Annotated in this window: 101 protein-coding genes and 2 tRNA genes (1 of these 103 running past the window's edge); 61 read left to right on the forward strand and 42 right to left on the reverse strand. The window is 54.1% G+C overall.

Annotated features, from left to right (window positions below; translation table 11 throughout):
* Window positions 1–582 precede the first annotated feature (582 nt).
* Window positions 583–2,913, reverse strand: coding sequence for a S46 family peptidase (locus tag PXG97_RS17400; RefSeq protein WP_276499087.1), 2,331 nt, complete (start codon window positions 2,911–2,913; stop codon window positions 583–585).
* 82 nt (window positions 2,914–2,995) lie between these two features.
* Here PXG97_RS17400 and yidD point away from each other — a divergent pair, with 82 nt between their 5' ends.
* From yidD to PXG97_RS17415, 3 genes are all read left to right on the forward strand, one after another.
* Window positions 2,996–3,217 (forward strand): membrane protein insertion efficiency factor YidD, encoded by a 222-nt coding sequence (yidD, locus tag PXG97_RS17405; protein WP_266202890.1) that lies wholly within the window; start codon window positions 2,996–2,998, stop codon window positions 3,215–3,217.
* A gap of 572 nt (window positions 3,218–3,789) precedes the next feature.
* Window positions 3,790–5,265, forward strand: coding sequence for a DUF5687 family protein (locus tag PXG97_RS17410; protein ID WP_276499088.1), 1,476 nt, complete (start codon window positions 3,790–3,792; stop codon window positions 5,263–5,265).
* A 20-nt stretch (window positions 5,266–5,285) separates the two neighbouring features.
* Complete coding sequence (locus tag PXG97_RS17415; protein WP_276499089.1) at window positions 5,286–5,981, forward strand: ABC transporter ATP-binding protein; 696 nt, start codon at window positions 5,286–5,288, stop codon at window positions 5,979–5,981.
* 474 nt (window positions 5,982–6,455) lie between these two features.
* On the opposite strand, the gene PXG97_RS17420 is transcribed toward PXG97_RS17415, so the two are convergent.
* From PXG97_RS17420 to PXG97_RS17435, 4 genes are all read right to left on the reverse strand, one after another.
* Window positions 6,456–7,028, reverse strand: coding sequence for a sugar O-acetyltransferase (locus PXG97_RS17420; protein WP_276499090.1), 573 nt, complete (start codon window positions 7,026–7,028; stop codon window positions 6,456–6,458).
* A gap of 117 nt (window positions 7,029–7,145) precedes the next feature.
* Window positions 7,146–8,144, reverse strand: a complete 999-nt coding sequence (locus PXG97_RS17425; RefSeq protein ID WP_276499091.1) for an AlbA family DNA-binding domain-containing protein — start codon at window positions 8,142–8,144, stop codon at window positions 7,146–7,148.
* Window positions 8,145–8,207: 63 nt separating this feature from the next.
* The gene (locus tag PXG97_RS17430) at window positions 8,208–9,617 is read right to left on the reverse strand and encodes an alpha/beta hydrolase family protein (RefSeq protein WP_276499092.1); all 1,410 of its coding nucleotides are present in this window, start codon (window positions 9,615–9,617) and stop codon (window positions 8,208–8,210) included.
* Between the two features lie 18 nt (window positions 9,618–9,635).
* Window positions 9,636–10,019, reverse strand: a complete 384-nt coding sequence (locus PXG97_RS17435; RefSeq protein WP_276499093.1) for a DUF6334 family protein — start codon at window positions 10,017–10,019, stop codon at window positions 9,636–9,638.
* A 95-nt stretch (window positions 10,020–10,114) separates the two neighbouring features.
* Here PXG97_RS17435 and PXG97_RS17440 point away from each other — a divergent pair, with 95 nt between their 5' ends.
* Both PXG97_RS17440 and PXG97_RS17445 read left to right on the forward strand, forming a co-directional pair.
* The gene (locus PXG97_RS17440) at window positions 10,115–11,137 is read left to right on the forward strand and encodes an AraC family transcriptional regulator (RefSeq protein WP_276499094.1); all 1,023 of its coding nucleotides are present in this window, start codon (window positions 10,115–10,117) and stop codon (window positions 11,135–11,137) included.
* Window positions 11,138–11,444: 307 nt separating this feature from the next.
* The gene (locus PXG97_RS17445; protein ID WP_276499095.1) at window positions 11,445–12,368 is read left to right on the forward strand and encodes a DUF1684 domain-containing protein; all 924 of its coding nucleotides are present in this window, start codon (window positions 11,445–11,447) and stop codon (window positions 12,366–12,368) included.
* A 298-nt stretch (window positions 12,369–12,666) separates the two neighbouring features.
* On the opposite strand, the gene PXG97_RS17450 is transcribed toward PXG97_RS17445, so the two are convergent.
* The gene (locus PXG97_RS17450) at window positions 12,667–13,620 is read right to left on the reverse strand and encodes an NAD-dependent epimerase/dehydratase family protein (RefSeq protein WP_276499096.1); all 954 of its coding nucleotides are present in this window, start codon (window positions 13,618–13,620) and stop codon (window positions 12,667–12,669) included.
* Between the two features lie 201 nt (window positions 13,621–13,821).
* Here PXG97_RS17450 and PXG97_RS17455 point away from each other — a divergent pair, with 201 nt between their 5' ends.
* A complete protein-coding gene (locus PXG97_RS17455; RefSeq protein WP_276499097.1) occupies window positions 13,822–14,481 on the forward strand; it encodes a thioredoxin family protein in 660 nt (219 codons plus the stop codon).
* 55 nt (window positions 14,482–14,536) lie between these two features.
* Here the strand turns inward: PXG97_RS17455 and PXG97_RS17460 are convergent, their stop codons facing one another.
* Entirely contained in the window at window positions 14,537–14,956 is a 420-nt protein-coding gene (locus tag PXG97_RS17460; RefSeq protein ID WP_276499098.1) for a VOC family protein, read from the reverse strand.
* Window positions 14,957–14,985: 29 nt separating this feature from the next.
* Window positions 14,986–16,974 (reverse strand): peptidylprolyl isomerase, encoded by a 1,989-nt coding sequence (locus tag PXG97_RS17465; protein WP_276499099.1) that lies wholly within the window; start codon window positions 16,972–16,974, stop codon window positions 14,986–14,988.
* A 116-nt stretch (window positions 16,975–17,090) separates the two neighbouring features.
* Between PXG97_RS17465 and PXG97_RS17470 the strand changes: the two genes are divergently transcribed.
* The 7 genes from PXG97_RS17470 to cysK all read left to right on the forward strand — a co-directional run bounded on the left by PXG97_RS17470 (window position 17,091) and on the right by cysK (window position 23,876).
* Window positions 17,091–17,567, forward strand: coding sequence for a hypothetical protein (locus tag PXG97_RS17470; RefSeq protein ID WP_276499100.1), 477 nt, complete (start codon window positions 17,091–17,093; stop codon window positions 17,565–17,567).
* Window positions 17,568–17,584: 17 nt separating this feature from the next.
* Window positions 17,585–18,085: a hypothetical protein gene (locus PXG97_RS17475; protein WP_276499101.1), complete on the forward strand. Its 501-nt coding sequence runs from the start codon at window positions 17,585–17,587 to the stop codon at window positions 18,083–18,085.
* Window positions 18,086–18,267: 182 nt separating this feature from the next.
* Window positions 18,268–19,437 (forward strand): MFS transporter, encoded by a 1,170-nt coding sequence (locus tag PXG97_RS17480; protein ID WP_276499102.1) that lies wholly within the window; start codon window positions 18,268–18,270, stop codon window positions 19,435–19,437.
* Window positions 19,438–19,740: 303 nt separating this feature from the next.
* Window positions 19,741–20,910, forward strand: a complete 1,170-nt coding sequence (locus PXG97_RS17485; protein ID WP_276499103.1) for a hypothetical protein — start codon at window positions 19,741–19,743, stop codon at window positions 20,908–20,910.
* A 349-nt stretch (window positions 20,911–21,259) separates the two neighbouring features.
* A complete protein-coding gene (locus PXG97_RS17490; RefSeq protein WP_276499104.1) occupies window positions 21,260–21,958 on the forward strand; it encodes a hypothetical protein in 699 nt (232 codons plus the stop codon).
* 142 nt (window positions 21,959–22,100) lie between these two features.
* Window positions 22,101–22,934: a serine O-acetyltransferase EpsC gene (epsC, locus tag PXG97_RS17495; RefSeq protein WP_276499105.1), complete on the forward strand. Its 834-nt coding sequence runs from the start codon at window positions 22,101–22,103 to the stop codon at window positions 22,932–22,934.
* A gap of 24 nt (window positions 22,935–22,958) precedes the next feature.
* The gene (cysK, locus tag PXG97_RS17500; protein WP_276499106.1) at window positions 22,959–23,876 is read left to right on the forward strand and encodes a cysteine synthase A; all 918 of its coding nucleotides are present in this window, start codon (window positions 22,959–22,961) and stop codon (window positions 23,874–23,876) included.
* A gap of 68 nt (window positions 23,877–23,944) precedes the next feature.
* Here the strand turns inward: cysK and PXG97_RS17505 are convergent, their stop codons facing one another.
* Window positions 23,945–24,730: a hypothetical protein gene (locus tag PXG97_RS17505; protein WP_276499107.1), complete on the reverse strand. Its 786-nt coding sequence runs from the start codon at window positions 24,728–24,730 to the stop codon at window positions 23,945–23,947.
* A gap of 79 nt (window positions 24,731–24,809) precedes the next feature.
* The gene (locus PXG97_RS17510; RefSeq protein ID WP_276499108.1) at window positions 24,810–25,244 is read right to left on the reverse strand and encodes a DUF2267 domain-containing protein; all 435 of its coding nucleotides are present in this window, start codon (window positions 25,242–25,244) and stop codon (window positions 24,810–24,812) included.
* A gap of 318 nt (window positions 25,245–25,562) precedes the next feature.
* Here PXG97_RS17510 and PXG97_RS17515 point away from each other — a divergent pair, with 318 nt between their 5' ends.
* Entirely contained in the window at window positions 25,563–26,711 is a 1,149-nt protein-coding gene (locus PXG97_RS17515; RefSeq protein WP_276499109.1) for a PQQ-dependent sugar dehydrogenase, read from the forward strand.
* Window positions 26,712–26,869: 158 nt separating this feature from the next.
* Here PXG97_RS17515 and PXG97_RS17520 read toward each other — a convergent pair.
* The 4 genes from PXG97_RS17520 to PXG97_RS17535 form a co-directional block, all read right to left on the reverse strand.
* A tRNA-Ala gene (locus PXG97_RS17520) sits at window positions 26,870–26,943 on the reverse strand.
* Window positions 26,944–27,060: 117 nt separating this feature from the next.
* The gene (locus PXG97_RS17525) at window positions 27,061–30,195 is read right to left on the reverse strand and encodes a TonB-dependent receptor (protein ID WP_276499110.1); all 3,135 of its coding nucleotides are present in this window, start codon (window positions 30,193–30,195) and stop codon (window positions 27,061–27,063) included.
* A 207-nt stretch (window positions 30,196–30,402) separates the two neighbouring features.
* On the reverse strand, window positions 30,403–33,588 hold the full coding sequence (locus PXG97_RS17530; RefSeq protein ID WP_276499111.1) for a TonB-dependent receptor: 3,186 nt from the start codon (window positions 33,586–33,588) through the stop codon (window positions 30,403–30,405).
* Between the two features lie 136 nt (window positions 33,589–33,724).
* Window positions 33,725–34,354, reverse strand: a complete 630-nt coding sequence (locus tag PXG97_RS17535; protein WP_276499112.1) for a C40 family peptidase — start codon at window positions 34,352–34,354, stop codon at window positions 33,725–33,727.
* A gap of 75 nt (window positions 34,355–34,429) precedes the next feature.
* On the opposite strand from PXG97_RS17535, the gene PXG97_RS17540 reads away from it, so the two are divergent.
* Window positions 34,430–35,833, forward strand: coding sequence for an FAD-binding oxidoreductase (locus PXG97_RS17540; protein WP_276499113.1), 1,404 nt, complete (start codon window positions 34,430–34,432; stop codon window positions 35,831–35,833).
* A gap of 101 nt (window positions 35,834–35,934) precedes the next feature.
* Here PXG97_RS17540 and PXG97_RS17545 read toward each other — a convergent pair whose 3' ends face one another.
* A complete protein-coding gene (locus PXG97_RS17545) occupies window positions 35,935–36,066 on the reverse strand; it encodes a hypothetical protein (protein ID WP_276499114.1) in 132 nt (43 codons plus the stop codon).
* 148 nt (window positions 36,067–36,214) lie between these two features.
* Window positions 36,215–37,123 carry an alpha/beta fold hydrolase gene (locus tag PXG97_RS17550; RefSeq protein WP_276499115.1) on the reverse strand — a complete coding sequence of 303 codons (909 nt, stop codon included), beginning with the start codon at window positions 37,121–37,123 and terminating at the stop codon, window positions 36,215–36,217.
* Between the two features lie 704 nt (window positions 37,124–37,827).
* Between PXG97_RS17550 and PXG97_RS17555 the strand changes: the two genes are divergently transcribed.
* Together PXG97_RS17555 and PXG97_RS17560 are read left to right on the forward strand one after the other, a co-directional pair.
* Window positions 37,828–39,180, forward strand: coding sequence for a UDP-glucose dehydrogenase family protein (locus PXG97_RS17555; protein WP_276499116.1), 1,353 nt, complete (start codon window positions 37,828–37,830; stop codon window positions 39,178–39,180).
* 9 nt (window positions 39,181–39,189) lie between these two features.
* On the forward strand, window positions 39,190–40,152 hold the full coding sequence (locus PXG97_RS17560) for a UDP-glucuronic acid decarboxylase family protein (RefSeq protein ID WP_276499117.1): 963 nt from the start codon (window positions 39,190–39,192) through the stop codon (window positions 40,150–40,152).
* 85 nt (window positions 40,153–40,237) lie between these two features.
* Here PXG97_RS17560 and PXG97_RS17565 read toward each other — a convergent pair whose 3' ends face one another.
* The gene (locus PXG97_RS17565; RefSeq protein WP_276499118.1) at window positions 40,238–41,476 is read right to left on the reverse strand and encodes a tetratricopeptide repeat protein; all 1,239 of its coding nucleotides are present in this window, start codon (window positions 41,474–41,476) and stop codon (window positions 40,238–40,240) included.
* A gap of 109 nt (window positions 41,477–41,585) precedes the next feature.
* Here PXG97_RS17565 and PXG97_RS17570 point away from each other — a divergent pair, with 109 nt between their 5' ends.
* From PXG97_RS17570 to PXG97_RS17615, 10 genes are all read left to right on the forward strand, one after another.
* Window positions 41,586–42,500, forward strand: a complete 915-nt coding sequence (locus PXG97_RS17570; RefSeq protein WP_276499119.1) for a M20/M25/M40 family metallo-hydrolase — start codon at window positions 41,586–41,588, stop codon at window positions 42,498–42,500.
* Window positions 42,501–42,868: 368 nt separating this feature from the next.
* The gene (locus tag PXG97_RS17575; RefSeq protein ID WP_276499120.1) at window positions 42,869–45,121 is read left to right on the forward strand and encodes a sodium-translocating pyrophosphatase; all 2,253 of its coding nucleotides are present in this window, start codon (window positions 42,869–42,871) and stop codon (window positions 45,119–45,121) included.
* Window positions 45,122–45,213: 92 nt separating this feature from the next.
* Window positions 45,214–45,756 carry a hypoxanthine phosphoribosyltransferase gene (hpt, locus tag PXG97_RS17580; RefSeq protein WP_276499121.1) on the forward strand — a complete coding sequence of 181 codons (543 nt, stop codon included), beginning with the start codon at window positions 45,214–45,216 and terminating at the stop codon, window positions 45,754–45,756.
* A 112-nt stretch (window positions 45,757–45,868) separates the two neighbouring features.
* Window positions 45,869–46,462 (forward strand): adenylate kinase, encoded by a 594-nt coding sequence (locus PXG97_RS17585; RefSeq protein WP_276499122.1) that lies wholly within the window; start codon window positions 45,869–45,871, stop codon window positions 46,460–46,462.
* Window positions 46,463–46,484: 22 nt separating this feature from the next.
* The gene (gene obgE, locus PXG97_RS17590; protein ID WP_276499123.1) at window positions 46,485–47,477 is read left to right on the forward strand and encodes a GTPase ObgE; all 993 of its coding nucleotides are present in this window, start codon (window positions 46,485–46,487) and stop codon (window positions 47,475–47,477) included.
* A 312-nt stretch (window positions 47,478–47,789) separates the two neighbouring features.
* The gene (locus PXG97_RS17595; RefSeq protein WP_276499124.1) at window positions 47,790–48,365 is read left to right on the forward strand and encodes a nucleotide exchange factor GrpE; all 576 of its coding nucleotides are present in this window, start codon (window positions 47,790–47,792) and stop codon (window positions 48,363–48,365) included.
* A gap of 3 nt (window positions 48,366–48,368) precedes the next feature.
* On the forward strand, window positions 48,369–49,511 hold the full coding sequence (dnaJ, locus tag PXG97_RS17600; RefSeq protein WP_276499125.1) for a molecular chaperone DnaJ: 1,143 nt from the start codon (window positions 48,369–48,371) through the stop codon (window positions 49,509–49,511).
* A gap of 195 nt (window positions 49,512–49,706) precedes the next feature.
* A complete protein-coding gene (locus PXG97_RS17605; protein ID WP_276499126.1) occupies window positions 49,707–50,618 on the forward strand; it encodes an ABC transporter ATP-binding protein in 912 nt (303 codons plus the stop codon).
* Window positions 50,611–51,969: an ABC transporter permease gene (locus tag PXG97_RS17610; RefSeq protein ID WP_276499127.1), complete on the forward strand. Its 1,359-nt coding sequence runs from the start codon at window positions 50,611–50,613 to the stop codon at window positions 51,967–51,969. The genes PXG97_RS17605 and PXG97_RS17610 overlap by 8 nt, the downstream gene beginning before the upstream one ends.
* 94 nt (window positions 51,970–52,063) lie before the next feature.
* On the forward strand, window positions 52,064–52,948 hold the full coding sequence (locus tag PXG97_RS17615) for a ChaN family lipoprotein (RefSeq protein WP_276499128.1): 885 nt from the start codon (window positions 52,064–52,066) through the stop codon (window positions 52,946–52,948).
* 521 nt (window positions 52,949–53,469) lie between these two features.
* Here PXG97_RS17615 and PXG97_RS17620 read toward each other — a convergent pair.
* Complete coding sequence (locus PXG97_RS17620; protein ID WP_276499129.1) at window positions 53,470–53,817, reverse strand: HesB/IscA family protein; 348 nt, start codon at window positions 53,815–53,817, stop codon at window positions 53,470–53,472.
* 158 nt (window positions 53,818–53,975) lie between these two features.
* Between PXG97_RS17620 and PXG97_RS17625 the strand changes: the two genes are divergently transcribed.
* Window positions 53,976–54,524 (forward strand): DUF7935 family protein, encoded by a 549-nt coding sequence (locus PXG97_RS17625; RefSeq protein ID WP_276499130.1) that lies wholly within the window; start codon window positions 53,976–53,978, stop codon window positions 54,522–54,524.
* Between the two features lie 261 nt (window positions 54,525–54,785).
* On the opposite strand, the gene PXG97_RS17630 is transcribed toward PXG97_RS17625, so the two are convergent.
* The 4 genes from PXG97_RS17630 to PXG97_RS17645 all read right to left on the reverse strand — a co-directional run bounded on the left by PXG97_RS17630 (window position 54,786) and on the right by PXG97_RS17645 (window position 62,152).
* Window positions 54,786–55,883, reverse strand: a complete 1,098-nt coding sequence (locus PXG97_RS17630; protein WP_276499131.1) for an aminotransferase class V-fold PLP-dependent enzyme — start codon at window positions 55,881–55,883, stop codon at window positions 54,786–54,788.
* 110 nt (window positions 55,884–55,993) lie between these two features.
* Window positions 55,994–57,886, reverse strand: coding sequence for a phosphoglycerate dehydrogenase (serA, locus tag PXG97_RS17635; protein WP_276499132.1), 1,893 nt, complete (start codon window positions 57,884–57,886; stop codon window positions 55,994–55,996).
* Window positions 57,887–57,992: 106 nt separating this feature from the next.
* Complete coding sequence (bshA, locus tag PXG97_RS17640) at window positions 57,993–59,129, reverse strand: N-acetyl-alpha-D-glucosaminyl L-malate synthase BshA (RefSeq protein ID WP_276499133.1); 1,137 nt, start codon at window positions 59,127–59,129, stop codon at window positions 57,993–57,995.
* Window positions 59,130–59,203: 74 nt separating this feature from the next.
* Window positions 59,204–62,152 carry a serine hydrolase domain-containing protein gene (locus PXG97_RS17645; protein WP_276499134.1) on the reverse strand — a complete coding sequence of 983 codons (2,949 nt, stop codon included), beginning with the start codon at window positions 62,150–62,152 and terminating at the stop codon, window positions 59,204–59,206.
* A gap of 429 nt (window positions 62,153–62,581) precedes the next feature.
* Between PXG97_RS17645 and mutL the strand changes: the two genes are divergently transcribed.
* The 4 genes from mutL to PXG97_RS17665 all read left to right on the forward strand — a co-directional run bounded on the left by mutL (window position 62,582) and on the right by PXG97_RS17665 (window position 69,045).
* Window positions 62,582–64,453, forward strand: coding sequence for a DNA mismatch repair endonuclease MutL (mutL, locus tag PXG97_RS17650; protein ID WP_276499135.1), 1,872 nt, complete (start codon window positions 62,582–62,584; stop codon window positions 64,451–64,453).
* A gap of 117 nt (window positions 64,454–64,570) precedes the next feature.
* A complete protein-coding gene (locus PXG97_RS17655) occupies window positions 64,571–65,350 on the forward strand; it encodes a rhomboid family intramembrane serine protease (RefSeq protein WP_276499136.1) in 780 nt (259 codons plus the stop codon).
* Between the two features lie 6 nt (window positions 65,351–65,356).
* Window positions 65,357–66,277: a rhomboid family protein gene (locus PXG97_RS17660; RefSeq protein ID WP_276499137.1), complete on the forward strand. Its 921-nt coding sequence runs from the start codon at window positions 65,357–65,359 to the stop codon at window positions 66,275–66,277.
* Between the two features lie 239 nt (window positions 66,278–66,516).
* Window positions 66,517–69,045, forward strand: a complete 2,529-nt coding sequence (locus tag PXG97_RS17665; RefSeq protein ID WP_276499138.1) for a BamA/TamA family outer membrane protein — start codon at window positions 66,517–66,519, stop codon at window positions 69,043–69,045.
* A 650-nt stretch (window positions 69,046–69,695) separates the two neighbouring features.
* On the opposite strand, the gene mdh is transcribed toward PXG97_RS17665, so the two are convergent.
* Entirely contained in the window at window positions 69,696–70,637 is a 942-nt protein-coding gene (mdh, locus tag PXG97_RS17670) for a malate dehydrogenase (protein ID WP_276499139.1), read from the reverse strand.
* A 169-nt stretch (window positions 70,638–70,806) separates the two neighbouring features.
* Window positions 70,807–72,141: a tRNA lysidine(34) synthetase TilS gene (gene tilS, locus PXG97_RS17675; RefSeq protein WP_276499140.1), complete on the reverse strand. Its 1,335-nt coding sequence runs from the start codon at window positions 72,139–72,141 to the stop codon at window positions 70,807–70,809.
* A gap of 126 nt (window positions 72,142–72,267) precedes the next feature.
* Between tilS and PXG97_RS17680 the strand changes: the two genes are divergently transcribed.
* From PXG97_RS17680 to PXG97_RS17715, 9 genes are all read left to right on the forward strand, one after another.
* Window positions 72,268–74,004: an OstA-like protein gene (locus PXG97_RS17680; protein ID WP_276499141.1), complete on the forward strand. Its 1,737-nt coding sequence runs from the start codon at window positions 72,268–72,270 to the stop codon at window positions 74,002–74,004.
* 70 nt (window positions 74,005–74,074) lie between these two features.
* Window positions 74,075–74,899 carry an outer membrane protein assembly factor BamD gene (locus PXG97_RS17685; RefSeq protein ID WP_276499142.1) on the forward strand — a complete coding sequence of 275 codons (825 nt, stop codon included), beginning with the start codon at window positions 74,075–74,077 and terminating at the stop codon, window positions 74,897–74,899.
* A gap of 11 nt (window positions 74,900–74,910) precedes the next feature.
* Window positions 74,911–75,240, forward strand: coding sequence for a DNA-directed RNA polymerase subunit omega (locus PXG97_RS17690; protein WP_266051749.1), 330 nt, complete (start codon window positions 74,911–74,913; stop codon window positions 75,238–75,240).
* Between the two features lie 9 nt (window positions 75,241–75,249).
* Window positions 75,250–75,810, forward strand: a complete 561-nt coding sequence (locus tag PXG97_RS21455) for a flavoprotein (RefSeq protein ID WP_338088610.1) — start codon at window positions 75,250–75,252, stop codon at window positions 75,808–75,810.
* Window positions 75,791–76,453 (forward strand): bifunctional phosphopantothenoylcysteine decarboxylase/phosphopantothenate--cysteine ligase CoaBC, encoded by a 663-nt coding sequence (coaBC, locus tag PXG97_RS21460; RefSeq protein WP_338088611.1) that lies wholly within the window; start codon window positions 75,791–75,793, stop codon window positions 76,451–76,453. The genes PXG97_RS21455 and coaBC overlap by 20 nt, the downstream gene beginning before the upstream one ends.
* Window positions 76,446–77,351, forward strand: a complete 906-nt coding sequence (gene porD, locus PXG97_RS17700; RefSeq protein WP_276499144.1) for a type IX secretion system protein PorD — start codon at window positions 76,446–76,448, stop codon at window positions 77,349–77,351. Before coaBC ends, porD begins: the two co-directional genes overlap by 8 nt.
* A 72-nt stretch (window positions 77,352–77,423) precedes the next feature.
* Window positions 77,424–77,654 carry a hypothetical protein gene (locus PXG97_RS17705; RefSeq protein WP_276499145.1) on the forward strand — a complete coding sequence of 77 codons (231 nt, stop codon included), beginning with the start codon at window positions 77,424–77,426 and terminating at the stop codon, window positions 77,652–77,654.
* A 789-nt stretch (window positions 77,655–78,443) separates the two neighbouring features.
* Window positions 78,444–80,141: a DNA repair protein RecN gene (gene recN, locus PXG97_RS17710; RefSeq protein WP_276499146.1), complete on the forward strand. Its 1,698-nt coding sequence runs from the start codon at window positions 78,444–78,446 to the stop codon at window positions 80,139–80,141.
* Window positions 80,142–80,231: 90 nt separating this feature from the next.
* A complete protein-coding gene (locus PXG97_RS17715) occupies window positions 80,232–81,044 on the forward strand; it encodes an enoyl-ACP reductase FabI (RefSeq protein ID WP_276499147.1) in 813 nt (270 codons plus the stop codon).
* 159 nt (window positions 81,045–81,203) lie between these two features.
* Here PXG97_RS17715 and PXG97_RS17720 read toward each other — a convergent pair whose 3' ends face one another.
* On the reverse strand, window positions 81,204–81,575 hold the full coding sequence (locus PXG97_RS17720; RefSeq protein ID WP_276499148.1) for a cupin domain-containing protein: 372 nt from the start codon (window positions 81,573–81,575) through the stop codon (window positions 81,204–81,206).
* Window positions 81,576–81,598: 23 nt separating this feature from the next.
* Complete coding sequence (locus PXG97_RS17725; protein ID WP_276499149.1) at window positions 81,599–81,835, reverse strand: Kazal-type serine protease inhibitor domain-containing protein; 237 nt, start codon at window positions 81,833–81,835, stop codon at window positions 81,599–81,601.
* A 181-nt stretch (window positions 81,836–82,016) separates the two neighbouring features.
* On the opposite strand from PXG97_RS17725, the gene PXG97_RS17730 reads away from it, so the two are divergent.
* From PXG97_RS17730 to PXG97_RS17740, 3 genes are all read left to right on the forward strand, one after another.
* Window positions 82,017–82,445, forward strand: a complete 429-nt coding sequence (locus PXG97_RS17730) for a YtxH domain-containing protein (protein ID WP_276499151.1) — start codon at window positions 82,017–82,019, stop codon at window positions 82,443–82,445.
* A 149-nt stretch (window positions 82,446–82,594) separates the two neighbouring features.
* Complete coding sequence (locus tag PXG97_RS17735) at window positions 82,595–83,005, forward strand: YtxH domain-containing protein (RefSeq protein WP_276499152.1); 411 nt, start codon at window positions 82,595–82,597, stop codon at window positions 83,003–83,005.
* Between the two features lie 228 nt (window positions 83,006–83,233).
* Complete coding sequence (locus tag PXG97_RS17740; protein WP_276499154.1) at window positions 83,234–83,683, forward strand: YtxH domain-containing protein; 450 nt, start codon at window positions 83,234–83,236, stop codon at window positions 83,681–83,683.
* Window positions 83,684–83,750: 67 nt separating this feature from the next.
* On the opposite strand, the gene lysS is transcribed toward PXG97_RS17740, so the two are convergent.
* Together lysS and PXG97_RS17750 are read right to left on the reverse strand one after the other, a co-directional pair.
* On the reverse strand, window positions 83,751–85,295 hold the full coding sequence (gene lysS / locus PXG97_RS17745) for a lysine--tRNA ligase (RefSeq protein WP_276499156.1): 1,545 nt from the start codon (window positions 85,293–85,295) through the stop codon (window positions 83,751–83,753).
* Between the two features lie 200 nt (window positions 85,296–85,495).
* On the reverse strand, window positions 85,496–86,524 hold the full coding sequence (locus PXG97_RS17750) for a hypothetical protein (protein ID WP_276499157.1): 1,029 nt from the start codon (window positions 86,522–86,524) through the stop codon (window positions 85,496–85,498).
* A gap of 322 nt (window positions 86,525–86,846) precedes the next feature.
* On the opposite strand from PXG97_RS17750, the gene PXG97_RS17755 reads away from it, so the two are divergent.
* A complete protein-coding gene (locus tag PXG97_RS17755; RefSeq protein WP_276499158.1) occupies window positions 86,847–87,254 on the forward strand; it encodes a hypothetical protein in 408 nt (135 codons plus the stop codon).
* On the opposite strand, the gene ggt is transcribed toward PXG97_RS17755, so the two are convergent.
* The gene (ggt, locus tag PXG97_RS17760) at window positions 87,251–88,984 is read right to left on the reverse strand and encodes a gamma-glutamyltransferase (RefSeq protein WP_420851817.1); all 1,734 of its coding nucleotides are present in this window, start codon (window positions 88,982–88,984) and stop codon (window positions 87,251–87,253) included. The genes PXG97_RS17755 and ggt overlap by 4 nt on opposite strands.
* A gap of 90 nt (window positions 88,985–89,074) precedes the next feature.
* Window positions 89,075–91,141 carry a carboxy terminal-processing peptidase gene (locus PXG97_RS17765; protein ID WP_276499159.1) on the reverse strand — a complete coding sequence of 689 codons (2,067 nt, stop codon included), beginning with the start codon at window positions 91,139–91,141 and terminating at the stop codon, window positions 89,075–89,077.
* 273 nt (window positions 91,142–91,414) lie between these two features.
* On the opposite strand from PXG97_RS17765, the gene PXG97_RS17770 reads away from it, so the two are divergent.
* On the forward strand, window positions 91,415–91,867 hold the full coding sequence (locus PXG97_RS17770) for a PA2169 family four-helix-bundle protein (protein ID WP_276499161.1): 453 nt from the start codon (window positions 91,415–91,417) through the stop codon (window positions 91,865–91,867).
* Window positions 91,868–91,982: 115 nt separating this feature from the next.
* Entirely contained in the window at window positions 91,983–92,534 is a 552-nt protein-coding gene (locus PXG97_RS17775; protein WP_276499162.1) for an arylesterase, read from the forward strand.
* Window positions 92,535–92,599: 65 nt separating this feature from the next.
* Here the strand turns inward: PXG97_RS17775 and PXG97_RS17780 are convergent, their stop codons facing one another.
* The 8 genes from PXG97_RS17780 to PXG97_RS17815 form a co-directional block, all read right to left on the reverse strand.
* Window positions 92,600–93,208 (reverse strand): DUF4142 domain-containing protein, encoded by a 609-nt coding sequence (locus PXG97_RS17780; RefSeq protein WP_276499164.1) that lies wholly within the window; start codon window positions 93,206–93,208, stop codon window positions 92,600–92,602.
* A gap of 51 nt (window positions 93,209–93,259) precedes the next feature.
* Window positions 93,260–93,691, reverse strand: a complete 432-nt coding sequence (locus PXG97_RS17785; RefSeq protein WP_276499166.1) for a response regulator — start codon at window positions 93,689–93,691, stop codon at window positions 93,260–93,262.
* A gap of 375 nt (window positions 93,692–94,066) precedes the next feature.
* Entirely contained in the window at window positions 94,067–94,603 is a 537-nt protein-coding gene (locus PXG97_RS17790; RefSeq protein WP_276499167.1) for a hypothetical protein, read from the reverse strand.
* A 116-nt stretch (window positions 94,604–94,719) separates the two neighbouring features.
* Window positions 94,720–95,382 (reverse strand): fasciclin domain-containing protein, encoded by a 663-nt coding sequence (locus PXG97_RS17795; protein ID WP_276499168.1) that lies wholly within the window; start codon window positions 95,380–95,382, stop codon window positions 94,720–94,722.
* Between the two features lie 79 nt (window positions 95,383–95,461).
* Window positions 95,462–96,121 carry a fasciclin domain-containing protein gene (locus tag PXG97_RS17800; RefSeq protein ID WP_276499169.1) on the reverse strand — a complete coding sequence of 220 codons (660 nt, stop codon included), beginning with the start codon at window positions 96,119–96,121 and terminating at the stop codon, window positions 95,462–95,464.
* Between the two features lie 131 nt (window positions 96,122–96,252).
* Entirely contained in the window at window positions 96,253–96,981 is a 729-nt protein-coding gene (locus PXG97_RS17805) for a fasciclin domain-containing protein (protein ID WP_276499170.1), read from the reverse strand.
* A gap of 158 nt (window positions 96,982–97,139) precedes the next feature.
* On the reverse strand, window positions 97,140–98,231 hold the full coding sequence (locus tag PXG97_RS17810; RefSeq protein ID WP_276499171.1) for a S1C family serine protease: 1,092 nt from the start codon (window positions 98,229–98,231) through the stop codon (window positions 97,140–97,142).
* A gap of 32 nt (window positions 98,232–98,263) precedes the next feature.
* Complete coding sequence (locus PXG97_RS17815) at window positions 98,264–98,836, reverse strand: RNA polymerase sigma factor (RefSeq protein ID WP_276499172.1); 573 nt, start codon at window positions 98,834–98,836, stop codon at window positions 98,264–98,266.
* A 146-nt stretch (window positions 98,837–98,982) separates the two neighbouring features.
* Here PXG97_RS17815 and PXG97_RS17820 point away from each other — a divergent pair, with 146 nt between their 5' ends.
* Window positions 98,983–99,177: a hypothetical protein gene (locus PXG97_RS17820; protein ID WP_276499173.1), complete on the forward strand. Its 195-nt coding sequence runs from the start codon at window positions 98,983–98,985 to the stop codon at window positions 99,175–99,177.
* A 152-nt stretch (window positions 99,178–99,329) separates the two neighbouring features.
* Here the strand turns inward: PXG97_RS17820 and PXG97_RS17825 are convergent, their stop codons facing one another.
* Window positions 99,330–100,526, reverse strand: coding sequence for a proline dehydrogenase family protein (locus tag PXG97_RS17825; protein ID WP_276499174.1), 1,197 nt, complete (start codon window positions 100,524–100,526; stop codon window positions 99,330–99,332).
* Between the two features lie 227 nt (window positions 100,527–100,753).
* Between PXG97_RS17825 and PXG97_RS17830 the strand changes: the two genes are divergently transcribed.
* The 4 genes from PXG97_RS17830 to PXG97_RS17845 all read left to right on the forward strand — a co-directional run bounded on the left by PXG97_RS17830 (window position 100,754) and on the right by PXG97_RS17845 (window position 104,727).
* A complete protein-coding gene (locus PXG97_RS17830) occupies window positions 100,754–101,842 on the forward strand; it encodes a bifunctional 3-deoxy-7-phosphoheptulonate synthase/chorismate mutase type II (protein ID WP_276499175.1) in 1,089 nt (362 codons plus the stop codon).
* Window positions 101,843–101,930: 88 nt separating this feature from the next.
* Window positions 101,931–102,968 carry a 3-dehydroquinate synthase gene (aroB, locus tag PXG97_RS17835; RefSeq protein WP_276499336.1) on the forward strand — a complete coding sequence of 346 codons (1,038 nt, stop codon included), beginning with the start codon at window positions 101,931–101,933 and terminating at the stop codon, window positions 102,966–102,968.
* Window positions 102,965–104,194 carry a 3-phosphoshikimate 1-carboxyvinyltransferase gene (locus PXG97_RS17840; RefSeq protein ID WP_276499176.1) on the forward strand — a complete coding sequence of 410 codons (1,230 nt, stop codon included), beginning with the start codon at window positions 102,965–102,967 and terminating at the stop codon, window positions 104,192–104,194. The genes aroB and PXG97_RS17840 overlap by 4 nt, the downstream gene beginning before the upstream one ends.
* Window positions 104,195–104,199: 5 nt before the next feature.
* Window positions 104,200–104,727: a hypothetical protein gene (locus PXG97_RS17845; protein ID WP_276499177.1), complete on the forward strand. Its 528-nt coding sequence runs from the start codon at window positions 104,200–104,202 to the stop codon at window positions 104,725–104,727.
* Window positions 104,728–104,800: 73 nt separating this feature from the next.
* Here the strand turns inward: PXG97_RS17845 and PXG97_RS17850 are convergent, their stop codons facing one another.
* The 3 genes from PXG97_RS17850 to PXG97_RS17860 form a co-directional block, all read right to left on the reverse strand.
* Window positions 104,801–105,580, reverse strand: coding sequence for an ABC transporter substrate-binding protein (locus PXG97_RS17850; protein WP_420851820.1), 780 nt, complete (start codon window positions 105,578–105,580; stop codon window positions 104,801–104,803).
* A 274-nt stretch (window positions 105,581–105,854) separates the two neighbouring features.
* Complete coding sequence (locus PXG97_RS17855) at window positions 105,855–106,925, reverse strand: M42 family metallopeptidase (protein ID WP_276499178.1); 1,071 nt, start codon at window positions 106,923–106,925, stop codon at window positions 105,855–105,857.
* A 101-nt stretch (window positions 106,926–107,026) separates the two neighbouring features.
* On the reverse strand, window positions 107,027–108,586 hold the full coding sequence (locus PXG97_RS17860) for an acyl-CoA carboxylase subunit beta (RefSeq protein ID WP_276499179.1): 1,560 nt from the start codon (window positions 108,584–108,586) through the stop codon (window positions 107,027–107,029).
* Window positions 108,587–108,934: 348 nt separating this feature from the next.
* Here PXG97_RS17860 and mltG point away from each other — a divergent pair, with 348 nt between their 5' ends.
* The 9 genes from mltG to PXG97_RS17905 form a co-directional block, all read left to right on the forward strand.
* Window positions 108,935–110,011 carry an endolytic transglycosylase MltG gene (gene mltG, locus PXG97_RS17865; protein WP_276499180.1) on the forward strand — a complete coding sequence of 359 codons (1,077 nt, stop codon included), beginning with the start codon at window positions 108,935–108,937 and terminating at the stop codon, window positions 110,009–110,011.
* A 165-nt stretch (window positions 110,012–110,176) separates the two neighbouring features.
* Window positions 110,177–110,587 carry an acyl-CoA thioesterase gene (locus PXG97_RS17870; RefSeq protein WP_276499181.1) on the forward strand — a complete coding sequence of 137 codons (411 nt, stop codon included), beginning with the start codon at window positions 110,177–110,179 and terminating at the stop codon, window positions 110,585–110,587.
* The gene (locus tag PXG97_RS17875) at window positions 110,587–111,561 is read left to right on the forward strand and encodes a YihY/virulence factor BrkB family protein (RefSeq protein ID WP_276499182.1); all 975 of its coding nucleotides are present in this window, start codon (window positions 110,587–110,589) and stop codon (window positions 111,559–111,561) included. The genes PXG97_RS17870 and PXG97_RS17875 overlap by 1 nt, the downstream gene beginning before the upstream one ends.
* A gap of 143 nt (window positions 111,562–111,704) precedes the next feature.
* Window positions 111,705–111,789: transfer RNA gene (locus PXG97_RS17880), tRNA-Ser, on the forward strand.
* Between the two features lie 372 nt (window positions 111,790–112,161).
* Window positions 112,162–112,872 (forward strand): TIGR04283 family arsenosugar biosynthesis glycosyltransferase, encoded by a 711-nt coding sequence (locus PXG97_RS17885; RefSeq protein ID WP_276499183.1) that lies wholly within the window; start codon window positions 112,162–112,164, stop codon window positions 112,870–112,872.
* Between the two features lie 133 nt (window positions 112,873–113,005).
* On the forward strand, window positions 113,006–113,341 hold the full coding sequence (locus PXG97_RS17890; RefSeq protein ID WP_276499184.1) for an arsenosugar biosynthesis-associated peroxidase-like protein: 336 nt from the start codon (window positions 113,006–113,008) through the stop codon (window positions 113,339–113,341).
* A 3-nt stretch (window positions 113,342–113,344) separates the two neighbouring features.
* Entirely contained in the window at window positions 113,345–114,415 is a 1,071-nt protein-coding gene (gene arsS, locus PXG97_RS17895; protein ID WP_276499185.1) for an arsenosugar biosynthesis radical SAM (seleno)protein ArsS, read from the forward strand.
* 73 nt (window positions 114,416–114,488) lie between these two features.
* Window positions 114,489–114,965 (forward strand): vitamin K epoxide reductase family protein, encoded by a 477-nt coding sequence (locus PXG97_RS17900; RefSeq protein WP_276499186.1) that lies wholly within the window; start codon window positions 114,489–114,491, stop codon window positions 114,963–114,965.
* A 309-nt stretch (window positions 114,966–115,274) separates the two neighbouring features.
* A protein-coding gene (locus PXG97_RS17905) for a hypothetical protein (protein ID WP_276499187.1) crosses the window boundary here: on the forward strand, window positions 115,275–115,343 show its beginning. Its footprint extends 711 nt past the window's final position; the window shows 69 of its 780 coding nt (coding positions 1–69); its start codon is at window positions 115,275–115,277; the stop codon falls past the right edge of the window.

Below are 115,343 nucleotides of genomic sequence, written 5' to 3' on the forward strand. Positions count from 1 at the left end.
AACTCCTCCAGGAACTGGCGCTTGATCTTCTCCAGATCCAGCTCGTTTCTCTCTTCCATGTTGACTGTGTTAAAGGTAATACTGCTAATCCTTTGACACAGTTTATTTTACAGCCTCGCTTGTGCCGCTATTAGCCACTGCTTTCTGCAGCTTGAGGCAAGCTATTCTTGCTAGCTACTGCTGATCCATAGCCTTAAAATCAACTTGTTTCATAGTATGCTTTCTGCTCTCCAGCCCGAGAGGGCTCTCCTGGGGGTAGGGGCCCTCGATAAGGGCATCGCGCTGTCTGCATTTCCTTTGCAGTCGCAATGCCTTCGGCACCGGAAATCTAGAAGGCGCTCAACCCAAGGACTGGGTATCATTTCGGTAGCAGCCGCTAACGGAGCTGGAACAGAATTCCCCTCCTTAAACAAGGAGTGGTAGGGGTAGTTGGACCCGGTGCTGCAACCCAGTTATTCAAACAATTCTATGATGAAGCGTGGTGAGCCTGGCCGCCGCCGGGTGTGGCTGGACCCACACAAAAGCAAAACCGGCGCCGAGGATGCCCCGGCGCCGGTTTTTATACTTTAGAAAAGCACTTAATTAGTCTTTCACCTGAAGTTTTACCCTCACGTCGCCTTTCTTCTTGTTGATCTTGAACTCGTCTTTGCCTTGCTGCAGGTTCTGCTTGGCTTCTTCCACAACCGCATTCAACAACTCGGCCTGTGGTGTGGCTGCGGTGGCTTTTGCTTCAGCGGCATCGCCGGCACCCGGGCTATCGCTGTTCACAATCGTCATCTCGCTGATCAGGTTTGAGGCACCAGCATACTTGTCGATAATGAACAGCACGTAGCGAGAGTCCACGTTGATACAACGCTTGTAATCCGGGTCATACACCAGGTCGCCGGTCATGGCTTCCCAGTTGCCGTCGAAGGCCAGGCCGATCAGTTCACCTTTGCCGTTGATGACAGGGGAACCGGAGTTACCACCGGTAATATCGTTATCGGTGATGAAGTTTACCACCAGCTCGCCCTTATCGTTAGCGTAGCGGCCGTAGTCTTTCGCTTCGTAGAGCTGCTTCAGCTTGGATGGCACAACGAACTCCTCGTTGTTCGGGTCCTCCTTCGCCATCAGGCCTTCCATGGTAGTATAGTAGTTATACAGCACGCCATCCTGTGGGCTATAGTCTTTAACAGAGCCGTAGCTCAAACGGATGGTGGAGTTGGCGTCCGGATAGTATACTTTGTCCGGGTTCATCAGGCGCAGGCCAGCCACATACAGGCGGTTCGCTTTGGCAAGTTTCGCCTCACTCTCCTGCAGTTTAGGCGCAATGTTGGTTCTGTAGTTATCGATGATCGCGTTCACGATCTGGAAGGCCGGATCGTTCTCCAGTGCCTTCTGCGTCGGGTTCTTCAGGAAGCTGTTCAGCTTCTGCTGGTTCACCACCATCGAGTTGCTGTACACGTAGTCGGCCAGTTTATCGAAGTTGCCGTTGTACTTCTTTACCATTGCCTTAAACGCCTCTGGCTGCTGGTCTTTGGCAATGTCCTCGTGGTAGGACTTCATCATGGCGGCAAACACTTTCTTGTCGGCTGGCAGGTGGTAATCCTTAAAGAAGGCGTCTACGCGTGGCTGCAGGTCCTCCGCGGCTTTCTTGGCCGCAGCAGCGTTGCCCGACTTCAGCGCGTTGTAAACCGGCGTCAGACGGTAAGCCATCAGCAGCGACTCAGTGCCCAGCACAGCCTCGTTCAGGTATACAGAGCCCAGGTTGTACTTCTCGATCGTGGCATAGGCATCAGCGATCTCGTTCAGCACGTTGCCGTACGTGGCCTTGCGCTCAGCGTCGGCGTTAGCCCAGGCCTGGAACTTGTCTTCGTCCACAATCTTGCCCTCTACAGTGCGCATACGCTTGATACCTTCGTTCTGGCCGATAGAGTATTTGTAGTAGTTGGAAGTAGAGGCATACTTAGAAGCATACTTGATGCGGGTAGCATCGGCTTTGTCCATCTCCTCTTTCCAGATACCCAACTTCTTTTCGCGCAGCTTGATGCGAGACTTGTTCAACTGATTTACTTCCAGTTTCAGGCCATGCGAAGTCATGAAGCGCTTGGTACGGCCCGGGAAGCCGAACACCATCGAGAAATCGCCGGGCTCTTTGTTGCCGATGTTGATAGGCAGGTGATGCGCCGGCTTGTAAGGCACATTCTCTTTGCTATACTCCGCCGGAGATCCGTCCGGGGCCATGTACACGCGGAACATAGAAAAGTCGCCGGTGTGGCGCGGCCACATCCAGTTGTCGGTGTCGCCGCCGTACTTACCGATTGATGATGGCGGGGCACCTACCAGGCGCACATCGGTGTAGCGGTTGTACACGAACAGGTAGAACTCGTTGCCGTTGAAGAAGTCGCGCACGTAAGTTACGTACTTGCCGTTCTCAGAGGCCTCCTTGGCGATAGCCTGCATGCGCTGAGCCACCAGCTGGGCACGCTGCTCTTCCGGCGTGTTGTTGTCGATACCTTCCAGCACCTTGCCTGTCACGTCATCCATGTAGTGCAGGATGTCCACGAACAGGCCTTCGTTTGGCAGCTCCTGGTCTTTAGAGGTAGCCCAGAAACCGTTGGTCAGGTAGTCGTTCTCTGGGGTGGAGTGCGACTGGATCTGGCCGTAACCGCAGTGGTGGTTGGTCAGCAGCAGGCCTTCCGGCGAAATGAATTCACCAGTACAGAAACCACCGAACTGCACGATGGCGTCTTTCAGACTTGAGTTGTTGACAGAGTAGATCTCCTCAGCCGTTAGCTGAAGCCCCTGCTTCTGCATATCCGTGTGGTTCAGACGCTTGATGAGCATCGGCAGCCACATACCTTCGTCTGCCCTGGCCGCGAACGGCATGCTCAGCGAGACTAAAAGTAAGAGTGAAAGGATTCTTTTTAACATGGAAATATGTTTAGATTAGTTAAACTGTGGCAAATTTACTAAAAAGTGCCACCTTTTGCCTACTTGTTACAAAAACCAAACCATGACCTGGATAATAAAGAAACTGGTGCTGGGCGTGGTGTGGGTGTATCAGCACATGATCTCGCCGCTCACGCCTGCTGCCTGCCGCTACACCCCCACCTGCTCGCAGTATGCGGTGGAGGCGGTGAACAAGTATGGCCCGTTTAAAGGTGGATGGATGGCACTGAAGCGCATTGGCCGTTGCCATCCGTGGGGTGGGAGTGGGTATGATCCGGTGAAGTAAGGGGACTGTTGTATAATGGCGCAAGTCTTCAGACGTGTGACTTACTAATGATGTTGAGTCTCTAACTCAATTAATTTGAAAAGGCACAACTTATACTTGGGCTATACTTCATAATTTCTCTGGCGCAAGCGTCCGCTTGTGCCGCTATTAGCCGCGGCTTCCCGCAATCTGAGCCAAGCTATCTTTTCTAGCTGCCGCTGATCCTCTAGTTCCCACACACCTATCGTTTCATCTCTTGCTTTGGTGCTCTCTAGCCCGAGAGGGCTCGTCTTCGGGCATCGCGCTGTCTACATTTCCTTTGCTCCTGACGTCGCAATGCCTTCGGCACCGGAAATCTAGAAGGCGCTCAACCCAAAGACTGGGTTCTAGTCCGATAGCCACCGCCTTTGCTATGGACTAAGTGTAAGGGGCAGGGGGAGTTCGAACCGGTAGTGGAAAATTACCTTCTTGTTCATCCTACTCATCGCCCGATAAGTATAAATTATCCTAAGGTTCGTATAAAACAGGGCCGTTCTATTGGGTTTAAGACTGGTTTTAGGCATATTTAGGAAACGATATACTTACTCCTGCCTATGCTGCTAACCTTACTTACCCACCAGTGGAAAGCCGATCTGCGCTCCTCTGTATTTCAGAAAAGTCTGGCGCTCAATATTATCATGGGGCTGCTGATCCTGTACTTCGGCAGCATCTTCCTGTTCCTGGGCTTCAACATCGATGATATCCTGCTGAAAGTGTTCCCGAGCCAGGACCCGGTGGCGGTGTTCAGCGGCGGTATGCTTTATTATTTTCTGGTGGACCTGTTCTTCCGGTTCATGCTGCAGGAGTTGCCCGTGCTGGCTGTGCAGCCTTACCTGCACCTGCCGATAGGTAAAAACAAGCTGGTGCACTTTGTGCTGGTTAAGTCTGTTTTTAGCTTCCTGAACGTGCTGCCGCTGCTGTTTATGGTGCCCTTCATGGTGTCGGCAGTGGTGCCGGCTCATGGCCTGGGTGTAGCCTTGGTGTGGCTGCTGGCGCTGGTGGCGCTTACGCTGTTCAACAACTTTGTGCTGCTGTACTTTAAGCGGCAGCTGGCTTCTAAGCCGCTGTACACGCTGGCCTTCGGCGTGGTGGTTTCGGGGCTGATGCTGCTCGATTACTTTGAATTGCTCTCGCTAAATGTGGCCTCCAGGGCGGCGTTTGGGCAGTTGCTGCAGCAGCCCTGGCTGGTAGCGGTGCCCCTGCTGCTGCTGGCTGTAGCTTATACTTTTAATTTCCGCTTCCTGAAGGAGAGCATGTACCCTGAGGAACTGCAGGTGCGTAAGGCGACGCAGGTATCGGGCAGCAACATTGCCTTCCTGAGCCGCTTCGGCGAGACCGGCAAGCTGATAGAGCTGGAACTGAAGCTGATCTGGCGCAACAAACGCCCGAAGTCTACGCTGATGATGTCTGCCTTCATACTTTTCTACGGCATGATCTTCTATAAGGAGCCTTACATAGACGGTTTTGCCATGCTCATTTTTGCAGGTTTGATGATGATTGGCATGGCCATGTTTAGCTACGGACAGTTTGTGCCGGGCTGGCAAAGTGCGCATTTCGATGCCCTGCTCACGCAGCGCATTTCGCCGTACCAGTTCCTGAAAGCCAAATATTGGATGTTTGTGTCGGTAACGCTGCTCACTTACCTTATCACGCTGCCCTACGGCCTGCTCGGCTATAAGATCATCCTCATCAACACAGCGGCGCTGCTCTACAACATTGGGGTGAATGTGTTTGTCATCTTTTATTTCTCTGCCTACAACACCGCCCGCCTGGACCTGAGCCGTGGCACAACCTTCAACTGGCAGGGCGTGGGGGCATCTAAGTTTGTGATGATGCTGCCGCTCATCATTGTGCCGCTGCTCATTTACCTGCCCTTCGGGTTGATAGAGGCCCCTTACGTGGGTCTGGCAACCATAGGAGGCCTGGGTTTGCTGGGCCTGATCTTCCAGAAGCAACTGCTGCAGTGGTCGGCTCTGTGGTTTGTGAAGCACAAGTATAAACTGGCCACGGGTTTCCGCCAGTCTGAATAAGAACGTTAAAAGTAAAAGATATGCTAACGATAAAGGATTTACAGAAAGTATACAACGGCACGGTAGTAGTCAACATACCAGAGCTGGCGATACATGCCGGCGAGGCGATTGGCTTGGTGGGCAACAACGGTGCCGGTAAAACAACGCTGTTCCGCCTGATATTGGACCTGATCCGGCCTAGCAAGGGCGAGGTGTTCTCCAAAGGCATTAACGTGGCGCAGCAGGAGGACTGGAAAACATACACTGGCTCTCACCTGGACGAGGGCTTCCTGATCGACTACCTCACGGCAGAAGAGTATTTCAAGTTCATCGCCGACCTGCACGGCCTCTCCGACGGTGACATCACCGAGCGCCTGCTGCCGTTCATGGACCTGTTTAACGGGGAGGTGCTGAACCAGCGCAAGTACATCCGCGACTTCTCGAAGGGGAACCAGAAGAAGATCGGTATTGCCGCCGCCGCCCTCTCCAACCCGGAGCTGCTGATCCTGGACGAGCCTTTCGCCAACCTCGACCCCAGCTCCCAGATCCGCCTGAAGAACCTGCTGCGCACCTTGCGCGAGCAAAAGCGCATGACCATGCTCATCTCCAGCCACGACCTGAGCCACGTCATCGAAGTATGCGAGCGCATTATGATCCTGGAGAAAGGCCAGCTGGTGCAGGACATGCAGACAAACGAAAACACGCTGCGTGAGCTGGAGACTTACTTTACCGTATAGTTACAGCTGCTTTTATACTTCATACAAGAGCCGGTGCGGGACCGAAACCTGCACCGGCTCTTGTTTTTATACTTTGGATAGAAGCGGTCTCGGCTGTAAGTACACATGGCGCGAGCGTCCTTGCCTTATCCTGTTCCATAACTTTTCTGAAAAAAGCCCTTGTTTAGAAGAATTGTCCCCTTGAGGGGACCACAGGGGTGTAAAGCTATGGAACATGCTGCTATTTGTGGTAAACAACTGGTGCACCCTCAGGTGTAAACACCCCTATAATTCCCTCAAGGGGATAGTTCTGTCACTGTAAGGCCTAAAAGGGCCAAAACTGAAAAAGTTGCGGAACAGGATAAGGCGTCCGCTTGTGGCCAGCTATGTGCTGGACCTCCGCCCTATTGGGAAAAGCATCTGCATCATAGAAGGGCTACAGTTTTGCAAACTCGCGCGAGGTGTAACAATTTCACTAAGGAATCAAAGCCTAACCTATGCGTTGGCATCCTCTTTCAGATGCCTGATGACCCGGCAAGGGTTACCTGCGGCAAACACTCCGTCCGGAATATCACGCGTCACCACACTGCCTGCCCCGATAACCGAGCGATGGCCTATACTTACGCCGGGGCAAACGACCACGCTGCCGCCCACCCACACATCCTCGCCAATGGAAATGGGTTTGGCATACTCCAGTCCCGAGGCCCGTTCCACATGGTTAATGGGATGGGTGGCAGTATAAATTTGCACGTTAGGCCCAAACAAGGTTCTGCTGCCGATGGTTACCTGCGCCACATCCAGCACTACGCAGTTGAAGTTGAAGAACACTTTCTCGCCAATTACCATATTATAGCCATAGTCGCAGTAGAAAGGCGGCTGCAGCCACAGCCCATCGCCAGCGTTCGGAATCAGTTCTTTCAGGACGCGGCCCCGTTCTTCCACCTCGTCTTCCCGGCTGTCGTTCAGCTGTTTTAACAGTAACCTGCACCGCAGCCTGTCATCTGATAGTTCCTGGTCCAGCGCGTTGTACAGCTCACCGGCAAGCATTTTCTCTTTTTCGGTTTTCATGGGAGGGGGATGAATGAGGTTTACACTCTTACGTTGGCTGGTGCGAGCTTGTAGCTCGCATCTTTTTACAAATATGTTGGAGTACGAGCTACAAGCTCGCACTAGCGGAGGGAGTTATCATATGTGAAACTCAACTTCTTTAACTAAGCATCCATCAATGAAATTATCGCTTCTTAAAATTACTTCAGCTTTGATGATTTTAGGTTTATCCTCTTCTGACGAGAAAATTGCTAAAAGCTGCTCGTCAAAAATTCTCTTCTCTTTCGACCTTTGAGGTAACGCTACAGCTGTTTTATTATGCCTTAGCCTATTTCTTATAACAGTTAAGGAACCTTCATGATCATCAAAGCTAACATAGAGATTTGAAATAACTGGATGATACATTACCCCACCAAAGCCATTATAGCTGTTATTTCTGATCTCACGTGTCAAATCTGTCTGGCTAATTAATAAGCCTGTATGTGGCCTAAATACTTTCATTTCGATATCAAACTCTATAGATTGGTTTGAAAGATTTTCAATATCTAGATCTAAATATCTAACATCAAAATTTGTTAGCTCTTGATTCTCAGGAATACCAAAACAAGTAGTTATTTCTAAATCCTCTTTTCTGTCTTTTGCTTTATACTTAGAAGCGTATATTCTATCGAAATCACTTCTGTCAAGCTTCTTTGTAGAAGTGCCAATTCGTGTAAATCCATCACCAGCTCTATACTCTATTTCCTGATTGATAGGATTCTTTAAGTCTTTTTTAAATAAATAGGGCCTATTTCTATTATCAAATATTCGAAAGTAAGCCAACTTACATCCTTCATAGTCAAAGGTTTTGTACTCAAAGTTAATTTCCGGCTCAATGTTTTTATTAACTAACTCCTGATACTTAGACTCATCTACTAGGTTTTCAATGCTTATAAATCTATCTGCTAAACCACCCTTTTCAACAACTCCCACAATTATGTACTTGTCACTATCTGAAAGATGGTTTGCAAATGCACTAATGTCTTTTAATAACTCGTTTTTCTTATAGGCTTTACCAAGTGGATATTGTTCTTGCTTAAAGTCAAGAATGGTGCTTTCTGACTCATGTAAAAGTATTTCAGACAGTTTATTAATCATATTTAAATGTTTATTAGCATTTTATGATAGTAGAGGAGTAACTGATAAATTCAATGAAATCTGCTACCTCACCACCCCCTTCATCCAATCACTAATTACCTCCAAAGCCGCTGGGGCGAAGGTTTCCTCCAACTGCCCATACTCTGCCGGGCCACCCGTTTTGGCCGTCTGGAAGAGGTGATTGAGGTTGGGCATCTCCCTGATCGTATACTTTTTATTGCCGCCGGCTTTCAGGGCTTTCTCGGTGGCGGGCAGGTTCTGCTGGTAAGGCACCTGCAGGTCTTTGGTGCCGTTCAGGGCCAGTACCGGCATTTTCAGTTGCTGCAGTGCAGGAGCGGGGTCGTACGCCAGGTAATAGCGCATCCAGGGCGAGCTGAGTTGAGCCACGATCGCTTGCTCGGCTCTATCGGTGAGGCCGAGTTGCTGCTGTTCCTGCGGTGTCAGTTTCGCTTTTGCCTCCTGCTCCAACTGGCGTATCTGCTCGGCGGCTTTATTTGTGTCTTTTTCGGTAGCGGCCACTCTAAACTGGGCCTCGCGGAGGCTTAGGTACTTCTGCAGCTGCTCCTGCGGCACACCGGCGTTCCCCAGCAGGGCCTTGTTCTGCGCCACGAGCAGCTCGGTGCCCGGCACGGCATTGCCTGCCAATAACACCACAAAGGCTACGGTTGGATTTTTAGAGGCAACTTCTGAAGCGATCAGCGCACCTTCGCTGTGGCCCAGCAGGCCTACTTTCTTCTTATTTATAAGTTGGTGGTTCTTCAGGTAAGTATAGGCAGCGGCGGCATCCGTGGAAAAATCCGCGGTAGTGGAGGAGGCAAAATCGCCACCTGATTTACCCGTGCCGCGGTCGTCGAGGCGCAGCACGGCAAAGCCCTGTCGGGTGAGGTAATCGGCCAGCACCAGAAACGGCTTATGGCCCAAAATGGTCTGGTCGCGGTCCTGGGGGCCGGAGCCGGTGAGCAACAACACGGCAGGGTGCGGGCCTTTACCCTGTGGTATCGTCAGCGTGCCAGCCAGTGTAATACCGGCTGCCTTGTTCTCCACGGTTACCTCCGTCTCCTGGTAAGGGTAGGGCTTCGTGGGCTCCTGCGGTCGTTTCATCGCCTCGGCGGCAGCGCCACTCTTTAACTGCAGCGCAAAGCTTTGGCCACCCTGCTGCCACTGCCCGTCTATGGTCTGGGCGTCGGTACGCTTGCCTACGTAGGCCGCACCAATGTTCTTCATGTCGATGTAGAGGCTGTCCTGCACCTGCCGCACCTGCTGCACGGGTATGCCCGTGGCGCCTTGCTTGGGGCTGTCCATGGTGGCGGTAAGGCTACCGTCCTCGGCAGTACGGATATGGAAAACAAGGGGCAGCTCAGTGCCCATTACCTTCAGGGAGCCGTTCCAGTCGCCGGTAAGTGGCGGAGCTTGTTGTGCCATGGTGGCTGTCGAGGCAAAGAGTAGCAGTAGGAGGAAAAGAAGTTTGTCCATTGTTTTAGGAAGTGTAGATTATCTGTATCTCTGAAAAATATGCAGCTGTAGCTGCGACGCCTCTGCCAACAGCTGCACATTCGTCCCCTCCACATCGTCAAACGCTAGCTGAAAGCCGTCTTCGTAGCCAAATTGGTTGGTCATGCGCCAAAGCCAGGCAATCTTTTTGCGCTGGTTAGAGACTTGGGTAAAGCTGTACTGCTGCTCCAGCGCCGCAAAATCCAGCTCCGGAAGTACGGAAAGCACGACTTCATCCGTATCCTCATTTACACTAATTACCAGCCATACTTCCTCCACCCGAAACACCACCTGCTGCAGCCATCCATAGGTTAGTTCGTGCAGCGCGAGGGCTTGGGTTACTTCTTTTCCGGTAAGGTTGTCGAGGTCTATCGGGCTTTCCATTTCCTTTCTAAGATAGAAAATTATACTTTGCCGAACTACAACTGCACCCAGGCAGGGGATTTTATTATTTTTACAGCGATTTACACGTTAGCCTAATGACACCCGAAACTCATTCTCTCAGTGCGCCTTCGGTAGGGATGCTGCTGCATGTGCTGCGCCAGCAGGGGCTGGATGTGGAGGCCATCTGCCAGCAGGTGGGGCTGGACCAGCGGCTGGTACAGGATGTGAATGCCCGCGTTTCGGTGGAGACGGTGCAGGACCTGTGGAACGCCGCCATTGCCGCCTCTCAGGACCCGGACCTGGCGCTGCATGTGGCGGAAAGTATAAACCCTACCTCCATGGGTACGATTGCCTATGTGATGATGAACGCGCCCACGCTGCACGAGTCGCTGCTAAAGCTGTGCAAGTACCAGGACGTGATCTGTGGCGCGATCCGCACCAGCCTGGAGGTGCAGGGGCAGCAGGCACTCGTAAAGCTGCAGGCTGTTAGCCCGGCGCTGCTGCACCCGCGCAATGCCCTGGACTCGGAGCTGGTGATCTACAAAAACGCCTTCTCGGCACTGGTGGGGCAGGAGCTGAAGTACAAGCAGGTGTTGTTCGCGTACCCCAGGCCGGCAAGTATAAAAGAGCACGAGCGGATATTTGCCGGTGCGGAACTGGTGTTCGGCGCCAAGTATAGCGGGCTTGTTTTTAGTGCGGACTATCTGAGGCTGCCGGTGGTAACGGCGAACCCTGAGCTCAGTCAGTTCTTCGAGAAGTATGCTGAGGATTACCTGCAGAAGCTGCACGAGCCTAAATCCGTACGGGAGCGGGTGCAGCGGGAGATCGTGCACCTGTTGAAGGGGGAGGAGCCAAGTATCAACACCGTGGCCCGCAGCCTGGCCATGAGCGTACGCAGCCTACAGGGCAAGCTAAAGGAGGAAGGCACTACCTACCAGACCTTGCTGGACGAGGTGCGCAGGCAAATAGCCGTCAAGCACCTGCAGGACAACCAAAGCACCATCACCGACATCGCCTACCTGCTCGGCTACTCCGAACCCAGCGTTTTCACGCGCTCCTTTAAAAAGTGGACGGGCATGCCACCGGCTGCCTACCGCCAGCGCATGGCAGCAGCTTAGGTTTTGCAGGTGACGTTTCACCCTTCTCTCCCCTTCAGGAGTAAAACTGCTCCCCCTGAAAGTAGGGTTGAAACCCCTGCTATTTTGTGAAGAAGCTTGGTAGAAGGGGAGCCTAGACTGTTGCTCCTGGCCCACAAGATCCTTTCAGGATGACAAAAAAGGAATGGAAAAGCGCAGCTCTAAGAGGGCGTTTCTTATGCTGAACCAACTCCCCTCCTGAGGCGGGCAGCGGCTGCTGGAGGTATAAATTCCAGCATTAGTTTATACCTTTGCACCTGCATCCATACATAACACATCAGCCGACACCATGAAAAAACACCTTATCGCCGCGACACTGGCCGGTTTTATACTTTCCTCCTGCTCCGAATCGCAGCCAGCCGACACACAAGGTATAAATCAGGCTGCTGAGGCAGACTCAGGTTATGTGGCAAGTATAGATGCCTGGCACGCCACGCGGGTGCAGAACCTGCAGAAGGAGGACGGATGGTTGGCACTGGCGGGGCTATACTGGCTGGAGCCGGGCAGCAACAGCTTTGGCAGTGCCGAAAGCAACAAAATCGTTTTCCCGGAAGGGAAGATAGCGGCACAGGCCGGGGAGTTCGTGCTGGAAGGGAACGTGGTAAAGCTGCAGCCAGCTCATGGCGCAGGAATAACTCTGGACGGAGAACCGGTACAGCAGGAGGCGGAGGTGTATGCCCCTGCCATGGAGCAGCCAGCCGAAATGCGTCACGGCTCTTTAAAGTGGGTGGTGATCCAGCGCGGCGACAAGTATGCTGTGCGGCTGTGGGATGCAGAGAGCGAGGCGCGCAAGAGTTTTGCTGGCCTGGAGCGTTACCCGGTGCAGCCGGAGTGGAGGCTGGAGGCTAGGCTGGAACAGAACCCGCTGCCAAAACAGATCCCGATCACCAACGTGCTGGGGCAGACTTCGCAGGAGCCGTCGCCGGGGGCGGTGGTGTTTAGGGTAGACGGCCAGGAGTACCGCCTCGATGCGCTGGAGGAGGGCGAGGAGCTGTTCATCATCTTCGCCGACAAAACCAACGGCACCGACACCTACGGTTCGGGCCGTTATTTATACATGCCCAAGCCCGACAGCAGCGGCAAAACTTACATCGACTTCAACAAGGCCTATACGCCGCCCTGCGCCTTCACCGGCTATGCCACCTGTCCGTTGCCACCGCGCCAGAACTTCCTGCCTATAGCCGTTACCGCCGGCGAGAAAAGCGAACACTAGGAGTTAGAGGGCTAAAGAGTTAACGAGTGCCGCCGCAAGTTTAGCGGTAGCGTAATTTGTGCATGAGGCAAGTCTGTAACATGCTTTCTGCGGAGCAGAAAAGGATAGTTAGCCGAGGTACTCCAATGTTTGCCATAGCTAAAGTATAGCCTGCGCCTTTAAAGTCCTTGCTTCTACAAAGCAGCTAAAACTGCTGCTTATTTAGCAACAACATACGCTGAGGTTAACTGCGGCAGAAAGTATAAAGACACAACGTATTGTGGCTCTACAGCCTCAAACTTTCTAACTTCCAAACTCTCTAACTCTTCCTGTGCCACTCCAGCGTCTCGGCTATGGCCTGCTGCATGGGTGTGCGCTGTAGGTGGGGCAGGGCCTGGCGCAGTTTGTCGTCGTTTAGCAGGATGGTGTTTTGCCAGAGGTAGCCCATCTCGCTGATCTCGCGCATGTCTTTGGAGAAGATTCCCATCAGCTTAAAGAGCCAGCCCGGGTATACTTTATACTTGGCGTTGGTGCCCGCTATTTCGGCTATCTGCGCCTGCCACTGTTTTATGCTGGGTACCACCTCCCCGGCATAGTTATATTCGGCGTATGGTGGCAGTTGCGGCAGCTTTGCCAACTCGTAAAAGGCGCGGGCTGCATCAGGTGTGTACACCAGTTGGTGCGGGAGGTCGTTGCGGTAGAGCCAGGGCATGGGTTTGCCTGCCAGCGCTCCTTTAAAGATAGGCGCAATTCCCTCATTCATCACGTTTGGCCCCCAGAAGTCGGGCAGGCGCAGGGTGATAACGCGGCACTTGTTCTGCTCTGCCGCCAGGCGCAGCATCTGCTCCAGCTTTACCCGTATGGCTCCCTTTTTAGTGATGGGTCTCTGGGGTGTGCTTTCCCGGATGACCTCAATTAATCCAAAATTATATATGTTTCCCGGGAAAAAAATCGTAGCTTTGTTTATGGCCGCGGCCTCAATCACATACTGCGTTACACGCTCCATGTTGCCTTGCCACTTTCCGTAAGGGTAGTTTACCCCATGAAAGATGTGCGTCGCTTCTGCTCCCAGCTTCTTCAGCAGTTCACCGTCTTGCGCGTCTCCTTCTACCAGCTGTAGCGTGGGCCATTGGCCAAATAACTTTTGCGCCTTCTGTTTGTTCCGTACCAGCAGCGTTACCTGCTCCTGGTGCTGCAAAAGCTCTTGTGTAAAGGCATACCCGATACTGCCTGTTCCGCCAAGTACTAAAAATTTGAAGGTGTCTGTAGCCATGTTGCTTTGTGTTTGTGTTTATACGGCAAAGGTATGGCTATCAATAGCTTTTGTGCCTGGCGGATGCCGCAAATAACTTGACCAATCGCGCAAAGCGGCATTGCCTGTTTCGCCTGCGCAGCAAAGGCAGCGGAACTATTTAATGTAGAGATTTGTAAATATATAGTTGAGAAGATATTCCAGAACCAACATAGAAACGATATGATAGATACGACAATGGCAAAATCAGTAATTACTCCCGAGCATCTCCAAAAGGCAATCAGTTACGCGCAGTACCGCGACATGATAGACAAACTGCTGGCTGAGAATAAAACTACCGGCACAAACCACTCCGAGGCAATGGTAGAGTATACCCGCATGAACATGCAGCGCATGCGCCGTGTGGAGAAAACTGTGTTGGAGGATGAACTGGTGCAGGTGATGCTGAGCGTGCAGACCCACATGACGTGGGTGGTGCTGACAGAGGCTTGGTGCGGCGATGCAGCGCAGTGCTTGCCGGCCATCGTTAAGATTGCCGATGCCTCCCCGCTTATTGAGGTAAAGCTGCTGTTGCGCGACGAAAACCCGGACATCATGGATGCTTACCTGACCAACGGCGGCCGTTCCATTCCGAAGCTCATCGTCTTAAAATCGGATTCAATGGAGGAGCTTGGCACTTGGGGACCACGCCCGGAGCCGGCACAGCAGCTGTTCCTGGAGATGAAGGCGCAGGATGCCCCTTACAGCGAGTTCGCCGAGAAGCTGCACGCCTGGTATGCCAAAGACAAGAGCCGCTCGCTGCAGCAGGAGTTTATTCAGTTGATCAGGAACTGGTCTAAGCTAACGGCACCTGCCGATATGAGCGTAAACCGCTGCTCGTAAAGCTGACTATGCCATAAAGTATAAAAGGCTGCTCTACCTGGAGCAGCCTTTCTTTTTATCCTATCCCGCTGGTGGGCATGAGCACCAGGCGCCAGCCATCCGGGTCCTCTACCGTAACGGCTCCTTTCTCTTTCCAGTAAGGGCTCTCCGGCTCCACCTCCAGGTAACCCAACTGTACCAGCCGCTGCACTACACTGCTTAGCCTCTTCCGGTCGGGGATGTAGAGCACCAGCAGGTTGTCTTTGCTTGGGGCGGGGCAGGGGCTGCCCTCCTCGTGCTGCGTAAACTCCAGATGATAGGCAAAACCGGGCAAGCCCAGCATAAGGCCATCGTAGCCGTTGTGGTTTTCAAAGCCGCCCAGTTTGCGCAAGCCAAGCCCTTGGCAGTAGAAGCGCTCTATCTCCTGCAGCTTGTCGGTGGGGCGGGCTATTCTTACCTGCGCCACGGGCAGTTCCTCAGGCCAAGGTTGGTCCATTTTCTAATATTATGAATAAGCGATACACCCTACCTGACCGAGCTGGTTACCACAGGCTGTAGGTTTACTACCTCCACATCCACAATCTTATCACCTACCTCCAGGCGGTGCACCACGTCCATGCCGTCAATAACCTTGGCAAAGATCGTGTAGCGGCCATCCAGGTGCGGGGCGGGCGAATGGGTGATGAACCACTGGTTGCTCTCCGTGTCTTTGCCGGCAGAGGCCATGCCTACGTAGCCTTCAAAGTAGTGCATCGGGGCAAACTCAGAGCGGATAGAGTAGTCGGAACTGCCCCAGCCGTCGCCGCGCTTGTCGCCACCCTGCGCCACGAAGTTCGGTACCACCCTGTGGAAGTATAAATTGTTGAAGAAATCCTGCTGCGTGAGCTCCACAAAGTTGGCCACGGAGCCGGGGGCATCTTCCACAAAAAGCTGCAGGGTAATGCTGCCCTTCTCAGTGCGCAGCAGCACCTGCTGGTTCGGGTGGATGGCTTTCACCAGCTCCCAGTCTATTGGGTGGGTGAACGGGTTCTGCGGCGTCTCGCTCTCCTGCTTGCCGCTCAGGTAGTCAATGGTTTTCTGCAGCTCAATGTTGGTCTCCATGTCGCGGGGCAGCTGCAGCTTTTGCTGTGCCTGGCCCAGAAAGGCATAGTTGCTGTACTGGCTGCGCAGGTTAAGCTTGGGGTCGCGGATGGCGGCGGCGGCCATGCCTACCAGTGCCACATCGCCGGAGGCAACCGCGTGCCTGAAAATATCAGCAAAGGGTGCCTCCAGTCTCCTCGGAAAGTCAGGCTGCTGGCGCATCAGGATCAGGGCCTCCATGCCGGTGGTGGCGATAACAGGCTCCTCCGCCAGGAAAACCTGCTCGGCTATAAACTCATAGTTGTTAAAGTCGCCGGAGAGGGCCTTGAGCAGGTGCGCCTTGTCGTAAGCGGTGCGGGTGTTCTGGTATTGTTGCTTGTAGCGCGGGTTCAGGTACGTACGGTTCTGCGCCTGGCTGTTTTTCAGGATCACCCAGATAACGTTGCTGCGCACGCGGGCGTCGAGCAGGTTAGGCAGCACCTCCAGCAGCGCCTGGGCCGGAACACCGGCGTTGTTAGCCACCAGAAACTCCGAGGTGGCCACTGCCGTGTTGATGCTTTGGTCCTGCAGGGCAGCCAGCACGGCCTTGCTGATCTCGGAGAACTCCAGCCCGGCCATGGAGCGCACGGCACTCAGGCGCACGCGGTAATCAGGGTCGCTCTGCGCAATGTTGGAAAGGAAGCCAGCCTTGTCCAGCGCCCTTACCTTTGCCAGCGCCTGCGCGGCTGCCATACGCACTTCCGGCGCTTTGTCTGAGGTAGCGGCATTTAGCACCTGCTGGCGGTATTGTGTCAGGTCTAGCTTTGGAGTGCGGGCCAGAAAATGCGCGGCAGCCAGGCGTGCCTCGTAAATGGAGGCCGGCGCCAGCAACTCAACGGCCTGCTGCACCACCTGCTGGTTTTGCTGCTGGCGCAGGCCCAGGCGGTAAATACCCCATGCCTGCCCAGCCAGTGCCTCAGGGCTTGTGGCCTTATAGTTGGCTAGGAAATCGGCTGCCTGGGCGGTGCCTACCTTGCCCAGCGCCTCCAGCAACTGTGCCTGCACCTCCGGGGCCTGCTCCTCCTTCAATTGGTTTATGATCTCGCCCTCGGCACGGCTGTGCCCGGTTTGGCCCAGGGCGTAAGCAGTGGCTTCGCGCACAGCGGCCACGGAGTCGTGCAGCAGGGGCTGTAGGGTTGCCAAAGCGGCGGTGTCCTGCACGGAGGCAAAGGCCAGTGCCGCATGGCGGCGGTAAGAGGCATTCGGGTTGCTTAGGTACGGCAGCAGCCCGGTTGTATTGCGCTCATCCTGCAAAGTATAAATTTGCTGCAGGGTTATGTCGCCGAACTTATTGTTGGCCGGCTGCAGCGTGCTGGTGGCGCTGCGCTGCAGGGGCAGGTATTGGCAGGAGGCAAGCGTGCCCAGGGCAAGCAGCCAGGTATAGCGTAGTTTCATGGATTTTTCTAATTGGCGCTTTAAGTTACTAAAATGCGCTGATATGCAGCAGCGGGACCAGTTTTGATATATAAGGAGGTTTTTATATTTTTAGACGGAAAACCATCTGTGCCCTTATGCAGGACATCAGTATCAGGCTTTTTGAGGGAGCCTTTATTTTAAAACCACGCACTGAGCAGCGCCTTATGCAGCTGGCGTTGGTGCTCATGGCGCTGCACGCTGGCCTGCTGCTGTACCTGCTCGTAGCCAAGGTTTTTACTTTGCTACTGGTGCTCATCCTGTTGCTCAGCCTGCTGGTGCCCGCCTACTTTATGCTCAGTGTCTGGCTCGACCGGGCCCCACAGTACCGCCGTCACCTTACGCTCAGTGCTGAGGGGGTTCGTTACCGTACCCGTTTCCTGCATCCGGAGCATGAATTCGATTGGACTGAAATTGATTTAGTTAAAATAAATCTATATAAAATCACTTTCGTATTAAAGAACGAAGAGGTGCACGAGGTTAGCCTGGAGCACCTGCAGAACGATGAGCTGCTACGGCATGTTAAGGAGCAGGTTTTGGAAAAGACGCGACATATAGGAATCAACCTCCACTAAAACCGAAAACAAACCATATGTATGTAAACCTGTACCCCGGCAGACAGTTGCGGTCAACCAAAAAGTCTATGTTGCTGCTAGGGCTGTTTCTGTTCTTTGGGGGTGGATATGCGTTGCTCCGGGAGTTTCTTTGGATCGGGCAGTTTCGTGAAGGCTGGGCGGTGGCAAGTGCCGTTATCATGTTGCTGGGGATACTCTCGATAGCCTATGGTAGTTCGGTGCTGCATTTTAAGGATGCCTTTTTCTCTATGACGCCTGATCGCATTGCTTACCGCCTCTCGCTGTTCGGTGGCCAGACCGTGGTGGAGTGGCCGCAGGTAGAGGAGCTGAAAATCTCTGTGCATGCAGTGAATTTTGTACTGAGAGGGGGGGCAATCGTCAAAATGCGCCTTACGGCCATCCAGGACCCAAAGATTGCCCGGCACGTGTCGCGCAGCATCCATTTGGCAGCGCTGGAGAAAGGCATCGCGATCAATGGTGTTAAACCGTCTCCTTCTGAGCCGGCCATGCAAGCATAAGTCCGGTTCTGCGTTTCTCTTTTAATGTTGCCTGCCTGTTCATTTGCCTGATTTTTAGTGCTATAGGTTTGTTCCATAAACGACTTCTTCTCCATTCCGGCCCTCCGCAATTGCCTCAAATCCTTCTCTGCCACTAGCACAAGAGCCAAAGCTTTGCCAAATTGCGGTCTGAAGTTTAAACTATGGCTGAACTGACAAAGCGGGTGTATGGGATGCAGTTTGGGTTGCTCTGCCTGAGTTCCTTCCTCTTCTTCTCCAGCTTCAACATGATCATTCCAGAGTTGCCCGACTACCTGGCTAGCCTGGGCGGTGAGGAGTACAAAGGCTTAATAATCTCGCTCTTTGCGCTTACTGCTGGCCTCTCAAGGCCATTTAGTGGCAAGCTGGCCGATGAGATCGGACGGGTGCCGGTAATGGTGGTGGGCAGTGTGGTGTGTGTGGCGATGGGTTTCCTGTACCCGCTGGTAGGCACTGTGGCGGCTTTCCTGCTGCTGCGCTTTGTTCATGGCCTGTCCACAGGCTTCACGCCAACAGGCAAGTCTGCCTACGTGGCCGACCTGGTGCCGGTGGAGCGGCGCGGGGAGGCCATGGGCCTGCTGGGGCTTTCGGGGAGCCTGGGTATGGCGGCGGGGCCTGCTCTGGGCGGCCTGATCGCGAGCGAGTATACGGCAGACGCCATGTTTTATACTTCGTCGGCGGCGGCTTTTCTGTCGGTGGCCGTTATCTGGCACATGCAGGAGACAGTGGAGCGGCCGCAAAAATTCAGCTGGAAGCTGCTGCGCATCTCGCGCAAGGAGGTACTGGAGCCGCGGGTGCTGGCTCCATCGCTTGTGATGCTGCTCACCTCCTTTGGATTCGGCACGGTGCTCACCATCATCCCGGATTTCAGCGCGCACCTTGGCATCCAGAACAAGGGCCTCTTCTTTACCTCCTTCACGCTCTCCTCGCTGGCTATCCGCTTCCTGGCAGGCAAGGCTTCTGATAAGTATGGCCGCGTGGCGGTGCTGCGGGTAAGCTCCTTCCTGCTGACGCTGGCCATGGTGGTGATTGGCCTGGTTACAACGGACACAGGGCTGCTACTGGCCGGGGTGCTGTTCGGCGTGGCCACCGGCATGAACTCGCCTACCATTTACGCCTGGACGATTGACCTGAGCCGCCTGGAGCACCGGGGAAGGGCCATGGCCACCATGTACATCGCCCTGGAGGTGGGCATAGGCTTAGGCGCCCTCGGCTCCGGCTGGCTCTACGGCAACCAGAGCCGCAATTTCACGCTGGCGTTTTGGGTATCGGGCGCTTTCTCTCTCTTAGCTTTTTTGTATTTGATGCTGGTGGTGCGTCGCAGCGAAAAATAAACGGCTTTTACCCCTCTAGTCGCTGTTAAAGTAGCACTTTGCGGGTGCCCTTCCCGCTTTCGAAGGATGTTGTTTCTTTCTGCTTTCTTTTTAAAAGTACAATTATTGGCTTATGTCGGTGTAGCCGGTTTCAGAGGTTGTTTTTGCACTTTATTTTACGGCAGGAGCTCCTGTTTTCGTGTTTTGTAAGGTTAAAGTATCTTTTTTTGTGCAAATCAAGTATGGAGATTTAATGCTTCCGGTGCTGCTGTTGGCAGTAGGGCCAGGGAGATTGTTAAATTTACCATACACTTAAAGTTAACTATGAAAAAGAACTTTTATCTGAACATGCTAGGATGTGGCCTGGCTGCAATGGCGTTAGTGAGCTGTGAGAAAACCGAAGAAGTAAACCCTGCTTTCACGGCTGGGGTAGACCAAAAGACCCTGATGGATGGGAATTGTTATGCTATTGATTTTGAAGAGTATACTGCCGACAACCCTGAGGACCTGCCTTTTATTGACCATGTAACGACTCCTTTTGGCAAGGTGTGGGTGAAGAATACACACAGAAGTGAGGCTGGTGTTTACTCTGACGTGAACGTGGCCAGAATCTATGACGCTGTCAATCCGACAGGGGATGATGCGCATGATTTGGGCAAGGCAACCTCCTTGGGCAAAATGCTGGTTGCTAACCATTTCACCCAAGAAGAAATAGCTGCAAACCCGGATGGGGTTTATAGCCCGTCAGGAAGGGACATCCGCATAGCCGGCCCCAACGACAACGCCTGGGGCGCCACCATGGAGCTCAGCTTTTCAGATGTGGAAGGTGGGGCCGTGACGATGCAATCCATTGATGTGGTGGACATAGATCTTTCCCCTCTGGAGGATAAATCTTACGTGCGACTCATGCTGGCCGGAGGCGGTTCTGTAGATTTCCCGCTCACGCCTTACGAAGAGGAGGGAAGTGTGCAGACAGTAGACCTGAAGGGCACCAAAAACGTGGAGAAGCTGATTGTGGTGCTGGATGGCCAGGGAAACGTTGGATCGGGAGGTATCGACAACATTGTTTTCTGCTCTGAGCCCGCTGTTGTAACACCACCAGCTACCGGAGGCTGTACACGCACCCAGGGCTACTGGAAAACGCATGCCGACAGCAACAACAAAAAGTATGACAGCACCTGGGATGCGTACTACAACATGTCATTCTTTTCTTCAGGATACACCTACTACACAATCCTGCAGGAGCAGCCAAAGGGTAACGCCTACTTTATTTTGGCGCACCAGTACGTGGCCGCCACCCTCAACCTGGCAGCCGGAGCAGGCATGAGCGGAGAGGCGCTGGATGCTTACAACAAAGCAACCGAGCTGTTTAAGCAATACAAGCCAAGCCAGGTAACAAAGAACAACAAAGCGTTGCGCGAGGAATTCACAGCTCTGGGCAACACCCTGGACAAGTATAACAATGGCATAATAGGCCCCGGCCACTGCGACTAGGACCTGGTAAGACAACAGGTAAAGAAGGGGGTGCTGGAAAGCGCCCCCTTCTTTTTTTGCCGGTGGGATAGTCTTCCATGCAAATGGTGGCCGGGTTAGCGGAAGCAACACGTTTACTGAAGTCCGATAGTATAAGTACAATTGTGTGTGGGGCGGTGTTGGACGAAAAAATGAAATTTATTTCGTCCTTTTCTGATGAGGTTGCGTACCTAACACAGCACATATGTTCTCCTGGATCGTTTATAGCCAATCTGTACTTGTTTATACCAGCATTGGTGCTGCTCCTGCAGGGGTAGCAGGGAGAGGTTTATGTGCAAGTGTTGTATGAAAATAATATAAAATGTGTAGTATGAAGAAGTTTACTTTTAAAGCCGCCTTTGTTTGTATGTTTGGTGTCGTGCTGATGGGCTGTGAAAAAGCCGAGGAGATGGAGGCCAACCCCATGAGCGCCTCTCAGGAAAAGAACTTTGGCACTGACCCGGGCAGCTGTGAAATCATAGAGTTTGACGAGTATACCCCTACAGAAACAAGTATGGGCGCCGTTACTACGGTATACAGCCAAAACACACCGGTGCGCGTTTCGGCGCAGTACCGCCTGGGCGATGGCCGCTACGGCATCGGAAACACAGCGTTGCTGTTCGATACGGGTGCGCCCGACAGCAGAAACAAGGATTTTAGGACGCCCAGCCCGGCTGCTATACGCCCGATGGGCCAGGTGCTGACCGTGGGCCGCGGCAACGGCACCAGGGCAAAGCTCTACGACAAGGGCTGCCGCATCGAAATGGACTTCTCTGCCATGGGAAGCATCAACCTAAAAGGCCTGCACGTGCTCGATATCACGGAAGAAGAAGCTGGCTCTAAGCTGGAGCTGCTTGATAAAGACGGCAGTATCATAAAAACCATGGCCTTGCCTGTGACCGGTGCTTACGGGGCCACCCGCTTGCGTGTAGATACGCCGGGTGTGGTAAAGCTGCGTGTGGTGTTCGGCAATGAGTCCGCCCACAGCGGTGGCGGTGCTATTGATGTGATAGAGTTTTGCCGTGAATAGGCAAGAGCGCCCAAGCAAAGAATTGAGAAGGGAGCCCCTTTAAGGCTCCCTTTTTTGATGCCAGGCTAGGTGAGGCTAACAATTGCCTGCTTTTTTTGTTGAGCCTAAAACACCAGCTCACCGCATACGTTTTTAAAGCATCATGAACAGCCAATTTCTGAATACTTTATTTCTTAGCCATCATCGGGCAAAGCACCAGGTGCCGGCCTCTGCCATGTGCAACCTGGTGGAGGGGGTGCTGCAGTTGCTGTTCCCCCCCATGGCCGACGTGCGCTTTGAGACGGTGCAGGAGCTGGAGGAGTTCAGCAAAGGGCTGCAACTGAACATGATGCGCATCCTCACAAGTATGGAGGCCGAGTTGCCCAGACCCGCCAGCGAGTTGGCGGAGCGGATGATGCAGGAGCTGCCTTACATTTACGAGCTGCTGCTGATGGATGCCGAGGCCATTGCCGCCGGCGACCCCGCCGCACAGAGTAAAGAAGAGGTGGTGCGTACGTACCCTGGCTTTAAGGCGGTAGCCGTATACCGCCTGGCACACGCCCTGTACGAGCTGCAGGTGCCACTGCTACCGCGCGTGCTCACCGAGTACGCCCACGCCCGCACCGGCATCGACATTCACCCCGGCGCCCAAATCGGCTCCCACTTCTGCATAGACCACGGCACCGGTATCGTGATAGGGGAGACCTGTGTGATCGGGAACCATGTGAAGCTGTACCAGGGCGTGACCCTTGGTGCCCTGAGCGTAGACAAGGCCATGGCTAACATCAAGCGCCACCCCACCATAGAGCATCATGTGGTGGTTTACGCCGGGGCCACGATACTTGGGGGCAACACCGTAGTGGGGGCCCACAGCATCGTGGGTGGCAATGTGTGGCTTACGGAGAGCGTGCCGCCATACTCTCGGGTGTACCATCGCCCGCAAATTGATGTCCGCCGCTCGGCAGAGCCAGCCAATGCGCTCAACTTTTCCATCTAATCATGTTAACAGACACAAATCCATATGAAAGTAAACACAATATTAGAAGCAATCGGGAACACGCCACACGTACGCATCAGCAAGCTCTTTAACAAGGATGCGGAAGTATGGATGAAAATGGAGCGCAGCAACCCGGGTGGAAGCATAAAAGACCGTATTGCCCTGGCTATGATCGAGGATGCCGAGCGCAGAGGCCTTCTTACAAAGGATAGCGTGATTGTAGAGCCAACCTCGGGCAACACGGGCGTAGGCTTGGCAATGGTGGCCGCCGTAAAGGGGTATGACCTGATCCTTGTCATGCCGGAGTCTATGTCAGTGGAGCGCCGCCGCCTGATGGCCGCTTACGGTGCGCGCCTGGAGCTAACTCCGCGCGAGAAAGGGATGAAAGGGGCTATAGAACGGGTACAGGAGATTGTGCAGGAGAACGATAAGGCTTGGATGCCGATGCAGTTTGACAACGAAGCCAACACCCAGGTGCACATAGACACTACGGCGCAGGAGATTCTGGAGGACTTTCCGGATGGGTTTGATTATATGATAACCGGCGTGGGCACAGGAGGGCACATCACCGGTGTGGCCAAGGTGTTAAAAGACCGCTTTCCGAACCTGAAGGTGTTTGCCGTGGAGCCTGCCGCCTCGCCTGTATTAAGTGGCGGAGAGCCAGGGCCACACCCACTGCAGGGTATCGGCGCCGGTTTTATCCCTAAAATCATGGATACCACCATATTGGATGGGGTGGTGCAGATACAGCAGGACGAGGCCTTCGACTTTGCCCGCCGTGCTGCCCGCGAAGAAGGGCTTTTTGTGGGGGTATCCTCCGGTGCCTCGCTTGCCGCTGTAAACAAGAAGCTGGAAGAGGAGATTCCGGCCGGCGCCAAGGTGCTTACCTTCTGCTACGACACCGGTGAGCGTTACTTATCGGTGGAAGGGCTGTTCGTCTAAGTTTCATAAGTATAAACAGATAGATAACCTAAAAAACGCCTGCCGCTACATGTAGCGGCAGGCGTTTTTTAATCTCCGGTCACGAGTGCTGTCATTTGCCAGTTGCCCTGCTTGTTTTTGTTGAAGATGGCGCGGTAGCCTACCGGGCTGTGCACATCGGATCGGTGCAGGTAGCCCTGCAGCTGGCCATCGTCACTTTGCACATGCCACCACTCCTTTACAGGCGCCCCCTCCGGGTAAGATTTCCCGTAATCCACCCGAAGGATAACCTCATTTAAGGCGCAGATCCCCGCTGCGTTTGCCACGGGTTCCTCCCGTAGTATGGCATTGCTTTTTATCACGGCCACATGCATGAACGCATCAATAGAGTCGGGCCAGTTGCTGTACACATAAGGCAGTGCATACACCTCGTGGTTGGCCGCTACAGGGTAGCCCCCGCCCAACCGCAGCAGGTGCTCCAGCAACAGCCACACCTCAGAACTGGCTTTCTCGGGTTGCCACTGCCTGGCAAAGCTCTTCCAGCCACCTTTCTCATCAAAGCCTGTCCGGATGTTGGGGTCTACCAAGCCTTGGAGCTGCTTTGTATTCTGCGTCAGCACGGCCTTCTCCAGTTCCTGCAGGTAGGCGGTTAGCCTGGCATCCTTAGCGGCCGTGTCAGGAGGGGCCAAGGCGGGTGCCTCCAGCTGGCAGGTAGGAACGGCTGCTGTTTCTGTGGCTGCAGTTTGCTGTATGGTGCTATCTGGTGTGATGGTATCTTGCGGGGCAACGGTGGCGGCAGTGGTCAGCTCCGATTCTTGCTGCCTGCAGGCACTAAGGGCAAGTACAGAGAGAAGGGCGAGGTATATTTTTTTCATGGGGTGAAGGTAAGGAAAAAGGCAGCATTTGCCTGATAAATGGCAAACGCTGCCTGGTCATACTTTGTTATCCCAAGATTTATACTTCCAGCAGTTCCTGTATCTCCTGGTGCATAGCCTCCTTCACCTTTTGGAGCTCTCCGGCTGAAACGCAATGGTGCAAGGCCTTAAATACGGCCTGAAACGACTCGATTACATCGCTGTCGCAGAGAAAGTCGTTGTTGGCTGCAAAGGCGTTTTTGCTCCTGATCAAGTCTATCCATGCATGCCTGTCCCTAACCTTCACAGGTACTTTGGCCGGGTCGTACTGGTCGTAATAGATGCCTTTCCAGATGATAGGCAGCTGCGCGGCGAAATGCACCGCGTCGTTTACCGGCAGCCTATCGCGGATGGCCTGCAACACCGCTCGGAACACCCGGCCCGCTTGGTTTAGGTCCTCTGTCCCCAACTCTTCCGCCACCTTCTTGAGCAGGTTGATCGCGTCTTTCTGGTTCTCCTCGAAATTAAATGCCATAGCTACCTCCTTTTTAAATGAATAACGTCCTAGAAAATACGACCCTGATACGGGCTGGTTCTGCAGAAAGAGGTATAAGCCGTAAAGGGAGGGATATATTGAGGAGGGGGAGCAAGCGTTGGGCACCAAGCCTGGTGCCTAGCAAGAGAGCCCTGCAGCCAGCCCTGCCTTGTCTTATGCCAAATGCAGGCAGCGGCAGGATGGCATTTTTAAGGAAGCTGTCTTGCCTGCCTGACAGCAGGCGGGGGAGGAGATGCAAATTTCATAACAACAGGTAGTTAAGCTGCGTTTTAAAAATGTACAAGAAAACAAGCAGCTATGAAGACAACAAAGACCCAAACACTGGTGCGCCTCTTCCGGGCAACCGCGGCGATGCTAGCCCTATGGCTTATGGCAGACCAGGCCTGTGCACAGAAGTCCTCCGTCAGAACGGAGGCAGGCGATATAAAAGTAGAGACACTGGCCCAAAACCTGGATCACCCGTGGGGTATGGCTTTTCTGCCGGACAGCCGGCTACTGGTTACAGAGCGGGCCGGCACGCTCCGCATACTTGACCAAAACAACAAGCTTTCCGAGCCGCTGAAGGGCACGCCTGAAGTGTTTACGCAGGGGCAGGGAGGGATGCTGGACGTGGCACTGGACCCGGACTTTCAGCAAAACAACCTTGTCTACCTTTCTTTCGCAGAGCCCGGGGATAACAACACCGCCTCCACGGCAGTTGGGCGGGGGCGGCTGGAAGGAAACGAGATCAAGGACTTCAAGGTGATATTCCGGCAGGAGCCGAAGGTGGAGGGGCCTAACCACTTCGGCGGGCGCATTGTGTTCACGCCTGATGGGCACCTGGTCCTGACGTTGGGGGAGCGCTTCAAGTTTGACCCCGCCCAGGACCTCTCGAACCACTTGGGTACTATTGTGCGCCTAAACCCAGACGGCACTGTGCCGAAGGATAATCCCTTTGTGGGGAAGCAGGACGCAAGGGAAGAGATATGGTCGTACGGGCACCGCAACATCGAAAGCGCAGCCATAGACCCGGCCACGGGAAACCTTTGGATCGTTGAGATGGGGCCCATGGGTGGCGATGAGCTGAACCAGCCCCAAGCCGGCAAGAACTATGGGTGGCCGGTGGTAAGCTGGGGCGATAACTACGACGGCTCAAAAATCCCCAGGCCATCCACTCGTCCGGAGTTTGCCGACGCCGTCATCCACTGGACACCTACCATTTCTCCATCCGGAATGATTTTCTACACAGGTAGCATGTATCCGAAATGGAAGGGAAGCGCGTTGATTGGCGGGCTGACCAGCTCAGGTATAGTGCGGGTGCAATTAAACGGCGGCAAGGCGGAGGAAGTGGAGCGTATCCCGCTGACTGTGCGCGTGCGCGATGTGGAGCAGGCCCCAGACGGGTCTATCTACGTGCTGACGGATCAGGACAACGGTAAGATTCTGAAACTTAAGCTAATGAAATAAGCCGCAGCCTGTCTTTTGTTGGGTAGGCATGTGCAAGAGCGCATGGTGATGAAATTGGTGACGGGCATCGTTGCGGCCATCCTAACGATGAGCCACAGGCAAGTATGGGGCTGGTCGAAAATGAAAAAAGGCAACCGCTTTCGCAGTTGCCTTTTTAGTGGAGAATATCGGAGTCGAACCGATGACCTCTTGCATGCCATGCAAGCGCTCTAGCCAGCTGAGCTAATCCCCCGTTTGTGAGCACAAAAATAGCAGAAATATTTTAGATGCAAAACATCCCGCAAAAAAATAAACAAAAGAAAAAGGGGCAGCTATTGCTGCCCCTTTTATGGTTATGTACTCATACTTCTTAGTTGAAGATGTAGCGCAGACCAAGCTGGCCTTGCCATCTTGAAGCAAACTGAGAAATATTGTAGCCTTTGCTGTTCGGGTTGAACGTGAAAGTCGGCTCACCTGTGTCCTTATCTCTTCCTGCATAACGCAGCAATTCGTTGGCGCTGTTATTCACGAAGTACTGGCGGCCCCAGTCTTTGTTGATCAGGTTACCTACGTTGAACACGTCGAAGGTGATTTGGAAGGTATGGGTTTTACCATTTCCACCCTCCATATAGAAGTCCTGCAGCAAACGAAGGTCGAACTGATGTGTCCAAGGCATACGGGCGCCATGACGCTCGGTGTACTGGCCACGACGTGAGCTCAGGTAGTCATCGCCGGCGATGAAGGCATCAAGGGCTGCCCACTGCTCATCCGGTGTAGCTGTAACTACTCCATTAGACTTCAGGTCAACAAGGTTGATTTCGCTGCGGTCGCGTGGCACGTACATCAAGTCGTTACCGCGGTTACCGTCGTTGTTCAGGTCCTGAGAGTACAGGTACGTGAACGGCAAGCCAGACTGGCCTTCGTAGAACAAGGACACAGACGTAGCAAAGTTGTTAGCATACTTGAACGTGTAACCTGTTGTTCCTACGATTCTGTGGCGTACATCGTAACGGGAGTACTCCAGGGCAGGATCGTTCGGGTTGTTTACAATCTGGTTATACTCCCAGTTAGAAAGTGCTGTAGAGCTTGTGCCACTGTTAACATCTTTTGACTTGCCATAAGTATAGGCAATCGATGAGTTCAGGCCGTTCGTGAAGTTCTTTCTCAACTGGCCGGTAATGCTGTAACGGTAGCCTTTGTTCGTGTTATCCAGCAGGATCACGTTAGTGTAATCACCGTTTATACGGCGAGCTGAAGTTGAAGAAGCATACACATCACGGTTATCCACACCTGGAAGCGTGCCCACTGGCTCTGTCAGGTTCAGGTTCTTGTAAACTACATCGTTCAGCGTCTTAGAGTAGATACCTTCTACTGTAGCCACAATCTCTCCCGGAAGGGTATAGTCAACTGCTAAGTTGCTTCTCCATACCTGTGGCAGTTTGAAGTCTTCAGAAACAACGTTCACTTCAACTGTTCTGTCTGATGCACCTGCGTTACGCTGGTCTTCTACGTCAGTAACAAACTCTTTCGGGTTGTTTTGGAACACGGTGCCAAACACAGTACCAGTGTTCGTGAACTGGTTAGACAACCATACAAACGGAACACGTCCGGTGAAGATACCTGTACCACCACGCACCTGGAAAGAACGGTCTTCCGTAGGTGTGTAGTTGAAGCCAAAGCGCGGAGCCCACAGGATGTTGCCGCCTGGCGTACGGTCAGTTCTCAGGCCTGGGTAAAGAGCACCGAAATCGTTTTCGAATTTCTCGTTACGAGACGGGGTGTCCGGGAAAACTGGCAGGTCAGCACGTAAGCCTAGGGTCAGCTTCAGCTTCTCAGAGGCTGTAAACTCATCCTGCACGTAGAAGCCAAGCTGCATAGCGTTGAACTCGGCAGCAGGAAGAGAGTTGTTAGGATCCAGTGAGTAAGTAGCTTGTACGCGGCTGGCTTTGCCATTGTAGAAGTCTTCAAGGCTGTTGAAGTCCCAGCGGCCGTTCATGTTGTTGATGAACAGGTTGCGGAAGCTGAAGAACTCGTTGTGCGTACCAACTGTGAAGTTGTGGTTGCCAAACTGGTAAGTCAGGTTGTCAGTAATCTCGAAGATGTCCTGATCCAGTTCGTTGGCAGTTGAAGAACGCTGGGCGCCAAACTCAATCGTACCAACCGGGTCGTTGATGGTTACCTGCGGGAACATACCACCGGCAATATCACGGCTGTCTCTGATGCGAGAGTAACCCACGATCAGGTTGTTGGCGATGTTGTTGCCAAAGCGGCTGTTCAATTCTGCTACTGTGCTGTTGGTAACGCTTGTAAACTGGTAAGCATTGTTTCCTAAACGCACGAAGTTGCGGCTTCTGGAGATGTTGTCGTCAAATGCGTCTACAAAGTTGTGACGGATGGTGAACTGGTGGTTGTCGTTGATGTTCCAGTCTAAGCGGGCGAAGATCTTGTTGCTCTCTGTCTTTCTGTCGATAGCTCCGAAGGATCCCACATCATAACCATAGGTGTCCATTACATAGTCGGCAAGCTGCTGCACAGTGGCAGAAGGGATCTGCGACTCAGAAGAACCTGGCGCGAAGCGAACCGGCTCAGAGATGCGGGTTGCATCGTAGTTAACAAAGAAGAACAACTTATCACGCAGGATCGGGCCGCCAAGGCGAGCACCGTACTGGTAGTTTGTGAACTCGTCAGCCTTTACTCTTGGGCCTTCTACAGCCTTACCAATAGTATTTTGGTTACGACCGAAAGTATAAACAGAGCCGGAGAAATCATTTGTACCGGAACGTGTTACGGCATTGATACCGCCACCGGTAAAGTTACCCATCTTAACGTCGTAAGGGGCAACCACTACCTGAATCTCCTGAATCGCATCAAGGGAGATAGGCTGCGTACCAGCTGAACCACCAGGTGTTCCGCTGCCGGAAAGACCGAATACGTCGTTGTTTACAGCTCCGTCAATGGTGATGTTGTTGTAACGGTTGTTTGAACCACCAATTGAGTTGCCAGAAGCCTGTGGTGTAAGGCGGGTGAAGTCCTGCAGGCTTCTGCTCAGCGTAGGCAGGTTTTCGATCTGCTCACGTGAAACGTTTGTGGCAGCACCAGTACGGTCTTGGTTGAAAACATCGTCTCTTTGGCCAACAACCTGTACTTCTCCGAGCTGGCGGTTGTCTTCAGATAATGTGAAATCAACACGGGCAGTCTGGCCTAGGTTCAGCATTACGCCGTCAATTCTACGCTCTTGGTAGCCAACATAAGATGTTCTTACCGTGTATGGGCCACCAACACGCATGTTTTGGATGGTGAAGTTACCGTCAGTGTTTGTGCCGGCAACGTACTGGGTGTTTGTTGGAGTGTGTACTGCAATCACCGTTGCGCCCGGTAATGCCGTACCACTCTGGTCTTTTACGATTCCGCTAATCGCGGCAGTGGTAGTTCCTTGTCCCCAGCTGTACTGTACAGTTAGTACCATGGCCAGGAAGAGACATAGTGCACTATAAAGGTTTTTCATAAAAAGGTTGATTGATTTTTGCCCGCAAAGGTAAGCCTTAACAGATGACAAATCCCAACAATGATGTTAACTTAGTATTAAAAAAAGACAGAACCTGCGAATAGCTATGCCAGACGCAAGATCTGAATAGCCTGTGTTGTAACGCTCGTCTTTAAACTAAAAAAGGCGGGAGTTATCCCGCCTTCATATATAGTGTTGTAGCTATAGTTAATTAAAGATATACCTCAATCCCAGCTGCCCCCTCCAGCGGGAAGCAAAGTCGTTCACAAAGTATGGGTCGCCGTCTGTCAGGCCCCTGCCGGTGTAGTTAAAGCGGGGCGTGTTGGTGCCAGGCTCGTAGCCCACAAAGTCTATCAGTTGAAAAGCGTTAAAAGTGGCTGTATACTGCCTGCCCCAGTCTTTGTTGAGCAGGTTCGTGAAGTTGAACACGTCAAACGTAATCTGCAGCCGGTGCACATTGTCAGCCTGGTAAAGCTTAAACTCTTGTGTTAACCTCAGGTCGATCTGGTTCGTCCAGGGAAGGCGGTCGCCGTTCCGCTCAGCATACTCACCCCTTCTGTCGCGCAGGTAGTCGTTGCTTGAGATAAAGGCATCCAGTGCAGCCCACTGCTCCGCAGGCGTTAAGGAGCCCGGCACCACTTCACCGGAGCGATCGGTAATCGGCACCAGGTTGATCTCTGCGGCGTCCCGCGGAATGTAGACAAGGTCGTTGGTCCTGCCCGCGTCGTTATTTACGTCTCCGTTATAAATGTAGGAGAGCGGCAAGCCGGATTGTCCGTTATAGAAAACGGAGAGGATGGTGGAGGCAAAGCCCAGGTACTCCTTTCCGTACGTAAGGCTGGCCACCACCCTGGAGCGGATGTCATTATCCGCAAAAGCGGCCTCCACATTGTTGAGGCCGTACACCTGGTTCACGTTTATCCAGTTGGAGCGGGCCTGGCTGGAGTTGCCGGGGTTCACATCCTTGGCACGGGAATAGGTATAGGCCACCGACCCGGAAAGGCCCATTTCATAGGTTTTCTGCACCTGCCCCGTTATACTATAGGCATAGCCTTCGTCGGTGTTGGTTAGGTAAATAATGTCCTGGAAATTATTGCCTGGCACCCTGCCAAAAACCGGGCGGTTATCCGCGCCGGCAAGGGTGCCGGTCTCTTCCAGGTTCAGGTTCTGGTAATAAATGTTGTTAAGGTTTTTGGAGTAGATGCCTTCCAGGGTGGCAATAAAGTCACCGGGCAACCGCTGGTCTATGGCGGCGTTTGCACGAAACAGCTGCGGGAACTTAAAGTCAGGGTCGGTGATGTTGATCTCAGCTGTTCTATCCGAAAGGCCGAAAGTCGTGGCTGTAGGCTGCGCGGCCGGATCTGCCACAAAGCGCACATCCTCCAGCGTAGGGTTGCCCGTGGTGAGCGATAAGCTGCCCAGCAGCTGACCGGTGTTAGTATACTGGTTGGCTATCCACACAAACGGTACACGGCCGGTAAACACACCGGCTCCGCCCCGCACCTGGGTATTGCCGTTGTCAAACACGTCCCAGTTTACCCCAAGCCTTGGCGACAGCATGAACTGGGAGCCCGGCGTCTTATCTGTCGCCAAGCCGCGGTCGGCAAAGGCCTGGTTAAATTCCTCGTTCACGGCCGGGTCGTCATTAAAGGTCGGGATGTCCAGCCTCAGGCCCAGTGTTATTTTCAGGTTGTTTAGTGCGGCATACTCATCCTGTGCATAAAAGCCTAGTTGGTAGGCAGAAAACTCGGCCCCTTGCTGGCGCACATCTGTCCTGGAGTAGTTTCGGAAGAAGGCGGATGGAGCCTCCTCTGCCGGGGTGCCAATCGCCTCGAAGGCCTCTATGGAGTTGTACTCATACGCGCCGAACTCCTGCCGGATGAAAAGGTTGAACGTTTTATAGAACTCGTTATGCGTGCCCAGGGTAATAGTGTGCTTGCCTCTAAAGATGTTGAAGTTGTCGGTGATGGTGAGTACATCCTGGTCTAGCTGGTTCTGCACAGAGAACGGCTCGCTACCGAAGGATATGGTTCTGCCGCCGGAGAGCCGCAATGTTACGCTCGGGAAGGGGTCGCCTATAATGTCGCGGTCATCGCGCACGCGCGTATAGCCAAGTATAAACTCGTTGGCGTACTCACTTCCGAACTGGCTCCTGAGCTGCAACACGCTGGAGTTGGTCGTGCTGGGGAAGTACTCCGCGTTGTTCGAGAAGCGCAGGGCGTTTGGGGTGCGGCTGTTGTCGCGGTTTTCGCCGTACACATAGCTGTGGCGCAGTGTAAATTGGTGGTTGTTGGCGATGTTCCAGTCCAGGCGGGCAAATAGCTTGTCGCTCTTCGTTTCATCCTCTATGCTTCTGAAGCTGCCCGGGTCGTAGCCCAGGCGGTTGGCCGCTGCCGCCACCCGTTCGGCTTCCTCTACGGTGAAGTTAGACGAAGGCGTGCCAGGCTCGAACAGGAGCGGTTGGTTACGGTTTGTCTTCTCTCCGTTCACAAAGAAGAAAAGCTTATCCTTGATGATGGGGCCGCCCACGCGGACCCCTACCTGATAGTCGGTATAGTCTGGCAGGCGGGTTCGCTCATCATCGGGGCTTTTGCCTACCAGCTGTTCGTTGTTCCAGAAATAGTAGGCCGACCCGGTGAACCGGTTGGAGCCACTGCGGGTGATGGCATTGATACCCCCGCCGGTAAACCCGCTCTGGCGCACATCAAACGGGGCAATCACCACCTGTATAGCCTCAATGGCATCCAAGGAAATGGGTTGCACGCCTGTTTGCCCGCCGTTCGTGCCAGAGGAGGAGAGGCCGAACACATCATTGTTCACCGTTCCGTCGATAGAGAAGTTGTTGAAGCGGTTGTTCTGGCCGGCAAAGGAAATGCCTTGGCCGGAGGTGGAGGCCTGCGGCGTAATGCGTGTAAAGTCGTTTAGGCTGCGCGATATGGTGGGCAGCGACTGAATCTGTTCGGTGGATACGTTGGTGGCCGCGCCCGTCCTGTCGGAGTTGATCACCTTGTCCTGCGTGGCCGTTACCTCCACCTCGCCCAGAGTGGTGGTGCTTTCGGAGAGGGTCAGGTCGAGGCGGTAATTCTGGCCCAGCGTCAGGTTAATGTTCTCCACCACCTGCTCCTGGTAGCCGATATAAGACGTGCGGACGGTATAGGGGCCTCCCACCCGCATATTTTGGAAGTTATAGCGTCCCTCCGCGTTTGTGTTGGCTATGTACTGCGTATTGGTAGGAACGTGAACAGCAATAACCGTGGCCCCTGGTAGCGCCGTCCCGCTCTGGTCTTGCACCACCCCGTTCATGGCGGCAGTAGTGGTACCCTGAGCCCATGCACATTGAGCCTGAAGAATGGCGATAGCACACAGGAGTAAATAACTGTAGAAAAGTTTCATGAGACTTAATAACTAATTGAACAACAAATGTTTACTTTAGCTATTAAGTACGTGGATTATGCTGTTTTTAATGTTAAATTAGTATACAAAATAATAATAGTTATATAGTGTGGTGTTTATATAACACAGGATATGGCTAGAAAACAGGCGGCCGAACAGCCTTGATGAAGATCTTCTGGTAATGAGCTGAGTAGAGGTTGTTCTCGATAACGCCCAGAGAGGTGGAGGCGTGGATAAAGCGGACATCATCAGCGCCGTTGACCTCCGTAACCATACCCACATGCGTGATGTTGCGCTTGCTGGACCCGAAGAACACCAGGTCCCCCTCGCGCAGGTCTTTAGGCTTTACTTCGGAGCCATAGCGGCTCTGCTCCTCTGAGGTGCGGGGCAGGGCCACATCTATACTTTGGAATGAGGTGCAGAGCAGGCCGGAGCAGTCCATGCCTACACGGGTGGTGCCGCCCCAGCGGTAAGGAACGCCTGTAAAGGAGCGCGCTGTTTCAATGACGGTGGCCACGTCTCTGTCGAGGTTGCGGTTAGGCACACGCGTGCGGCTGGTGCGGTCCTTGGAGGTGCCGCGAACACCGCCGGCATACTGGTCGCCGCGTCGCTTTGCTTTTTTGCTGGCGCGTTTCTCAGCGGCAATCTCGCGGGCAGACTTGTACTCCTCGCCGCGCTTGCTAAAGGTAGGGCCCGACGTCTGGCAGGAGGCCAGCAACAGCAAACAAAAGATAAAAAGGGCAGAAGTAGTAAAAAGTGTTTTCAAAGCGTATTTTAGCGATCCAAGTGTAACATCATATATCCGACTGGCTAAATTAAGGATTAGTCCAGCTTTATTAAAATGAAATTTAACCCAATCACACCTGAAGCTGTCGCAGCATTTGAGGACATGGTAGGCCAGGAGCATGTACTGCTACCTGCCGCCGCCGAAGACATGCTGCGCTACACCCATGACGAAACAGAGGACCTGCGCTATGAGCCGGAGGTGGTGCTTAAACCTGCTAACGCTGCCGAGATAAGCCGTATTATGCAGTATTGCCACGAAAACTATATCCCGGTGACCCCGCGCGGCGCCGGCACCGGTTTGAGTGGCGGAGCCTTGGCAGTGCATAAGGGCGTTATACTTTCCACAGAGCGCCTGAACCGTATCATTGAGATTGACGAGCGCAACCTGCAGGCCATGGTGGAGCCGGGCGTGATTACGCAGGTGTTCCAGGAGGCTGTAATTGAGCGGGGGCTGTTTTACCCGCCCGATCCATCGAGCCGCGGCAGCTGCTTTTTGGGTGGCAACCTGAGCGAGAGCAGCGGCGGGCCAAGGGCCGTGAAGTATGGCGTTACCAAAGACTATGTGCTGAACGTGGAGGTGGTGCTGCCCAACGGCGAGATAACCTGGACGGGGGCTAACGTGCTGAAGAACGCCACAGGGTATAACCTGACGCAGCTGATGGTGGGCAGTGAGGGCACCTTAGGCATTATCACGAAGATCGTTTTTAAGCTGATACCATACCCGCCGCAGAACCTGGTGATGCTGGTGCCTTTCCGAAGTGAGGAGGAAGCCTGCGCGGCCGTTTCCAGGATTTTTATGGCGGGCATCGTGCCGTCAGCGCTGGAGTTTATGGAGCGTGAAGCCATTGTCTGGGCCACCCGCTACCTGGGTCAGGACCTGAGCCTGCCGGAGGACATTGAGGCGCACCTGCTGATAGAGCTGGACGGCACCGATATGGACCTGCTCTTTAAGGATGCTGAGCGCGTGTATGAGGTGCTGGAGCAGTTTAACGTGGGCGATATTCTGGTGGCGGACACAGAGAAGCAGAAAAATGACCTATGGTTGCTTCGCCGCAACGTGGCCCATGCCGTAAAGGGAAACTCTATCTATAAGGAGGAGGATACCGTGGTGCCCCGTGCAGAGTTGCCAAAACTGCTGCGTGGCGTAAAGGAGATAGGAGCCAGGTATAACTTCAAATCCGTTTGCTACGGCCATGCCGGCGACGGAAACCTGCACGTGAACATCATCAAGGGTGATATGAGTGATGAAGACTGGAATGAGAAGCTACCCGAAGGCATCAAGGAGATCTTCAGGCTGTGCGTAGGGTTGGGCGGTACAATCTCGGGTGAGCACGGCATCGGTCTGGTGCAACGGCAGTACGTCAACATCGCCCTGAATGAGGTACAGCTACGGCTAATGCGCGGCATCAAGGAACTCTTTGACCCGCGTGGCATACTTAATCCGGGCAAGATCTTTTAATTAGAAGGAGCAAGTATAAAAGAAAACAGGCGCAGTTTTAAAAAAGCTGCGCCTGTTTTATATAGTAAGATAGGTGTTTCTCCGGAAGCGGGTGGTGTATTTTATGCATTGCGGCGTCTTTTAGCGGGTTTCGGGCCTTCGGCCATGTCCTTATACTTGGTTTGGGCCAGTTTGCTGTCCAGGCCGCGTAAGTTTTGCCACGATTGCATCAGGTTAATGTGTGACTCGTTCAAAGGGGCGTCAGTGTGAGTTTGCTGGTTTTGATCAGGGTTTTGTGGAACTCTCATAGCGTGTGATTTATCTTGTGATTGTGTTTCTTGTTCTCTGGTGTTATAGGATCTGTTTGTAGCTTCATTCATCGGTTTATCAGGCTTCATTGCATCAGTTATTTATTGGTTCTTTATCTATCAGCTCGTGCTTTTTCTGCTCTTCTTTTATAAAGTTGCTCACATAGCCGGCAATCTCTTCGGCGTTCTCCTCCTGTAAAAAGTGCCCGCCATCCTCAAACGGAATCACGTAGCACTCATGGAAAAACTTCTTCCAGCGCTGTAGCGCCTCGAGTTTAATCAGTTTGTCGCGCTCACCCCATAGTATAAGGGTAGGGATGTCCTGTATTTTCTTGCGCTCTTTCCACAGCTCATCGTACCATTTGCTGGCTCCCACCAGCTCACGGGCACAGGCAAGGTTCCGCACAGGGTCCTCCGGCTTGCCCAAGGCATTGATGTAGTGGCTCTTGATAGGCTCCGGCAAGTCATCCTCATCCTTAAATAGCTCATGTATCAGCGCGTTCGTAGAAACGTTGAGCTTGGAGTGAAGGAACTTGCCCAATGGCCCAACCAGGTACTTGCTGGCCTTGTTAAAGGCTTGGTGTTTGGAGAGAGACCAGGTCCAGGAGTTCAGCATTACCACGCCGCGCACCTTATCAGGATGGTTGATGGCATAAGCCAGGCCGATAGGCGCCCCAAAGTCGTGCACCACGAGCGTAATGTCGCGCAGCTGGAGGTGCTCCATAAGCTGCTCAAAGTTAGCCGCATGGGCCCGGGGCTTATAACTCCAGTCCTTCGGCTTGTCCGACAGGCCAAAGCCTATCAAATCCAAGGCAATGCAACGGTGGTGCCTGCGAAGTTTCTTGATAAGGTTGCGGTACGTGAACGACCAGGACGGGGTGCCATGGATCATGACGACAACAGGACCTTCGCCCTCGTCAACATAATGCATCCTGCCTGCCTCCAACTCTATAAAATGGGACTTGAAAGGATACTCCTTCTTGTCCAGCCAATCTGGTTTCATAGCTTTAGGGTGATTGTTATTTACCTATACTTCTAAACGGAGGGCAGGTTGTTTCTTCGCTCAAAAAAGAAAACCCTTCAGACAATTTTCGGGTCAAGGCCTGGCCTTGTAAGAGAATCTATAGGTAAAGTATAATTTATAAGTGCTGGCTTCGAATGCACTGTTGTTTTCATGCTGCGCCTCCCGATACAGGTTTCTTGTGTTATAGGAATGGCTGATTACTATATAGTTGTATAGGCGTAAGAGTGGCGGCTCTTGCTAAAGTGCTACATTTAGCTAGGTTTTGGTGAACATTTATACTTTGTAACACGTAATCTGTGCGAGTTAAGGCTGTTGCTGAAAAACAAGCAACCCAAGAATGGTAGCTGCTCAGAGACAGCGTATAAAGAAGGGAAGAGGCTGAGAGACAAAAACCAACCTCAAAAAGTATAATCTGACAGGTAGCACCTTTACATACTTTGGTGCCCCTGGTGCCGGAGCAGAGGCTAGCGTTTATGCCATCCAAAGTTGTGTTGCAACGGGATATTTCTGATTTTGCATGCCTTTTAATTGAAGCAGGCAGTACACAAAAGAAAGCCAACCGCATAAGCGTAACGCTTGTGTAGTCTGTATGTGTTTATACATAGACAATTATCTTATAAAAGCCTATAACAGGGCTGTTACTAATAAATAAACAGATTTTATAGCTTAAAAGAGTTTACGATATGAGAATAGCAGTAGTAGGCACGGGTTACGTTGGCCTGGTGACGGGCACGTGCTTTGCCGAGGTGGGCATCGAGGTGACGTGCGTGGACATCGACGAGAAGAAGATCGCCAACCTCAGGCAGGGCATTTTGCCCATCTACGAGCCGGGCCTGGAGGAGATGGTCGAGCGCAACGCCCAGAAGGGCCGCCTTAGCTTCTCCACTGACCTTGCCGAGGTGGTGGAGGGCTGCGGCTGCGAGGCCGTCTTCATCGCCGTGGGCACCCCGCCGGGCGAGGACGGCTCGGCCGACCTGCAGTACGTGCTGGCCGTGGCCCGGCAGATCGGCCGCAGCCTGCAGGGCTACACGGTGGTGGTGACCAAGAGCACCGTGCCGGTGGGCACGGCCCGCAAGGTGCGGCAGGCCATAGAGGAGGAGCTGGAGGCCCGCGGCGCCGACATCGCCTTCGACGTGGCCTCCAACCCCGAGTTCCTGAAGGAGGGGGCCGCCATCGAGGACTTTTTGAAGCCCGACCGCATCGTGGTGGGGGTGTCCTCGGAGCGGGCCGAGCAGGTGATGCGCAAGCTCTACAAGCCCTTTCTGATGAACGGCCACCCGCTCATCTTCATGGACATCCCCTCGGCCGAGATGACCAAGTACGCGGCCAACGCCATGCTGGCCACCAAAATCAGCTTCATGAACGACGTGGCCAACCTCTGCGAGCTGATGGGCGCCGACGTGAACATGGTCCGAAGGGGCATCGGAAGCGATGCGCGCATCGGCAACAAGTTCATCTACCCGGGCATCGGCTACGGGGGCTCGTGCTTTCCCAAGGACGTGAAGGCCCTGATCCGGACCGCGAGCGAGAACGGCTACGAGATGCGCGTGCTGAAGGCGGTGGAGGAGGTCAACGAGCGGCAGAAGTCGGTGCTCTTCGACAAGATCCACAGCCACTTCCAGGGCGAGCTGGCCGGCAGGACGTTCGCCGTGTGGGGCCTCTCGTTCAAGCCCAAGACCGACGACATGCGCGAGGCCCCCTCGCTGGTGCTCATCGAGAAGCTGCTGGGGGCGGGGGCCCGGGTGAAGGCCTACGACCCGGTGGCCATGAAGGAGGCCCGGCACGCGCTCGGCGACAGTATCGAGTACGGCAAGGACGAGTACGAGGCGCTCATCGACGCCGACGCCCTCTTGCTGGTGACCGAGTGGCCCGAGTTCCGCTCGCCCAACTTCAACGTGGTGGGCAAGCTGCTGCGCGAGAAGACCGTCTTCGACGGCAGAAACATCTACGAGGCCGCCGAGATGCGCGAGAAGGGCTTCACCTACTACGGCATCGGAACCAAACAGCAGCAGCCGGAGCTTAACCCAACTGTATAACCGCTGAACATGACCAAGAAAAGAGTACTAATCACCGGTGGGGCCGGTTTCCTGGGTTCCCACCTCTGCGACAGATTCATCCAGGAGGGCTACCACGTGATCGCGATGGACAACCTGATCACAGGCAGCCTGGATAATATTGAACACCTGTTTAAACTGGAGGACTTCGAGTTCTACCACCACGATGTATCGAAGTTTGTGCATGTGCCGGGCCACCTGGACTACATTTTGCACTTCGCCTCGCCGGCCAGCCCGATCGACTACCTCAAGATCCCGATCCAGACGCTGAAGGTAGGCTCGCTGGGCACGCACAACCTGCTGGGCCTGGCCAAGGCCAAGGGCGCGCGCATGCTCATCGCCTCCACCTCCGAGGTGTACGGCGATCCGCTGGTGCACCCGCAGCAGGAAGACTACTGGGGCAACGTGAACCCGGTGGGGCCGCGTGGCTGCTACGACGAGGCCAAGCGCTTCCAGGAGGCCATGACCATGGCCTACCACATGCACCACGGCCTAGAGACGCGCATCGTGCGCATCTTCAACACCTATGGCCCTCGGATGCGGTTGGACGACGGCCGCGTGCTGCCGGCTTTCCTGAGCCAGGCCTTGCGCGGCGAGCCGCTGAGTATCTTCGGCGACGGCAGCCAGACGCGCTCCTTCTGCTACGTGGACGACTTGGTGGAGGGCATTTACCGCCTGCTGCTGAGCGACTACCACCTGCCGGTGAACATCGGAAACCCGTCGGAGATCACCATCAAGGAGTTTGCCGAGGAGATCTGCCGCCTGACGGGGGTAGAGCTGAAGGTGGAGTACCAGCCGTTGCCGAAGGATGACCCGCAGAAGCGCCAGCCGGACATCACGTTGGCTAACCAGGTGCTGGGCTGGGAGCCGCAGGTAGACCGGGCCGAAGGCCTGAAACGTACGCTGGAGTTCTTCAAAGAGAAGATTTTGAAGCCCGCGGAGCAGCCAGCCTAAGGGTAAGCAAGTATAAAAGCAGGGGCCTGCCGAAATCATCCGGCAGGCCCCTGCTTTTATACTTTAATTTCGTGTTTGTAGCGGCTTAGCTTTTCTTATTCTCCTTCAAGAATTTCTTCGCCTCCTTAAAGTTGGCAGACTTTTTATCGCTGGATTTCAGGACAACGGCATAGTAGTTTTTGGCTGCGGCTTTGTCCTTTTGCTGCTTGGCGATACGGGCCAGGTTGAGGTATGAGTTCACGAAATAACCCGAGTCTTGCTCATTGGTCATCTCTGCATACATGATTGTGTTCTTGTAGTGTGCTTTGGCCTTTTCGAAGTCGCGGTACTTGTGCTGGTTGATATAGCCCAGAATATATGAGGCATAGCGTCCGCTAACCGGCTCGTAGCCCGGCATTTTCTGCTCCAGCTTCGCCAGAATATCTTCCGATACGCGCTCAGCCTTGGTAAAGTGGCCGTTCACGAAAAGCAACCTTGCGTAAAAGCGCTGGAAATAGGCGTTGTCGGGGTATTTCAGGGCCAGGTCTTCGGACACTTCCAGGGCCTCCTGCATCTGCTTCTCCTCGTTAGCCAGTATCTTCATCAGGAAAAGCTTAGACTCCGTGCCCGTGTAAAAACCTGTTTTAGAGACATAAGCCAGCTGCTTCAGGCCCAGACGCTTGTCACCGTTAGGAAAGAAAACCAACACAGGACGCAGCATCGGGTAATTTTCCGGTATCCAAACAGAGTAGTAGTTGAAGAGGGCCTCCCCGAACAGGAACTCAGGGCTTAGGCCGTTGCCTGCCTTGGCCTTCTCGAGGAAGTCGAGGGACCGTTTGCTGGCCACCGTGGCTTTGCGCCAGTTGCTGCGCTCCGAGTGCAGGCGGGCCGTAAAGCCGTAAGAAGCCGCCAGGAAAAAAGCCGCCTCCACATTGTTTTCATCCTTGTCATACATGGCCTCCGCCTTCTGGATCGTCGTATCCATATAGGCAAAAAAGAGGTCGTCATACTTCTGGGTCTGGATGTTTGTCGGCACGATCTTCCACCACTGGCTCAGGCCCATAAGGAAGTATGGGAGCGGGTGCTCCGGGTAGCGGCGGCGAATCGATTTAAACTGTTTCTCGGCACGCTCATACTTGAAGTTGTACATGTTGTCCACGGCGCCCTCCAACTCGTACTGTACATCCTTGTTCAGGAGCAGCATGCCCTTCACCTTTGCTGCGGTAGGCAAGACCTCTACCTCGGTCATGGTTACCTGGCGCATAGCCGTAGAGTCAGTAGGCTGCTGCGCTACAGCTAAAAGGGGGAAAAGGAGCGTGAAGATGGCGGAGATTAAGTTCTTCATGTAAGGCCAAAAATTGTAAGTTTGTTTGTGCCCGATGTACAGTTGACGGTGCTAATTATAAAAGTACAACAATTCTATTTATTATGAATTCCATAAAGATAAAATAATTATGAAACTTCTTGAAACCCTCTGCCGCATTCATGCCCCCTCAGGCAACGAGCAGGAAATGACGAAATTTCTGTTAAATTACATAGAGGAGCAAAAAGCCGGCTGGAAACAGCAACCTGTTGTGCTTCACGGGGAAGGCTTTCAGGACTGCATCGTGCTGGTGTTCGGCAAGCCGAGAAGTGCAATTTTCGCCCACATGGATTCCATCGGGTTCACGGTGCGCTACGGCAAACAGCTGGTGCGGATAGGAGGCCCGGATGCCGAAACTGGCTACATGTTGGTAGGGGAAGACGGACAGGGGAAAATTGAGTGCACCCTAAAGTATGACGAGGAGGAGCACGAGCTGAGTTATGAGTTTGAGCGTGAGATAGAACGCGGCACGGAGCTGGTGTTTAAGTGCGATTTCCGGGAAACCGAGGAGACGGTGCAGAGCTGCTACCTGGATAACCGGCTGGGGGTATGGGCTGCGCTGCAGGTGGCCGAGACGCTGGAAAACGGCATCATTGCCTTCTGCTGCTGGGAGGAGCATGGCGGTGGCTCGGTATCGTACCTGGCCCGCTACATACACGAGCGCTATGGCGTAACCCAGGGGCTCATCTCTGATATCACTTGGGTTACCGAGGGCGTGCTCGCCGGGGAAGGCGTGGTCATTTCGATGCGTGACAGCCTGATCCCGCGCCGGTCGTACGTGCAGCGCATCATCAACATTGCCAAAAAGGCCGGCGTGCCTTACCAGCTGGAGGTAGAGGGCGCCGGCGGCAGCGACGCCAAAGAGCTGCAGCGCAGTGCCTACCCCTGGGACTGGTGCTTTGTAGGCGCTCCCGAAGACAACGTGCACACGCCGAACGAGATCGTGCACAAGAAAGACATCGATAGCATGGTAGCGCTCTACAAGGTGCTGATGGAGCAGCTGTAGAGCGGGAAAGGGCACAGAAGAAATAGGTGCGTGCTTTATGGGTCGAAAGCATCAGGCTGTGAAGTGGAGAGGCAAGGCTGGGTGAGCCAGTTGTACTTAGTGCCTGGGAAGGCCAGGTTTTCAGGTATGCTGGCTACGTCGAAAAAGCAGAACCGGAGGCGCTGGAAACCCTCGGTTCTGCTGTTGTAGGCTCTTTTCAGGCATCGGAAACGGCTCGTTTTGAATTGATGTTGTAACGCGCTAAAGGCTAGAAGTATAAGCGGAGAACACGGCCTGAGGAAAGGGTGAGGGATATTTGGAAAAGTCTAAGGAATCACTTTTCTTTAATAACTATATAGAAATACACCTTTAACCTTTAATCTAACCGAATGGAACCGATTCTTTACGCAATTCCTGCCTTTGGACTGGCGGCCCTGCTCTACACGGGCATCAGGTCGGCGTGGGTGACGAAGCAGCCTAGTGGCAACGAGCGCATGACGGAGATTGCACGCCATATCGCCGATGGCGCCATGGCCTTTCTGAAAGCCGAGTATAAAGTACTGACCTATTTTGTTATCATCGCCTCCGTGTTCCTGTTCTACCTGGGCTACACCGGCGATAAATCGCACCCGCTTATCGTGGGCGCCTTCATCATAGGGGCTGTTTTCTCGGCGCTGGCCGGGTTTATAGGCATGCGTATCGCCACAAAGGCGAACGTGCGCACGGCAGAGGCTGCACGAACCAGCCTTGCCAGAGCCCTGAACGTTTCGTTCGCCGGTGGCTCTGTGATGGGGATGGGCGTGGCCGGCCTGGCGGTGCTGGGGCTAGGTTCACTGTTCATCCTCTTCTACTACATGTTCGTGCTGAGCCAGGGCGGCGATGTGAACGGCGTGCAGATGGAAATCGCCCTGGAGGTGCTCACGGGTTTCTCGCTGGGTGCTGAAAGTATTGCCTTGTTTGCCCGTGTGGGCGGTGGCATCTACACCAAGGCCGCCGACGTTGGCGCTGACCTGGTGGGTAAAGTAGAGGCAGGCATTCCGGAGGACGACCCGCGCAACCCCGCCACCATTGCCGATAACGTAGGCGACAACGTGGGCGACGTGGCCGGTATGGGCGCCGACCTCTTCGGTTCTTACGTGGCCACTATCCTGGCTACCATGGTGCTGGGCCGTGAGGTAGAGGTGAGCGACAACTTTGGCGGGTTATCGCCCATCATACTTCCCATGCTGATCGCAGGCCTGGGCATTGTGTTCTCCCTGATCGGTATGCTGTTCGTGCGTGTGAGCGAGGGGGGCGACGTACAGGCGGCGCTTAACCGCGGTAACTGGATCTCGGTTATACTTACCGCAGCGGCTTCCTACTTTGTTATTCACTGGCTGCTGCCGGAAAACCTTAACCTCCGCAACTTCGAGTTCACCAACAACGGCGTGTTCATGGCCGTGATCGTGGGCCTGGTGGTGGGCACGCTGATGAGTATCATCACAGAGTACTATACTGCCATGGGCAAGAAGCCGGTAAACTCCATTGTGCAGCAGTCTTCGACCGGGCATGCAACCAACATCATCGCCGGTCTGGCGGTGGGGATGCACTCCACGGTACTGCCGATCATCGTACTGGCGGCTGGTATCGTGTTGTCTTACGCGGCGGCCGGCCTGTACGGTGTGGCCATAGCGGCGGCCGGCATGATGGCCACCACGGCCATGCAGTTGGCCATTGACGCCTTTGGCCCGATTGCCGACAATGCCGGTGGTATTGCCGAGATGAGCGAACTGCCGAAAGAGGTGCGCGGTCGCACCGACATCCTGGATGCCGTGGGCAACACCACGGCCGCCACCGGCAAGGGCTTTGCCATTGCCTCTGCGGCCCTCACTTCCCTGGCACTATTTGCCGCCTTTGTAGGCATCGCCGGTATCCGTACCATCGACTTGTACAAGGCCCCCGTGCTGGCGGGCCTGTTCATCGGTGCCATGATTCCATTCATCTTCTCAGCCCTGGCTATCTCTGCGGTAGGCCGTGCGGCTATGGCCATGGTACACGAGGTGCGCCGGCAGTTCCGCGAAATACCGGGCATTATGGAGGGTACCGGCAAGCCGGAGTACGAGAAATGCGTGGCCATTTCAACGCAGGCCGCCATTAGGGAGATGATGCTGCCGGGCGCTATCGCCTTGCTGGTGCCGATCATCATCGGCTTTGGTTTCCGGGATGTGTTTCCGGATACTTCCTCGGCCGAGGTGCTGGGCGGAACACTGGCCGGTGTAACCGTATCGGGAGTGCTGATGGCCATGTTCCAGTCGAATGCCGGTGGAGCCTGGGACAATGCCAAAAAATCCTTTGAAAAGGGGGTGGAGATAAACGGCGTGGTTGAGTATAAGGGCTCTGAGCCACACAAGGCCTCTGTTACCGGCGACACCGTGGGCGACCCTTTCAAAGACACCTCTGGCCCAAGTATGAACATCCTGATCAAGCTTATGTCGATCGTGTCGCTGGTGATTGCGCCGCACATTGCGCTGGACCAAGAGCCGCCGATTCCGGAGCCGCCGATCGAAATGGAGCGAATTAACATGAACCAGGAGCAGTTAACGCCAGCCACGGCAAGCATAAACGAGCAGCATACCGTAAGGCTGACAGCCACAGCAAAATAGCAACCGCAGTAAATATGAGGATAAGCCCGGCGTAAGGTTGGGCTTATTTTTTATTTTATACTTACCTTTGTTCAAGATCAACCCAACATTACATGGAACCGCGTACCATTCAAATTCACGACTGTGAGTTTAGCACCTATATTTTCGAGGAGGAGATAATTGCCCGTATCACCATGCTGGCTGAGCAACTGGACAAAGACTATGCTGAGAAAAAGCCACTTTTCCTGGCCGTGCTGAACGGCTCGTTCATGTTCGTGGCCGACCTGCTGAAGCGCGTTTCCATACCCTGCGAGATTTCCTTTATCCGCCTGGCCAGTTACCAGGACATGCACAGCACCGGTAAGGTAAAGGAGGTGCTGGGCCTGACCGAAGACATAAAGGGCCGCCATGTGGTGGTGCTGGAGGATATCGTGGACACCGGCCACACGGTGCACGGCCTGCTGCAGCAACTACAGGAGCGTGGGCCGGCCTCTGTGCAGGTAGCCACCCTGCTGATGAAGCCAGACTGCCTGCAGCACCCGCTGGACATTAAATACGTGGCCCGCGCGATACCAAACGACTTCGTGGTAGGCTATGGGCTAGATTACAACGGGCTGGGCCGGAACCTGCGCGACATTTACAAGATCGTATCGTAACCCTGCCATACAGGTAGCGTTAGCAGGAGGTGCAGCCGTTTCACGGGCCTCATAAAATCAGAAAGTACAGAGAAATTATACTTATATTTGCTTTTTAAATTAGCTATAAGATATGCTTAACATTGTTTTGTTTGGCCCTCCAGGTGCTGGTAAAGGTACCCAAAGTCAAAAACTGTTAGATAAATACAACCTCATACACCTTTCTACCGGCGACTTGCTGCGTTCTGAGATCGCTGCTGGCACCGCGCTAGGCCTGGAAGCAAAAAAGCTGATGGACAATGGCCTGTTGGTGCCCGACGAAGTAGTGATCGGCATGATCGAAAACAAGGTGAAAGAGCATCGCCAAGCGGCAGGTTTCATCTTCGACGGCTTCCCGCGCACGGTGCCACAGGCTCAGGGCCTGGACAAGCTGCTGCAGGACAACGATACCGAGATCTCTGCCATGATCGCCTTGAAAGTGGACGATGAGGAACTGACCAAGCGCCTGTTGCTGCGTGGCCAGACATCCGGCCGCCCGGATGACCAGAACGAGGAGCTGATCCGCAAGCGCGTGCAGGAGTATAATACCAAGACAAGGCCAGTGGCCGATTACTATGCCGGGCAAGGCAAGTACTTTGCAGTGGATGGCATCGGCGAGATAGAAGACATCTTCAAGGCGCTGTGCCAGCACGTGGATGCATTGAAGGAAAAGCAGGAAGAGAAATAATAAGCTACAGGCTTAAGAAGATTTGGCATCAAGCAACTTTATAGACTACGTTAAGGTCTGCTCGCGTTCCGGGCACGGTGGAGGAGGTTCCGCACACTTGCATCGCGATAAAAAGACGGCGAAGGGTGGCCCCGATGGGGGCGACGGCGGCCGTGGCGGGCACGTTATACTTCGCGGCAACGCCCAGCTCTGGACGCTGCTGCACCTGCAGTACCGCAAGCACGTGATTGCCGAAAACGGCCTGAACGGTGGCCCAAGCCACTCTACCGGGGCGCAAGGCAAGGATGAGGTGCTGGAGGTGCCGCTGGGTACCATTGCCCGCAATGCCGAAACCGGTGATATCATGTGCGAAATCACTGAGGACGGGCAGGAGATCATACTTACCCCCGGCGGCCGCGGCGGCCTGGGCAACGCGCACTTTAAATCCCCGACCAACCAGACACCGCGTTACGCGCAGCCAGGTGAGCCAGGCATTGAGGAGTGGGTGGTGCTGGAACTGAAGCTGCTGGCCGATGTGGGCCTTGTGGGCTTCCCCAACGCCGGCAAGTCTACACTGCTGTCGGTAGTGTCGGCGGCCAAGCCCAAAATTGCCAACTACGCCTTTACCACGCTGGAGCCCAACCTGGGGGTGGTGGCCTACCGCGACTACAAGTCCTTTGTGATGGCCGATATACCGGGCATCATTGAAGGGGCTTCTGAGGGGAAAGGCCTCGGTTTCCGTTTCCTGCGCCACATCGAGCGGAACTCCATGCTGCTGTTTATGGTTTCATGTGAGAGCGCCGATATCGCCGAGGAGTATAAAGTACTGCTAACCGAGCTGGAAAAGTATAATCCGGAGCTGCTGGACAAAAAGCGCATACTTGCCGTTACCAAGTCCGATATGCTGGATGAGGAACTGGAGGAGGAGATGCGCAAGACTTTACCAGCGGACCTCCAAACGGTGTTCATCTCCAGCATCACTGGTAAGAACATTACGCAACTGAAAGACATGATCTGGGAGGCACTCAACAGTTAGAGCACAGCCCGGTTAAAGTATAAGAACCAGGATCGGTAGAGGCTACAAAGCCTGCTACCGATTTTTTTTAAGGAGTGAGCTTCAGTAGGGTGGAGGAGCGAAGGCTCAATACCGATACTAACGCTCATCCTTTGTAGCTGCTGCTTCCCTTCCAACAAGATCCTTAACAGGATCAAACGAAGAGAGATACAGGCACGCATTCATTTAGCCGCTCATGCAAAATTAATTTGTGTCAACTTGGCACGAACAGCGGTTTGGCAAGACAATTGAAAAGACAAGATAGACCAATCAACCTAACTTTTTTAAGGCATTATGTCAGATAAAGATATTAAAAAGGAGCAGGAACAAGAGGAATTGCAGGAAAACACTGCCAATGCAACCACCGAAGAGGAGCTGAACCAGGTGGACGAAACAGCGGAGGAAACCACTGCTGAAACGCAGGAGGAAAAAACGGCAGCAGAGCTGGCAGAGATGAAAGATAAATTTGTGCGCCTGATGGCAGAGTTCGAGAACTTCCGCCGCCGCACGGCTAAAGAGCGCCTGGAGCTAATTAAAACGGCTAATCAGGAAACGATGAGTGAGCTCCTGCCAGTGCTGGATGATATGGAGCGTGCGCGCCAGTCGATGGAAACCACCAAAGACCTCGACACCATGCTGCAGGGCCTGGAGCTGGTGTTCCATAAGCTGAAGCATGTAACTGTGCAGAAGGGGTTAAAGGCAATGGAGACGAAGGCTGGCGATGACTTCGACAGCGATTTTCATGAGGCGGTAACGCAAATCCCGGCTCCGTCAGAAGAGCTAAAAGGCAAGATAGTAGATGTAATTGAGAAAGGATACACGCTGAACGAGAAGGTGATCCGATTCGCGAAAGTAGTAATAGGAGCGTAAGCCATGGCTAAGAGAGATTATTATGAGGTTTTGGGGGTAAGCAAAAGCGCCACGCAGGAGGAGATAAAGAAGTCTTACCGCAAAATCGCCATTAAATTCCATCCAGATAAGAACCCGGACGACCCTACCGCCGAAGACAAGTTCAAAGAGGCGGCAGAGGCTTACGAGGTGCTGAGCGACCAGCAGAAGCGCCAGCGTTACGACCAGTTCGGGCACCAGGGCATGAACGGCGGCTTCGGCGGCGGCGGCATGAACATGGAGGATATCTTCTCGCAGTTCGGCGACATCTTTGGCGGCGGCGGCTTTGAGAGCTTCTTCGGCGGTGCCGGACGCTCCGGCGGCGGACGGCGCCAGCGCAAAGGTTCTAACCTGCGCATTAAGCTAAAGCTTAACCTGGAGGAGATAGCCAACGGCGTAGAGAAAAAGATAAAAGTAAAGCGCTACGTAGCCTGTAGCACCTGCGGCGGCAACGGTGCCAAGAACGGAACCGACATGCAGACCTGCGGCACCTGCCAGGGCTCCGGCCAGGTGCGCAAGGTGGTGAACACCATGCTCGGCCAAATGGTATCCACGGCGACATGCCCTACCTGTAACGGCGAGGGCCGCATCGTGACCAACAACTGTAATGCCTGCCACGGAAGCGGTAGGGAGCTGCAGGAAGAGGTGATCTCGATCAACGTGCCAGGCGGCGTAATGGATGGCATGCAGCTGAGCATGAGCGGCAAGGGTAACGTGCCGGAGCGCGGAGGCGTGCCCGGTGACCTGCTGATCCAGATAGAGGAGGAGCCGCACCCAACCCTGAAGCGCGAAGGCAATAACGTGATCTATGAGCAGTACATCAGCTTTGTGGATGCGGCCCTGGGTGCTGAGGTGGAGGTGCCAACCATTTCCGGTAAAGTAAAAATCACGATAAAGCCAGGTACGCAAAGCGGGGAGATTTTCAGGCTGCGTGGCAAAGGCATCCAGGATATCAACGGCTACGGTAAAGGCGACCAGCTGATCCATGTGAACGTGTGGACGCCGAAGAGCCTGAGCAGCGACGAGAAGGCAGTGTTGGAAGGCCTGCGCTATTCCGCCAACTTCACACCAAACCCAGGTAAGAACGAGAAAGGATTCTTTGAGAAGGTGAAAGATTACTTCCAGTAAAAGGCCTTCCCGAACTGTAGTTTTAGGCCCGGTTTTCCGTATACACGGAAGGCCGGGCTTTTTATTTATACTACCTATATCAGGTAGAGCCGTAGTTTGATCCCTTTTATACCTGGCTTAGTCGATTAAGTATAGCCAAGGCGCTATGCAATACAGCATAATACTTATATTTGAGTAAACTAAACCCAAACACCCTTGAGTATTCTGAAGATTGATGGCGTGACCAAAAGCTACGCCAACCACACCGCCCTCGACCATGTGAGCTTCGAGATTCCGCAGGGCTGCATTTTTGGCCTGCTGGGCCCGAATGGTGCAGGGAAAACATCGCTTATCCGCATCATTACCCAAATTACCGGTGCAGACAGCGGCAAGATATACTTTAAAGGCGAGCGCCTGAAGCCCGACCACATCAAGGACATGGGGTACCTGCCCGAAGAGCGTGGCCTTTACAAGAAGATGAAGGTAGGAGAGCAGCTGCTGTACCTGGCCCAGCTGAAAGGCCTGAGCAAGGAGGAGGCGACCGCCCGCATCAAGACCTGGGTAGACCGCTTTGAGATTCGCGAGTGGTTGGGTAAGCACATCGAGGACCTCTCAAAGGGCATGCAGCAGAAGGTGCAGTTTATTGCCACCGTGCTGCACGAGCCATCGCTGATCATCCTGGATGAGCCTTTCTCCGGCTTCGACCCGATCAACGCCAACCTGATCAAAGACGAAATCCTGAGCCTGCGCGAGCGGGGCGCCACCATTATCTTCTCTACGCACCGCATGGAGTCGGTGGAGGAGCTTTGCGACAACATCGCCCTGATAAACAGGGCGCAGAAGGTGCTGGACGGGCCGGTGAAGGAGATAAAAGACGCCTACAAAACCGACACGTACCAGGTTATCGGCAACGGCCAGCTCATGATCACCTCCCCGGACTTTGAGGTGGTAGAGCAGCATAGCAACCACGGTATCTTCAGGGCCAACGTGCGCCTGCTGAACGATACCTCTCCAAATGACCTGCTGCGCTACCTCATCCAGCGGGTGGAGGTGCACTCTTTTGTGGAGCTGGTGCCTAGCATAAACGAAATCTTCATCCAAAAAGTAAAAGAAACACACCATGCATAAGATCTGGCTGATTATACAGCGCGAATACCTGACACGCGTGCGCAAAAAGAGCTTCATCATCATGACGCTGCTCACGCCGCTGCTGCTGGCTACCTTCATGATCCTGCCCGGGCTGCTGATCGGCATGTCGGACGAGGCGGAGACGGTAATGGTGCTGGACGAGAGCGGCCTGTTTGAGGGCAAGCTGGAGAACAAGAAAGACATCAGCTTTGTGCCGCTGGCCGGTACCCTGGACCAGGCCAAGACGCTGTACCAGGAAACCGACAACACGGCCCTGCTCTACATCCCGGAGATGAGCATAGACGACCCGAAAGGCTTCATCGTGTATGGCAAGAAGAACATCAGCATACAAACGCAGGTGCGCCTGGAGAACATGCTGGAAAAGGAGATCGAGAACCAGCGCTACCTTGCCTCCGGCCTCGACCGCGAAACGCTGGACAAGATAAAGGCCAACGTAAAGCTGACCGCCGTTAACCTGAGCGATAGCGGCGAGAAGGACAACAACGCCATCATCACCTCCATTGCGGGTGTGGCTGGCGCAGTGATCATCTACTTCTTCATCTTCCTGTACGGGGTGCAGATTATGCGTGGGGTGATAGAGGAGAAGACCAGCCGCATTGTGGAGGTTATGATCTCTTCGGTAAAACCCTTTCAGCTGATGATGGGCAAGATCGTGGGCATTGCCGCCGTGGGCCTGACCCAGTTCCTGCTCTGGATCATACTTTCGTTTGTGGCCGTTACCGCCGTTTCGGCTGCTTTTGGGGTGGATGCCGCCCCGTCGCCAGCGGCGCAGTATGCCGCCGGCCAGGTGGCCGCGCAGGGTGAGGATGTGGCCGCCGGCGACCCTACCGCGATGGATAACCCGGAGGGGCAGGATGAGTTCGCCAGCACTTTTAACGACGTCAAGAAAAGTTTCGCGAACCTGCCCGTGGCCCTGATCTTCGGTAGTTTCCTGTTCTATTTCCTGGGCGGGTACCTGTTGTATGGCTCGCTCTTCGGGGCCATTGGGGCTGCCGTGGATAACGAGACCGACACCCAGCAGTTCATGATGCCGATCACGATACCGCTGGTGATTTCCTTTATCATGTCGTACTCTATTGTGCTGAAGAACCCGGATGGGCCGGTGGCGTTCTGGTTGTCGATGATTCCAATTACCTCACCGATCGTGATGATGGTGCGCGTTCCGTTTGGCGTGCCCGCCTGGGAGCTACTGCTCTCGATGGGCCTGCTGGTGGCCGGCTTCGTGTTCACCACCTGGATCGCCAGCCGAATCTACCGGGTGGGCATCCTGATGTACGGCAAAAAAGTAAACTACAAGGAGCTGTCGAAGTGGCTGTTTTACAGGGTATAAGTATAGAAGTTGCATTGTAAAGTATAAAAATAGCCGGTGCCCCAGGTGCCGGCTATTTTTATTATCTTGATTTATAAAATCAGACCACAAGATCATGATGAAGTATAAACTCCTGACAATTCTTTTGATGGCACTAACCACAGTAACCATGGCCCAGAAAAAAGACAAGCCCGCCTACCAGCTGTTCACCGCGGAGGGCAAAAGCATACACTATGGCAAAATGCTGAAGGAACTACAGGAGGCAGAGGTTATACTTTTTGGCGAACAGCACAACGACCCGATCGCGCATTGGCTGCAACTGGAGGTGGCCAAAGACCTGCACCGGGAGAACCCCCAGCGATTTGCCATCGGAGCCGAGATGTTTGAGGCCGATGTGCAGCTGGTGTTGAACGAGTACCTGGCAGGGCAGGCGCCGGAGAAGAACTTTGAGCAGGAGGCAAGGCCATGGCCCAACTACGCCACCGACTACAGGCCTGTGGTGCGTTTTGCCAAAGAACAGCAGATCCCGTTTATCGCGACAAACGTGCCGCGCCGCTATGCGGCCATGGTTGCTTCCGGGGGGCTAGCTGCGCTGAATGTCGTGTCGGAGGAGGCGAAGCGCTATATGGCGCCGCTTCCGGTTACGGTGGATATGGAGTTGCCAGGTTACAAGAACATGGTGGCGATGTTTGGCAGCAGCACGCACGGCAACACTCAAAGCCTGAACATTGTGCAGGCACAGGCGCTGAAAGATGCTACCATGGCGCACTTTATACTTGGCCAGGTACAGCAGGGGCGGCAGGTGCTGCACTTGAACGGCGCTTACCATTCAGACAATTTCGAGGGGATCGGTTGGTACCTGAAGCAGCTTCGCCCGCAGGTAAAGACCCGTACCATCACCACCGTGCTGCAAGCCGATCTGGAGAAGCTGTCGGAAGAGAATAAGCAGAAAGCCGATTTTATACTTGTAGTGCCGGAAAGCATGACGAGAACCTACTGAGTTGGGAAGTTAGAAGGTTAGAAAGTGTGGCGGTAGCGTATAGCAGGAGACCTATCCTCCTAGGAGGGGAATCACTCCACCCCAGCCATCCCTTAAGAACAGGGGAGGGAGCTCTGTTCAAGCACCGTTAGCGCTGGCTACCGGAATGATCCCAGTCTTTGGGTTGAGCGCCTTCTAGATTTCCGGTGCCCGTAAGGGCATTGCGACAGCAAAGGAAATGTAGACAGCGCGATGCCCTTATCGAGGGCCCCTACCCCCAAGACGAGCCCTCTCGGGCTGGAGAGCACCACAGTCAGAGATGAAACGAGCTGGAAGTAAAGCCAAGGATGAACAGCAGCAAGCAAGGATAGCTTGTATCAAGCTGAGTAAAGCTGCGGCTAAGACAAGGCACAAGCGGACACTGGCGCCAGCAGGTGTGGAGAAGCAAGTATAGCCACAACCAATCCATACTACCCTAAAACAACAAAGCCCGGCTAAAACAGCCGGGCTTTGTCTATCTAAAGAGAAAGAAGGTATCTTACTTAAGCGGAGAAAGAGCTTCCGCAGCCGCATGTGCTGGTAGCCTGTGGGTTGTTGAAAGTGAAGCCGCGTGCGTTCAGGCCATCCTGGAAGTCGACTTCCATGCCCATTACGTACATGCCATGCTTCTTGTCCATGATCAGCGTAACGCCGTCCAACTCAAACGTCTCATCAGACTCTTTTGGCTTGTCAAAGCCAAGCAGGTAGGAAAGTCCGGAGCAGCCACCGCCCTGCACACCCACGCGCAGGCCATACTCAGCGGGTACGTTCTTTTCCTTCAATATATTTTTCACCTCTTCCAAGGCTCTTTCTGTCAAATGTATAGGTGCAGTTTTGGTTTCTGTTGCCATAGTATAGATGTCTTTATTTGTAGCCACAAACCTAAGCAATAATCTACAAAAATGCTTGCAGTTACTAGGCTGTACCTAGTAAACAGGCAAAGCCTGTAAATGATTCATGCATCCAGAATTAATTTTTTACGATATTTATACTTTCAACTACTGAGAGCATGGCTGACTTTTTCGTTTTATTAATAGAGCTACTAAAACTGGCTTTGCCGGCGCTGGTACTGGTTGGGGGCTTATACCTGTTGCTCCAAAAGCATTATGAGCGCGAAGACCGCCTGCGGTCCGAGAAGGCCCAGCAGAAGGACAGCAGGAATGCAGAGATTATCACCCCGATACGGCTGCAGGCGTATGAGCGGGTTGTACTACTGCTGGAGCGCATTACACCAAGCAACCTGCTGCTGCGCGTAAGCCCGGCCGGGCAAACGGCTGCAGAGTACCACCGCCTGCTGCTCTCAGAAATCCGCAACGAGTTCAACCACAACATGTCGCAGCAGGTGTACATGAGCGAGCAGGCATGGCAGCAGGTAAACCACGCCCGGGAGGATGTGGTGAAGCTGATCAACAAAACTTTTCAGGAGCTGCCCGAAAATGCCCGTGGCACCGACCTGGCCAAACGCGTATTGGAAACGGTGCTGGTAAACGAGCAGGACCCAACCGCCCAGGCAATCAACGTGGTAAAGCAGGAGGTACGCGCGGAGTTTGGAAGATAGCGAGTTTAGGAGTTCGCGCGTTTCAGAGTTGTGTCACGCTGGCCTGCTGTAGGCGTGACAGGGCTAGTATACCCTAAGGCATACTGGATGTAAGTGCCGAACTTGATGCGAGGAAGGAAACCTCCTGTAGCAGGATAGCTCGTTCTATAAAGAGATCCGCCATACTTTATACTTTGCCGAAGTATAAAGTATGGCGGATCTCTTTGAGGGTAGGATAGAAAGGGGAGCAATTCTGTGATCCCAACCAATCCTACCCAACTCTTAAACTCCTAAACTATCTAACTCCCTCAGCTTTTCGAGCAGCTTCTCTACCTGCTCCATGCCATGCGCCGGGAAGTTGGCGATGCGGATCTGTTGCTCCTTATGCTTGCCGTACCCGCTGCCGACCTGCAGGTCATACTTTGCCAGATGGCTGTTTACCTCTGAGGCAGGAAGTGTCGTATTGGCTACAATCGTGGTTTTTGATCGGTGCCGCGGGTTATCAACGGCTGGCGAGAAGAGGCTGCTCTGCTCCAGGAAAGTATAAATCTTATCAGCCTTGGCCTCTGTTTCCTGCCGGATCACCTCCACGCCTGTACGGTTCATGTCTTCCAGTACTTTGCCCAACAAGTAGATGTTCAGCACATTCGGTGTCTCCACCGTCTGGCTCTGCAGCGCCTTCTCCAGCAGGGCAGGTAAGGTATGGTAGGAGCCTGTAGACAGACTGCTCTCCTGCATCTGGCGGGCTTTGGCCATGCAACGGTCGTTGGCTAACCACACACCCAGGCCAGCGGGCAGGCCAAAGCACTTCTGCACCGAAAAGTATACCGAGTCCACTTTAGCGTAATCGAAGGCAGGATAGGGCAGGGAGGAGACCGCATCCACATAAATCAAGGCATCCGCAGGGGATTTTTCGCGAAACCGGTTGATGTCCTCCACGGGCATACAGGCCCCGGAGCTGGTTTCGTTCTGGATCAGGGCTACTAGCTCTGCCGTATCGGGCACAACTAAACTGTCCAACCCAAAGCCCTGGCCAAACGGCACCTCGTGCAGGTGCGCCTCGCGCCCCAGTTCTTTGGCTGTCTCGTAAAACCTTTTCGAGAAAGACCCATTCACCAGGTGGAAGCTCTCGCGGCGCACATTGTTTTGTATGGCTCGCTCCCAGATTTCGGTGGCAGACGACACAAAAAACACCTCATACTCATCCGGCAGCTGCAGCAACTCCCGTAAGCCTTGCTCTGCGCTGGCATAGATCTCCTGAAACTGCTTGCTGCGGTGCGAGATGCTGCCAATCTTCTGCGCCATCGCCTCCTGCAGGTGCTGTGGCACGGTAGGGTATAGTTCCGAAGGGCCGGGGGTAAAGTATACTTTGCTGTTCATGGGCATTTATCTTAACAAAAAAGCTTATTTCGGCGCAAGCGTTTGCCTGTGCCTGAGACTATAACCACTAAAGGCGCATAAGTGCACAAGCGGGCGCTTACGCCATACTTCTAATAGAGTATGCGGAATTTGATAGTGTGGGGCACCTGCTTCATATCGTTCACCACCTGCTTGTCATAAGCCTTATCGATGTCGGTGATCACGTAGCCCACACGCTCGTTGGTTTTCAGGTACTGGCCCAGGATGTTGACCTGGTTCTTGGCGAGCACCTGGTTGATATTAGCCAGTACACCCGGCACGTTGGCGTGTATGTGGATGAGGCGGTGTGCGTTCTTCAGTTCCGGCAACTGCAGGTTCGGGAAGTTCACACTGCCATAGGTGTTGCCCGAGTTAATGTAATCCATGATGCGGTTGGGCACAAAGTTGGCAATGTTTACCTGTGCCTCGGAGGTGCTGCCTCCTATGTGCGGGGTGAGTATAACGTTAGGCAGACCACACAGCTCACTCTCAAATGGGTCGCTGTTGGTGGCTGGCTCCTCGGGGAACACGTCCACGCCTGCGCCGCTTATTTTACCCGACCGTATGCTTTGCACCAGTGCCTCGATATCCACCACATGGCCGCGGCTCAGGTTGAGGAAAATAGCGCCGTCCTTCATGGCGGCAAACTCTTCCGCCCCGATCAGGTTCTTGTTCTCCGGCCTGCCGTCCACATGCAGCGTCACGATGTCCACCTTCTCCAGCAGCTCATGCAACGTGCTGCACTTACGGGCGTTGCCCAGCTGCAGCTTCTCCACCACATCATAGTAGTACACCTCCATGCCCATGGCCTCGGCCAGCACCGAGAGCTGCGCGCCTATGTTGCCGTAGCCCACAATGCCCAGCTTCTTGTCGCGCACCTCAAAGCTGCCCTTTGCCGATTTGTCCCACTTGCCCTGGTGCATCAGGTTACTCTTGTCCGGCACATTGCGGCTCAACAGAATGATCTCGCCCAGGGCCAGCTCCACCACGCTGCGGGTGTTGCTGTAAGGAGCGTTAAATACGGTAATGCCAGCCTCCAGGCAAGCGTCCAGGTCTATCTGGTTCGTGCCGATGCAGAAGGCTCCCACGCACATAAGGCGGTTGGCATGCTCCAGCACCTTGCGCGTTACCTGCGTTTTGCTGCGGATGCCAAGTATCGAAACGTTCTTGATCTTCTCGCAGAGCTCTTCCTCGCTCAGTGCCCCGCTGATCGTCTCTACCTGATAGCCTTCGTGGCGGAAGAGCTCTACGGCCTGGGGGTGAACATTCTCCAGCAGCAGCACGCTAATGCGGTTTTTAGGGTAAGATATAGCCATCGGTAACTTGTTTTGGTACAGGAACTCGTCCAGGTTAGGGGCAATGTGCTCGGCCTTGGCCACCACATTGTCACGCACCACGTTTTCGGTAAAGGCGTAGAACTTGTTGGCCAGCCCGGCCTCTTTTATCTCATAGTCGGTGTAGCCGTCGCCCAGCACGTAAACATCGCCCGGCAGCGCCAGCTGTTCCAACAACCGGATTTTGCCTTTGTCCAGGCTCAGGGGGTTGCGTTGGTCGAACCCTACCAGGTTGCCCTGGGCATCCACCTCAAACGTATTGGCGTAGATGTTTTCCTCCTTAACCCCATACTCCGTTACAATAGGGGTGATAAACTCCTTGAACCCACTGGAGATGATAAAAATCTGATCGGCGTACTGCTGCAGGAAATCGCGGTTGCGGCGGATGGAGTCCGATACTTTCTCTTTGAGCAGGCTGATGAGCTGGGGCAGGTGGCGCTGGTGCGCCTGCAACAGCCTGAGGCGTTGCGCCAGCCCCTCCGAAAAAGAGCTTTTGCCGGCCATGGCACTGTCGGTGATCTGCTTTACCTGCTCCAGCAGTTGGTCGCGCTCCGGGTGGTTTTGTAGCGAAATGGCACCTAACTCATCCAGCGCCTCTACCTGGGTAAAGGTGCTGTCAAAATCGATGATGAAGTACTTGTCTTTGCTCATGATTGGGGAAGACTGTGAAGGCTTAAGCCTGTAATATATAAAAAAAGAGCCGGCGATGCAGTAGCAGGCCGGCTCTTTTTGATATTAGGCTATAGGTACCTATGCTTTACAACAGGGCAAGTTGCTCCGAGATGATGCGTTGGTAGAAGGCCTCGTACAGCGGCACGATCTTCTTGACGTCAAAGTCCATGGCGCGCTTAAGCGCATTGGACTTGAACTCCTGCAGGTGCGCGTCGTCCAGTATGTACAGGGCATTGGCCACCATGTCGTCCACGGCGCCCACAGGGCTCACAAAGCCGGTCACACCGTTTATGTTCAGCTCCGGTATGCCTCCCGCGTTGGATGAAATAACCGGCACCTCGCACGACATGGCCTCCAGGGCAGCTAAGCCAAAGCTTTCTTTCTCCGATGGCATCAGGAACAGGTCAGCGATGGAGAGAACTTCCTCTACGGCCTCAAGTTTTCCCAGAAAGCGCACATCCTGGAAAATCTGCAACTCGCGGCACAGCTTTTCCATTTTGGGGCGGTCAGGTCCGTCACCTACCAGCAGCAGGCGGCTTGGGATTTTCTCACGCACCCTGGCAAAAATGCGAATCACATCCTCCACGCGCTTCACCCCCCTGAAGTTGGAGGTGTGTACCAGCAGCTTCTCGTTGTTCGGGGCAATGGCCATTCTGAAGTGCTCCTTTTTCTGGCGCCTGAATTTCTCCAGGTCAATAAAGTTCGGAATCACCTCAATCTCCTTTTCTATCTGGAAGAAGTCGTAGGTCTCCGTGCGCAGGCTGTCGGATACAGCCGTAACCCCGTCCGATTGGTTGATGCTAAACGTAACCACCGGCTCAAACGAGGCGTCTTTGCCCACCAGGGTGATATCCGTGCCGTGCAGGGTGGTGATAACAGGTATGTTGATGCCTTTCGTGCGCAGGATTTGCTTGGCCATGTACGCTGCCGAGGCATGCGGAATAGCATAGTGCACGTGCAGCACATCCAGCTTCTCAAACCGCACGATGTCTACCATTTTGCTTGCCAGCGCCAGCTCGTAAGGGGGGTACTGGAAAAGCGGGTAAGTGGGGATGTATACTTCGTGGTAAAAGAGGTTCTCGTTAAAGACATCGAGGCGGGCAGGCTGGCTGTAGGTGATGAAATGCACCTGGTGCCCCTTCAGGGCGAGTGCCTTGCCAAGCTCTGTGGCTACCACACCACTGCCGCCGAAGGTTGGGTAACAGACTATTCCGATTCTCATAGTTCAGGATGTATGGCAAAAAAACAAGTGCAGCCCCATTTTGTTGCTGCACCTGCTAAACTACTCAAATTATTTTATGTTTTGGGCACCATGGCTTTGTAGATCACATCGTGTATTCGGGTACGGATGTTATACTTCACCAGCTTGTTATTGCTGGCATCCGGGTACACCCGGTTGGAAAGGAAGATGTAGATCAGCTTGTTCTCGGGGTCTGTCCAGGCGGCTGTTCCGGTAAAGCCGGTGTGGCCAAAAGTGCTGGGCGAGGCCAGGCTGGAGGTGGGGCCGTTGCCATCGAGGGCGGGCTTGTCCCAGCCCAGGCCGCGGCGGTTGCCATCAAACTGGCGCGCCGCAAACTCCGACACAACCTCAGAGGTGAAATACCTGTGCCCGCCGTAAACACCGTTATTCATGTTCATCTGCATGAGTATGGCCAGGTCGTTGGCGTTGGAGAATAGGCCGGCATGGCCTGCCACGCCGCCCATCATGGCGGCGCCCTGGTCGTGCACGGTGCCCCGGATCAGGTTCTTCCGGAAGTAGTTATCGTCCTCGGTAGGGGCGATAGCCTCACGCGGGTGCTTGAGCAGCGGCGTATACGTAAGCGTGCTCAGGCCAAGCGGCGCATAGAAATTCTGGTCCAGGAACTCCTCGATCGGCTGGTTCAGCATGGTTTCGGCCACACGCTTCATGATGTAAAAGCTAAGGTCGCTGTAGGCGTAGGCGTAGCTGCCGTTCTTCTGCTTTGGCTGCAGTGGGGTCTTCAGGGTCCAGGCCCACAGGGAGTCTTCCATAGAGTTGATGGAGTACACCCCCGGGATCACCTCATTCATGTAGGTGTCATTTTGGGTGCTGGCGTAGAATGTCTCCTTCAGCTTACGGTTGTCTATCGTTTTCTGCCAGGTGGGAATGCCCGGCTTCAGGCCGGCCTGATGCACCAGGATATCGCGCATCACCAGGTTCTCCTTGTTCGTGCCTTTTACCTCGGGCAGGTAAGCCCCCAGCTTCTCGTCCAGGCTGATCTTGCCCTGGTCTCTCAGGAACATGATGGCCTGCAGCGTAGCCGCCACCTTGGTGATTGAGGCGATGTCGTAGATCGTGTTCTTCGTTACCGGCTTCACGGCATCATAAGTATAGTGGCCGTAGGCTTTGTCATACACCACCGTGCCATCCTTTACCACCAGCACCTGCATGCCCGGTGTGGCGGCATAGGCAATGGCCTCTGTGGCAATGTTATCGATCTGGGCCAGCATCTTCGAGTCCATGCCCACGCTCTCGGGCACTCCATACTTCAGGCGGCCCAGGGTGGCGGTAGGTTGGCCAGCGCCGGCGGTATACTTGGCCGAGGCTGAAATAGGCAGCTTTCCCTGGGCGGCGCGGGCGCCAAACAGCACCTGCGGCACCAGCGATTGCGAGATGGGGTTGTCTTCGTAGCCGGCAACCAGCCACTTGTTGCCCTCAAACAACTTCAAGCTGTAGGCGTTGCCCATCACGGCTACCACCACTTTCTTGTTGGTGCGCTCGCGCAGGTACTGGATAAAGGCCAGCGTGCCTGTGCCGATGCCGTAGTTTTTAGCCGGGGTGCTGTTCATGCCGTGGATGCTCACCACCACCACGTCGTTACCCTCCAGTTGCGGGATGATGTTGGTGAAGGCAGTGTCCGCGGCATAGCGGTCCGGGATGGCGAAACTATTGATGGGCGCATAGTTGCCCAGCGTCTCCTGAAAGGTGTTGCCTACGGAGGCTCCCACGGCTACAGAGGCGATGCTCAGGGTATCCAGGTTACGGAACGGGATCAGGTTACTCTCATTCTCCAGCACCGTAACGGCGTGCTCATACAGCTGCTCCTGCACCACGCGGCTGGCCGGGCGGTCAATGTCCTCCTGCAGGTTCTCCAGTTTTACCGGCTTATACTTGTTCAAGCCAGCCCAGTACTTGGCGTGCAGGATCTTGCGCACGCGCTGGTCGATCTCGGCTTGTGTTATCTGCCCTTTCTTAACCGCTTTTGAGATCTTGTCCACCGCCGTCGGCACATCCTCCGGGAACAGCAGCACGTCGTTACCAGCCATCAGCGCCTTCAGGTCCAGCTCGCCTGGTTTGTAGTAGCGGCTCACGCCCTGCATGTTCAGGGCGTCGGTAAACACCAGCCCCTTATACTTCATCTTCTCTTTCAGCAGGCCTGTTACGATGGGCTTGGAAAGGGTGGCTGCCTGGTTTTTGGTCGAATCCACGTTGGGCAAGTATAAATGGGCCACCATCACGCCCATCACCCCAGCGTCGAAGGATTGCTTAAACGGATAGAGCTCCACTTCGGTCAGGCGCTTCATGTCGTGCTGCAACACGGGCAGGCTGTAATGGGAGTCAGTGTCGGTGTCGCCATGGCCGGGGAAGTGCTTGGCCACCGCCATCACCCCATGGTCCTGCAGGCCGCGGATATAAGCCACGCCGTAGCGGCTCACCGTTTCCTTCGACTCCCCGAAGGAGCGGGTGCCGATTACCGGGTTGTTGGCGTTGTTGTTCACGTCCAGCACCGGCGAGAAACTCACGTTTACGCCCAGGCGCTTCATCTTCAGGGCAATCTCACGGGCCATCAGGTACACGTAGCGGTCGTCATGCATGGCGCCCAGCGTCATCTGGCGGGCGAAGTGCATGCTGCTGTCCAGGCGCATGTTCAGGCCCCACTCGGCGTCCATGGCTATTAAAAGCGGCACCTTGGCCTTGCTTTGGAAACGGTTGGTAAGGATAGCCTGGCGCTTGGGCCCGCCCTGCATGAACATCACGCCGCCGATATTGTACTGCGTTACCAGCGAGTCGATGTGGTTGACGTGGTTTTGGTCTTTGTTGGAGTAGGCGGCCACCATAAAGAGCTGGCCAATGCGCTGCGCAGGGGTAAGAGAGGTAAGCACGCTGTCGACCCATTGCTGTTCCCGGGGATGCACGATTACCTCCTCTGATGGGTTAAACGACATCAGGGGCCCCATGACAAGAAAAACAAGAATCAACACACCTACACTAAAACTCTTCAACATCCTACGCTACTGTTTTATTAATTGGAACAAGTCAAAATTAAGCCTAATTTTGCACAAGGCGGTTCAGAATAACAGACTATTAACAGCTTGTTTGCCGGCACTTTCGCGGGCTGGCCTGATCAGAAGAAGGAGAACCTTACAGCCTATCTGCAGCTCACGTGGCCTCTAAGGGTAGCCTCATAAGGCTAACGCCACCAGCCCCGGCACTTATATATGGGATCGCTATACTTTTTACACGAAAAGAAAAGCGAAACTGTTAGCAGAATTTCCAGCCTCTGACCAGAAGCAGTCTGTAAATTAATAATAAATTTAATTCTGAATTAGTTCTGCATTTACAAATAAGTATGAGCAAATATTTAGCCATACTCTCAGAACTGGCCTTATTTTAAAGGATTTAAACTATATAGTTAGAAGGAGTTAGAAAAGCGGATGCCCGATATCATACATTTACTGCCTGATTTCCTGGCCAACCAGATTGCTGCCGGCGAGGTGGTGCAACGCCCTGCCTCCGTGGTGAAGGAGCTGCTGGAGAACGCCATTGATGCGCAGGCCACTACCATACAGCTAATCGTGAAGGAGGCGGGCAAGCAGCTGGTGCAGGTGGTGGACAACGGTGTGGGCATGACCGAGACCGACGCCCGCATGTGCTTTGAGCGCCACGCCACCTCCAAGATCCGCACCACCGACGACCTGTTCCGCATCCGCACCATGGGCTTTCGGGGCGAGGCCATGGCCTCTATCGGGGCGGTGGCGCAGGTAGAGCTGAAAACCAAGCCCCAGGGAGCCGAAACAGGCACGAAATTGTTGGTAGAAGGCTCTGAGGTAGTGGCGCAGGAGCCGGTGGTAACGCCCGAAGGCACTTCCATCGCGGTCAAGAACCTTTTCTACAACGTGCCGGCCCGCCGCAACTTCCTGAAGTCGAACGCGGTGGAGATGCGCCACATCCTGGAGGAGTTCCAACGGGTGGCGCTGGCCTATCCTGAGGTAAGCTTCTCGCTGCACCACAACGACATGGAGGTGTTTAACCTGCCGGCCACCAAACTGAGCCAGCGGATTGTGAGCATACTGGGCAGCACCTATAAAAACCAGATGGCCTACTGCGAGGAAGACACGGGCTTTCTGGTGGTAAAGGGGTACGTGGGCAAGCCCGAGCACGCCAAAAAAACGCGGGGCGAGCAGTTCTTCTTCGTAAACAACCGCTACGTGAAGAGCGGCTACCTGAACCATGCCGTGATGACGGCCTTTGAGGGTTTGGTGGCCAAGGAGAACCACCCGTTCTACGTGCTCTTCATCGAGATCGACCCGGAGAAGATCGACATCAACGTGCACCCCACCAAGACAGAGATAAAGTTTGAGGACGAGAAAACGGTGTATGCCATTGTGCATGCCGCCGTGAAGCGCGCCCTCGGCGCCTATAACATTGCCCCATCGCTGGACTTTGAGCAGGACGTGAATTATGCGCCGCTGCAGCCCATACGCCTGCAAGGCGGCTTTAACAGCGAGTTTGAGCCGGAGCGCAAACCGCTGGGCAGCGGAGGCAGCAGCGGGGGCAGTACCTCCTTCCCGGGGTTCACGCCGCCGGCCACCACTACTAAGCGCGCCACCTCCAGGGGCTGGGAGCAGCTGTATGAGCCCATGAAGGACGTGCAGCAGGAAGAGCGCACGAGCATGGCCTCCTCAGAGACGGGCCTGCTGAGCGATGCCTTTGCCGCGCCGGACGCGGCGCCCGCCTCTACCAAAAAAGCCATACAGATACACCAGAAGTACCTGCTGGTACAGGTAAAGTCGGGTATGATGGTGATAGACCAGCAGGCGGCGCAGGAGCGTATCCTCTACGAGAAGTACATGGCTTCGCTCCAAAAGAAGACGGGGGCCTCGCAGGCGCTGCTGTTCCCGCAGACCGTGGAGTTGTCGGCCACGGATGCCGTGCTGATAAAGGAGCTGGCGGCAGAGTTCAAGGACATGGGTTTTCAGTTCGAGGACTTTGGCGGCAACACCATCATCTTAAACGGGATACCGGCCGATGTGCAGGCGGCCGACGAGAAAGAGCTGCTGGAGGAGCTGATTGAGCAGTACAAAAATAATTCGGCTACGTTAAAGCTTGATAAAAGGGAAAGCCTGGCCCGTGCCATGGCCAAACGGCTGGCGGCGCGCCTGCAGGCCCGCATGAGCGACCTGGAGATGAATTCGCTCGTAGACAAGCTTTTTGCGTGCCAGGTGCCGAACTATACGCCCGGTGGCCAAAAAACGCTCGTGATCATGGAGCTGAGCCAGCTGCACGATCTTTTCCTGAAAAACTAACTTGATGGCTGATTGTTAAACCGTTGCTTCCCGGTGTGTTGCCAGGAAACACAACAAACCTATTGATCTAAAGTATAGGCCCGGATCGGTGTTCATACTTTCACAAAAGATAAAAGCATGTTCAATATCACCCCTATGGTCAGGAATCTCCTGATCATCAACGTGGTTGTTTTCCTGTTGCAGATCAATGGTGTGATCAGCCTGGAGACATTCGCGCTGCACTACTTCGGTTCAGATCTCTTCCGACCGATCCAGCTGTTTACGCACATGTTCATGCATGGCGGCTGGTCGCACTTGTTCAGCAACATGTTCAGCCTCTTTATTTTCGGGCCTTTGCTGGAGCGTTTCTGGGGGCCGCAGCGCTTCCTGGCCTTTTACCTGATTACAGGTTTGGGAGCCAGCCTGTTGTACTCTGGTGTGCGTGCCTACGAACTGAACGGCCTGGAAAGCGAAACAGCCACATACATGGTTAACCCGGAGCCGATGGCTTTTTACAACTACATGGAGGAGCACTACAGTGGCCGCTACAACACAGAGTTTGCCGTAGAGTTTCGCCGCAACCCGGATAACCCCACGTACATAGAAGAAAGTAAGGAGGCTGTGCGTTATGTCTTCGGCCAGGTGTTCAACAGCCCGATGCTGGGAGCCTCCGGCGCCGTTTTCGGGATTCTGATGGCTTTTGGCCTGCTGTTCCCGAACCTGGAGCTGTTCCTGCTGTTCCTGCCCATCCCGATAAAGGCCAAGTACTTTGTGCTGCTGTATGGGGGGTATGAGCTGTATGCCGGCTTTAACCGGGTGCCCGGTGATAACGTAGCACACTTTGCACACCTTGGCGGCATGCTGTTCGCGTATATACTGGTAAAAATGTGGCAGCGCAACGACTACAGTAATTACTAAGGTATAATGAGTATAACCAACGATATAAAAAACGCCTTCCGGCAGCCCAACAACACGCTCAAGCAGCTCATCCTCATCAACGTGATCGTGTTTGTGTTGCTGATCGTGACACGTACTATCCTGATCCTGACGAATGGCACCTGGGTGTACAGCGCCATCATGCGCTTCCTGGCGCTCAACTCAGACCCCTTTATCTTTATCACCCGTCCCTGGACGCTGATTACTTATTTCTTTACCCACGAGGGGTTTCTGCACATCATCTTCAACATGCTTAACCTATATTGGTTCGGGCAGCTGCTGCGCGAGTACCTCGGTGACAGAAAGCTGCTGAGCCTGTACGTGCTGGGCGGTATAGCCGGAGGTGTGCTGTACATGCTGAGCTATAACTTCATTCCCTACTTTGCTGATCGCGCGGCTTACTCTTTTATGATTGGCGCCTCGGCCAGTGTGCTGGCCATTGTGGTGGGGGCGGCTACGCTGCTGCCTAACTTCGCCTTCAACCTCATCCTGATCGGCCCTGTCAGAATAAAGTATATCGCTGCCTTCCTGGTACTGCTTTCCATCTCGGGTGCCGTAGGCGATAATGCCGGCGGCAACATTGCCCACCTGGGTGGCGCGTTAGTAGGCTGGATCTTTATCAAGCAGCTGCAGCGCGGCACCGATATGGGGCGGCCGGTACTAGCGGTAATCGACTTTTTTGCCAACCTGTTTAAGCGCAAGCCCAAGCTGCGGGTTACGCACAACCGCTACACCGGCAGCAGGCCCTCCTCCAATGGCAGCAGGAGTAGCAGCAGCAGTAGTAGCCCCGTAAGCCCGGACCAAAGCGAGATTGACCGCATCCTCGACAAGATCTCCAGCTCCGGCTACGAGAGCCTATCCAAGGAGGAGAAGCAAAAGCTCTTCCAGGCAAGTCAGAAAGACTCTTAGCGAACCACATAGCAATCGGCGCTACCCAGTAAGGTGGCGCCGATTTTTTGTTAGTGGCCCTACCTGGTAAAAACGAAAGCACAAGAGGCTTAGGTCTGATAGCGGCTGCGGCAGGGACAACAGGTAAAACCCTATTGCGGCAAGTAAGTATAATGTTCAATCACATTGAACATATGACACCAAGTATAACAAAGTGCAATTTCATAAGCCTGCTGCTTTGCCTTTGGCTAAGTTGCCACATGGCCCCCGCACAAACCCTATCACCCCAACAAGACAGCATTACCGTAGCCATCGCGCCGGATTACAGTGACGTGAGCAAGCGCCATCGCTTCTGGTTTGGCGACAATTACCGGGAGCTTTGGGCCACACCCGTTAGAATGCGCATACTGCGGTTGAGCGAAGAGCGGGGCGGCATGAAAATACTGCAGCGCGGCGGCGGGCAGCAGACCAAGTCGCTGCGCCTGCAGGACCCCACCGGCAGGGAGTGGGCGCTGCGCACGGTGCAAAAAGACCCGGAGAAGGCCCTGCCCGAGAACCTGCGTGAAACCGTGGCCAAAGACATTGTACAGGATCAGATCTCTGCCTCGCATCCCTTTGGGGCGTTGGTAGTGCCGCCGCTGGCGGAGGCGCTGAACGTGCTGCACACCAACCCCGAAATCGTGTACCTGCCCAACGACCCTGCCTTGCAGGCCGACTCCCTGGCTGGTTATGCCAATGCTGTGTACTTGCTGGAGGAGCGCGAGCCCATCCGCCATGGGGTAGACACCGACAACACGGAGAAGGTGCTGGAGAAGCTGGAGGAGGACAACGACAACCGCGTGAACCAGCATGCCGTGCTGCGGGCCAGGCTGCTGGATATAGTGGTTGGCGACTGGGACCGCCACGAAGACCAGTGGCGTTGGCGTGACCTGGAGGACGAAACCGGTAAGCTCTATGACCCTATTCCGCGCGACCGCGACCAGATCTTCTTTAAAAACGAGGGGGTGATACCGAAGATTGGCTCCCGTAAGTGGATCATGCCGAAGTTCCAGGGTTTCGACGAGGACATACGCGGCATAGAGGGCTTTAACTTTAACGCGCGCTACTTCGACCGCATGTTTATGTATCAGCTATCGGAGGAGGACTGGCGTGAGGAGGTGCGCTTTGTGCAGCAGCAGCTGACCGATGAGCTCATTGACGAGGCCGTGCGCCGGATGCCGGAACCCATTTACGAACAGAGCGGCCCAGAGATCGCCCGCATCATAAAGGCGCGCCGCAACAACCTGATGGAGCAGGCGCTCACGTACTACCGTTTCCTGTCGAAAGCGGTGGATATACCCGGTTCAGACAAGCATGAGGAGTTTGTGCTGGATTACTTGCCGGGCGGTGGAGTCAATCTGAAAGTATACAAGATCAAGAAGGACAGCACCCGCGACCGCTTGCTGATGGACCGTACCTTTACCCCGAAGGTTACGAATGAGCTGCGCCTGTATGGCCGTGGCGATGAGGATGTGTTCACGGTGCAGGGCAGCGGCAAATCAAGTATAAAAGTGCGCCTGATCGGAGGGGGCAGCGCCGATGCCTTTAACATCGGCAGCGACTTCCGTAACAGTGGCAAGCTGCTGATCTACGACCGCTCAGACGAGGAAAACATACTTCCGGCTAAAAGTGTGGCCAAGATCCGCACCTCCACCGACACCATCGTGAACCACTATGACCCGCGCAGTTTTAAGTATAACCAGCTGATGCCGCTGGCCACCGCGGGCTATAACCTGGACGACGGCATACTGCTGGGACTGGGGTTTAGGTACACTAAGCACGGTTTCCGGAAAGAACCCTATGCGGCGCAGCACAAACTGATGGTAGGGCATGCGCTGGCTACCAATGCCTTCTTTGGGAGTTACGAGGGTGATTTCCCGAGTCTGATCGGGAAGCTTGACCTGGGGGTGGAACTGGATGCCAAGGCGCCAAACAATACCAGCAACTTCTTTGGGGTGGGCAACAGCACCGAGTTCATCGACACCGGCAGCAAACCTATCCGCTATTACCGCACCCGCTACGACTTTATAGAGTCGCAGGTGGTGTTGCGGCGGCAGCTTACGTCGCGATTTCAGGTGTACGGTGGCGTGACAGGCCAGTTCTTCAGCATGGAGCCAGATGATAATGAGGGCCGCTTCATCAACCTGTACCAGGCAGAAAACTCGGAGGAGAATCTGTTCGAGAGCAAGTATTACGGTGGCTTGGTAGGCGGTTTTACCCTGGACACGCGTAACAATGCGGTGCAGCCTTCCCAAGGCATGTACTGGAGCACCAGCCTGCGTGGCCTTCGTCAGCTAAACGATGAGGAGGAAGCGTATGGGCAGCTGCAGACGGAGGTGGGGGTGTACTTCAGGCTGAGTGAGCGGCTCGTGGTGGCCAACCGGGTCGGTGGTGGCACGACGTATGGCGATCCGGCTTTTTTCCAGTTGCTGTACCTGGGGGGCACCAACAACCTGCGCGGCTACCGCAACTATCGCTTTGCCGGAGACCAAATGGCTTTCCACAACCTGGAGCTGCGCCTCAAACTCTTCGACTTTACCTCGTATCTGTTCCCGGGCACTTTTGGCCTGATCGGTTTTAATGATTTGGGCCGCGTGTGGTCCGATGGGGGAGAGGACGGCGGTGGCCTCCATCACGGCTATGGCGGTGGTATCTATGTGCTTCCGGCAGAGCTTATACTGCTGCACGGGGTGGTCGGATTTTCAGAAGACGGGGTACTGCCATACTTCTCGGTAGGGTTCAGGTTTTAGGATTTGAGAAAGTTTTCTACAGTGCCGTGTCCCTGCCCCTCCTTAGCCAAGGAGGGGAGTTATACTTGCTCCTTTCCCTGTCATCTCAAGCAGAGCGAGAGGTCTAACGGGAATTCTAAAAAGATCTCTCCCATAGGTCAAGATGACAGCAAGGACAGCGGCTACCAAAACTGTACCCAGTCCTTGGGTGGAGCGCCTTGTGGAATCCCGTGCCGCGCAAGCGGCAGCGGCCTGGCGCAGGAGGGAACACAGCGCGATGCCCTTATCGAGGGCCCCTACCCCCAGGACGAGCCCTCTCGGGCTGGAGAGCAGAAAGTTGGCTATGAAAAGGGCCGCTTGTAAGTTTGGAGGATCAGCAGCAGCTAGCAAGGATAGCTTATATCTAGTTGCGGAAAGCAGCGGCTAAGAGAGGCACAAGCGGACGCTTGCGCCAGAGAAGTATAAAGTGTTGACCAAGTATGAAGTGTGGCTCTCCGAGCTAGTCGGGTTACTAACTCAACATTATAGAAGGCACGGGTTCCAAACCCGCGCCAGCGATAGGTGTATAGATGGCCAAAAGGAATACACCTCAAGTTTAAGAAGCATAAAAACAAAATCGCCGCTCCTTTTCAGAAGCGGCGATTTCAGTATCAATAAGTATACTTTTATACTTAAGCTTTGTTAGCGTTGATGTTATCCAGCGCGTCCATTACTTCTTTCACGTGGCCACGTGATGTCTCCAGCAGTTGCTTCTCGTCTTCGTTCAGCTGCAGCTCGATAATCTTCTCGATACCGTTCTTGCCCAGGATTACCGGCACGCCCAGGTATACGCCGTCAATGCCGTACTCGCCTTCCAGCTTCACGCAAACCGGGAACACACGGCGCTGGTCGCGCACGATGGCCTCTACCATTTGGGCTGCCGCTGAACCCGGCGCATACCAGGCAGAAGTACCCATCAGTTTTACCAGCTCGCCGCCGCCGTTCTTGGTGCGGTCTACAATGGCGTTCAGCGTCTCCTCGTCGATCAGCTCCGTTACCGGGATACCGCCCACAGTCGTGTAGCGCGGAAGCGGAACCATGGTGTCGCCGTGGCCACCCATCAGCACTGCCTGGATGTCTTTTGGAGATACGTTCAAAGCTTCAGCTAAGAACGCTCTGTAACGCGCTGTATCCAAAATACCAGCCATACCCATTACGCGGGTGCGTGGCAGCTTAGACGTAATGTGGGCAGCGTAGGTCATCACATCCAGTGGGTTAGAAACCACGATGATGATCGCGTTAGGAGAGTGCTTTACAATGTTTTCCGTTACCGACTGCACGATACCGGCGTTGGTAGAAATCAGGTCGTCGCGGGTCATGCCTGGCTTTCTTGGAAGGCCTGATGTGATCACCACCACGTCAGACTCAGCGGTCCTGCTGTAGTCATTTGTTACGCCTACAGTGCGCGTGTCGTAAAGGTTGATTGGCGCTTTCTGCCAGATATCGAGCGCTTTACCTTCGGCAAAGCCTTCTTTAATATCCACTAGTACTACTTCGTTCGCGATTTCGCGGTAAGCCAGCACATCGGCGCATGTAGCCCCAACGTTACCTGCTCCAACTACGGTTACTTTCATGGTCGGATATAGTTTTATTATAGTTTGAGATTCGTTTAAGTCCTGTAAAATTAGGAAAATCTATTATGAAAACCGTTGGTTTTCGGACAAAAGACGATGTGACAATAGACAAAGGATTTTTGACAATTCTATTACGGTGTCTTTTGTCCTTTGTCAAATAAATCTTTCGTCAGGAAGCCGTAGGCTTCCTTGTAATCTCCACCACCCGCTCGGTTTTATCGGTCACTTTAAAGCGGTTATCCAGGCGCTGGCCCACCACCCAGGCAATAGACTGGTCAGATACTAATACCAAGGTCTGGCCTTTCAGGTTAGCGGGCACTTTTTTGTCGATCAGGAAATCGCTGATCTTCTTCTTGCCGTTCATGCCCAGCGGCACAAACCAATCGCCTTCCTGCCAACTGCGCAGCTTCAGCGGGAACTTGAGCTGGTCGGCGTCCAGGGCGGCGACGTGCGGCTTCGTGTTGAGTTTGTACTTGTCGGCATCCACATACTTTATCGAAAAATGCACGTTGCCGGCCTCGGCCTCGGTATCGCCCTCGTTAATGAGGATGCTTCCGAAGCTGCTCAGGTTGCGCGGCGTGATCACGAGCTGGTCGCGGTCTTTCACCAACATATGGGTAGGCGAGTCGAACTGTTTGCCGGAAACACCATGCAATGCCTCCACCAGCTCCAGCACCACACTGTAGCTGAAGTTGAAGGGGCGCAGCAGCTCGTGCAGCACCACCGGCAGGCCCGTGGCATTCTGCAGCGGCACCAGTGATATATACCAGGCATTGTCGGCTTCTTTTATACTTTGCTCGCGCAGGTTTTCGATGTAAGCAGCCACGATACTTTCGGCGTGGCTTACGCGCTCGGCCGTGTGCTGCATCGTCTCCTCCAGGCTGGGGTTTATCTCCTTGAGCACCGGTATCACCTCGTGGCGGATTTTGTTGCGCTGGTATTTGGTGGTCTCGTTAGAGCTGTCCTCCCGCCAGATGAGTTTGCGCTCCGTCACGAGCTCATAGATGTCATCCTTGGTGACCGAAAGCATGGGGCGGATGATGCGGCCGTTCTTTGGCGGGATGCCGTGCAGCCCCGCAATGCCGGTGCCTTTGGTCAGGTGCAGCAATATGGTCTCGGTCAGGTCGTTACTGTGGTGGGCCGTGGCGATGTAGTCGTAGCCTTCCTGCTGCCTTACCTGCTCAAACCACGCGTAGCGCAAGGTGCGGGCCGCCATTTGGGTAGAGAGCTTCTCCTGCTCGGCAAAGGCGCGGGTGTTAAAGTTTTCGGTAAAGAAGGGAACGTCGTACTTTTTGGCCAGCTTTTTGACGAACAGTTGGTCGGCCTCGGCGTCCTCGGCGCGTAGACCGAAGTTGCAGTGCGCCACGGCAAAATCATACTTGAGCTGGTGCAGCACCTCGCAGAGCACCACCGAGTCGATGCCGCCGCTGACGGCGGCTAATATTTTGTCTGTTGGCCCGCAAAGGCCCTGGGCTTGTATATAACCTGAAACTTTCTGTAGCATAAAGCAGCGGACGGTAATTTTTTTCTACTTTTGAAGTATAATATAGACGAAAGACTGTTAGGCAAAGGACAAAAGAAATGGAATCCTTTGTCATAATGTCTTTAGTCCTTTGTCTAAGAGAATTAAATGAACTACACAAAACTACTGTTTTCTCTTGTCTTTACCCTGATCGCGTTCAGTGTTTTCGGGCAACGGCAGCCCACACCCCGGCGGTCTGTCCAACCGCAACAGACGCAGACGCAGCAGCAGCCAGTAAAGCCGCAGGTTCAGCAGCAGCGCCCGAGGCAGGGCCAGGGCGAGAAAGTGCCTGTAGACCTGCAGCAGGCCGACAGCCTGATCGGAGGTACCTTTAACGGGCAGCGCATTGATAAGCTGATCGGTAACGTGATCTTTAAGCAAAAGGACGGCACGCTGTATGCCGACTCGGTGTATCAGTACAAAGAGAGAAACGTGCTGGAGGCCTTTGGCAGCGTGCGCATCAACCAGGCCGATACGGTAAACATCACCGGCAAACGCGCCACCTATAACGGCGACACCCGCACCGCAAATATTATTGGCGATGTGGTGATGCGGGACCCGCGGATGACGCTGACCACCCCCAGCCTGGACTATAACCTGAACACCCGCACCGCCACCTACACCGAGGGGGGCGTGATTGTGGACCCGGAAAACCGCCTCGAAAGCCGCCGGGGCTCCTACAACACCCAAACGAAGATGTTCGATTTTCAGCAGGATGTAAAAGTTAGAACCGCTGATTACAACATCAAGGCGCAGAACATGCGCTACAACACCCTTACGAAGGTGGTGTACTTCCAAGGCCCCACTTTTATCGACGGCGAGCAGGGCGACCTGTATGCCGAGGAGGGCACTTATAACACCATCACCAAAGTCTCGAACTTCGGGCGCAACGCCTACATTCTGACCGATGAATACCGCTTGGGTGGCGATAGGCTATACTATGACCAGAACACCGGCTATGGCTATGCCCAGCAAAACGTGTCGCTGCGCGCGCTGAAGGACGATGTGACCATTCGGGGCCAGGTGGGCCGCTACTGGCGCGACAGGGGGGAGGCCAAAGTTTACGGCAGTCCGGTGATGGAAACCGTGATGGAGGGCGATACGCTGTTTCTTTCCGCTGATACGCTCTACTCGCAGGAGCCGCGCGGCACCCGCACTGTGAGTATGATTTATGCTTACCCGGATGTAAAAATCTTTAAGTCGGACCTGCAGGGCAAGGCCGACTCCCTGAGCTATAACCGCACCGACTCTGTTATGCACCTGAACGTGAGCCCGGTGCTCTGGAGCGAGGAAAGCCAGATGGTGGCCGATACGATCCACATTCAGCTGCGCAACAAGACCATCGACCGCATGTACATGTACAGTAATGCCTTTATTTCCTCGGAAGACACCCTGCAGAACTACAACCAGGTAAAAGGCCGCGACATGACCGCTTTCTTTGCAGGCGGAGACATCCGGCGCGTGAATGTGAACGGCAACGGCGAGAGTTTATACTTTGCGCTGGAGGGCGACACCGTGCTGACAGGGATGAACAAAGCGATCTGCAGCGACATGACCCTGGTGTTCGCGGAAAATAAATTGAAAAGAATATCGTTTCTGGTGCAGCCGGATGCAAGTTTTATACCACCGCACGAGCTAGGGGATGGGGATAAGCAGTTGGAGGGCTTTACCTGGCTCTCGGAGTTGCGGCCTACCAAGCAGGAGGTGCTGGCAAAAAAAGTGGCTCCTGCCGTACAGGTACCCCCGAAACCGACCGTGAAGGCACCTGCCGTTAAGAAAACCACCAAGGCAACGACCGATACCAGCAGGAAAAAAGGCGGCAGGCTAAAGAAAAACAAGCCATAGCGAAGAAAGCGTTGGCGATTGCCGAATCTCTTTTGTAAATCAAATGGATATTCTATAATTTTGCCCGTTCATGAATAGAGGCTTTTTCCATAGTATCGCACTGTTTTGCCTGTTGCTGCTGGCCACCGGCTGTAGTAACTTTCAGCAATTGCTGAAAAGCAACGATGTCAGCAAGAAGTATAAGGCTGCACTGGAATATTATGAGCAGGAGGAATATTACCGCGCCTCCCAGCTGCTGGACCAGGTTACAGACCTGATGGCTGGTACCGAGGAGGCTGAGAAAGCCCTGTTCTACCGCGCCAAATCACACTTTCTGCAAGGAAACTACATCCTGAGCGATGCGTATTTCCGTAGCTTCTACACCACGTACCCGCGCAGCCCATACGCCGAGGAGGCGATGTTCCTGCAGGCACAGTCGCTGTATGAGCAGTCGCCGAGCTTTGAGGAGGACCAGGCCCCAACCAGAACCGCCATTGAGGCGTACGAGGAGTTTTTGGTGCGCTACCCGAACAGTGAGCGCGCGGAGCAGGTAAACAGATCGTTGGAGGAGCTCTACACCAAACTCGACAGAAAAGACTTTAACCAGGCACGCCTGTACTACAAGCTGTTTAAGTGGCGCTCTGCGGCGGTGGCCCTGAACAACTTCTTGCAGGAGCACGCCTCTTCGCCCTACGCCGAGGAAGCCGCTTTCCTGAGGCTGGATGCCCAGTACCGCTTTGCACAGGAAAGTGTGCCCAGCAAGCAGGAGGAGCGCTATGACGTGGCGCTGGACTACTTCCAGGCCTTTGTGGACATGTACCCGGAGAGCCGGTACAAGCGTGAGGCCGAGCGCGTGTTCGACGCCGTCCAGTCCGCCCTGGCAAATATCAGAAAATCAAATAACCAGAATTCATAAAGTATAAATATATGGCATCAGTTCCATCATCAATCGTTACCCGCAACATGGCCGACTTTGCAGAGCAGACCGGCAACGTGTACATGTCTGTGTCTGTTATCTCTAAAAGAGCCAACCAGATTTCTGTAAAGCTGAAAGAAGAGCTGAACTCGAAGCTGGCTGAGTTTGCCACGACGGTGGACAACCTGGAGGAGGTGTTCGAGAACCGTGAGCAGATCGAGATCTCTAAGTACTACGAGCGCCTGCCTAAGCCAACCAGCCTTGCCATTGAGGAGTTCCTGGAAGGAAAGGTGTACGTTAGAAAGCCAGACGAGGAAACCGAGGAGGACATCAACCTGTAATACAGGCGGATGCTGAAAGGTAAGAAGATCATATTGGGAGTATGCGGAAGTATAGCGGCTTACAAAGCTGCCCTGCTGGTCCGCTTGCTCGTAAAAGCAGAAGCAGAAGTACAAGTCATTTTGACTGCTTCTGCTTCTGAGTTTATAACCCCCCTTACACTGGCCACGCTCTCCAAGCGGCCGGTGCTCAGCCAGTTCGTGAAAGACGATACCGGCACGTGGAACAACCACGTGGACCTGGGCCTTTGGGCCGATGCCCTGGTTGTGGCCCCGGCCAGTGCCAACACCGTGGCAAAAATGGCTAACGGCTTCTGCGATAACCTGCTCAGCGCCACCTACCTCTCGGCGCGTTGCCCTGTGTTTTTTGCCCCCGCCATGGATCTGGATATGTATCAGCACCCGGCGGTGCAGAGCAACTTTACCAAACTGCGCGGCTACGGCAACCGCATCATCGAGGCAGGTTATGGCGAGTTGGCCAGCGGGTTGGTGGGGCAGGGGCGCATGGCGGAGCCAGAGGAGATTGTGCAGGTGCTTCAGAATTTTTTTTCAGGTGACAGAAAGATCGTTTAACGGCAAGACAGTACTGCTAACGGCAGGCCCCACGCATGAGCCGATAGACCCGGTGCGCTTTATCGGGAACCACTCTACGGGTAAAATGGGTTACGCTTTGGCAGAGTGCTTCGCAGAGCAGGGAGCAAAGGTGGTGCTGGTGTCCGGCCCTACAGGCCTAAGCACGCACCACGCCAACATCAACGTAAAACGCGTAACCACTGCCAACGAAATGTACAAGGCGGTGCTGAAGCATGCCGATGCGGCGGACATTTGGGTGTTTGCCGCCGCCGTAGCCGATTATCGCCCGAAAACCGTGGCCGATAAGAAAATAAAAAAAGCCGGCGACGAGCTCACGATTGAGCTTGTAAAGAACGTTGATATTGCAGCGGCGCTTGGGAAGCAGAAAGAGGAGTGGCAGTTTTCGGTGGGCTTTGCCCTGGAGACGGATAACGAAAGCGCCAACGCCCGCGAAAAGCTGCGCAAAAAGAACCTGGACATGATCGTGCTCAACTCGCTGAAAGACCCTGGGGCAGGTTTTGCGCACGACACCAACAAAATCATTATCATAGAGGAGAACACCACCCACAGCTTTGAACTGAAATCGAAGAAAGAGGTGGCGAAGGATATCGTAAACTTAATCTCGGAGCGGCTACATGGCTAAGAAAGTACTTGTTTTGCTGATGCTGATCTTTACCGCCTGGAATGCCCGGGCGCAGGAACTGCAGTGTGATGTGGTAGTAAACAGCGAGCAAGTACAGTACACGGATCGCCAGCTGTTCACGGAGATGCAGACGCGCATCTCGGAGTTCATGAACAACCGCCGCTGGACCGGCCAGGCTTACGGCCCCGACGAACGCATCAAGTGCCGCATCCTCATTAACCTGACGGAGATGCCGGAGATTGGCTCCTTCCGGGCCAACGTGCAGGTGTTGTCGGTACGGCCGGCCTATGGCACCGCCTATGAGTCCGTGCTTTTCTCCTTTATCGACAAAGACTGGACCTTCCAGTTCAATACCGCCCAGCCGCTGGAGTTTGCAGAGAACAACTATACGTCCAACCTGTCTTCCATGCTGGCCTTTTATGCCTACATGATCATCGGGATGGATAACGACAGCTTTGGCCGTTTGGGCGGCTCCCCCGCCTTCGACAAGGCAAGAGCTATCCTTAACCTGGCTGCCTCGCAGGGAGCCGGCTACCCCGGCTGGAAAGCCTTCGACAGCAACCGCAACCGCTATTGGCTGATTGACAACGTGCAGGATCCGCAGTTTCTACCTTTCCGGGAGGGGCTTTATGCGATGCACCGCCAGGGGCTGGACCAGATGGCCGAGAAGCCGGAGGAGGCACGTCAGAACGTGCTAACCATGCTGACTAACATCCAGCGCCTGCAGCAGCAGAAACCTAACTCCGCTATCCTTCGCGCCTTCTTCGATGCCAAAGCCGATGAATTGGCCAACATGTTCAAGGCGGCCGCCCCGGCGCAGAAGCAGCAGGCCTTCACTATCCTATCTCAGGTAGACCCTACCAACAACAGCAAATACGAAGTTTTGCTAAAACGCTAAAATTTTTAGAATTCTGCTAAAAGGGTGTAACTTCGCGGGGCAAATTTTGCTGCCGAATTTATACTTGCGCCCATGGGAAAACGCCAGTTCCGTATTTTCAGGAAAGATCTTCTGAGCCGCCGTTTTGAGCTGCTGCAAAGCCCAGCCGTGCAGGTGGTACTCCGCACTAAAGTGGTGCTGACCGGTAAACTAAAAGAGCTGGATGAGAAGGGCGCCGAGCTGCAGGATCTGCGTTTCAACTACCATGCCTTCCCGCTGGAACAGGTGGAGGAGATGATCTACGACGTGGAGGCGCCGTACTAAAGTTTAAAGTATTGGAAGTATAGCCTGGGTACAACTGCTGCTCCGGATTTGTGATCCGGAACTCGTGAAAAGCGGATCTAGAATCCGCATGTTTGCCAGTAGCAAAAGCCTTTACAAAGCGGATTGCAAATCCGCGGCTAATTAAACTTTCGGATTGCAAATCCGAAAGAGCGGGAGAAACCTGAAGCTTATACTTTAGAAACATCTTGGGCAAGTATAAAAGTATACTTTCATCGCACCTCTAGCAGGGCTAAACTAACTTTCCCAGTCCTAGGGTTGAGCGCCTTCTAGATTTCCGGTGCCCGCAAGGGCATTGCGACAGCAAAGGAAATGTAGACAACGCGATGCCCGAGGACGAGCCCTCTCGGGCTAGAGAGCACCAAAGCTGGAAGTGAAACGAGCCGCTTGTTATTCTATAGGATGAACGAGGGCTAGAAAGAATAACTTGGCTCGAGTTGCGGGAAGCAGTAGCAAAGGCACAAGCGGACGCTTGCGCCAGAGAAAGTATAGCCCAAGTAAGTATGGCTTTGTAAACCACTCGGATTGCAAAGCCGAGACTATAAAAGGTACGGGATGCAGACCCGCACCAGCGATCTAAGTTACAGAAGTATGGCTTACGCGGATCTTCGGATCCGTACCAGAGTAGGTTGCGGACACCGAAGCCCGCAGCAGCGGAAGAGGGGAAGAAGAAAAGTATAGCCAAACTCATACTTCAAAAAAAGAACAGAATTACCGAACTTTAGCATAGGCCAAAATCCTTCTTATGTCTATAGTCTTGCGTCATAGTATATGCTGATAGATCTCAAAATAAAAAATTACGCCCTGATTGAGAAACTGGAGATGAACCCGTCGCCGGTGCTCAACATCATCACGGGCGAGACTGGTGCCGGTAAATCCATTATGCTGGGGGCCATTGGCCTACTGCTGGGCAACCGCGCCGATACCAAGCTGCTCTTTAACCAGGAGGAGAAGTGCGTGATCGAGGGGGTGTTCGATATCTCCAGTTACAACCTGCAGGAGCTTTTCACCAAGGAGGACCTGGACTTCGACAACCAGTGCATCCTGCGCCGCGAGATCAGCCCGAGCGGCAAGAGCCGCGCCTTCGTGAACGACACGCCCGTCACGCTGGATGTGATCCGCAAGATCGGCGAGAACCTGATGGACATCCACTCGCAGCACGACACGCTGCAGCTCGGAGACACCAGCTATCAGCTCAACATCCTGGATATCTACGCCGGCAACACCTCGTCGATGGGCAACACCACGTTCGACATCTATGCCGGTAATTTGTCTTACCTGCGCAAGTATAATGAGAGCTACCGCCAGTATAAAAAGCTGGAGAGCGACTATAAGAAACTGACTGACCAGCTGGCACAGGCGCAGAAAGAGCACGATTACCATGCCTTTTTGCTCAGTGAGCTGGATGAGGCGGGCCTGCGGGAAAACGAGCAGGAGGAGCTGGAGGAGGAGCTGAAACAGCTGGAGAACGCCGAGGACATCAAGCTGAAGCTGACGCAGGCGGTGCAGAGCCTCACGGAGTCCGAGTTCAACATCACCTCCGCGCTGAAGGACACCGTGCATACCTTGAGCCAGCTTACCGCGTTCTCGAGCAAGTATGAGGAGCTGCGCAGCCGCACCGAGAGCTGCATGATCGAGCTGAACGACATAGCCGGGGAACTGGAGGACGCCGAGCGCAACACGGAGGCCGACCCGGAGCGCACGTTGGAGGTGCAGGAGCGCCTGAACCTGATCTACACCTTACAGCGCAAGCACCAGGTGCAGACAAACGGAGAACTGCTGCAGATACAGCGCGAGTTGGAGGAGAAGGTAGGCAGCGTGCTGAACCTGGACACAGCCATTGCCAACACCGAAAAAGCAATGAAAGCCGCAGAGAAAGAGGTGCTGGAGAAGGCAGCCATACTCTCAGAGCGCCGCAAAGCTTCTTTCGAAACCTTTGAGAAGGAGCTGTATACGTTGTTGGCAGAGCTGGGCATGCCGAACGCCCGCATCGTGATCCAGCACAACGAGGTAGCGCCTTCCGCCACGGGTACCGACGACATCAGCATCCTGTTCAGCGCCAATAAAGGGGCGCAGCCGCAAACGCTGATCAAAGCCGCCTCTGGTGGTGAGTTCTCGCGCCTGATGCTAAGTATAAAGTACATGCTGGCCGATAAAACCGCGCTTCCGACGATCGTTTTTGACGAGATTGACACGGGTATCTCAGGTGAGGTGGCCGTGAAAGTGGGCAAGATGATGCAGCAGATGGCGCAGAAGCACCAGATCATCGCTATCTCGCACCTGCCGCAGATTGCCGCGCAGGGGGACTCGCATTACTTTGTGTACAAGCACGACACCGAGGACCGCACCATCAGCCGCATTAAAAAGCTGAACGACCAGGAGCGCGTAAACGAGATCGCGCACATGATCGCCGGGGCCAACCCAAGCGATAATGCCTATCAAAGTGCAAAAGAGTTGCTTTCACTCTAATTAGTAATTGCTATATTGCTGCTTCGTTTACGGTATCTGATACTTTGTAACCCTAAACGCGAAAAAATAGCAATAAACAACTAGAAAGAGATGGCCAATAATCTGCTTAAAGGAAAGAAAGGAATTATTTTTGGAGCGCTGGATGAGAAGTCCATTGCCTGGAAAGTTGCCCTGCGTGCCAAAGAGGAAGGTGCGGAGTTCGTGCTGACAAATGCACCGATCGCGATGCGTATGGGGGAGATTAACAAACTGGCCGAGCAGTGCAATGCGCAGATCATCCCGGCTGATGCCACATCGGTAGAGGATCTGGAGAACCTATTCACGAAATCGCAGGAAATCCTGGGCGGCAAGATCGACTTTATACTTCACTCCATCGGCTCCAGCCCGAACATCCGCAAGGGCAAGTCTTATGGCGACCTGAACTACGACTGGTTCCAGAAAACGCTGGACATCTCGGCGCTCTCTTTCCACAAGGTGATGCACGTGGCCGAGAAGCAGGACGCCATGAACGAGTGGGGCTCTATCGTGGCCCTGTCGTATATCGCGGCACAGCGCGTGTTCCCTGACTACACCGATATGTCGCATGCCAAGGCTATCCTGGAGTCTATCGCCCGCAACTATGGCTACCGTTTTGGCAAGCTGAAGAAAGTGCGCGTAAACACCATCTCGCAGTCTCCGACCAAAACAACGGCCGGTACGGGCGTAGGTGGCTTCGATGCCTTCTACGACTATGCAGACAAGATGTCGCCGCTTGGCAACGCCTCAGCCGAGGATTGCGCCAACTACACCATCACCCTGTTCTCAGACCTTACCCGCATGGTAACGATGCAGAACCTGATGCACGACGGCGGCTTCTCTTACATGGGTATCTCCGAGGATATCGTAGATATGATTAGCAAGTAAACTAAAGGTTTAGAGACGTGAAGGTCTGAGAAAGATCTTTGCTCTCTGAAGTATAAAAAAGCCCCCGGCCGCACATGGCCGGGGGCTTTTTGTTTTATTACTGATGCTTTAGTTTGTGGTGAAGCATCTTCAGGTCCCCACCTCTCCAATTTTCTGAATCTACTCCTCCTCCCGGTGCACGGCCTCAAAATCAAAAGCCGGGATGCAGATAGACCAGTACTCGGCCTCATGGTCGTAGGGGTTGGCGTAGCGGATGCGGGCGCCTGCCTTGATGAGTATGGACTCGCCGGCCTTTACCTCCACCTCTTCCCCATCGATCTCGATCAGTTTCTTGCCCCGGGTCACGATCGTTATCTCGTCGAACTCCGGTGTCTGGTGCGGCTCTCCCCACTGCGGTGGGGCCACCATGTGGGCCACGCTAAAGGCGCTGGTGTGCGTGGAGGCATTACCGAAATGCTCTTCAATGAGTTTACCGTCGGTGGTGGGCACCCGGAACGGCTTGGTTTGCTTGAAGTACTTTTTCTCGCTCATGGTTGCTGCTCTTTTAAGTATAACTACTGCTTTTCTGCGCAGGCTCCTTGGGTGTAGGAGGTAACGCCGGCATTGTCGGCCACGCAAGGGTTGCTGTAGGTCTTGCCGTCGCAGCCGCACACCGGCTCGTACTGCATGGTGCAGATGGCGTCCGGGTTTATTTTGGCAGGGTCGATGCAAGTGGCCTGCGGCGTGTTGTTGTTTACGCAGGAAACCAGGCTGAGGAATATAAAAGCGGAAGCGGCAAAGGCTTTTTTCATAGTATATAGTTGGTTAAAAATAGATGTAACAGGCAGAAACCGGCTTAAACTTTAACCTGTACAGGTCCAGCCCGTATGTATCTGCAAGTACAAAAATATAGAAATTAGAACGGATTCAGCCTGTCTTTTGGTATGGTCTGTTTGAACCCTATACTTCATATATCCACTTTAAAATAAAACGATGAACCAGATCAATAAAGACAGTGACAAGATTTTGGTCGCTACCCTTGCCGGTATAGGCCTGGGCGTGGCTGCAGGAGTGCTTTTGGCACCAAGAAAAGGAAGTGACGCTAGGGAAGAGGTGATGCGGCAGCTGAACCGGGCCAGCGACGAGGTGAACAGCAATGTAAAGCGCTGGACCTCCAACCTGAAAAACAAGGGCAACAAAAACGCCGGCACCCCGCCGCAGGAAGAGTATGACCTGGTGATGCACGGCTCCTGGGAGGACGTGAAACGACAGATGAGGCAGAACTACGGCGAACTGACAGAGGATGACCTGAACTATGAGCCGGGCCGTGAAAATGAGCTGCTGGATCGCCTGCAGGTTCGGATGGGAAAAACGCGCGACGAGATCAAGCGCATGCTAAATGACCTGAACTTTCACTGGTAAGGTGCCTATGCCTGTACCTCCCGGATTTTTTCTGTGCTTTAAGGAAACTATAATAGAATCTTTTAGTATAGGTATAACTTAATGCTATATTAGCCGTTATTAATATATAACACCAAAGAGTTTAAAAAGATCATTAACATAAAAGGACTATGAAAGACAATAGCGGAAAAGTTTTGCTGGCCATGCTGGCCGGTGCCAGTGCAGGTGTGATTGCAGGTTTGCTGATGGCTCCTGACACAGGCGAGGTTACCCGTAGCAGCATCAAGAAATGGGCTGGTAAAATGAGCAAAGACCTGGAGAAGAACCTGCAGGACGGCCTTGAGGAAATCAAGAAAATGAGCGGCGACACCTTTGGCAAGTCGTCGGGCAGCCAAAGCGGAAGCACTGGCGGCGGCACGGCCTCTTCTGGCGGCGCCTCGTCAACCGGAAGCACAAGCGGCACAGGCTCTACCGGAGGCTCTAGCTCTACCGGAAGCACTGGCTCTACCGGAAGCACTGGCTCTACCGGAAGCACTGGCTCTACTAGCGGTGCAGGTTCTACTGGCGGCGGCAACGCATAAGCCGGAGCTATTCTTTACAAGGGCAAACCGGTAACCTGAGCTGCAGTTCTACGAACACAGCTCGCTGAGGAGGTTCCCTTAATACCCGCAGACAGGCCTGCCCATTGGGTAGGCCTGTCTGTTTTAAGAGCGCATGTTAACCTAAAGCGCCTGTTCGCGTTATAGAAACTAGTGTTATGCCTCCCTAGCCACGAGGCTTTATGTATAAAGTTAAACCAAGACCAAACTATGAGAACGCATATGGAATGCCGCTCCCTCGGGGAGAATAAATCGAACTACAGCACACAGGAGTCAATCCGCCAGATCAGGCAGCAACGCACAAGCCACAAAACGCATAAAGGGAAGAGCAGCAGTAACGGCGGCGGTGCCATGGCCCTTGGGTTACTGGCTGGTGCAGCAGCAGGTGCCTTGGCAGGCGTGCTTCTGGCTCCGGATAAAGGCACTGTCATGCGCCGCAAAGTAACGGACCAGGCGTCTAAGCTGGGGCAGCAGGTAAACAAAGGCTACAGCTCTACCAAAGATAAAGTAACGGATTGGACCAGTAAGATGACCTCGGGGACATCTGACAGCGCAACGCAGGGTGCCGTGAAGAAAAGCCCCTATACTGACACCAACAAGTGGGATGATCAGGAAAGGGATAACATGACTAACACTGCCAGAAACACGCCTGGCGTATAAGTATAAAGTATAAAAAAGCGGCCTGCTATAGTATAGCAGGCCGCTTTTTTATGTGCAAGAGCAGGAATTACTGCTGCTCGTCTTCTTTCTTGTCGTGTTTCTCCGGCTTCATCTGCGGGAAGAACAGCACGTCCTGGATAGAGTTGGAGTTGGTCATGATCATCGTGAGGCGGTCGATACCCACACCCAGACCGGCTGTTGGCGGCATGCCGTACTCCAGCGCACGCAGGAAGTCCTCGTCCAGGGCCATGGCCTCCACGTCGCCGCGGCGGGCAAGCTCCAACTGCTCCTCAAAGCGGGCGCGCTGGTCTACCGGGTCGTTCAGCTCAGAGAAGGCGTTACAGATCTCCTTGCCGTTGCAGATCGCCTCGAAGCGCTCTACCAGGCCCGGCTTGCTGCGGTGTTTCTTCGCCAGCGGGCTCATCTCCACAGGGTAATCGGTGATGAAGGTTGGCTGGATCAGGTATGGCTCTGTCGTCTCTCCAAAGATCTCGTCGATCAGCTTGGCCTTGCCCATGGTTGGGTCGGTGCGTATGCCCAGCTTCTCAGCCGTTTGGCGCAGCTCGGCCTCCTCCATGTTCGAGATGTCGATTTTGGTGAAATGCTCGATGGCCTCAAACATCGTGAAGCGCTTCCAAGGGCGCTGGAAATTGATCACGTTGTCGCCTACTTTTACCTCTGTGGTACCGTGCAGGGCGAGGGCTACTTTCTCCACCATCTCCTCCACCAGCTCCATCATCCAGTTGTAGTCCTTGTAGGTCACGTAGAGCTCCATCACGGTAAATTCCGGGTTATGGAAGCGGCTCATGCCCTCGTTGCGGAAATCCTTGGCAAACTCGAACACGCCGTCAAAGCCACCCACGATCAGGCGCTTCAGATACAGCTCGTTGGCAATGCGCAGGTACAGCGTCATGTCCAGCGTGTTGTGGTGCGTTTTAAACGGACGGGCCGCCGCGCCACCGTGGATAGGCTGCAGGATAGGCGTCTCCACCTCCAGGTAACCTTTCTCGGACAGGTAGTTACGCATGGTGTTCACCAGCTGCGTACGCTTCTTAAAAGTCTCGCGCACGTGCGGGTTCACGATCAGGTCCACATAGCGCTGGCGGTAACGCAGCTCAGGGTCCGTAAAGCCGTCATGCACGATCTCGTTGCCGTTCTCGTCCACCTCGCGTTTCACGATCGGCAACGGGCGCAGCGACTTGGAAAGCACCGTCAGCTCCGTTACGTGCACCGAGATCTCGCCTACCTGCGTCACGAACGCATAGCCCTTCACGCCGATAAAGTCCCCGATGTCGAGCATTTTCTTAAACACCGTGTTATACAGGTCCTTGTTCTCGCCTGGGGCAATATCATCCCTGGAAACATAGATCTGGATACGGCCGGTGCTGTCCATCAGCTCGGCAAAAGAAGCCTTGCCCATAATGCGGCGGCTCATCAGGCGGCCGGCCAGCGTTACTTCCTGGTAGTTGTTCTTCTCCTTATCGTAATTCTCCTTTATCTCCTTGGCGGTTGCCGTAATTTCAAATGTTTCAGAGGGATATGGGTTAATGCCCATTTTCTCCAGCTCTTCGCGCTCATGGCGGCGGCGCAATTCCTGTTCGCTCAGTTGCATGCGATTTATACTATAAGTGACGTCTAAAAATCAAGCTGCAAAATTCGTAAATAATCGGCAGCTTTTAAAGGGTTTATTGCTGATTGTTAAGTGGCTCGGCTGTTAGCTGTGTGGGGGCAGAAAAGCAAAAGCAGGTGGTAACAAAAAGGCTCCTGCAAGTATAAACCCGCAGGAGCCAAAAGAAGAAAGGAAAATATCGTTTACGCCGCCTGGCCCAGCTCGTAGTCCTCGCGGCCAAGCAGCGGTTTTACCTGCTGTTGCAGCCTTGTCTCCACAAAAGAGCCTTGCAGGTATTTCGGCAGCTCCTGCACAAACTCCTCATACTTCTGTAGCCCTACCGCCTGCGCCACAAAGCATTCATGGATGCCGTTCAGGTAGCTCACGATCTGCAGCAGCGACTCATGAAACAGCTTGAAGTCGATATCCGCCTGCACGAAGCGCTCGATCTCGCGGTGCGTGGAGGAAATGCGCAGGCGCGCCATCAAATCGAACAGCGTGGTATAGCCAATGCGCCAGGTCATTTGCTGCCAGTGCTGCGGCCCGAATTTCTGCAGCACCTCGCTGGTCTTGCTACTGCGTATCGCCGTAGTGGGGTTGCTCTGCACCTGCTGCCGTACCGCCTTGGCGCGCTGGCGGCGGGTAGTGCGCAAGAACTGCCCAATCTGCGACTGCGCCTCTAACTCTTTGCCCGCAATCTGCAGGCCCGGCTTATAGTGCGCCAGGGGTAGGCGGTGTATGTTAAAGTCATCGTAATGGCCGGAGGCGTAAAAGCCCATTGCCCGCGGGTACGTGTTCTTCACGACCAGCCTGCCTGCCTCGCGCAGCACCCAGGCCTCGTTATTGGTTTTCACGCCACGGGTATACAGGAACGCCTGCAGACCGGCATACACGGCATAATAAGCCTGTGGAAAGGTCCAGTGCAGGGCATTGCGCATGTACTCCTCATCCCCTAGCTCGGCGGTGGCGCGCAAAGCATACTCCGTGCTCCAGCTGTTCAGCAGCAGCTTCTTTATCGCCTCCAGGTCCTGCTCATCCAGCTCCGGCTTCTGCTCATGCAGAATCGGCAACTGACCCGGAGCCGTTGTTCCTGAATTGTGTATATGGTAGTTTATCGCAAAAAAGTAGTTCAGAAACACCTGTGCAGGTATGGATTTCTGCCATACTTTATCAGCGCCTGGTGTCTCCTCCGGATACAGAGAAACCACCTGTTCTTCATCTCTCTCTTTCATACATATTCAACAAACCTTGTGCTGTAACAGTTGCATAAAAGCAGGAAAATTAAGCTATTTTAACGAGAATAAATGATTGATTTACAGTGCGTTGTAATAAAGTGGTGTTGCTGCTTTTAGCCTTTGGAGAAGAGGGTTTTGGGCGTTTGAGAAGAGGGTGTATGAAGGGGGATTTGACGTTGCTTAATGCAACTGCAGGAATTGTATTTTACTGGTTTTGTGGAATTGTGCAGCGCGCTTGCTTGTGGTTTTTTTATGGTGGCCAAAGCATAACCAAGTATGGCGGTTGAGGGTACACGAAGTATAAAAATCTTACCTCAGTATGAACATCGTAGAAAGACCAGACATAGCCAATAACACACATGCCGCCGTGCTCATCGGGGCAGGGCTTACCAGCTACTTCCTAAACGAAAACAGGCCTAAGACAGCGCTCATCCCTCCGTTGGCAGGCAGCGCTTTGCTATTGCTCAGCTCCGGTATAAAGTCCGGCAACCGCAGTGTGGCCCATGCAGCGGTAGGCGTAACCTCGCTGCTCAGCGTCATGACGGGGACGCTTTTCTCAAAAGCCATTGCGCCATCCGAGGAGACCCTGCAAAAGTTTAAGCCCGAAGTACTCCAGCGCAGGGCCAGCGTATTCGGGCTTATGACATTGACAGGTTTAGCTGCTGTGGGCGTGTATGTAGCCGGCTTTATCCAAAAGCGGAAGCAGGCAGCCGAAAGTTTAGGTTAAAATCCCGCCGCGACGTCGTCACCGCGTGGGTCGGCGCCACCCTCCAGGCTGCCGTTCGGCAGTACCAGTATGGCATCCACTCGGCCGTACTGGCCGCGCTGCTTTAACGTGTAGCCCTTGCTCTGCAGTTCAGCACGTACGTGGGCAGGTATGGCATCGGCTGTGTGCTGTATCTCATCGGGCAGCCACTGGTGATGGAAGCGCGGGGCCGCCACCGCCTGCTGCATCGTCATGTCGTGCTCCAGCACATTCAGGATTGTCTGGAAAACAGACGTGATGATCGTGGAGCCGCCGGGTGTGCCAACCACCATAAACAACTTGTCGTCTTTTTCCAGGATGGTAGGTGTCATGGCGCTGAGCATGCGCTTGTTGGGCTGTATGGCATTGGCCTTGCCGCCCACCAGTCCGTACATGTTAGGTACGCCAGGCTTGGCGCTGAAGTCGTCCATCTCGTTGTTGAGCAGGAACCCGGCGCCCTCTACCACTACAGAAGACCCATAGCTGCCGTTGATGGTGGTGGTGATGGAGACGGCGTTGCCGGCAGGGTCCACAATGCTGAAGTGGGTTGTCTCCTCGCTTTCGTACACGGGCAGCTCACCAGCCTTTACCTGGGCGGATGGGGTGGCCTGTGCCAGTGAGCTGGTGCCCATGCGGCTTTTCAGGTAGGCCTCGTCCAGCAGTTGCTCCACCGGTACGGTTACAAAGTCCGGGTCGCCGAGGTAGGTGGCGCGGTCGGCATATACACGGCGCTCCGCCTCTGTCATGATCTGGATGGTTTTGGTGCTTTGCCAGCCGTACTGGCCCAGATCATATGGCTCCACCATTTTAAGTAACTGCAGCAAAGCTACTCCGCCGCTGGAAGGGGGGCCTATCGAGATTACCTTGTACCCTTTGTAGTCGCCGATGATGGGCTCACGCCACACAGCGGTATAGTTGGCCAGGTCATCATGCGTAATGATGCCGTTGCCCCGCCGCATCTCCTGTACCAGCAGATCGGCTGTTTCGCCGGCATAGAAGCCATCACGTCCCTTATCGCGGATGCGCTCCAGGGTGCGGGCCAGGTCGGGGTGGCGCAGCGTGTCTCCCGCCTTCCATGCCTGCGCGTGCACCAGGTAGGGGAGGTGCTTGTTGTTCTTGATGAAGCTTTCCCGGTTGCTGTTCAGCCCGCTGGCTTCCTTCTCTGTCAGCACCACCCCGTGGCGGGCCAGGTCCACAGACGGCTGCACCAGCTCCGCCCAAGGCAAAGAGCCATACTTCTCGTGTATCTTCACCATGCCATCCACGGCACCCGGCACGCCTACTGCCAGGTGACCGTCGGTGCTCAGGCCATCCACCACATTGCCAAGGCTGTCCTGGTACATCGTTTCTATGGCAGACCCCGGTGCCGTCTCCCTAAAGTCGAGGGTGGCAATTTCACCGTTGTTGCTGCGGGCCACCATAAAGCCGCCGCCGCCAATGTTGCCTGCCGCCGGAAAAGCCACAGCCAGGGCAAACTGCGTGGCAATGGCCGCATCATAGGCATTGCCGCCTTTCCGCATGATTTCCATTCCGATGCGGGAAGCCTCCGGGTGTGCCGACACCACCATGGCTTTGTCTTTTACCAGGCCATGCGCGGCCTCGGTTGTTTCTTTTGGCGTCTTGGTGGCACAGTTGCTAAGCAGGGTAGGGAGCAGGGCGAGCAGGAGCAGCCATACTTTTAGGGGGGCTACTTGGGGTGAGTTCAGGTGCATGGGTATGTCAAGTTGATTTTGGGTACTTAAGATATAAAAAAACGCCAGCTATTGCACATAGCTGGCGTTTCTATTCATGTATCGGTTAATTTACTTCAGGTCTTCCTGGATAATGGCAACGGCCTCTTCCACGTACACGTCCTGCTTCAGGCCTTTCAGGAACTCTGTGTTGCGGGCAAGCTTGGCTGTGTCGCTGCCAAGGGCTTGCAGGTCCTGCTGCAGGCGCTTCACGTCCAGCACCGGCACCTCCTTCTGGGCCTCCTCCAGGCGCTTGGCCTCCGCCGCTGCTTTCTTCTCCTCCGCTTTATACTTCTCCAGTTGCAGTGAACGGGTGGTGTTATCCGACTGCCTCTTCAGGCGCTCTGCACTTTGTTTAATCAGGTCAAAGCTTTCGTTCTTGGCAACACGCTGCTGGCTCTTACTCTTAACTTGCGAGATGTTCAGTTTGCCGTTGTTCCAGGGCTTATACTTGGCCGGGGAGATTTCGTCAAACGGTAAGGCGAAATCCTGCTCCTTCTCTCCGAACTCCAGGTAAGCGTAGGCATCTGGAAGCTCAACATCCGGCGTTACGCCGCGCAGCTGAGTGGTGCCGCCGTTAATGCGGTAGAACTTCTGCGTGGTCAGCTTCAGGGCGCCGAAAGGCTTGTACGGGTTAAACTGCGCTGGCAGGGCCTCATCCAGCTCGAAGAACTGCTGCACGGTGCCTTTGCCAAACGTAGGGCTGCCCACGATCACGGCACGCTTGTAGTCCTGCATCGCGGCTGCGAGAATCTCAGAGGCCGAGGCACTGTTGGAGTTCACCATGATCACCAGCGGGCCACCATACTGCACCTGCGTGTCGCGGTCGTCCAGCACCACGGCTTTGCCGGAGGCTGTTTTCACCTGCACGATCGGGCCCTGCTCGATAAACAGACCAGCCATCTCCACGGCATCCGCCAGAGAGCCGCCGCCGTTGTTGCGCAGGTCCAGGATCAGGCCTTTCATGCCGGCAGCTTTCAGCTTCTCGATCTCCTTCTTCACATCGGCACCGCTAAAACGGCCGTTCTTGTTCTCGAAGTCGGCGTAGAAGCCCGGTAGTTTGATATAGCCAATCTTTTCTTTGTCTTCAATCAAGGCAGATTGTGCATAGGTTTCCTCAAAAACGATCACATCGCGGATGATCGGGATAATCTTGGTAGAGCCGTCCGGCTTTTTCACCGTCAGGCGCACTTCTGTGCCTTTTTTACCACGTATCAGCTGGATAGCATCGTCAATGCGCATGCCTTCAATCAATACAGGGTCTTCCGCGCCCTGGGCCACTTTTTGGATGGCGTCACCTGGCTTCAGCTCGCCCTGCAGGTAAGAAGGGCTGCCCGGCACGATCTCGAGTACCTTGATCTGGCCATCTTTCTCCTGCAGCGAGGCGCCTATGCCCTCCAGGCGGCCGGTGAAGTTGATGTCAAAATCAGCTTTGGCCTTTGGCGGGAAGTAGCCTGTGTGCGGGTCGTATACGTTGGTAACGGCGTTGATGTAGGTGGCGCGGCGGTCGTCGCGGTTAATCTTGGCCAGGCGCTGGTACAGGTCGTCGTACGTTTTCTTTACCTTTTCGCGGGCCTCTTTCTCCAAGGCCTCAAACGATTTCTGTTCGGCTTTCGGGTCTTTCGCCAGTTTCTTTTCCTGCTCCTCCTGCATGTCCACCAGGCGCACCAGGGTCTGGTACTTCAGCTGCTTGCGCCACGCCTCTTTCAGTTCCTCCTTGTTTTTAGCAAAAGGCAGCTTCTCGCCATCTGTCTCAATCTGCTCGTCCTTGGAGTAATCGAAAGGCTTGGCCAGAATCTCTTGGTAGTAAGCCTCTGACTCCTTCATGCGTTTCTCGATCAGGTCGGCCGATAGGTCGAAGAACTGAAACGAACCCTGGCGAAGCTCATCGTCAATGGCTGTCTCATACTTTCTCAGCTGCTGCACATCTGGCTCCAGCAGGAACTTCTTGTTGAAGTCCAGGCGCTCCAGGTACAGCTTGAACACCTTCTTCGAGAAGTTATCGTCTACTTTCTCAGGCTGGTAATGGCCGGAGCTAAGGCCCTGCATCAAAGCTTTGATCAGGATCTCGTTCTTACCCTCCGGCGAGTCGCCGTTTTTGTAGAGGATAAAGGAGCCCGTCACAAGAATGACAGCCAAAACAGAAAGTATTATTTTTAAGCGAGTTGTCAATGATATCATCTATTTAATAAGTTGAACTACAGGTTAGATTGCAAAAGTGATGCCGCTTATTAGGCTTGGGTATAGATTTAAAGCGTAATGTAGGGGAAAAAATCTTTTTATCATAGTGGCAACAGCAACCATCCTATAACACAGGCCCTAATGTACTACATACGCAACACCTCCGGCTGATAGTATAACTGATGGCAGCGTTTTTTCGTTTCGGATACTGTAAACCAAAACTTAAAAGCTATGAATAACAACGAAAGAGCAATAGATGTTTTGCAGGAACTGAATCAGTTTGTAAACGACAGGATTGAAGGCTACAAGCATGCCGCTGAACTAACCAAGGACCCGGCGCACCAGTCTTACTACAAAGACCTGATGAGCCAGAGCCGCCAGTTTGCCAGCGAGATCAACAGCACCATCAGCCAAATGGGGGGCGACACCCAGAACAGCACTACGGCCAAGGGAAAGATCTTCCGTGGCTGGATGGATGTGAAAAACACCGTTGCCGGCAACGATGAGGAGGAAGTGATCAAGTCTAACATCACAGGCGAGGAGTGGGCACAGAAAGCCTACAACGATGCCCTGGACCACAGAGCCGAGCTGCCGCAGCATGTCGTGCAGATGGTAGAGAAGCAGAAGCAAGCCTCTATGGCCACCTGCGAGCGCCTGCGCCAGATGGAGAAAGCGGCTGATTAATGATATCAGAGCACCGTTCTAAAACAGCAAGGGCTGCCAACTTCTGGCAGCCCTTGCTGTTTTAGAACGTCTGGCAGGGAGATTGCCTTAGTTTACGGATGCATAAACGAACCATATGAAGAACATACTTATATTCGGGGATAGCCTGACAGCGGGCTATGGTTTGCCGGCCGCACAGGCATACCCCAGCCTGCTACAGGAGCGGCTACGGCAGGAGGGACACACTGGCTATAAGGTGCTGAACGGTGGCCTGAGCGGTGATACCACTGCAGGTGGCGTGCACCGCATCGAGCGCTGGCTGAACGAGCCCATTGACATTTTTATACTTGCCTTGGGCGCTAACGACGGGCTGCGCGGCATACCTGCCCGCGAAACCACCCAGAACCTGCAGGAAATCATCAACAAGGTGCGCAACAAGTATCCGGAGGTGAAGATCATACTTTCAGGGATGGAGATACCCGATATTGTGCCGGGGCGTTATGCAGCAGAGTTCCGAAAGCTGTTCCGGGAACTGGCGCTGCAGAACAACGTCCACTTTATACCTTTCCTGCTGGAGGGGGTAGCCGGCAACCGCCACCTGAACCTGCCCGACGGCGTTCACCCCAATGCGGAAGGGCAGAAGCTGCTGGCACAGCACACCTGGAGCAAGCTGAAAGAGGTTTTGTAAAGTGCAGAAAAGTCTGAGGCCGGGAGTTCTTCCCGGCCTCAGCCTCTATAAGTATGGCTACACGCTTACTCCTCCGGCACAATGCCCGTGTCGCGTCTTTTCAGTTCTACCTCTCTGCCTCTGGCTTGCTCATATTGGGCGCGTAGCTCTTTTAAGGTATTGCGGGCCCACATCGAGAAAGCGGTGGCACTGGCCTGGTCCACGTCTTTTAGGTTGTCGTCAAACTCGTCTATGGCGTCTTTCTGGGCCTCTGTCAGCTGGTTCCAATACTCTTCGTTAAAGTTTTCGGCCTCGCGTAGCTTGGTGATGTGCTCGGTGTCGTCTTCTTGCAGTTGCTGGGGCAGGGTAACGCTATACTGCTGCGCCAGGTCCTGCAGCTCCTTCTGCTTGGTAGAGTACCAGTCCACCAGGTTCTGCCCGTAATTCTTCACAGCATCGGATGTCCCCTGAGCGGTAGCCAGTTTGCCGAGCTCTACCTGCAGCATGTTGTTGCGGGCGGCAAACTGCATCAGTTCCTGCTTGTCCTCGGTGATGGTGGAGTCGTTGCCGAGGACCGTAGCTTCTTGGGAGGCTGTATTATTGGCGGTGGCCTGCTCTTGATTGTTTCCCGAGTCGCAGGAGGCGAGTAACAAAGCCCCTGCCATGCACCAGATGGCTATCATCGTATTCTTCATAGTTCGTGGTTCTAGTAAGATATAAATTGTTATACCCTCATGCATACGAAACTATGGCAAATTGTTTTCTGCACGGGTGCTGTCCTGCAGGGCAAGTATGTTGTTAAGCGTTGGAATGGACAGCGGCTTATTGATGAAGCCGACCACGACTTCATACCTCCGGGCGCGCTGCAGGTAGTCCTGCTCATCGGAGGAGGTAAACATGGAGATGAACGTTTGATGCCGCTCGTTGTACCCTTGCGCGTAATAACGGTCCAGGAAATCAAACCCATCCAGGGAAGGCATGCTGATGTCCAGCAGGATCAAATCCGGGAAGGCCGGATCACCGGTGGTTTCGGCCGAACGCAGAAAGTCCAGCGCCTCTGGCACGCTATGGCAAACAGATACCATGCTGCTCACGTCAGCATCCTCTAATACAATCTGAGAGAACAAATTGTTGATTTGATCATCATCGATGATCAGGATGTGGTTCAGTTTATACATAAGGGTGTTCCTGCGTTAGGTACTACTGTATACATGTATCTTACAGTTATTTTTTATTTGGCACAAACAGTGCCACAAAGTAGTAGGCGCCGCTGCCAGTGGTTTAAATTTTGTGTTGTAACGGTAAACTTTAAGATATTAGTATGCTAGCAGACAAAAATAAACTGCTTTAGGCATAATAGACTAACAAGGATAGCCTTTATAATAGGAGAAGTAAAGCCTTATCCCTTCTCTATAGTAACTAATATTTTATTGATATAATATATGATAAAGGTGTGTTTTGTGAGAAGGGGTGGTTAGCAGGCATTAAAAAATCCTGGCATCGGCCACTGAAGCCGACGCCAGGATTTCTAGCTTTGAAGCGTATGCTATTCCCTAGTAGTAGATATGCTCACCTCTATGCTTTTGGAAATGCGTCTCGAAGTAACGGGCGTCTTCCGGGTTGTGTGGCTTAAAGCCCAGCACAATGTTACCTTCCTTCACGCCAGTCTCGTATACCTTGGCTCTTTCCTCAGGAATACCGGCACCTACCAGCGCACCGATCAGGCCACCTGTCAAGCCACCGGCTCCCGCGCCAGCCAGACCAGCCGCCAATGGGCCAGCCACTACCAAGCCAAGGCCCGGGATAGCCACCGATGTACCGATAGCAGCCACGGCACCAATAATGGCACCCAATGTACCGCCAATGGCAGAACCTGCGCCGGTACCCTCCAGCGACTTGTTGCCAAGCTCTGTGGTGTCATCCTTGTCTTCTCCTCCGAAGTGGCGCTTTCTGCCTTCGTCCGACATCACCACATTGATCTCATCTTTATCATAGCCGCGTGCCCGCAGTTCATCGTACGCACGCTCTGCACTTTCTCTGTCCCTAAACATAGCGGTCATCATTCCCGCATTTTCAGTTCTGTTTACCATAGCTTTTTCAATTTTGATTTATAGTTTCATGTATCACTGGCAAGCATTTTACAGTGCTTGCCGGCATGGTTATTTCTAACGGGTAAGGCTTGCCTATAGTTACGAAGTGCCCGCCACTAATCCTGTTCTGCAGGTGGGGCAAGCACCCTGTTCACGATGTGGATGATGCCATTAGAGGCTTTAATGTCAGGTTTTATGATGGTGGCGTTGCCTACGCTGATCGTGCCTCCTCTCACCGTAGCAATCACTTCCTCGCCATAAGCCGTCATCATGGGCATGTTGTCCTGCATTTCCTGAGTGGTGATGCGGTTGGGCAGAACATGGGACTGTATGATCCGTTGCAGCTCCAGTTGATTGTCAGGCCGCTTCAGTGCTTCTACTGTGCCAGCCGGGAGGGCCCCGAAGGCCTCGTTGGTAGGGGCAAACACGGTGTAAGTGGCCGGGCTTTCGAGTATGGTGATCATATCGGCTGCCTTTATTAGATCCAGGAAAGTAGAGAGTTCGGGGGTTTGCTGCGCCAGTGCCACAATGCTTGGCCTACGGCCCATGGGATTGTCTGCTGAGACAACATCTCTGGTCGTGCCTTCGGCCGACATGTCTGTATCGGGATCCATCGGGGCCTGGGATCCAGGAGTGTCGTTGTCGGTGGCACGCTCCGTTGCCGTTGTGCCCCCGGCGCTCACGGTGCTGTCCATGGCTGCAGAGGTGTCGGAGCTTGCACAACCCCAGGTGCTGAAAGAAGCGGCCAGAATGGCGGTGATTATCTTGAGTGTCTTCATGCTCTGTATGGTTAGTTCTTCTTTTTATTACCCGGTGCAGCGGCAAAATGTTAAGAAAACCAGCCTCAAGAGCAGACTGCTATTGATCTACGACGATATCATCTGCGGTTCTTAGCACTCCGTCTACCACATGCAGCACACCGTTGGATGCCCGAACATCAGGCCGTACGACAGTGGCTCCGCCAACTGTAAGGGTGTCGCCATCCGTTTCAACGGAAACATACTCGCCGCCGCTCGTTTCTATACTTTGGCTACTGGCAAGGCTCAAGGCGCTGCGCGCGCCCAGAAGCATGTGGGCCTGCAGGAGCCGGATAAGCTGGGCCTTGTGCTCCGGCCTCATCAAAGCGCTCACCGAGTCTGCCGGCCAATCGGCAAAGGCCTGGTTGGAGGGGGCGAAGATGGTGAATTCCTCATCTTCCCCTGTCAGAGCATGGGTAAGGTCTGCCTGCTCCATCAGCACTGCAAAAGTTGACAAATTGGGGTCCATTTTGGCCAGTGCCGCTAAGTCATACGCAGCCGTGTTCGCTACGCCTGAGAACATGGCGTTGTAGTCTATCTGCCGGGTTACGGTATCGGCTTGCGCTTCGTCTGCCTCTGCTCTGCCAGCCATGGCTTCGGTGCGGCTTAAGGTCTGGCTAGAGTCCGCGGTATCTGCACTGCCTGCCGAGCTGGCGCAACTAAGCAGGCCGGCTGTGGCAAAGGCTGCCAATAAAGGTAGGTTCACAAAGGTGCTCTTCATAAGGGACGGTGCTTAAGAAAAATTGTCTGCCCTAGGTTATACGCTTCTGGCCATTGTTGATGTGTATGAAATAAGAAAAGCTCCCCTAACATGTAAGGGAGCTTTATAATTAGCTTGTGCTACTTGCAGCGTTAGAAGCCCAGTAAAGCGTCGTTCTGCGCGTTTCTAGGCAATATCACGTTGTCGATCACGTGGATGACACCGTTAGAGGCTTCTATATTTGTTTTTACCAGCTGCGCACCACCCACTGTGATGTTGGTGTTGTTTACGCCCACTGAAACCGGGATGTAAGAATCCTCACCTACCTGAATCCTGGAGTTGTTCTCGAATTGTGTGGAGGCGATTTCGTTCGGCAATATATGCGCCTGCAGGATGCTTTTCAGAACAGCCCTGTTCTCTGACATTAGCAAAGTCTCTAGCTTATCTTTTGGAAGTTTGGCAAAGGCTTCGTTGGTAGGGGCCAGCACGGTATACTCATCCAGGCGGTCAAGGTCACTCTGGAGACCCGACTGCTCCACCAACGTCACGAAAGTGGACAAGTTCGGTTCCATCTTCGCTAGTTCCATCACATCGTACTGCTCCGTATCGTCTACGTTTTCGAACATGTCATCAAGCGGAGTGGTGTTCTCCATCGAGAGGGTTGTGGAGGAAATGGTGGCGATAGGCTGCACCGCCACAACCGACTCTTCCACTACCACGGCGTCAGGTTCGTTACCGGCCATTGTCTGGGTTTCACTCATGGACATGTCACTGTCCATGGCGCTGGTGTCGTTGTTCATCGTGTCGTTAGAACTTGCGCAGCCAAAGCCAAACAGCATGGTTGCAGCAAGAGCCATCGGTACAATTATTCTCTTTTTCATAGCTTTCAGTTATTTACAGTTGCTCAAATAGTTTGAGTAATCAATTCAACTATATTATAACTGAAATGCGCTGAAAATGTTGAGTTTACGGGTGGCTTTGTAGGGAGTAACTCCTGCTGTATTGTCGGTTATACTTAAGGGTTACACCGTTCTGCTAATTAGTTATACACTTTCACTACAAAAACGTAATCTTTCAGCTTTTTGAGCTGCTGTGGACGCGCCTGAGAAGAAAGTGTATTATTTTTTGGGAGGGTTAAAGGCTGCACCTGACCTGTCACAGCCAGCTCATCAATCAGCTGCAGCAGGTACGCTGACTTGATGGCGAAGGCCGCTCCTTCCTGGCCCGCCTGCTTGCCGCTGATCACGCCAATCAGATTGCCTTTGTCGTCCAGCAAGGGGCCGCCACTGTTGCCCGGGTTAAGCGGAATAGAGATCTGGTAGGCAGTGGTATCTCCCTCAAAGCCGGAGGCAGAGCTAAGGGAGCCTTCGCCAAAAACAATGTCTTCGCGCGGGTACCCGAGCGTGAAGACACGCTCGCCCAGCTCACTCTCCGTGTTCCTGAACGTGTAAGGCAGTTTGCCAAAGCCCTCGAAGCCCTCATCGGTCACCCTAAGTATAGAAAGGTCGTGTATCTCGTCGCGGTAAATCTCGCTCACCTTGTACTTCAGCCCGGCCTTATTTTCGATCATGATCGAGTCGGCGCCCTCTACCACGTGGGAGCTGGTAACCAGGTAGCCCTCGGAGGATATGGCAAAGCCGGTGCCGCTAAAGGCCGCCGGGCGCGGGGCAGGTTTGCTGGCATCGTTAATGCCATTGATAATGGCGGTCTGGGCTTTTTTCAGGCGCTCCACCTCGCGGCGCAACTCCACATAACGGGCGGTCTGCTGCTGTACGGGCGCTTTTAGCTGCTGTACGCTCCAGAGCGTGCCGAATACCGAAAGCAGCGACACGCTGGCAGCCACAGCCATTGTCTGCTTGTGGCGTTTCCAGAATACCATCCAGCCATTTGGTGAGGCCGTTGCAGCTGTCTGCTCCGCCTCCATCTCCTCATGGATCAGGTTGAGCTGCCGCCGCAGGTCCTGCCGCTGGCCAAAGCCGTTCATGGTCTGCAGTAACTGTCTGTGCTCACGTACCTGCTCTGCCAAGCGCGCATCTGTGCGTAGCAGGGCTTCAAAGCCAATCCTCTCCTCAGCGGCCATCTTGCCGTTCAGGTAGCGTTCAATCTCTTCGTAAGCGCGGTACTCTAACATGTTAGTTCTCTCCCAGAATGATGTATACCCGGCTAGACCTCGGGCTTATAGGTGGCAAAAAATATCTTCTTCAGGCGCTGCAGGCACTTATACTTCTGGTTCTTGGCTGTGTCCGTATTGGTATAGCCAAATTTATCGGTAATGTCCTGCATGTTTTGTGTGCGTATGTAGTAATCTTCCAGCAAGCTGCGGCAGGGTTCCCCGAGTTGCTCCAGCGCCTCGCCCATCACGCCAAACTGCCTCTCCTGCTCCTCATGGCGCTGGGTGTCTTCCTCCACTGGCACAAAGCTGTCTGTCTCGTCCAGTTTCGTGGCGTAGCGGCCTTTCTCTGCCAGGCGCTTCAGCCACAGCCTTCTGCACACCGAGTACAGGTAGGTTTTTATCTGGCACGTAAGCTCCAGGCTATTGTCCCTTATCTTCTCGTAAAACACAATGACGCCTTCCTGGTAAATGTCTTTGGCCTCGTCATCGGTTCCGCTGTTCGTCAAAATAAAGTGAGAAATCACCGGGAAGTATAGCTTGTAAAGGTGGGCCAGCGCTCTTTCGTCGCTGCGCCGGATGCCTTCTATCACTGCCTCATCCGTCTCATACAAGCTCTTCTTCATTCCAATCAAATTTTAATACGCTGCGGGGGGCTTTGTAACCCATCAAAAAAATATTTTTAAAAATTTTCGGGAAGCAGGGTTACCTCTGCCGGATTTGGGTATGAAGGTCAAAATCGAAACCAAAACACTTAATCACAAACACAAAAATGAAAAATTTATTCACTTTCGCTATCGTAGCTCTTGCTCTTTCTTTCACAGCTTGCAACAACGAAGGAACTACTGAAACAGAAGCAGTTGAGACTGAGACTGTAGAGACTGAGGCTCCTGTTGTTGAGGAGGAAGTAGTAACTGAAGATACTACTACTGCTGTTGAGGCTGACTCTACTACAGTAATCGAGTAGTTATAGCAAAGGACTACAGCGAAAGCTTATAGTTCTGAAACACATCACCGGGCCTTGTGCATACTTGCACAAGGCCCGGTGTTTTTTTAGCCTGTGCTGAAAGCGGTAGGGGGTAGAAAAAGGCCAGCCTATGCGCAGCTGGCCTTTTCGGTTTATTTTTGCTTGTGCTTTGCCTTTTTTCGGCGCTCGATCTCGCTCTGGATGAGGGTAAACTCGCGGCTGCTCTGGCCAGCAATGGCCGTGTTCTCGTTGGCGCGGCGCAGCAGGTAAGGCATTACCTCCACCACAGGGCCGTAGGGCACATACTTCGCCACGTTGTAGCCGGCGTTCGCCAGGTTGTAAGACAGGTTGTCGCTCATGCCGTAGAGCTGGGCAAAGTACACGCGCGGGTCATTAGGGGCGATGTTGTGCTCCTCCATCAGCTCCATCAGCAGGTAACAGCTGGCCTCGTTATGCGTGCCGTTGCAGAAGGCGATGCGATCGATATGCTGCACGCAGTAGTGCAGGGCAGTGTCGAACAGGTCATCCGTGGCTTCTTTTGTCAGGTTGATCGGGCTCGGGTATCCTTCCTGGGCGGCGCGTCTGCGCTCTTTCTCCATGTAGGCACCACGCACCAGCTTGGCTCCCAGATGGTAACCGCCTTTAAGGGCAAGCTCATGGTCACGCTTCAGCACGTCCAGCCTGTCGTGGCGGTAAAGCTGATAGGTGTTGTAGATGTTGGCCTTCTCCTTGTTATAGAGTTCCATCATCTCGTAGGTCAGGTTATCAATCGTGTCCTGTATCCAGCTTTCCTCCGCATCAATGAACACGCGCACATCGCGCTCGTAACAGCGCTTGCAGATGGCGTTTACCCTGTCGCGGCCACGCTCAAAGGCAGCACGCTCATCGGCCGAGAGTTCCTGCTTTTTCTGCACTTTCTCCAGCAGGTTGATGTCGATCAGGCCCGTGATCTTGAACACGGAGAACGGGATGTTCTTGTTGTCGTGCGCTTTTTCTATGGTGCGCAGCAGCTCGTCGCGGGTGGCGTCGAAGCTTTTCTCATCGCCTTCGCCCTCCACCGAATAGTCCAAAATAGTGCCGATGTTGTACGCCGCCAGCTCCTTTATGGCCCGCTCCGACTCCGCAATGGTCTCGCCGCCGCAAAAGTGGTTGAAAATGGTTGGTTTGATGAGGAACTTGACCGGCAGGTGCAGGTTAAGGGCGGTGTTGAGGAGCGCCCCCCCAGCCTTTACAAACGTGTTGCTGTTCATGGCCTTAAACAGCAGGTACATTTTATATAGCTCAGCGTCGGATTTGGATGAGAAAGCGACGGCTGTATCGTCGAAAGAGACTTTGGAAATCAGGTTCATGTAAGGTTGTATTAGCGGTGCAAAGATAGTGCTTCGGGCCTAGTACACAACCCAAAGCAAGGGCTGTGCAGACTAAAATTTATACCCTGGGTAAAGTATAAACCACGGCGGCTACTTTGCTGTTTAGCTTTTAGGACGATACTGCGCGGTTGCTTCAGGTTATTTTATACTTTGGCGGCTGCCTTTTTGCGCCGCATCGGCTACCTTTGTAACAATACATGCAATTGATGAAGTTTAATCAGACACAATCTTTTTTTACGGAGCTGCAGGCAGGGCAAGCACAGCCGCTGGTGATTGCCGGCCCCTGCAGCGCCGAGAGCGAGGAGCAGGTCATGCAGACGGCCGTAGCGCTGCAGCAGCAGAACATTGGCCTGTTCCGGGCGGGCATCTGGAAGCCGCGCACGCGCCCGGGAAGCTTTGAGGGAGTAGGTACGCAGGGGCTGGCCTGGCTGAGCCGCGTGAAGCGCGAGCTGGGAATGAGGGTAACCACCGAGGTCGCCACCGCCCGCCACGTGGAGGAGGCGCTAAAGCAGGGGATAGACGTGCTCTGGATAGGCGCCCGCACCACCGTGAACCCCTTTGCCGTACAGGAAATAGCCGATGCGCTGCAAGGCGTAAACGTGCCGGTGATGGTCAAGAACCCTGTAAACCCGGACCTGGCTTTGTGGATCGGGGCGATTGAGCGGATTTACCATGCCGGCGTTACCGACCTGGCGGCTATCCACAGGGGATTTTCGTCTTACCAGAAACTCAAGTACAGGAACGCGCCGGTGTGGCAGATACCGATCGAGCTGAAGGCGCGCTACCAGGACCTGCCGGTTATAGTGGACCCGAGCCACATCGGCGGCAAGCGCGACCTGATCTTCCCCGTGGCGCAGAAGGCGCTGGACCTGGGTTATGACGGCGTGATGATTGAAACCCACCTGAACCCGGACAAGGCGCTGAGCGATGCGGAGCAGCAAGTGACCCCGGAGGCACTGAAAACCATACTGGCCAACCTGCAGGTGCGCAAGACCAATTACGACGACGCCGAGCTGGTGAACCGTGCCGAGGAACTGCGCTTGCAGATTGACGCGGCCGACCACGACATTATCGCCGCGCTGGCACGCCGCATGGCGCTGGTAGAGCAGATAGGGGAGTACAAAAAGCTGAACAACGTGCAGGTGCTGCAGCTGGAGCGCTGGAAAGAGATCTTCCGGAGCCGCGGCGAATGGGCCGAGGACGCCGGCCTGAACACGGTTTTCATCGAAGAGCTCTACAAACTGATCCACGTGGAATCAATCCGCAAGCAAACGCAGATTTTAGACGGGGTTTAAGGATAGCATTGTTATATTGCTGCATCGTTACACTGTTGGGGATGCATACTCTCATTTCATGAATTCCCGCTATCTAACCTTAACCTTCATGATTGAGTCGATACATATAGGCCAGGAGGCGCTGCAGGAGTTGCCAGAGCTACTGAAGAACCGGGCCTTCAGCAAGGTGGCGGTGCTGGTGGATGAGAACACGCTGCACCACTGTTATCCTATCCTGAAGCCATACTTGCCCGCGCACGACCTGATCCAAATCCGGAGCGGCGAGGAGCACAAAACCTTGCAAACGTGCGAGCACATCTGGCAGCGCATGACGGAGCTGAACCTGGACCGCTGGTCGGTGCTGGTGAACCTGGGCGGCGGCGTAATTGGCGATATGGGTGGATTTTGCGCGGCTGTGTTTAAGCGCGGGATCTTCTTTGTGCAGGTGCCCACTACGCTTTTGGCGCAGGTAGATGCCAGCGTGGGCGGTAAAACCGGCATCGATTTTCACGGGCTCAAGAACCACATCGGGGTGTACCAGGAGCCGCAGGCCGTGTTCATCAACCCGGCCTTTCTGCAGACGCTTCCGCAGCGCGAGGTAAAGTCTGGATACGCCGAGATCATCAAGCACTGGCTGATTGCCGACAAAGATGCCTTTATGGAGCAGCGCCACATTGGCCTGTTCACAGAGGACTGGGAGGGGTTGATCCGCCATTCCGTAAGTATAAAAGCAAAGGTGGTGGAACAGGACCCGCTGGAGGGCGGTCTGCGCAAGATCCTCAACTTTGGCCATACCGTGGGCCACGCCGTGGAAAGTTACCTGCTGGAAAAGCCGGAGCGGGCGCTGCTGCACGGCGAGGCCGTGGCGGTGGGCATGCTCTGCGAGGCCTGGATCAGCAAAAAGCATGACCTGCTCTCGCAAGAGGAGCTGGACAAAATAGAAACGTTTCTGGTGTCGGTTTACGAGAAGGTAAGCTTGACAGAGGAGGATATCCAGCACATAGCCCAACTGGCGCTGCAGGACAAGAAGAACACCCGCTCCACCATCAACTGCACCTTACTGCAAGGCATCGGCAAAGCCGTGTACGACCAGCCGGTAACCGTGCAGGAAATCGTTGAATCATTACGCTACTATACCTTACTATGAGCCAAAGCCTCACCCTTAGCCACCCCACCGGCAAACTGACCGGAAGTATAAAACTGCCAGCCTCCAAAAGCGAAGCCAACCGCGCCCTCATCATCGCGGCACTGTCGGGGCAGGAGTCGCAGCTGCACAACCTCTCCGAGGCCAACGACACGCAGCTGCTGCAGCGCCTGCTAAAGAGCGATGCAGAAACCATAGACGCCGAGGACGCCGGCACGGTGATGCGCTTCCTGACGGCCTACTACGCCATCACCGGTCAGCAGAAAACCCTGACCGGCACCGAGCGCATGTGCCAGCGGCCCATTAAGATTCTGGTGGAGGCCCTGCGGGAGCTGGGTGCAAGTATAGCTTACGTGGGAGAGGAAGGCTATCCGCCCCTGAAGTTGAATGGCTTTAAGGGAAGCGGCAAAAAGCACCTGAAAGTACGCAGCGACATCAGCAGCCAGTATATTTCGGCCTTGCTGATGATCGCGCCCTTGCTGCCAGAGGGGCTGGAGTTGGAGCTGGAGGGCAAGATAGGCTCACGGCCCTACATTGAAATGACACTCTCGCTGATGCAGCACTTTGGCGTATCGGCTGATTTCTCCGGCAACACCATTACTGTGAAGCCACAAAAGTATAAAGCCGCGGAGTTTACCGTGGAATCCGACTGGTCGGCAGCGAGCTACTGGTACAGCCTTGTGGCGTTGGCCAAGGAGGCCGATATTACGCTGCTGGGGCTGAAAGAGCAGTCGTTTCAGGGCGATCGCGCCGTTGTGGATATCATGTACCGCCTGGGCGTGTACACCGAGTTTAGTGAGAAAGGTGTGCGGCTACTGAAGAAAGAGCACGAGCGCCACATCTCCTTGGACTTCTCCAACTGCCCGGACCTGGCCCAGACCGTGGTGGCCCTGTGCGCCGGCATCGGGGTAGCGGTGGATATGTCCGGATTGGAAAGCCTCCGCATAAAGGAGACAGACCGCATACAGGCGCTGCAGATAGAGGTGTTGAGCCTGAACTCGTCGCTCCAGGAAGTGACGCCGGGCGTGTTTCACCTGAAGCCGGGCATCCTGCAGAAGAAGGAGCTGTCGTTCCGTACTTACCAGGACCACCGCATGGCCATGGCCTTTGCCCCACTGGCCCTGCTGCAGCCCATCGAGGTTCAGGAGCCGAGCGTGGTGCGCAAATCATACCCCCGGTTTTGGGAGGACCTGGAGAAAGTGGGCTTTGAGGTAACGTATAAAGCGTAGCGCCCATGCAGGAGCGGAAGTTATACGGAGACGCCAGGCTGATAGAGCAACTTATAGGCAAAATGCAGCTGATGGAAGAAGCGGCAGGCGGCCTGGCGGCTGTGTATAAGGAAGCTGCCGCAGGCAGGTTCTGGATGAAATGCTATACCACCGCGGGAGAGCAAAGCAGCGGGGGAGGCTATGAGCTGCTCATCCGGCTGCCGCTTCCCACTACGGAGGAACTCATTCAGGTAGCGCTGCACTCCCCGCACGAAGACGAGGCCGTGGCGGCCATCATGCGCCTGCTGGAGGAGGAGGCGATAGAGCAAAAGGACTTTCGGGAAAAGCTGGTGCAGCGGCTGGAGGAGTTGGACCTGCAAACTATGGAAGCCGGGCAGAAACAGTGGCTGCGAAAGGTGATAACGCTTACCTCTTTAATTGACCCCCTAAACAAGCGGGAGGTGCTGGGCAAAACTGCCGAACAGGTGCAGGCGGACGTGGCTTATTTTGAGGCGGTGTCGGAAAGGGCACGGCAGCTGCTGCGGAAGCTGTAGAAACAGTTGATACAAGTTTATGTCGCAAGTTTAGCGGCAGCATAACCTGTGGCACTTAAAGCCATAGCTGTGATTAAATTTTCAGCTCCTGTTCCACCTCATCTATTACCCGCTGCAGGTATGCCGGTGCCTTCGCCAGCCTGCTGCCATACCAGCTGAACATCTCGCCGTCCACCACTTTTATACTTGCCTGCGGGCACAGCTCCCGGAACTCGGCTATGTGCTTCTCTTTGAAAGGGTAGGGCTCCGATGATAGAAGTATGAGCTGTGGACCGGTCCGCTGCAGTTGCTCTGGCGAAATCTCCGGGTAGCGTTCCAAATCGGCAAAAGCGTTCGTAAAGCCACAGCGGCTGAGTATATGGTCGATGATGTTGTGGCTGCCAACCGCCATGTAAGGCTTGCGCCAGATAAAATAAGCCGTTTTTATACCTGGCTGCACCGGCTGCAGCTGTGCAAAGCCCTGTTTTATACCTTGCTCCAGTTCAGCGGCGCTGTCCTCCGTGCCTGTCAGCTGGCCCACCTGCCGCAGCATTTCCAGCGCGTCCTCTAACGTATAAATGTCGCTCATCCATACTTTATACTTCTGCTGCAGCTGTTCAATGCCTTCCTTGTAGTTCTCTTCCTTGTTGCCGATGATCAGGTCGGGCTGCAGCTCATCTATCTTCTCCAAATGAAAGTTCTTGGTGCCGCCGATCTTGGCCTTCTGCTTTACCTGCTCTTTAGGGTGGATGCAGAATTTGGTTACGCCCACCACCCGGTCGGCTAAGCCCAGATCGAATAAAAGCTCTGTTTGGGATGGCACCAGCGATACAATGCGCTGTGGCAACTGCGACAGCGTGATCTGGTGGCCCATTTGGTCGGTAAACGTCACGATATGAAAGTATAATGGGTAAAATGCTGGCTACTGCAGCAGCCTAAGTACAGTTTTAAAGTATAAACAGCACCGCTGCCGCGCCTGACGGCGGCGCTCATGCCAAGGCAACAACTTGGCCAGGCATAGGTGCCAGTCAAACTGTTTAGCAGCGGCCTTCTTACTTAAAGTAGCAACTATTCCTCCTAAAAACAAAAAACCTCACAGGCCTTTGGTTGGCGCTGCGAGGTTTTAACACTCGGCTAAAAGTGAAGTCTTAGCTCAGGTAGCGGAAATCCTGCTTGTCCTGAATCTTGAGTATGGTTTCGTAGATCATTTTGATCACGTTGTCCACGTCGTCTTTGTGCACGGTCTCTACGGTGGTGTGCATGTACTTGAGCGGCAGTGAGATGAGGGCAGAGGCCACACCGGCGTTAGAGTAGGCAAAGGCGTCGGTATCGGTGCCGGTTGCCCGCGAAACGGCAGAGCGCTGGAACGGAATCTCCTTCTCCTGCGCCGTCCGGATGATCAGGTCGCGGAGGTTATTCTGCACCGCAGGGCCGTAGGCGATTACAGGTCCCTTACCGCAGTGGATGTCGCCGCTGTTCTTCTTATCGTACATCGGCGACTGTGTGTCGTGGGTTACGTCGGTAATAATGGCCACATCCGGTTTGATGCGGTGGGCGATCATCTCAGCGCCACGCAAACCGGTCTCTTCCTGCACGGAGTTTACGATGTACAGTCCGAAAGGCAATTGGTTGCCGTTTTCCTTCAGCTGGCGCGCCACCTCGGCAATCATGAAACCCCCGATGCGGTTGTCCAGCGCACGGCCCACGTAGTAGCGGTCGTTCATTACGGTGAACTCATCCTCGAAAGTAGCTACGCAGCCTACGTGGATGCCCATTGCCTCCACTTCCTCGCGGTTGCTGGCGCCGCAGTCCAGGAATACGGTTTCGATGGTCGGCGCCTTGTCGTTCTCCACCTTGCGCACGTGGATGGCCGGCCACCCGAAAACGGCTTTCACCACACCTTTGGCAGTGTAAATGTTCACGCGCTTGGATGGTGCGATCAGGGCGTCAGAGCCCCCGTTGCGCTTCAGGTAAATGTAGCCTTCGGGTGTGATGTAGTTCACAAACCAGCTGATCTCGTCGGCATGGGCCTCAATCACCACCTTATACTCCGCCTCCGGGTTTATCACCCCCACTACGGTGCCGTAGGTATCTACAAAGTATTCATCAATGTATGGCTTTACGTACTCCAGCCACAGCTTCTGGCCCTCCGACTCAAAGCCGGTAGGAGAGGAGTTATTCAGGTATTTTTGTAAAAAATCGAAAGATTCTTGTCTCATGTTTAAGGTGGTGGTGGTTTAGTTTAGTGTTTGGTTTCATCCAGGCCTGCGCAACATAAAACTCCCCCTGTGCTCAGGCCAAAAGTATACTATATGTACAATTACAACGGAATGTTGCCGTGCTTCTTGCGTGGTAGCGTTACTGCCTTGTTTTCCAGCATCTTAAAGGCCTTTATCAATTTGGCCCTGGTTTCGGATGGCATGATCACCTCATCGATAAAGCCCCGGTGTGCAGCGCGGTACGGTGTGGCAAACTTCTCCTTATACTCCTGCACCTTCTCGGCCAGCTTCGCCTCCGGGTCCTCGGCCTGCGCGATTTCACGCTTAAAGATAATTTCGGCGGCACCCTGCGCGCCCATTACGGCGATCTCGGCCGTTGGCCAGGCGTAGTTCATATCGGCCCCAATGTGCTTGGAATTCATTACGTCGTAGGCACCACCGTAGGCTTTGCGGGTAATCACCGTAATGCGCGGCACCGTGGCCTCGCAGAACGCATAGAGCAGTTTGGCCCCGTTGGTGATGATGCCGCGCCACTCCTGGTCAGTGCCTGGCAGGAAGCCCGGCACGTCTTCCAGCACCAGCAGCGGCACGTTAAAGCTGTCGCAGAAGCGCACAAAGCGGGCAGCCTTGGTGCTGGCGTTGATGTCGAGCACGCCGGCCAAAACGGCTGGCTGGTTGCCCACAATGCCGATGCTCTTGCCTCCCAGTCGGGCAAAGCCCACCACAATGTTCTCCCCGAAATTCTTGTGCACCTCCAGGAAAGAATCCTCGTCAATGATGCCTTCGATGACCTCACGGATGTCGTAAGGTTGGTTCGGGTTTTCCGGGATGATGGTATCGAGCACCTGGCGCGTTTCGTCGGCCTGCGGCTCGTAGGGCAGCGACGGCGGCAACTCCTCGCAGTTTTGAGGGATGTAGCTCAGCAGTTTTTTGAGGTGGTTAATGCACTCCACCTCGTTGGCGCAGGAGAAGTGGGTTACGCCGCTCTTGGTGCTGTGGGTGCTGGCACCGCCCAGTTCCTCGGAGGTCACCTCCTCGTGCGTCACCGTCTTCACCACGTTAGGGCCGGTCACGAACATGTAGGAAGTATCCTCTACCATCATGATAAAGTCGGTGATAGCCGGAGAATACACGGCACCGCCCGCGCAGGGGCCCATGATGGCCGAGATCTGCGGGATAACGCCGGAGGCCAGCGTGTTGCGGTAGAAGATATCGGCATAGCCGCCCAACGATACCACGCCCTCCTGGATACGGGCACCGCCCGAGTCGTTCAGGCCGATCACCGGGGCGCCGTTCTTCATGGCCAGCTCCATGATCTTCACGATCTTTTCGGCATGGGTTTCGGATAGTGAGCCGCCCAGCACGGTAAAATCCTGCGAGAACACATACACCAGGCGGCCGTTGATGGTACCGTAGCCGGTTACCACACCGTCGCCCAGGAAGTACTGCTTGTCCAGACCGAAGTCCTTGGAGCGGTGCATCACAAACTTACCGATCTCCTCAAAAGAGCCTTCGTCCATCAGGAGGTGGATACGCTCGCGGGCGGTCAGCTTCCCTTTTTTGTGCTGTGCCTCAATTCTTTCCTTACCACCGCCAAGAAGGGCTTCGGCGTTCTTGCGCTCAAGTGTATTGATCTGGGCCTCTCTGATTTCTCCTGCCATGTTATGGGTTAAATGTATGTACAGTCTTTAGGTTAGTTTCCTCAAATTTATAAACTCTGGCGCTAATTATAGTACAGTTCTAGCATTTTTTGGATGTGGAAGTGAGGATATGGGGCCATCGCTTTAACAAGTATGAAATACCTGGTTTCCGGGTGCCGTTAGAAAAAGGCCGCTGCAGCACCTGTTGCAGGATTTATGCAAAAGAGCGTGACCAGGTTTATGCTTAAGGCAAGTATAAAAAGCAATTTCATGGCCGTGCATTCTTAATTAACCGCAGATGTGCTATTTTTGAAGCCTCAGAATGAGGTGGCGGAACCTAAACCCTTATCCGCGCCTTTTACTTACATTATGGCCAACGAAGTCAATAACCCTATTCCAAAGAGAAAGCGCAAGCAAAAGAGCATGCTGGTGCCCAGCCTGATAGCCCTGGGCATGTTCCTGTTTGTGAGTTTCTCCTACTACGCCTACCAGATTGTGTACACGGCGAACGTAGACACCAAGGAGCGCGATGTATACGTGCTCATCCCCACAGGCGCCACCTATGAGCAAGCCATGGACTCCGTGGAGGCCAGTGGTGTGATCGTGGACAGGCTTTCGCTCCGCTTTATGGCAAAGCTGATGGACTACGACAAGGTGGTGAAGCCCGGCCGCTATAAGCTGGAGCACGGCTGGAACAACCGCCAGCTGATCGGGGCACTGCGCCTGGGCCAGCAGACGCCGGTAAACCTGACCTTTAGCAACGTGCGCCTGCGCAGCCAGCTGGCCGCCAGGCTGGCCACAGAGGTGGAGGCAGACGAGCAAGAACTGGATAGCCTGCTGAGCGACCCGGAGTACCTGAAAGGCTACGGCTTTGACACCACCAACATCGTGAGCATGTTTATCCCGAACACCTACGAGGTATACTGGACCATTACGGCACCGGAGCTGATGGAGCGCATGAAGAAAGAGTACGACAGGTTCTGGACCGCTGAGCGCAAAGCCAAGGCCGACAAGCTGGGGCTGACGCCGCAGCAGGTGTCCACGCTGGCCTCCATCGTGCAGGCCGAGACGCTGAAGAGCGACGAGAAGCCGCGGGTGGCCGGGGTGTATCTGAACCGCCTGCAGCGCGGCATGCTGCTGCAGGCCGACCCGACCGTGGTGTTTGCCGTTGGCGACTTCACGATACGCCGCGTGCTGAACAAGCACTTAGTCCATGACTCGCCCTACAACACGTACAAGTATAAAGGGCTGCCGCCCGGCCCCATCAACGTGCCGGTTATCTCCAGCATCGATGCGGTGCTGAACCCTGAGCAGCACAGCTACCTGTACTTTTGCGCCCGGGAGGATTTCTCCGGGTACCATGCCTTCGCCACGACGGTGGCAGAGCACCAGGCCAACGCCCGCCGCTTCCACCGCGCCCTGAACGAGCGGAATATTATGCAGTAGCGTTATTGGTTGATAGTTAATCGTTAGTAGTTTGAGCGATGCCAATGTATAATCTGGAAGTATAACTTTGCCGTAACGTCAGACCGACAGCTTGTAGAGAAATTCGTTGAACTTACCTGTCAGCAACTTTCAACCATTAACGAACAACAAAAACTAGCAACCAAAATGTTTGCATCCGAAGTACAGATACGCGTGCGCTATGCCGAAACAGACCAGATGGGCTATGTATACCATGGCAACTACGCCGCCTACTATGAGGTAACGCGCACCGAGGTTTTCCGGCGCCTGGGCATTGAGTACAAAGAAATGGAGGCCACGGGCACCATGATGCCTGTGCTGGAGCTGAAGAGCAAGTTTATACGCCCGGCCAAGTATGATGACCTGCTTACGGTGAAGCTGTTCCTGAAAAGCAAGCCCCACGGTACACGTATAAAGTTTGAGTATGAGGTGTATAACGCGGAGGAAGCGCTGCTGACCATTGGGGAGACCCTGATGGTGTTTGTGGACATGAAGACAGGACGCCCTACAGAGATTCCTGCGCTCATACACGAGAAGTTAGACCCGTATTTTAGTTAATGAGGCTAAACCAGCAATACCTGAAGCGCCGCCGCGCCTACCGCAAGTTCATCGTTTTCCTTAAACGGTGGCGCTTTAACAATGGCAGGTCTTCGGTATATGAGGTGGCCGATGTGCTGATAGGGGAGCTGCGGCTGGACTCTATCACCAAGCGGGCCTCTTACATGGCCTTCAACTTTACGCTGGCCACCTTCCCGACCATTATCTTTATCTTCACGCTCATTCCCTACATCCCCAGCATCCTGTCCCTAGACTTGGGCGAGAGCATTCTCGACTTCCTGGCCGATGTGGTGCCGGCGGAGATGTATACCGTGGCCTATGGCACCATAGAGGATATCGTGAACAAGCCGCGCGGGGGACTGCTTTCCTTTGGTTTCCTGTTCGCCCTGGTGCTCTCCACCAACGGTATCATGTCCTTGATGGACGCCTTTGATAAGAAGTACCACACGTTTTACAAGCGCACCTACATCCGGAAGCGGTTGATTGCCACAGCCCTTACCGTGGTGCTTAGTATGATCTCGCTCTTAGCGGTGGCGGCTATTTTCTTTGGCCAATGGATACTGGACGTGCTGGTGTTTTATGAGATCGTGACAGAGAGTTATACCTATACTTTGCTCGTGATCCTGAAGTATGTGGCCATCGTGCTACTCTTCCTGCTGGCCACCTCGCTTATCTATTACTTTGTGCCGGCCATAGAGGACAAATGGCCGTTCTTTTCGGCCGGTGCCGTGGTGGCAACGGGGCTGATTTTCCTGGTGTCGATGGGTTTCTCGCTCTACATTAGCGCCTTCGATACCTATAACAAGTTCTATGGCTCTATCGGTGCCCTGATAGGTCTGATGATCTGGCTCGACTTTGTCTCCATGATTCTCATACTTGGCTTTGAGATCAACGTCAGCATTGATACGGTGACAAAGCGCCTGGTGCGCACCCCCACCACCCACTCCGGCAAAATGGCGAGCGCGAAAGCCTAAAGCTGCACCGGAGCGTTCTGCTGTAAAATTTTTATTTTGAGGATCAGCAGGTTGGCCGGAACTGCGGCAAAACAGAAGAAAAATTTTAACGTATAGTTTTGAAAATTCGGGGCGGTGCCCTACTTTTGTACACGAATTGAGACAGAGAGTTGGCGGAGTGGTCGAACGCGGCGGTCTTGAAAACCGTTGACTGTAACAGGTCCGGGGGTTCGAATCCCTCACTCTCTGCAAAGCCTGCAAACGATAAGTTTGCAGGCTTTTTTGCTTTTACCCCTTTTCCAATCGTGTGCCTGTTCCTTCACAAGGCGCGTAGTTTGGCGAGCGCCACAACTACCTCGCCTGCTGCTCTCCCCAAAGGTGCACGATGGCCAAGGTGCGCCGGCAAACTTGCCCATAAAACCTTCGTTTCCATAAATCACCCGTAAGTAAAGCTTAAACATAAGGCAGGCATGGCTCCGCGAACAGGAAACCGGGCTGTTCGTTCTCTCTAGGGCTGGGGGAGAGGCCCGTGCAGGTGCACCAACAAGATGCCTGTTTTCTTCCTGTAAAGGAAAATAGAGCCGCTGTGCAGCCTTACCTATGTATGAGTGAACTACCGCTATGGCAACAAGTATCAGCATCGTGATCCCTACTTATAACGAGGCCGAAGGCATCCAACGGCTTATCCGATACTTATTGTCAACAGGAGGCGGGCATTTGCCTGAAATAATCGTTTCGGACGGGGGCAGTACCGACCTTACCCCAGAGATCGCCGAAGCAGCCGGCGCCAAGGTTGTTTTATCTCCTGTAAAAGGCAGAGCGGCGCAGATGAACGCAGGGGCAGCGGTGGCTACAGGAGAGATCCTGTACTTTCTGCATGCCGATACGTTTCCGCCTCCCGATTATAAAGAGCAGATCATTGCAAGCTGTACTTCTGCGTGTGGCGCAGGTTGCTTCCGGTTGCAGTTTGATGATGCCCACTGGTTCCTGCAGTTAAATGCCTGGTTTACCCGGTTTGATATAGACAGCATTCGTTTCGGTGACCAAAGCCTCTATATGCTGCAGCGGTATTTCAGGCAAATCAATGGTTTTCGTGAAGACCTGCTGCTGCTGGAGGATCAGGAGATCATCTCCAGAATCAGGAAAGTAACCGGGTTCAAAGTGCTCTCGGCAGCAGTCACCACGTCAGCAAGAAAATACCTGGAGAATGGCGTCTATCGGCTGCAGTGCATCTTCTCGTTTATCTGGTTCTTGTACTTTCTCGGCTTCCCGCAGCAAAAGCTGGTAAACATCTACAACCGACTCGTCAGAAGGCCGAAACTGAAAGGCTGATGCCGCTGAAAGGGCGGCGTAGCAGAATATCCGCTCCATGCCTAAACACTGCCCGTGTCTTTCGGTTTGCAGTGTAGGAATGGTAGCTTTGCCACAGTATAAAGTATAACACCTAAAGTAAAACGCAACTTATATGGATAACACATATTATAACCCCGCCGACTTGCCAAAATTTGGCAACATAACCGAACTACAGCCGGAAATGGGACGCAAGTTCTTTGACTACTATGGTGAGGTGTTTAAAGAAGGAGCCCTGACGGAGCGGGAGAAGGCCTTGATCGCCTTGGCAGTGTCGCATGCGGTGCAGTGCCCTTACTGCATCGACGCCTATACCTCGGATTGCCTGCAGAAGGGCGCCGATGAGAACCAGATGATGGAGGCTGTGCATGTGGCAGCTGCTATCAAAGGTGGGGCGGCGCTGGTGCACGGTGTGCAGATGATGAATAAGATCAAGGAGCTGACGATGTAGCCTATGGGGTCCACGGTAAAATCATTAAAAGGACAGCATCACGAGCTGGCCGACCCATTTTTTCAGTTAACCGTACTGCAGGCGCCTTCGCAGCAAGGAGACCGCTATCCTGCCTTCGCGGGAAGGCTGCGGGAGTATGACCTTTTTCCCCTGAAACCAACCGGCACCACCATTCTGCAGGTAAACGTAGGCAAGATGTGCAACCAAACCTGCAAACACTGCCATGTGGATGCGGGGCCGGACCGTAAGGAGATCATGACGCGCGAAACCATGCAGCTCTGCATCGAGGCGCTGCGGCAGTCGCCGCAGATCACGACGGTGGACCTGACAGGAGGTGCCCCGGAGATGAACCCGGATTTCCGCTGGTTTGTGGCGGAACTGTCCAGGTTGGGGCGGCAGGTGATTGTGCGCTGTAACCTCACCATTATTCTAGCAAATAAGAAGTACCATGACCTGCCGGAGTTCTTTAGAAAGCACGGCGTGCATGTGGTTTCCTCCTTGCCATACTTCCAGGCCTCCCGCACCGATGCGCAGCGGGGGGAGGGCGTGTTCGAGAAATCGATCAAGGCCTTGCACCTGCTGAATGAGGTGGGGTACGGCAAAGAAGGCACAGGCCTGCTGCTGGACCTGGTCTATAACCCCTCGGGCGCTTTCCTGCCTGGCGGGCAAAAGCCTTTGGAGGCGGAATTCAAACGCCGCCTGAAGGGCGGCTACGGCATCGACTTCAATAACCTGCTCTGCATCACCAACCTGCCAGTGAGCCGCTACCTCGACTACCTGGTGAAAAGCGGAAATTACAACAGCTATATGCAGAAGCTGATAGCGGCTTTTAACCCTGCCGCTGCGGAAGGCGTGATGTGCCGCAACACCGTGTCGGTAGGGTGGGACGGGTACCTGTACGACTGCGACTTTAACCAGATGCTGGAGCTGAAAGTGGAGGCGGGTACACCGCAACACATCAGAGAATTTAAGCTGGATGCCCTGGACGAGCGGAGCATTGTCCTGAACCAGCACTGCTACGGCTGCACGGCAGGGGCAGGCTCCAGTTGCGGCGGCGAGACTGTTAAAACGTAGCTTATACGCGTTCACAGCATGCCTTGCCAGGGCACACTTTTACCCGTAAATCAGAACCAAATTATACATAGCTATGAAAAAAACTATTATTGATAAGATCAGGGAAGATAGCAGCCAAAGTACGCAGTACCGGCGGCAGGTGGTGGCGCTGTCGGCGGCAGGCCTGGTGGATTTCAGCCTTATCTCCTTACTGCAGGTAGGGTATTTTCGAACCTTGCCCGATCTCCCAGGCAAAGTATTCGATACTGTAAAAGTAAATACCTCCAAGGACGCCGTGCTCATGGGAATGCCGGATGGGGTGGTCAGTCTGGGAGCGTATGCCGCTGCCATGTTTCTGGCCGTGGCCGGTGCACGTAGCAAGAAACGCTCCCGCCTGCTGAACCTGGCCTTAGGCGGGGTTGTGTTAGGCCAGGCCGTAGGCGCAGCGCAGTACCTGTATAAGATGGCCTTTGTGCAGAAGAGGGTGTGCGTGTACTGTGTGGCAGGTGCTGTCATTAATTTTGCCTCCCTTAAGCCAGCCTATAAGCTAGTCTGTGATCAGGTAAGCTAAGCCGGGCCAGCGCCTCGTGCTTGCTGGCTCTGTTTGGGTTTCCAGCCTTGGGGTATGGCCGCTTCACGCCTTCATATGGTCCGCAGGGCGAGGTATCCAAGCAATACGCCCAATATCCTGCCCGTGGCAAACACCAGGCAGGGTGTCAGCAGGCAAAGAGAAGCAGAGAGGCGTCTGTAGCTTAGAGCTGCGGGCGCCTCTCTGGCTTTGCACGCGTACTGCAGCAATTTATACTTGTTCGGTGGGGAAATATTCGGGGCAAGCTTCTAATTTAGTGGCCTGACAAAAAATCACCCTAATCGATTCATTATGCCTTTAACTTTTACGCCATCAAGTATAAGCTCTCTTGGAAAATACCTGCTTCTGCCGCTCTGCCTG

It is taken from the genome of Pontibacter litorisediminis, from assembly GCF_029360645.1.
GTDB classification, from domain to species: Bacteria; Bacteroidota; Bacteroidia; order Cytophagales; family Hymenobacteraceae; genus Pontibacter; species Pontibacter litorisediminis.

Coding starts and splice junctions, on each gene's coding strand:
- PXG97_RS17485 (WP_276499103.1), top strand. CDS start 19,741: ATGAAAAAGAACTTTTATCTGAACATGCTAGGATGTGGCCTGGCTGCA.
- PXG97_RS17720 (WP_276499148.1), bottom strand. CDS start 81,575: ATGAGCGAGAAAAAGTACTTCAAGCAAACCAAGCCGTTCCGGGTGCCC.
- PXG97_RS17790 (WP_276499167.1), bottom strand. CDS start 94,603: ATGGTAAACAGAACTGAAAATGCGGGAATGATGACCGCTATGTTTAGG.
- PXG97_RS17730 (WP_276499151.1), top strand. CDS start 82,017: ATGAACCAGATCAATAAAGACAGTGACAAGATTTTGGTCGCTACCCTT.
- PXG97_RS17725 (WP_276499149.1), bottom strand. CDS start 81,835: ATGAAAAAAGCCTTTGCCGCTTCCGCTTTTATATTCCTCAGCCTGGTT.
- lysS (WP_276499156.1), bottom strand. CDS start 85,295: ATGCAACTGAGCGAACAGGAATTGCGCCGCCGCCATGAGCGCGAAGAG.
- ggt (WP_420851817.1), bottom strand. CDS start 88,984: ATGCACCTGAACTCACCCCAAGTAGCCCCCCTAAAAGTATGGCTGCTC.
- PXG97_RS17685 (WP_276499142.1), top strand. CDS start 74,075: ATGAATAGAGGCTTTTTCCATAGTATCGCACTGTTTTGCCTGTTGCTG.
- PXG97_RS17885 (WP_276499183.1), top strand. CDS start 112,162: ATGGCAACAAGTATCAGCATCGTGATCCCTACTTATAACGAGGCCGAA.
- PXG97_RS17410 (WP_276499088.1), top strand. CDS start 3,790: ATGCTGCTAACCTTACTTACCCACCAGTGGAAAGCCGATCTGCGCTCC.
- PXG97_RS17615 (WP_276499128.1), top strand. CDS start 52,064: ATGATGAAGTATAAACTCCTGACAATTCTTTTGATGGCACTAACCACA.
- PXG97_RS17480 (WP_276499102.1), top strand. CDS start 18,268: ATGGCTGAACTGACAAAGCGGGTGTATGGGATGCAGTTTGGGTTGCTC.
- PXG97_RS17820 (WP_276499173.1), top strand. CDS start 98,983: ATGAAAAATTTATTCACTTTCGCTATCGTAGCTCTTGCTCTTTCTTTC.
- PXG97_RS17840 (WP_276499176.1), top strand. CDS start 102,965: ATGAGCCAAAGCCTCACCCTTAGCCACCCCACCGGCAAACTGACCGGA.
- recN (WP_276499146.1), top strand. CDS start 78,444: ATGCTGATAGATCTCAAAATAAAAAATTACGCCCTGATTGAGAAACTG.
- aroB (WP_276499336.1), top strand. CDS start 101,931: ATGATTGAGTCGATACATATAGGCCAGGAGGCGCTGCAGGAGTTGCCA.
- PXG97_RS17510 (WP_276499108.1), bottom strand. CDS start 25,244: ATGGCATTTAATTTCGAGGAGAACCAGAAAGACGCGATCAACCTGCTC.
- PXG97_RS17455 (WP_276499097.1), top strand. CDS start 13,822: ATGATAGATACGACAATGGCAAAATCAGTAATTACTCCCGAGCATCTC.
- PXG97_RS17665 (WP_276499138.1), top strand. CDS start 66,517: ATGGCCCCCGCACAAACCCTATCACCCCAACAAGACAGCATTACCGTA.
- PXG97_RS17660 (WP_276499137.1), top strand. CDS start 65,357: ATGAGTATAACCAACGATATAAAAAACGCCTTCCGGCAGCCCAACAAC.
- PXG97_RS17585 (WP_276499122.1), top strand. CDS start 45,869: ATGCTTAACATTGTTTTGTTTGGCCCTCCAGGTGCTGGTAAAGGTACC.
- PXG97_RS17445 (WP_276499095.1), top strand. CDS start 11,445: ATGAAAAAACACCTTATCGCCGCGACACTGGCCGGTTTTATACTTTCC.
- PXG97_RS17755 (WP_276499158.1), top strand. CDS start 86,847: ATGAACATCGTAGAAAGACCAGACATAGCCAATAACACACATGCCGCC.
- arsS (WP_276499185.1), top strand. CDS start 113,345: ATGGGGTCCACGGTAAAATCATTAAAAGGACAGCATCACGAGCTGGCC.
- PXG97_RS17800 (WP_276499169.1), bottom strand. CDS start 96,121: ATGAAGAGCACCTTTGTGAACCTACCTTTATTGGCAGCCTTTGCCACA.
- PXG97_RS17530 (WP_276499111.1), bottom strand. CDS start 33,588: ATGAAACTTTTCTACAGTTATTTACTCCTGTGTGCTATCGCCATTCTT.
- PXG97_RS17505 (WP_276499107.1), bottom strand. CDS start 24,730: ATGAAAAAAATATACCTCGCCCTTCTCTCTGTACTTGCCCTTAGTGCC.
- tilS (WP_276499140.1), bottom strand. CDS start 72,141: ATGCTACAGAAAGTTTCAGGTTATATACAAGCCCAGGGCCTTTGCGGG.
- PXG97_RS17525 (WP_276499110.1), bottom strand. CDS start 30,195: ATGAAAAACCTTTATAGTGCACTATGTCTCTTCCTGGCCATGGTACTA.
- yidD (WP_266202890.1), top strand. CDS start 2,996: ATGACCTGGATAATAAAGAAACTGGTGCTGGGCGTGGTGTGGGTGTAT.
- PXG97_RS17435 (WP_276499093.1), bottom strand. CDS start 10,019: ATGGAAAGCCCGATAGACCTCGACAACCTTACCGGAAAAGAAGTAACC.
- PXG97_RS17850 (WP_420851820.1), bottom strand. CDS start 105,580: ATGGGCCACCAGATCACGCTGTCGCAGTTGCCACAGCGCATTGTATCG.
- PXG97_RS17855 (WP_276499178.1), bottom strand. CDS start 106,925: ATGAGACAAGAATCTTTCGATTTTTTACAAAAATACCTGAATAACTCC.
- PXG97_RS21455 (WP_338088610.1), top strand. CDS start 75,250: ATGCTGAAAGGTAAGAAGATCATATTGGGAGTATGCGGAAGTATAGCG.
- PXG97_RS17780 (WP_276499164.1), bottom strand. CDS start 93,208: ATGAAGAATACGATGATAGCCATCTGGTGCATGGCAGGGGCTTTGTTA.
- PXG97_RS17550 (WP_276499115.1), bottom strand. CDS start 37,123: ATGAAACCAGATTGGCTGGACAAGAAGGAGTATCCTTTCAAGTCCCAT.
- PXG97_RS17475 (WP_276499101.1), top strand. CDS start 17,585: ATGTATGTAAACCTGTACCCCGGCAGACAGTTGCGGTCAACCAAAAAG.
- PXG97_RS17830 (WP_276499175.1), top strand. CDS start 100,754: ATGAAGTTTAATCAGACACAATCTTTTTTTACGGAGCTGCAGGCAGGG.
- PXG97_RS17565 (WP_276499118.1), bottom strand. CDS start 41,476: ATGAAGAACTTAATCTCCGCCATCTTCACGCTCCTTTTCCCCCTTTTA.
- PXG97_RS17825 (WP_276499174.1), bottom strand. CDS start 100,526: ATGAACCTGATTTCCAAAGTCTCTTTCGACGATACAGCCGTCGCTTTC.
- PXG97_RS17460 (WP_276499098.1), bottom strand. CDS start 14,956: ATGGACCAACCTTGGCCTGAGGAACTGCCCGTGGCGCAGGTAAGAATA.
- PXG97_RS17875 (WP_276499182.1), top strand. CDS start 110,587: ATGAGGCTAAACCAGCAATACCTGAAGCGCCGCCGCGCCTACCGCAAG.
- PXG97_RS17570 (WP_276499119.1), top strand. CDS start 41,586: ATGAAACTTCTTGAAACCCTCTGCCGCATTCATGCCCCCTCAGGCAAC.
- PXG97_RS17810 (WP_276499171.1), bottom strand. CDS start 98,231: ATGTTAGAGTACCGCGCTTACGAAGAGATTGAACGCTACCTGAACGGC.
- mltG (WP_276499180.1), top strand. CDS start 108,935: ATGGCCAACGAAGTCAATAACCCTATTCCAAAGAGAAAGCGCAAGCAA.
- PXG97_RS17620 (WP_276499129.1), bottom strand. CDS start 53,817: ATGGCAACAGAAACCAAAACTGCACCTATACATTTGACAGAAAGAGCC.
- PXG97_RS17430 (WP_276499092.1), bottom strand. CDS start 9,617: ATGGACAAACTTCTTTTCCTCCTACTGCTACTCTTTGCCTCGACAGCC.
- PXG97_RS17400 (WP_276499087.1), bottom strand. CDS start 2,913: ATGTTAAAAAGAATCCTTTCACTCTTACTTTTAGTCTCGCTGAGCATG.
- PXG97_RS17610 (WP_276499127.1), top strand. CDS start 50,611: ATGCATAAGATCTGGCTGATTATACAGCGCGAATACCTGACACGCGTG.
- PXG97_RS17900 (WP_276499186.1), top strand. CDS start 114,489: ATGAAAAAAACTATTATTGATAAGATCAGGGAAGATAGCAGCCAAAGT.
- PXG97_RS17860 (WP_276499179.1), bottom strand. CDS start 108,586: ATGGCAGGAGAAATCAGAGAGGCCCAGATCAATACACTTGAGCGCAAG.
- PXG97_RS17645 (WP_276499134.1), bottom strand. CDS start 62,152: ATGTTGAAGAGTTTTAGTGTAGGTGTGTTGATTCTTGTTTTTCTTGTC.
- dnaJ (WP_276499125.1), top strand. CDS start 48,369: ATGGCTAAGAGAGATTATTATGAGGTTTTGGGGGTAAGCAAAAGCGCC.
- PXG97_RS17795 (WP_276499168.1), bottom strand. CDS start 95,382: ATGAAGACACTCAAGATAATCACCGCCATTCTGGCCGCTTCTTTCAGC.
- PXG97_RS17575 (WP_276499120.1), top strand. CDS start 42,869: ATGGAACCGATTCTTTACGCAATTCCTGCCTTTGGACTGGCGGCCCTG.
- PXG97_RS17815 (WP_276499172.1), bottom strand. CDS start 98,836: ATGAAGAAGAGCTTGTATGAGACGGATGAGGCAGTGATAGAAGGCATC.
- PXG97_RS17540 (WP_276499113.1), top strand. CDS start 34,430: ATGAAATTTAACCCAATCACACCTGAAGCTGTCGCAGCATTTGAGGAC.
- PXG97_RS17465 (WP_276499099.1), bottom strand. CDS start 16,974: ATGAAACTACGCTATACCTGGCTGCTTGCCCTGGGCACGCTTGCCTCC.
- PXG97_RS17490 (WP_276499104.1), top strand. CDS start 21,260: ATGAAGAAGTTTACTTTTAAAGCCGCCTTTGTTTGTATGTTTGGTGTC.
- cysK (WP_276499106.1), top strand. CDS start 22,959: ATGAAAGTAAACACAATATTAGAAGCAATCGGGAACACGCCACACGTA.
- PXG97_RS17775 (WP_276499162.1), top strand. CDS start 91,983: ATGAAGAACATACTTATATTCGGGGATAGCCTGACAGCGGGCTATGGT.
- PXG97_RS17630 (WP_276499131.1), bottom strand. CDS start 55,883: ATGAACAGCAAAGTATACTTTACCCCCGGCCCTTCGGAACTATACCCT.
- PXG97_RS17690 (WP_266051749.1), top strand. CDS start 74,911: ATGGCATCAGTTCCATCATCAATCGTTACCCGCAACATGGCCGACTTT.
- PXG97_RS17750 (WP_276499157.1), bottom strand. CDS start 86,524: ATGAAAGAGAGAGATGAAGAACAGGTGGTTTCTCTGTATCCGGAGGAG.
- PXG97_RS17655 (WP_276499136.1), top strand. CDS start 64,571: ATGTTCAATATCACCCCTATGGTCAGGAATCTCCTGATCATCAACGTG.
- PXG97_RS17785 (WP_276499166.1), bottom strand. CDS start 93,691: ATGTATAAACTGAACCACATCCTGATCATCGATGATGATCAAATCAAC.
- PXG97_RS17595 (WP_276499124.1), top strand. CDS start 47,790: ATGTCAGATAAAGATATTAAAAAGGAGCAGGAACAAGAGGAATTGCAG.
- PXG97_RS17555 (WP_276499116.1), top strand. CDS start 37,828: ATGAGAATAGCAGTAGTAGGCACGGGTTACGTTGGCCTGGTGACGGGC.
- PXG97_RS17680 (WP_276499141.1), top strand. CDS start 72,268: ATGAACTACACAAAACTACTGTTTTCTCTTGTCTTTACCCTGATCGCG.
- PXG97_RS17425 (WP_276499091.1), bottom strand. CDS start 8,144: ATGATTAATAAACTGTCTGAAATACTTTTACATGAGTCAGAAAGCACC.
- PXG97_RS17770 (WP_276499161.1), top strand. CDS start 91,415: ATGAATAACAACGAAAGAGCAATAGATGTTTTGCAGGAACTGAATCAG.
- PXG97_RS17740 (WP_276499154.1), top strand. CDS start 83,234: ATGAGAACGCATATGGAATGCCGCTCCCTCGGGGAGAATAAATCGAAC.
- hpt (WP_276499121.1), top strand. CDS start 45,214: ATGGAACCGCGTACCATTCAAATTCACGACTGTGAGTTTAGCACCTAT.
- PXG97_RS17845 (WP_276499177.1), top strand. CDS start 104,200: ATGCAGGAGCGGAAGTTATACGGAGACGCCAGGCTGATAGAGCAACTT.
- PXG97_RS17420 (WP_276499090.1), bottom strand. CDS start 7,028: ATGAAAACCGAAAAAGAGAAAATGCTTGCCGGTGAGCTGTACAACGCG.
- PXG97_RS17470 (WP_276499100.1), top strand. CDS start 17,091: ATGCAGGACATCAGTATCAGGCTTTTTGAGGGAGCCTTTATTTTAAAA.
- PXG97_RS17625 (WP_276499130.1), top strand. CDS start 53,976: ATGGCTGACTTTTTCGTTTTATTAATAGAGCTACTAAAACTGGCTTTG.
- PXG97_RS17440 (WP_276499094.1), top strand. CDS start 10,115: ATGACACCCGAAACTCATTCTCTCAGTGCGCCTTCGGTAGGGATGCTG.
- mutL (WP_276499135.1), top strand. CDS start 62,582: ATGCCCGATATCATACATTTACTGCCTGATTTCCTGGCCAACCAGATT.
- PXG97_RS17705 (WP_276499145.1), top strand. CDS start 77,424: ATGGGAAAACGCCAGTTCCGTATTTTCAGGAAAGATCTTCTGAGCCGC.
- mdh (WP_276499139.1), bottom strand. CDS start 70,637: ATGAAAGTAACCGTAGTTGGAGCAGGTAACGTTGGGGCTACATGCGCC.
- PXG97_RS17515 (WP_276499109.1), top strand. CDS start 25,563: ATGAAGACAACAAAGACCCAAACACTGGTGCGCCTCTTCCGGGCAACC.
- PXG97_RS17715 (WP_276499147.1), top strand. CDS start 80,232: ATGGCCAATAATCTGCTTAAAGGAAAGAAAGGAATTATTTTTGGAGCG.
- serA (WP_276499132.1), bottom strand. CDS start 57,886: ATGAGCAAAGACAAGTACTTCATCATCGATTTTGACAGCACCTTTACC.
- PXG97_RS17870 (WP_276499181.1), top strand. CDS start 110,177: ATGTTTGCATCCGAAGTACAGATACGCGTGCGCTATGCCGAAACAGAC.
- PXG97_RS17735 (WP_276499152.1), top strand. CDS start 82,595: ATGAAAGACAATAGCGGAAAAGTTTTGCTGGCCATGCTGGCCGGTGCC.
- bshA (WP_276499133.1), bottom strand. CDS start 59,129: ATGAGAATCGGAATAGTCTGTTACCCAACCTTCGGCGGCAGTGGTGTG.
- PXG97_RS17450 (WP_276499096.1), bottom strand. CDS start 13,620: ATGGCTACAGACACCTTCAAATTTTTAGTACTTGGCGGAACAGGCAGT.
- PXG97_RS17805 (WP_276499170.1), bottom strand. CDS start 96,981: ATGAAAAAGAGAATAATTGTACCGATGGCTCTTGCTGCAACCATGCTG.
- PXG97_RS17890 (WP_276499184.1), top strand. CDS start 113,006: ATGGATAACACATATTATAACCCCGCCGACTTGCCAAAATTTGGCAAC.
- epsC (WP_276499105.1), top strand. CDS start 22,101: ATGAACAGCCAATTTCTGAATACTTTATTTCTTAGCCATCATCGGGCA.
- porD (WP_276499144.1), top strand. CDS start 76,446: ATGGCTAAGAAAGTACTTGTTTTGCTGATGCTGATCTTTACCGCCTGG.
- PXG97_RS17415 (WP_276499089.1), top strand. CDS start 5,286: ATGCTAACGATAAAGGATTTACAGAAAGTATACAACGGCACGGTAGTA.
- PXG97_RS17560 (WP_276499117.1), top strand. CDS start 39,190: ATGACCAAGAAAAGAGTACTAATCACCGGTGGGGCCGGTTTCCTGGGT.